This is a genomic window from Agaribacterium haliotis, from assembly GCF_002312815.1.
In the GTDB taxonomy this organism is placed as follows: Bacteria; Pseudomonadota; Gammaproteobacteria; order Pseudomonadales; family Cellvibrionaceae; genus Agaribacterium; species Agaribacterium haliotis.
In genome coordinates this window covers 1-115343 of the sequence record NZ_NKQJ01000002.1, presented here as the reverse complement: position 1 = coordinate 115343, position 115343 = coordinate 1, and the positions used below count along the sequence as shown (strand labels likewise).

Genomic DNA, 115343 nt, shown 5'->3' with positions numbered 1-115343 from the left:
TGATGATGACGACTCTGTTGGTTTTGAGGTGAATGATGCTCGCATCGGTATTCGCCCTCTGGACCTCGCTCCTAGTCTTAATACGGGTGATGTACATACGGTGGTGTACACTTATCAACTTAGAAATGATGCGGGCTCTTTATCTCGTAGCTTGACGGTCAATATCACTGGTGAAGATTTTCCGCCGGAGTTTGATGACTTGTCAGTCGTCATTGCTGAGCTTGGAAGTGCTCAAGATGTTGATTTGCTTCAGGGGGCTGTTGACCCTGACGGCGAAGAGATGACTGTTTCTGGTGTGGTGACTGATATTCCTGCCGATCGTTATACGCTNTCTGGCAATATTTTAACGGTAGATGCCACTGCTTGGGCTGATGAGCTTTCACCAGGTGAAACAGCGACCTATGCTATTGATTACGTGGTTTCCGACCCGGATCACGATGTCCCTCGTACCGGTAGTATTATCGTTTTAAACGGTACGACTGACCCCGCTGCCCCAGAAATTCAAGACAACTACACCGCAGTTATTAATACTTCGGACGCAATGTCTTCTGTTGATTTAGGCAGCCCCGCATATGTTATCGATATGAATGGCGACCCAATCGAAGTTGAATTGGATAGCATTGCTCCTGTTGATAGTGCCCCTGCGGTTATGTTTACTAAATCTGCAGATAATGTGCTAACTGTTGATCCAATTGACTTTCATACGCATTTGGCCGCGGTCGGAGATACTGCAACGTTCCGCTATAGCTACAACGTTAATGATGGCGATGGAGGGCATGTTGTTCCCACTTGGTTTGAGCTTGAGGTGACTAAAACTGCTAACCCAGATTTAATCACAAATGGTAGCTTTGAAGGTGACACGTCTGGTTGGACTGCAGCTAATGGTTGGGCTCAAGATACTACTAGTGATGGAGGTTATGCTCCGGACGGTATTTATACCTTTATGACTGGTGATGATGGTCTTGGTGCCGATACCGTTTCTGTGGCTCAAGCCAGTATTGGTGTCGAAGCTGATACAAGTTATTTTGTTCGCTTTAGTGATTTACTTGGTCCTTGGGGTGATTATGGCGTCAACATTACTTCAACGACTACAGATGTATATCGCTTCTTCAAGGTGCACCCTCCTTTTGACCTTGATAACGTTGAACTTCCATACCCGGCCAAAACTACGCGTATTAATGTAGCTTCTTTTGATGTAGATGATACTGATACCTCTGGTCGAACCCTTTCTTTTTATATGCGCCAGTACGCGGAAATTGATGAGGTAAGTGGTGGTCGCTATTCTACTGATGGTGGTAACAACGCCGTTTATGTAAAAGGCGCGACTAACTTTGACTTTGAAGATGGTATGGGTGATTGGGGCTTAAGTATTCCAGCCTCTGGCGAGATTACAGAAGACCCGAATGAAGTGATCTCAGGCTCTCGTAGTTTGAAAGTAACTGACTGGAACGAGGTGACTCTGGACTTACCTGCAGGCACTATTGAAAATGGTAAGCAGTACCTTCTCTCTATGGATGTAAGGGTCGTTGTCAATGATGGCGGTGGCGATAATAACCCAATGGCTTTGCAGGTTAGGGATAAAAACGCTACCTGGGTTACCAATTTTGCTGACGAGGCAGACTTCCTGCTTCTGGCCAACCCGCGTATGCGCAACTTCTTCCCAGCTGATGACTTCTTGGTCGATGGTAAGACGATGGCTATAACTAAGTTTGAGCAGTTTATCGATGTTGATCGCTTTACTACTTATACTGACTGGGCAACGCGAGAAATTCAGATTGCATTCTCGCCCAACCTATGGACTGCGGACAAGGTTGTTGTAATTGACAATGTTCGTTTGGTCGAAGTTGAGGTGAACTAACCTTCGCCGAGACTCTCTCCACATTAGCCCCGGTAGCTTCGGCTCCCGGGGCTTTTTTGTGCCCGGTCAAGCAAGGCAAAATCCTGTTATTACGGCGCCTTTGGGTACATTGTTAACAATCTACACATAAGCTATATTGGGCCACTATTTTTTATAGCGACACAGAACCATGCCCAACTTAGTTATCTTTGGTGAAACCATGGTCGAGCTCAGTAAAGCAACTGATGAGCTCTACAAAAAAGGTTTTGCCGGCGACGTGCACAGCGTTGCTCTTTATCTAAAACGCGCCGCTCTCGACGAGCAAGTTAAAGCTTATTTAATGTGCGCCTGTGGTCAGGATTTAAGCGGTGATCAGTTGATCGAAACCCTGCACGAGCAAAATATTCAAAGTGACCTGGCTCTTCGTCACCCCGAGCGCACGATCGGCCTGTACATGGTTAATACCGATGCCAACGGCGAGCGCAGCTTTGATTACTGGCGCTCGACCTCGGCGGCTAAAGAAACGCTTGAGCTGCTCGAACAGCAGGGCAACAACAAACTGCTGGATCTGAAGCCCGATGTGTTCTTTTTCTCCGGTATTACCCTGGCGATTTTAAGTGATGAAAGCCGCGCTAAACTCTGGCCGCTGTTAGAGCAGCTGCGGGATCAGGGCTGCGACATCTTGTTTGATCCAAACTATCGCGCACGCCTGTGGAATGACAATTTAGACAAGGCGCGCGGTGAATTTGAAAAAGCCTTTAAGCTCAGTACCACCTTGCTGCCGAGCTTAGAAGATGTGGAGATGCTCTTTGGCATCAGCGAATTTGAGGCCGCTGCTAACAAGTTACTTGAGCTCAACCCTACTGCGACACTACTTATTAAAGACGGCCCGAATGGCATGCTCTATCGCGATGAGACAGAGCAGTTCCACCTGGCAGTGACCCCGGTTAAAACGGTTGTCGATACCACCGCTGCCGGCGATAGCTTCAACGGAAGTTTCCTCGCCGCGCGGGCCATGGGTAAAGATGTGCGCGAGTCACTTAACTTTGCCGCGGCCATCGCCGCCGAGGTTATTCAGCATCGCGGCGCGGTCATTCCGCTTGAGCCCTATAATAAAGCGCGTGACGCTGCACTCTAATTGTTAAGAGATAGTAAAAATATGGAAAAGAAATTAAGTAAAGCCAGTTTGCGTGCGATTGAGCGCGGTTATGATCAAAAAGGCCCAGAGTGGGTGATTGAGTTTGATGTCGAAGAGCTCGGTGGTGATTTTGCTTTTGAAGAGGGCGTAATTCGTCGCGACCCGACTGCAGTGATTCAAGTCGACGGCCTTTATCACTGTTGGTACACCAAAGGTGAGGGGGAAACCGTTGGTTTTGGTGGCAAGCCAGAAGACAAGGTGTTCCCTTGGGATAAGACCGAAGTCTGGCACGCGACGTCAAAAGACGGCTACGAGTGGAAAGAAGAGGGCCCTGCTATCCAGCCTGGTGAAGCCGGCCGCTTTGATGATAGAGCCTGCTTTACGCCCGAAGTACTCGCTCACGAAGGAAAGTACTACCTCGTTTACCAAACCGTGCAGGCGCCTTATCTAAACCGCACGATCGAACAAATCGCCATTGCCTGGGCTGGTAGCCCCTATGGCCCGTGGAATAAGAGCGATGCGCCTATTTTAAGTCCGTCTACCGGTGGCAAGTGGAAAGGCGATGAAGACAACCGTTTTATCGTTGAAGCCAAGGGCGATTTTGACAGTCACAAAGTGCACGACCCGTGCTTAATGTTCTATCAGGGCAAGTTCTACCTGTATTACAAAGGTGAAACCATGGGTGAAGGCATGAACTTCGGTGGCCGTGAAATCAAGCACGGTGTCGCGATTGCCGACGATATTCTCGGCCCCTATGTTAAGAGTGAGTACAACCCTATCTCCAACTCTGGTCACGAAGTTGTGGTCTGGGAATGGAAGGGGGGCATGGCTTCGCTATTAACCACCGATGGCCCGGAGAAGAATACCTGTCAATGGTCTGAAGACGGTCTAAACTTTGACATCATGAGCCACATCAAGAGCACGCCCGAGGCCATTGGCCTCTTTCGTGAGCAGGGCTATGAAAGCAATGACGACCCCATTTACGGTATTAAGTGGGGGCTTTGCCATAAATATGATGCAAGCTGGAATTGGAACTACATCTGTCGCTTTAAGTCTCGCCGCCAGATTCTCGATGCTGGAACTTTCCAAAATCAAGGCTCCTAACGGAGCCTTAAGCAAGTTTGTACGTAATTTTTTGTATTCAGGAACCCGACTAATAAGAAGGCTGAAGCCATGAAAAACTTTAAACTCAGTGCCCTGTCTGCCAGTGTGATACTTAGCGGTAGCATGCTGTTAGCGGCGTGTCAGGAGAACCCCGCGAAAGAGCAGAGTTCCTCTGCCAAGCAGCACCAAGTGCTAGAGACGCTCTACGATTTCAATGACGGTAAAATTCCCAGCGACGTCAACTACATCTACGCCACGGGTGAGCTGGTCGACGACGATGAGGGTGGCAAAGCTCTGCGCGTGAAGATGGACAGCCACGAGCACGCCTATACCAACGTCTACATCGAGCCCAAAACGCCCTGGGATTGGAGCAAGTACGACGACTTCAGCCTCGCCCTCGATGTCGGCAGTATGGGTGATGTCAGCGCTCAAATTTACATCGATATCACCGACGATAACGGCGCAAATTACACGCGTACCATCGCCGTGCCGGTCGGCCCTGCGCAAACTTACTACGGCAAGATGCGCGGTCACGACCTCGGCACACCCGAGGGTGATGTTAATGTCGAGCTGAACTTTGAAAGTGGCCTGCGCTCAAACCCGCCAACTTGGGACGGTTACGACGACAATATCTTTATCTCTCTGTGGGGCCAGAAAAACCTCGACACCAGCAAGATCAAGCGCATTGCCCTTAGTGTGCAAAGTGCTCTGCGCGATAAAGAAATTACCATCGACAATATTCGCCTGATTAAGAACCCGCCTCAGGATCCTGAATTCCTGGTCGGCATTGTCGACAAATACGGTCAGAATGCGAAAAAAGAATTCCCCGGAAAAATCCACAACGACACCGAAATGCTGATCCAGCGCGATACTGAATTAAAAGCGCTAAAAGAAGGCAAACCTAAGCATCGCGGTAAGTTTAACGGCTGGACGGCCGGCCCCAAATTAAAAGCAACCGGCTATTTCCGCACTGAGAAAGTCGACGGCAAGTGGTACTTGGTTGACCCTGAAGGTTATCTCTACTTCGGTACAGGTATCGATATTATTCGCCTGTCAAACTCAACCACTATGACCGGTTATGACTTTGATCAGGATAAAATCAAACAGCGCAGCGCCGACGACCTGACGCCGGAAGATAGTGAAGGCTTGAACCGCGCTCCGGATGCAGCCATCCCAACTCGCCGAGTGGTCAGTGAAACACGCGCGAATATGTTTAAGTGGCTGCCGTCTTACGACGAGCCCCTTGGCAAGCACTTTGGCTACCGCCGCGAGGCGCACTCAGGGCCGATGAAACACGGTGAGGTGTACAGCTTTTACAGCGCCAACCTCGAGCGTAAATACGGCGCCAATGGTGCTGATTATATGGAAGCGTGGCGCGAAGTCACCGTAGACCGCATGTTGAACTGGGGTTTTGCCGCGCTGGGTAACTGGACAGACCCGAGTTATTACGACAACGATCGCATCCCGTTTTTTGCTAACGGCTGGATTATCGGCAACTTTAAAACCGTGAGCTCGGGCAACGATTTCTGGGCGCCGATGCCAGATGTGTTTGACCCAGTATTTGAAGAGCGCGCCTACGCCACGGTTCGCCAAGTCGCTGCTGAAGTTAAAAATACGCCTTGGTGTGTCGGTGTCTTTATCGACAACGAAAAAAGCTTTGGCCGCTCAGAAACACACGCTACTCGCCTTGGTATTGTGATTCACACCCTGGGCCGCGATGGCGCAGATGTGCCAACTAAAGCTGAATTTACGCGTTTGATGAAAGAAAAGTACGGTGACATCGCCAAGCTGAACAAAGCTTGGGGCAAAGATATCGCCAGCTGGGCGGCCTTTGATAAAGGCGTTGATTCGAGCTTTGTCAACGAAGACGTCCAGGTCGAAGACTACAGCATTCTGCTGCATGCCTATGCGACCAAGTACTTCGCGACTGTTAACAAAGCGATGAAAGAGTTGATGCCAAATCACCTCTACCTGGGTTCGCGCTTCCCTGACTGGGGCATGCCTATGCCTGTTGTTAAAGCCGCCGCAGAAAACGTTGATGTGGTCAGCTACAACAGCTACAAAGAAGGCCTGCCTGAGAAAAAATGGAAGTTCCTGGCCGATCTCGACATGCCTAGCATTATTGGTGAGTTCCACTTCGGTACGCTCGAAAGCGGTCTGTACCACCCGGGCCTGATTCACAGTGCGGATAACAAAGATCGCGCCCGCGCTTATACCGAGTACATGCACAGCGTGATCGACAACCCTTATATGGTTGGCGCGCACTGGTTCCAGTACATCGACTCACCGATCACTGGCCGCGCGTACGATGGTGAGAACTACAACGTTGGTTTTGTCAGTGTTGCCGATGTGCCGTATCAGCCGATGGTTGATGCTGCGAAAAAGCTGCACAACGATATGTACGATCGCCGCTACCACAATAAAAAATAAGCAGCCGGGCTGGCCAGGCAATGGCTAGCTCCGTTGACGCAAAGCCAAGCAAGCCTTTGGGCCTCTGCTTGGCTTTTTTGTTTTTGGGGGCTTGGCTGTGAGAGGCTTAGGTGTGAGAGACCCAGGAGTTAGAGGCCTGGAAGTCAGCAGCTCAGGGCTTAGCGGCTTGAGACATTCGTTTTTTACTGTGCACTGAGTTGAGCTAGAGCAGCCGCCACGACAGCGGCGCCGCTCTTTGTTCAAGCCAAAACTTAAGGGCTAGAGCGATGGGTTTATTTGATATTGGCTTTCAGGGCCTTAATTACCGCATCGCAATCTCTAGCTTTGAGCGCATCGATAATTGCTCTGTGCTCGGCGACGCAGTCACTGGCGGAGCTGACCCGCTCGTAGTCCATGCGCATGCGCATCACAATAGGGTGCCACAGGTTACTGAGTTCGTCGCCGCCGGCCTGCTTAATTAAGTAGTGGTGAAAGTCGATATCGAGCTGGGTAACAGCGTTGAAGTCTTCCTGTTCAAAAGCTTGATCGAGCTCGGTGAGAATATCTTCAAGTGCCTGGATGTCGCTGTTATTAAACTGTTCAACCAGCTTTTTGGCCGCGTGTGTTTCTATGGTTTGGCGTATCTGCACCATCAGGCTTTGCAGGCCGGCATCGAGTTTGCTGTTGACGGTAACGCCGCAGTTGCTCTTGCTGACCAAGAGGCCCTCTTTAGTGAGCTGCAGCAATACATCGCGCACCGGGCCCCGGCTGACGCCAAAGCGGTCGGCCAGTGCTTGTTCGTTAAGCTTGGTATTCGGAGGCAGTTCGCCACTGATAATATCCGAGCGAATCTGTTCGGCGATCTGCTCGCGAACAGGGATAATTTTGTTGCTGTGCATGGGGCTTACCATTATTTGTAGTATTTTTTGCGCTTTGTTAAAGCGTGGTAATTTGGTGATTGTATATTGTCGACAATCATAAGGGTAGAATATGCTCATTAAGTTGACGCAAAAACCTACGTAAACGTCAGCACTTTGAGCTGGGTCTAGGCTTAGCTGAGTGCGTATTATCTTATGAAAGGTACGCAGTTATTGGCGCGCCGTTCTTTTTACTACAGGAAACCAAGCAAATGATGACAAAAAGCGACTATGAAGCAGTGGGTGTCATGCCCGTAATGGTAATTGAAAAGCTCGAGCACGCCGTGCCTCTAGCGCGCGCCTTGCAGGCCGGTGGAATCAAAGCCCTGGAAATCACTCTGCGCTCGGATGTCGCTTGGCAGGCTATCGAAACTATTAAAAAAGAAGTCGAAGATATCGCCGTTGGCGTTGGCACGATCTCGAATGCTGAGCAGCTTGAGCGCGCGGCCAAACTGGAGCTCGACTTCGCCATTTCTCCGGGCCTTACCGCCAACTTGCTGGCGGCTTCTAAAGATTTGGATATTGCATTTTTGCCCGGTGTCGCCACCCCTTCAGAGTTGATTATGGGTATGGAAGGTGGTCTTGAGTGCTTTAAGTTCTTCCCCGCTGAAGCTGCTGGAGGCATCCCCATGCTGAAGAGCTTTGCCGGCCCCTACCCACAAATTAGCTTTTGCCCAACGGGCGGCATCAGTATGAAGAATGTGAAAGATTATTTGGCCCTGCCTAATGTTATGTGTGTTGGCGGCTCGTGGCTGGCAGAAAAACAGCACGTTCAAGCGGAAAATTGGGCCGCAATAACAGATTGTGCCAAAGAGACGCTTGCTCATATTGGCTAGAGGCCTTAGTCTCTATGTTTCGGCCACGTACGGCCGAAACATAATGAGCATAATAAATAGCACTGCCTAGGGAAGGGTGGGCGAACAAACAATCGCACTCCCTCCTTAATCACCCGCCTGGCACCGCCTGTTTATCGCTTGCTAGGAACGTAAGGCATTGTTATTAAAGGATTTCTGCCAAGGTGAGTTCGTTTAGGTCCTCTTTTTGCAGCGCACTTTCAGTCACTGTACTGACGCTTGGCACCTGTCTGGCCTTTGCTGAGCTTGCTCTGGCCGATGCCCACCAACCTGTAAAAGTTGCCATTCAGGTTGGCGACGGCAAACACCGGGCCTATATCAAAGAGCTGTTTCAAGAGTTCGAACGCCAGCACCCCGATATTGATTACGAACTAATTGTTCTTCGCGACGTCGCCCGTTACCCGAGCATTGTTTCCAACTGGCTCACCCAGGGTTATGGCCCCGACATCATCTATTGGTATGCCGGTCAGCGTATCGAACACTTTAAGAAACTCGGTTTGTTGCAAGATATCGACACGTTTTGGCAAAGCCAAAACCTCGATAAACATTTCCCAACCGCTGTTGCCGATACCGTCAAGGTCGATGGCAAAGCCTGGGGCATTCCGATCACGTATTTTCTCTGGGCTTTGTATTACCGCGAGTCGGTGATGGAAAAGCACGGTATTGAGGTGCCGAAAAACTGGGCTCAGTTATTAAGCGCGTGCCGGGTACTCAGAGAAAAAAACATCGACTTATTTGCCTTTGGCAGTAAAACAAGCTGGGCCACCCACGCCTGGTTTGATTACATCAACCTGCGTTTGCACGGTTTGCAGTTCCACCGCGAATTATTGGCCGGGCGCGTGGCTTACGATGATGCCCGGGTGAAAGCTACGCTGGGCTATTGGCGGCAGTTACTCGACAGCCAGTGTTTTAATGAGAACCACGCGTCATACACTGTGTGGCAAGCCTTCCCCAGAGTGCTTCACGGTTTGTCGGCGATGACCTTGTCCGACGGCGTGCCACAAATTGATATTCCCAACCAGATCCGCGCCGATGTACGTCTGGCCCAGTTTCCGTTAATTGTTGAGGATATGCCGCTTTATACGGTCGCGCCGGTCAATGCTTTTGTGCTGCCGTCGTATACTAAAGCCAGCCCCGAGCTTAACTTAATGCTGCGTTTTTTGGCCGACCCGGAGTTTCAGCTTAAGTTTAATCAGCCGATTGCGCGGCCGCCGGCGGCGATATCAAAACTAAGCCAGCAGGATATCCTGGCGCAAGAGGCCGAGGCGATTGTTCTAAACTCGCCCGGCGGTATCCAGTTTTTAGACCGGGATGCCGACATTCGTTTTGCCGATAAAACGCCGCAAATCTTTGTTGAGTTTTTGCAGCATCGCGATGTGAATCGCGCAGCGCTCGAGCTTGAGCGCCTGCGCATGCGGGTATTTGGGCCTTTGCCGCGTTAAGAGCGTGCACACAATACATGCTGTGCTGCACGCTCAGCGGCAGTTGGCTTAATTACTGCGCGTTGCCTGCCGGCTTTGCTCAAAGACTTGCAGCGCCGCCGAGCTCACGTAACCGCCGTCGTCCTCAAAGCTCACACTCAGCGTGTTGTTTTGTTGCAGCAGGTCATACGGGACACTGAGCTCAAGTATGCCAAAGAAGTTGTCGCGACCTGTCATACTTGAACCGCGCTGCTGGTCGTAGCCGCGATAATCAATGCCGCTGTTATCGACAACCGTGCCGTTTAAGGCGATGTTTGGTTGCAGTGAGCGGCCGTGATCCCGGCCAACACCGAGCCTTAATACGGCTTCGCCGGTACTGCCGGTTTCAACGTCATTAATATTAAACTCAATGGCACTATTAGCGCTGATCGCCTGTTTGTAGCTGTCCGCATAGTACTTGCTTTCGTTGCTTTGCTGATCGATGGCAAGTTCACTGGCAAAGCTTACTTTTATAATCATTGTTGCTTCGGCACCGAGCGTTACGCTCTCAGGCAAGGTGGCGCTGTTACTTTCAATAATGCTTGAGGCCTGCCACTGATCGTCGCTGGTGGTTAAGTGTTTGATATTCACAGCGGTGATTGTGTTGCCGTTTAAGCCATATTGATTGAGGGCAATCTCTTTGTCGTCAAAGACGAGGTTGTTGAGAATGATATAGGCCGTGTCACCGTCGACATAAACGTCGCTGAGCACGTCGAGATCTGTCGTCTTGCTGTCTACGCGAGTGCCGTTGACCTCAGCCCAAAGTTGATAAAACAGAACCAGGTCCGAATACACCCACTGCTCACCACTGTCGCTGTCGCCGCGCTCTTTGCCTTGAACCATCAGGCGGGGGCCGTAGGGTATTTCGCCTTCGCGGCCCCACTCGGCTTTAACAACAATAAATGGGATGGTCTTTGCGACCACGTCGGGGCGCTCGAGAAAGGCCATTAGCAGGGAGTTGATCGCGCGCATTTGCAAGGTATTGCGCTCGGCGTTCCAGCCCTGGTTAAACATGCAGTGAATCGCCGCGCCGTATTCGGAAATTACCAGCGGTTTGACTTCATTCAGCTCTATTAAACTGTAGGCCTCGAGCATGTCGAGTGTCGCTTCGACGTTGCTGCCTTTGCGGTAGCGCTCGGAGTTGTTGAAGCATGGAAAGTCGTACAGATGTACGGAAAAGAAATCCATATTGGCACCGGCGATGTCGATAAAACGCTTGTCGCGCTCTTCCCAGCGCTGGAAGTTGTCGCGGTCAAAATCGGGGAAGGCCACGGTGTAGCCGCCGACGGGCAGGCCGGGGTTGCTCTTTTGAACTTCGCTGGCAACGGCATTGTGGTATTCAAAGATGGTATCTGGCTCGACTTGGTTGTCGAGGCCTTCGCGGTCGGTCACTAAGTCGTACAGAGGCTCGTTCATCACCTCGACCCAGGTTGCCTTAGGCATGCCCGTTTCGCTGGCGCTGTTGTTATCTTGTTTGAAAAAATTAGCCAGGTATTGGCCGATATAGTGGCCCGTTGCAGTACCGAGTGGCTCGGCGCTGGTGTCGTTTTCAGAAAAAGCCCAGTCGTTGTCGACAAGGCTGCTAATTAATGTTCCTTCAGGCCAGAACGGGTGTTGCTGGGTGCCAACGATAATGTCCTGTGCGCGGTGCTCGACGGCGCGACCCTGGACAAACTTCTTTGTATTGTTGTTGCTGTAGTTAGCTTTTTGTTGGGCCCCTCGGCTCATCGCCGAGCTTTCGTCGACAAAACCGGCCCTGCTGCTGTCTTGCATGATATTGCGCAGCTGCCAGCTAAACCCGCCGGTATCGCGGCCAAAATACACGTCGTTGTCTTCACTAAAGTTGATGACCAGATCCGGGTCTTTGTTTTCTGCGCCGAGACTGGCGTCATCGCCGCCTACCCAGTCGTTCTCGATATGCGAGGCGTGAATCGTGATGTATTTTTGCCTGTCGAATTCATAGTGGCCGCCAACGCTGTGGCGCATATCGAAGTTGATGTCGACACTAGTGGCCGGCTCAGCGCTTGGTGAAGGGCTGGGGCTAGGGACTGTGCTCGGGCTCGAGCTAGGTGTCGGCTTTGGTTTGTCCGAGTCGTTGCTGCTACATGCCATCAAGCTTAGAGCGACGATGCCGCCGCCGATAGCGCCGCGCAGGCAGCTCTGCATAGAAAAACTGGCCATGGTAGGTTCTCTTTTTAGTTTATAAATTATTGATGTAATCGTTTACATTCTGCCTATTTAGCGTGTTGATTTCAAAGGGGCAAAACGAATGTTTGAATGTAAGCAAATTCATTAATGCATGCAATAGCTGACGACAAACAATCGCCGGGCCTAAAGGGCCTGCGACATAATGTCGCAGTTTTAGCATTGTTTTTGGCGTTGCTTTCCCTTCGTGCGGACAATGGGCGTTTATTTGTCGCTATGTATTTGGAACCCGGAAACTATGCAAACGCCTGGCTTTGCCATCACTCTAACTGCTGCTCTTATCGCAGGCAGCACTCTCAGTCTCAGCACTCACGCTCAAATCAAGCGCCTGGAAACCGTCGAGGTGCTGGCGCCCCAGCTTGATCCCGGCCAGGCCGCTGTCAATGAGGGCAAGCTTAGCCAGCCCGATTTGGCCCAGTGGCTTGAACAGGCACCGGGTGCAGCCGTTAACCGCAACGGCCCGGTCACGGGCATTGCGCAAGTGCGCGGTCACTACGGTGATCGTGTTGCGGTATCCATCGATGGCCAACAGATGGTCAGCGCCGGGCCCAATGCCATGGACGCGCCGCTCAGCTACGCAACACCACTGCTTGCTCAAAAACTGAGCCTGTACCGCGGCATTGCCCCGGTGTCCTCGGCCATCGACAGCCTCGGCGGCAGTGTTAAAGTCAGCTCTCGCCGGGCAGAGCCTGGGGAAAATACAGGTTTGCTCAGTGTTGGCGGGCGCAGCAATAACCAAGCGTCGAATATTGGTGCACTTTACAACCTGGCGTCGACAAATTATGCGGCACAGATTTATGCCAGTGCCGAGCAGGGGGACGACTACAGCAGCGGCGCCGACCAGGAAATTAGCCCCAGCGCGTACGATAAAAAGCAAGCGGGCTTGGATTTGCGCCGCGAAAGCGGCGCCAGCGAATTGGGCCTTGCTTATAACTATGTCGACACCAATGATTCGGGTACGCCGGCGTTACCGATGGACATTGATTATATCGAGGCTTCAAGGTTGGGCTTTGACGGTAAGCAGGCGCTTACCAACTGGGAGTTAAGCTGGCAGCTTTCGGGCATGAGTGCCGAACACACGATGGACAACTATCAGCAGCGCCCGGCGATGCCAATGATGAGTCGCTCGACCTTTGCTGAGTCCGATAGCGCAGGTTTTCAGCTTCAGTTGCAAAGTGAACACTGGAACTTTGGTGTCGACGCCATTCAAGCCGAGCACAGTGCGACCGTGACCAGCCCAGAAAATAACATGTTTAAAGTCGTTAACTTTAACGACGTTGAAGATCAGCGCATCGGCGCGTTTGTGGAATACGAGCGCGCAATGACTCAGGCGAGCACCTTGCACATGGGTATCCGGGCAAAGCAAAGCAGCGCCGATGCCGGTAACGTCAGCCACCATATGTACGGGCAAAACGATGCCATCACTTTACTGGTTGATCGTTTTAACAATGCCGAGCGATCAAAAAACGATGTGAGCTACGATGCGCTGGTCTCGACCCAGCATCAGCTAAAGCAGAATCTGGCGCTTTATCTGGGCCTGGCATTAAAAACTCGGGCGCCGTCGTATCAGCAGCGCTATTTGTGGATTCCAATGCAGGCTACCGGAGGTTTGGCCGATGGCAAAGTCTATGTCGGCGACTTGAAGCTAAAACACGAAAAGGCTGCACAGTTTGACCTGGGCTTGAGTTACCAAACTGAGCGCTTCAGTATCAGCCCGCACATCTTTTACCAGAAAATAGATAACTATATTCAAGGCGTGGCGGCAAGCGATATGACGGTCAATATGGTTGCGCAAATGATGACCGGCGGCCCTGCGCTGCAGTTTGCCAATGTTGATGCAAGCCTGTACGGCGCTGATTTAAGTTATGTGTATCAGATAACGCAGCGCTGGAGCTTAGACGGCATCGCCGCCTATGTGAAAGGTGAGCGCGATGACGTTGACGATTATCTCTATCGTATAGCGCCGCCGTCGGCCACGGCCAATATTAATTATCAGCGAGCCAGCTGGCGGGCATCTGTGGGTGCGCGTGCCGTTGCCGCGCAGAACGATGTTTCATCCATTAATGACGAGCCCAAAACCGCCGGTTACGCCGTGTTTGATATGTCGCTGGATGTGCAGCTAAATGCGGCTCTTGCCCTGCGCCTGGGGCTCGACAATGTTTTCGATAAAAACTACGCCAAGCACTTGGGTGGAGTAAATAGAGTGGCTCAGTCCGATATTGCTGTCGGCCAGCGTTTGCCCGAACAGGGGCGCAACGCTTGGTTAGAGCTTGATTGGCATTTTTAAAGGCTCGCTTGCAGGGGGGGAACCCAAGATTTTGTGTCGCTGCATTAAACTCCGAGCTTTGAAGTTCGGCGTTTTAAGTTAGTACCCTGTTCTTACTTTAGGGCTTATTTAATTCGTTTTTAAAGGCCCGGGCTCCCCCCTGTGTGGTGAGCGCTTTTGCAGTTTGCGCTGCAAGGTGCGCCGGTGCATACCCAGCTGCCTGGCAGTAGCACTGATATTGCCGTCGTTAAGTTTTAAGGCCTGCTGAATATGTTCCCACTCGGCCTGATTGGCACTGAGCATGGCCTGGCTGTGCTCGTCGTCGCCGGCTTTTTTTTCGCCGAGCAAGCTTAACACCAGCGAGTCAGTGTCGATGGGTTTGCTTAGATAGTCGTCGGCGCCGCGTTTTATCGCATCGACGGCGGTGGCGATACTGGCAAAACCGGTGAGCAAGACAATACGACTGCCCGGTAAAATATTGCGCAGCGGCTGCAATAATTGCAGGCCGCTTTTTTCATGAAGTTTCATATCGAGCACAACAAAAGCGGCCTGGCTCTGCCTGGCTAGCAATAATGCGGCACTGCTATCATTTGCGTGCAAACAGTTAAAACCTTTTTTGCTCAGCCTGCGGCTTAAGGTACGGGCAAAAACCTCGTCGTCTTCAATAATTAATAGCGATTTATTCACTGGACTCACGCGAGGCTGGGTAACTGTTAATAGTGATTTCTGCAATGGCACCGCCATCTTGGTGATTGCTTAAACTTAGCTTTGCGCCGAGGCGGTTTAAGCTGGCGTGGCTCAAATAGACCGCCATGCCCAGGCCGTGGCTGCTCGTAACCGGGCTGTCGCCGAGTTCACTTAGGCGCTCGGGGCTGAAACCCTGGCCAAAATCGCGTATGCGAATTAAGCATTGGTGCTGCGCTTGGCTTAATTCTACTTGAACAAGCTCGCTGTTATTTTCTTTGCTGGCCCGCCCGGCGTTTTGAATCAGGTTTAACAGCGCCGGTAAAAAACTTGGGTCGACCTCAAGTTCGCTATGTTTATCGGCCGTGATATCTATGTGCAGTTTAAGCTCGGGGAAATTAAGCGCGCTTTGCTCAACCAGTTCGGTGGCAAGCGTATTTAACGTTATCGGGCGCTTTTGCCCCTGACTTAAAGCCAGGCTCAGCTGGCGGTAGTGCTCCAGATTGTTTTTGGCGCGCTCGAGCTGCTGCTGTAGTTCGTGCGCAAGTGGGTTGTCCGGTTGCTCTTCGACTAACTCTTCACACAACAGGCTTACGCTGGCTATTGGTGTTGCCAATTGATGGGTAACCTGAGCGGAGGCCAGGCCGAGTGCAAGCAGCTGCTCTTGTTTAAGCTGCTCTTCGCGGAAGCTGGCGATGGTTTGTTGGCGCTTGTTAATCTCGTGCATCAACCTTGCGACAACCAGGGTAATGACCGCACATGAAAATAAAAAGTTTAACCACATGCCAATATAGTGGCTGCGCATGGAATCGTGATTGCCGTGATGCATGTGTTGGACGGTGTCGTGCTGGCCTATTGCGTGCTGAGTTGTTTGTTGGGTTGTTTGTTGGGTTGTTTGTTGGGTTGTTTGTTGAGTTTCGTGCACCGGCAGGCCGAGCAGTAATAGTGTATAAGCGGCAATTGCACCGAGGCTCAGCGCACTTAACCAGCGCGCTTTTAGCAGCGCGGCAGCGAGCGCAACCGGCAGTAATAACAGCGAAACAAAGGGGTTTGTGGCGCCGCCAGATACATAGAGCAGGGCACTTAAAAAAGTCAGCTCCGCGGCCAGCTGGATACCGAGTTCGTGTTCGCTCAGAGAGCGGCGCCGGCGATACAGGGCGACACTGGCGGCGGTAAAAAGCAATTCGGCGGCGATGATCGCCAGTGCAAGTTCGAACTCGAGTGGGTAGTTCAGCAGGAACTGTTTACTAAAAAAAACCGCGCTCAGTTCCAGGCAGATCAGTAATAGGCGAAGATGTAGCAGACGGTGTATGCTGGTGCCGCTGCGAAAAAAATGAAGCATGACTGTGGTGTTGCGTGCAGGTGCGCAGGTATTGGTGGGTATTAAGCGGTGAGAACCCGCGGTAGTACGGTGAATCATACGCGAAGCGCTGCCTGTGCGGTACTGCTATGCGGGGATACATGTACGCAGCAGGGCACTGGAAGCAAGGGCTTGTGATAGCTTGGCGCTAGTCACACAGCGGCCTGAACAAAAATATGGTAAATGGAGAAACAATGCAAAATTTAAGCTTGTTATTACCTCAATTGACAACCGCTGACTGGTTGATTCACGGCGCGATATTTTTTGTAAATATCTTCCTGTTTATTTTTGCCCCGTTTATTTTAAAGGTACTGGAAAATGGTGCCGAACTCGGTGCGCGTGTGCGTGTTTTACGCTCGCTCAATGTGCTGGTTTTTGCTTTACACCTGGTTGATTTATTACTTCTGAAAATTAGTGGCCACTACCAGCACTACTTTATTCGTGTTGGCATGAGTTTAGTGGTTGTCTATACCGCTTTATTTGTCTACAGCCTGGTCTGTTATTTATCGGTCAAACGCTTTGGCAAACAAAAAGAGTTAGATGGCAAAACTATTTACCTCGATACCTATAGCTCGAGGCTAATTGATTTACTGCTATTGGCGGTCACTGTTCTTACCGCCGTTTATGTATTAATCAAAGTCTGGCAGGCCGACAGCATGCTTGAAGCGACGGGCATTTTTGGAATTTTTGTTGCGTTTTTGGCCTTTACCAGTTCGATCTGGGCGCCGGACATTATTGGCGGTTTGATTATTCTAAATACACAGATGCTTGAAGACGGCGATGTTGTGGTGGTCGACGGTTATCCCGACGAGTACATCATTGGTCGGGTCAGCTTGATTTATGTCATCTTGCTCGACGTGCGCAACAATCACCGAACTCTGGTACGCAACAGCCGTTTTACTGATAAAAAAATTGATAATCTGAGTCGGGTAGCAAGTACCGAGGGGGTGCGCAAAGCGTTGAGCTACAATATCGGCTATCCGCCAATCACCGCCGACGATGCCGATCAGCGCGCGCAGCAACACCGCTCTTTTATTAATAAAGTTGATCGCATGTTTAAGCATGCCTACGATGCGGTCTGTCAAAACCCTGATATTAAAATTAATGAAAAGCGCGAGTTTGATTGGCATCTAACCTCAGCCGGAGATTACGCCCTGGAGTTTACTCTGTGGGTTTATCTTGAGCGTGTGCCCAATACCAAGGTCACCGGTACAATTCGCCGGCATTTATTGGCCACGATGTACCGGGTAAACGAAGCGGTTTACGAAGCTTCTGTGATCGAAGGTTTAAACCTTGCAACACCAGATTTATTAAATATCGACGCTAAAGTACTCAGCGCCGAGCCCGCTTAGGCAGGCCTGTTCAGACTAGGGCCTGTTAACAGGCCCTAATTAACTTTAAACCAACGGCTTTGGCTGCGCCCGTGTTCATCAATAACAGTTAACTGATGCCAGCCGGGGTTTAGCGCTACCGCGTGTTCGTGAAAGTGTTTTGTCTTGGGCAGGCTTTGCTTGTCGATTTGCCAATAGAGTGTGGCCGAAGCTTCGAGGTGGCGCGCGCGCAAAATAACGCGGCCGAGTTGGCCGTTAAGCTCAACCGGGATTTTCAGACGGGCGCCTTCACTGGGGTATTCAATGTCAAATGCGGCTTGGTTGCCGCTCTGTGCCAAACTCTTCAGGCAGTCTTTGCGCCACGGTGGTAGAGCGGGCAAGTGGCCGCCGGCAGCGCGATAATAATAAGCGGTAACCGGTGGCAGTGAAAAATAGCTTTGGCTTTTCATGTTGTAGCTTTTTTCGCACAGGCCGTGCACACGAAAACCGCTTTGTTTGTCGATATAAATAAGCTCGTGGTAGCGACTGCTTAAACGAAATTGTTGGGCGCCTTCGGGCGCATATTGTTTGTAGGTCTCACAGTTATTTTGCGGCAGGTGGCCGTCGTTGCGACAGACACGGTAGCTTTTTAGTGCGTGCAGCGGTTCGGCGGCGAGCTCAACGACTGGCAGATAACTAAAGATATCAAACATCAGCGGCGCGGCACTGCGGCTGCCGCTTAAGGCGCGAGCTTCTTCGCCGTTGGCGTTGCCGGCCCAAACAGCGACAGTGTAGCGGCCGTTGGAGCCGATGGCCCAGGCGTCGTGCCAGCCGTAGCTGGTGCCGGTTTTCCAGGCTATATCCTGGCTTGAGCGAAACTCTTGCCAGGAACCAGCTACGCCGGGCCGGTTAACTTCCAGCAGCGCCTGCTGGGTGAGCCAGGCGCTGCCCTGGCTCAGTAAAAATTCATTTTTTTTCGGCGTATCTGAACTGCTTAAGCGCGCCTTATTAAAACTTAAACGCCTGCCCTGAGCACTCAGATTCATGCGTGAATAGGCGTTTGCGACGTCCCATAAACTGGTTTCAGCGCCGCCGAGAATTAATGCCAGGCCGTAGTCTTGGGCCGGGCGCCAGAGATGGCTAAAACCGAGTTGCTGCAGGTCTTGTTTGAATTGGCTGACCCCGTAATTTTTTAACATGCGCACGGCGGGCACATTTAAACTTTGGCTCAAGGCGTGTTTGGCAGGGACCAGCCCGCGGTAACTGCGATCGTAGTTTTTGGGGTTGTAGCCGTCGTAATAACTTGGGATATCTTCAACCAGGGTTTCCGGCAACAGCAGGCCTTGCTCTAACATCTGGGCAAATAAAAATGGCTTAAATACACTGCCGGATGAACGCGGTCGCTGAATTAAATCGAGCTTAGCTGCGTGTCGCTGCTGCGTGCCCAAGGTGGCGTTGCCAATATAAGCAATCACTTCTTGTTGCCGGTCGTCGATGACCAGCACTGCCATATTGTTAATATTGTCGGCTTGCATCTGCCGGTTGTAGCTGGCCGTCAATTTATGTAGCTGCTGCTGCAAGTTGCTGTCGATGTAACTGATAAAGCGCTGTTGCTTGGGCTGGGTCTGTTTCAGGCTTTGCAATAATAAAGCCGCAGAGCGTGGCATCGGCTGCGGTTTTTCTGGCAGAGCTTCAAGTTTGGCAAGCTTGAGTTCGAGCTGATCGATATGCCCATGCCGGTGCAATTGTTCGAGCAATTTATCGCGTTTATTTTTTAAGGCCTGGCGCCGGCGGCCTGGGTGAATGGCCGCAGGGTTATTGGGTAGAACGGCAAGCAACGCCGCTTGAGACCAACTGAGCTCGGTCAGTGGCAACGAAAAATAGCGCCAGTTTGCCGCGCCAATGCCGACGGTATTGCCGCCAAACGGGGCGAGGCTGGCGTAGTGTATAAGTAGCTCGTCTTTGCTAAGTTGATATTCGAGCTTAAAGGTCAGTAACAGCTCTTTGAATTTTTGTAGGTAGCTGCGTTTTTGGTTGCCGTAGAGCATGCGTGCAAGCTGCATGCTCAAAGTGGAGGCACCCGAGACGATACGCCGCTGTTGAATATTTAATTTAATCGCACGCAAAAGTGCGCCGGGGTCGAGCCCCCAGTGCCGATAAAAGTGTTTGTCCTCATAGAGCAGCAGCGCTTGTATATATTTTTCAGGCAGCTTGCTTTCCGGCGGCAGGCGCCACTGTTCATCCGCAGCGATAGTAGCTGCGAGCAACTGGCCTTGCTGGTTGTAAAGAACAGAACTATAAGCTTGTTTGTAGTAGCTCTCGGGCAGCGAGCTGTTTAACCAGCAATAAGTGATTGCAGGCAACAGCAGCGCCAGCGCCGAGAGTAAAACAGATTTTTTTTTCAAGGCTGCAGCAGCTGTGCTTGTATTGCGTTATCGTTGTTGACAGCTGTGGTTTGATTTTTTGCGCCAGCTTCTGCAACAACCTGTACCCATTGGCCGCTGTTGTTCGCCTTGATTTTATTGTCGTACATAGCTTCTACCTGCCACGCGGGAAGGTAAAAACGGCCGGCAAACGAAGCGTTTAGGGTAAACTCAAGCTCTATGCTGCGTTTGTCGTAGCGCTGGTAGTGATAATAGCGGCCGAGGCTGAAATAACTCAGCACACGATCATCGCGAAAGTCTTGATATTCCAGGCCGGCTGCAAGTTGCTTGCCTTCGAGCCGGTCGTTAGCAATTTGCCAGCCGCTCGGGGTGATAACGCTCAGGGCGAGGTTTTCCAAGCGCGTACTGTTATCGAGTGCAGATATTTTCACTATGGCTTTAAAGTCTTCACCCTGAGGCAGGCGTTTAATATCCAGGCTTTGCCCTTGCAGGTCGCGAAACTCTGTGCTCAAACTTATGCGCGAGGCTGAAGCCGGCTGTTTACTGATTGCCGGGCGCCCTTGATTATTGAGACTGATATGCAGCTCACTCTGGCTGTCGTTGCGGATTTCCAACTGCAGTTTATCGCTGCCAACATCGAGCGGCTGTTTATAAATTGGCGACATTAACGTCGATTTTTGCCAGTCGCCGTTGCCGATGCGATAAGAAAAATCCTGTTGTTCTGTGCTGCTTGCTGCAGAAAAATAATCGCCAAAACCAAGCAGGGCCCAAGCCACACTTTGGGTGGAATACCAGCGCTGTTGGCGCATTTGTTCAGCAATGTCGAGGGCAATATCCCAGGCGGCACTGTTATTGTTATTATTGTTGTTGCTATTATTGTGGTTTTTGTCGCTGAGGCGGCTGAGTACATATAACAAAATACCGCTGTCGCGCAGTTCAGAACCGTAGGTATAACCCGACCACGGGTATTCTTGCACACGGTTGTTGGCCGCCTGCATTAACTCGCTTGCGGCATCTTCTACCCCAACTTCGCTATAGGCGGCAGCGAGCAGCCAGCGCGCCAAACGCAAGTTAGGCGTTTCTTGGTTTTTGTTGGCGTTCGGCCTGAGCTGTTCACGCAAGCGGTTCATATGATTAAAATCCGCGGCTCCGGCAAGCGCCAGGGTATAAAGAGCGTAGGCATCACTGCTTTGCATATTCTTTTGTGTATTGCCCGCAAGCATGGTTTTTTGTGCGGCCAGCCAGCGTTCAAACATATCTGTCGGCACAACGTAACCAAGTTTTTTGGCTTCAATTAAAAAATGCCCGGCGTAACTGTTTGCCCAGCGGTTGCTGTAATGACCACCCGGCCAGTAATTAAAAGCGCCTTCATTTTGTTGAAAACGCTTTAATCTCTGTATGCCTTCACGCACATTAAGGTCAATATCCTGTTTTTGTTTGTCGCTGAGGCTGACAAGTTTGTCGAGATACAGCTGGGGGAACAGGCGCGATGTTGTCTGTTCAAGGCAGCCGTGTGGATAAGCGATTAAATAGTCGAGGCGTTCGCCGAGTTTTAGTTCGGGAAAGCGGCTGAGCTCAAACCAGGCCTGGTTGCTGTTGAGCATGCCGTTGGGCTCAACTTCAAGCAGCTGGCTTTGGCCGGCCTCAAGCAGCGCTGAATCACTGACAGTCTCCGGCAGAGCCGCAGAGCGCACAGGGATATTTATGCTCTGGCTTATTTTTTCCGTGCCACTTATGGCGCTGACAGTAACGGTGCCGGTGCCAGTTTGATTGCGACTGCGAAGCGGCACGCTAACAATTTGTTCACCTTGTTTATTAAAGCTCAGTTGCAACTGGTTTTGCTTAAGTTCAAATAGCTCGTTAGCTTCAATCTTCAGTTGAACATCTTTAATACTGTCGGTGTTGGCAAAGACGCTAATCGGCAAGTCGAGATCTTCATTGGGGCCGAGCACGCGCGGCAGCGTGGCCAGTAGGGTTAAGGGCTGAGTTACGGTGATGCTCTGTTCGGCACTGCCGTAGGCGTTTTCTGTTTTGTTTACTTGGCTTTTTGTACCGCTTTTGGCCGCCGGTGGAACTTGCTCGGCGGCAACCAACATTAAACGCACCGCGCCGATATATTCCGGCAGCTGAATGCTGTGAGTATTTGTTTGGCCTGCGGCCAATGTAAAAGGGCCGAGATGTTGCACAACCGGCGGGAAGCGGCGCTTCTTATTTGTGTTGTTGTCATCGCCTTTGTCACCGCCACCAAGGCGCAGCAGTGAATTGAACTGGGCACTTTTCTGTTCGGCAATTAAGTCATATATGTCCCAGGTTAGTACGCCGAGCGCTTCGCGCTGATAAAAAGCCAGGTGCGCATCTGGCAGCTTAAAATTGGTGATGCCGAGCAAGCCTTCGTCGACCAGGGCCAGAGTGTAGCTCATACTGCGTCCGAGCTTTTCCGACACGCTGACTTCAAAGCTCGACTGGGGGCGAACACTTTTGGGGCTTGTTAACTGCGGCTGAAGTTTGCTGTTTTTGTTGTTAACTTTAAGTGGAACAATGCCGTACATGCGCACGGGGCTGTCGTTGTTCTTGTTGTCGAGCGCTTGAATTAGGCTCAAAGGGGCATAGATATTTGGTGCCATAGACGCGTCGATGTCTATTGCTAGGCGCCTGTCTTGAACTTCATTTTCAACCCAGCGCTGCTCAATAACGCCGCTGCCGTTTTCAAGGCTTAAAAGCAGTCGCGCCTGCTTGCTGTCCGGCAGTTGCGGTAGGTTTAACCAGGCGGTGTCGCCGGGCTCATAACTGTCTTTATCGCTGCTGATAATTAATTGGCTTTCGCCACTGCTTTGGCTGTTGGCTTCGGCGCTCCAACCTAAATATACAACCTTGCCGGCGCAGTGACCGCTGTCGCTGTGGCAGCTGCGTATCAAGTAGCGCCCCCAGTCGTAGTTGTTGCCGTCGAGCACCCAGCTGGCGAGTCCATCGTTATTGGTCTGTAGTTCGGCGCGGCTTAAGGCGCGGTTGTGGCTGCCGTTAACATAAGACGATAAATTTTCACTGCCGTAGTCCCACCACCAGCGCCAGTCTATGCGATACAGCTGCAGTTCAACTTTGTTATCGGCTAAGCGCCGCCCCTGGGCATCGGTAGCGAGTATGCTCAGTTCGTGTTTCTCATCGCGGGCAATGGAATTATTCCAGCCGCTGCCACTTGGTACATTCAGCCCGACCAGTTGTTTGTATGGCAAATAATTAATACTGCGGTACTGGGTGCTAAAGTTGCCGCCAGGTTCAAACACCCTGCTGGTAAAATTAAGCTTAACTTCGCCGGGGGCATCGTAGATATTTGCTTGGAAAATAAAATTGGCATCGCCGTGTTGATCGAGTTTGCCATCAAAAACAATACGTTCCTGGCTTTTGAGCGTGCGCGAAGGGTCGTCAAATATAAAACCGTCAAAACCTGCGATTTTTGTTGTTACGCTTTGAGCAACGAGCTTGACATCACTTTTTAACTGCTTGGCTGTAGCGCCATTTAGCCATTGAGAGTGCAGCTTTATTGTGTCGCCATTGTTATTGGCGCTTAAGCGCTTTGCGGGAAAGTCGAGTTCGATTTTTAAACGGTTTGGCACGATCGCTTCAACGGGGATGATTTTGCTGAAGTACTGGTTGCCGTAGCGGATCACCGCGCGCCAGTTGCCAGTGGCGGCGTCGTCATCGGTTTTTAATTTGAAGTGATAAAAGCCGCCGACAGGTGAAGCTTGTGTCAAGCTTTGTTGTTTGCTGCCTCGCGGGTCAAAAAAATCCAGCGTCAGCGCTTGGTCAGCTTGAAAATTACCGCTTTTGTCTTCGGCAATAAAGTTTAAATATATATCGTCGCCGGGGCGCCAAACGCCGCGCTCACCGTAGAAAAAACCTTTGAGCCCGGTACTGCTGTGTGCGCCGCCGACATCAAATACGTTGCTGCTTAGGGCTTCGTTGCGCTGCAGGCGAAGAAAACTGAGTTGGCCGTTTTTTCTGGCTATAACATAGTGTGGTGCTGCCACAGGTTGCAAGGTCAACATACCGTTTTTATCGGTTTTTCCCTCGGCGAGGGCCTGATTCTGAAAGTTGTAAGCGATTATCTCAACGTCGCGCAGCGGCTCGGCGGAGCCGATGTCATTGCTGGTTAATAATAGCTGTCGGTCGCCGCCGAGTTTGGCGATCAGGCCGATATTGGAATGGCTAAAGTAGCGCAGGCTGGAAGCATCATTGCTGTGATAAGAAAAATAATAATCGGTACAGGGGTTGTCGCGATCGCGCCACGAGCCGTAACCCTGGCTTAAATAATAGCGCTGCACCCAGCTTGGCTGGTTTTGATTCTGCTCGTTTGGCCACTGGCGGCTTTCGAGCTTGTCGTTGTGCTCGGGGCGCTCGCTGCCACATTCGAGTATGCTGTTGCTGCGGTCAATTTTTATCTGCACGGCAATCAGCTCACGCGCATCGATAAACAAGTCACTTAAATCTAATACATAACTCTGCCAGCGATCGCGCGGTATTTCCGGCAAGCTGAAGGTTCGCCGCCACAGCGCCGAGCTGCTGCGATCGTCGATGTAGCTTTGGCGTAAATTGTTGTACTGCAAAAAAGCGCCGAGGTTGTTTTCCGGCAGGCGATAGGCGGTAACTTGAACCGAATCGACGTTGACCGCTTCGATGGCGATATTGAGCTGCTCTTGTTGGGCGAGGATGTGTTTGTCGCCGACAAAACGCACGGCCGGTTTTTCCGTTAAAAACTCCAGCTGCTGTTTAAAGTCTTGCTGGCTGCGATTGGCACTTGCACTGCGCACGCCGGCGAGCACTTCAACCTGCACAGAGCCGCTGAGTTTTTCTGCTGGACTGACGCGCAGTCTATTGCCATCGATGCGCACACTGCGGGCGGCTTTGCCATTAATGAGTACCAGGGCATCGGCGTTTTGCTTGCGCAACAAGGCCTCGGAAAAATCGATGTATATCCACTGCTCACTAGTTTGCTCACTGCGTATGGCGGTGACTTCAAAGCTGGCCATCGATGGCACCTTGACCTGCTGGCGGCCGGTTTTATCGACTCCTATACCTTGGCCGTTCCAGCTGAGCTCGACACTCGAAGCCTGCTCTAGGCGCTGGATATTTTTAACAATAAATACCGCATTGCTGTCACTGTTAAATACCCAGCTGACCGGCAGTATTTGTTGGCCCTGACGTGCACTTAACAGTGCTTCGGCCTGGGCTGGGCTGATGGCGTCGTTGCTGTGCAGGCTGCCGCTGATTGTGTGCTCGCCGCTATCGCGGCTGATGTGCAGACCATCAATTTGCAAGCTGAAGTCTTGGCGCAGGGCTTTTAGCGGTATTTGGTGGGCGCCGAGCTTGTCGCTGACACCGTCGAGCTTATTGGGGAAAAGCAGCAGGGTATAGTTTTGTTCACGCGCCAGCGGTTCGAGTAATTCAATTTCAATTCTATTGTTTTGGCTGAAAAAGGCGCGGTGACGAAGCTCGGGCTCAAAACTCAGCAGGCCGTCGAGCGCTTCATTTAAAGCCTGTTCACCGCTGACCGGGTGGCTGAAAACGATGCTGAGCGGGCGGCTGGCGCTGACATAAGACGCTGGCTGCTTTTTAATATGGGCCGACCAGCGATCATTGCCACTTGTAGATACTAGCTCGGCACTGGCCTTTGTCTGAGCGCTTATTTGCTCTGCTGTCTGGCTGCGCGCATTTTGTGTGGCTGTGGTGTCGCCCTCTTGAGCAGAAGCTGCATCGCTGTTTTCCGATGGCGACTTCGAGCATGCAGTAAAAAAAATAAGTAAGGCGAGGCACAGTAGGCGCGAAGCGCGCGGTAGGCAAAACATCGCAGATTCCCTTTTCCCTTTCTGTATTGTCAGGCGCCGATTATAGAAAGCGTCTGGGGCTGCGTATAGCGTTGGCACAAATTAGTGGCAACAAGCCTTTGACGGTTTTTTTAAGTTGAAACCGCCAGTACCCGGCTTAGAGCCAGCCCTGTTGCCTGGCTATGCGCGCAGCGTCGATACGGTTGGCGGCGTGCAGTTTAGATATAGCCTCACTTAGGTAGTTACGCACGGTGCCGTCGGATAAACACAGGCGCTTGGCGATGTCGCGGCTGCTCAGGCCGTCGGCGGCAAGCGCGAGTGCCCGGCGCTCTTTGTCGCTCAGCGGGTTTTTATCTCCAAGCGCTTTTAATGCGAGCTCGGCATCGATCACCTTGTGCCCCTGGCTCACGCGGTGCAGGGCTTTGGCAAGCTGTTCACTGGGGGCGTCTTTTAACAAAAACGCATCGGCGCCGGCGTCGATGGCGCGGCGGATATAACCTGCGCGACCAAAGGTCGTTACGATGACACAGTGCGGATCAAAAGTTTGTTTTTTAATCCACTCAATTAAATCGATGCCGTTAATGCCGGGCAGTTCAATATCACTTAATACAAGGTCGACGCTGTTGTGTGTCAACCAGTGTTGGGCTTGTTCGGCGCTGGCGCAGTCGTGAACCACCTCAAGTTCTTGCTCTAAATTTAACAGGGCCTTAAGTGCGCCGCGCACCATTGCTTGATCTTCAACCAGTAATATCTTCATTTGTTCGTTCTGTAAAACAGTGGTTTAGGGGCTTTTCTAGCATTTGTTAGCTTGTTTTGGGGGCGGGCAGACAAACGTGTATATGCATGCCGCTATCTGTAGTGAGCTTAAATTCGCCTTTGAGTGCCTGCACTCGCTCTCGCATGCCGCGAATCCCGTTGCCCTCGCTAAAGTGTTTAATATCACCGTTATCGCTGATCGATAAAACAAAATCGCAGTTATTTTTAGTGCTGTTTTGCTGCGTAGTTATTTGAACTTTTGTTGCCGCGCTGTGGCGCAGTACATTGGTGCAAGCTTCAGTGCAGATAAGTACCAGTGCTGATTCGTGTTCGGCTAAGGCCGGCAAGGCTTGAAGTTTGAGCTCAACCAAAAGGCCGTGGTCTCGCAATTGGCCGCAGAGTTTTTCTAGCTGCTCGTTAAAACTTAAGTGTTTCTGTTGATCTATGGCCTGGCGGAGGTCGTTTAAACTTGAGCGACACAGGCTGTGCACTTCTTTAATTTCTTTTTCTGCCGCTTGCCACTGTTGTTGTTGGCAAAGTTTTTCAGCTAGCTGTGCTTTTAGCGTAATTGATGTCAGGCTGTGACCGAGCACATCGTGCATATCCCGGGCGATGCGTTCGCGCTCGGCAATCTTTGCCAGTGTTTCAATTTGCTGATCTTTCTGCGCCTTTATTTTTTGCTCGGTGTTTATACGTTTGACGACAATGCCCAGCACATACAGCGAGACAAGCGGCAACAGAGCGCTTAATAAAAATGCGTTGACATTGCTGTGAATTAAGCTTGCCGCAAGTAAAACGCAGCTGATTAAAAAAGCCAGCATCAGGCGCCCGCGCACGGGGCTAAAGGCGTTGCCGGCGAAAAAGCCGGTGTGCCAGAGCAGCGCGTAGCTGGAAAACGCTAGCGGAGAAATGGCCACAACCAAAAGGCCATTGGCAATCAAGTAGTAGTGTGTGTAGCCGCGGTGATAGTGGGCAGCAAAATACAGGCCGAGAAAGATCACATAGGCCAAAAAGTACGGTACAAGCTGTTTGTCTGTGAGGGGCTGAAACAGATAGCCGAGCAAATAAAATGCTGAATAAAACAGCGGAATGCTGACCCACCAAATGTGGTTTTTATCTTTGTCTGTGTTGTCTGGCATCTGTGCTTCGCAGCTTTTAGTGTCAACAGGCTCAGGCGAGATCCCCTATGACGACAGTGTTGTTTGCCCTAACCATAAAACAAATACCCTGTTTGAGGAAATGACATTTGTCAGCAAGTGCCAAATAGCCAGCTCGAATTATTTAAGCAGCCAAGCTCCATGCTGTCGTGAATCAGTTCGGCTCGCTCTCCGGCAGCTGCGCCGAGCGCAACTAACAAAGGCAGAAAGTGTTCATTGCTCGGGTGCGCTCGCTGCGCCAGCGGGTGGCTGTGGTAGAGCTGGCACAGCTGTTTGTCATCGCGCGCTTTAACCCGCTGCTGCAACCACTGGCTGAATTCTTTTGCCCACGGCTGTTCGCGCCCGCTCCAGTCTAGCTGAGCTAAGTTGTGGGTGGCGCTGCCGGAGCCTAGCAACAGAATTTGCTGTTTGCGCAGGGGCTTAAGTACGCGGCCCAGCTCATAGTACTGCTGCATATCTGAGCCGGTAGCTGTACTTGCGTCTTTTGGTGTTGGCAGACTGATTGCGGCGACGGGAATGTCGGCGTCGGCATAGGCGAGTTTTAATATCGACCAGGCGCCGTGATCAAGTGCGCGCCTATTCCAGTTCACCGCAATGTTTTGCGTTTGAAAATTGTCGGCCAGTATTTCACTCAGCTGCGCGCTCTGGCGCGCCGGATACTGAACCTGGTTGAGTTCAGGCGGGAAACCCCAGAAATCGTACTGCAGGCTGTGCTCGCCTGTACAGGTCAGCTCGAGCTGCTCACTTTGCCAGTGCGCCGATATCACAAGTATTGCTCTTGGGCGGGGCAGGCGTTTGGCAAAAGCTTCGACAAAGCTTCTTGCCGGGCTCTGTTCGAGCATGCGCTGTGGTGAACCGTGGGAAATAAATGCCGAAGGCATGACTGTGTTCATAAAGGCGCCTTAATCTGTCGCCCGGCTATTACACAAGTCACCTGCTGAGTGTTGGTTTTTGGCAGGGCCGGGCTGAAGTGCTGAATAAGCGCTTATGCTGCGTCTTTACTCAAGAGTTAACAATTGGGTCTGGGTGAAATTAATTGTTAACTAATCTTTTACTTATGCTGCTTATCAAAATACGCACACAGTGCGCTTTGCAGCAATCTGACTTTTGCGCTTAAGTGTTTGCGGTGGCTGTAGAGCAGGTAGATACCACCGCTGCCGAGGCTCCATTCGGGCAACAGCTGTTGTAACTGGCCCGATTTGAGTTCATCGCTGACCATAAATGAAGGGCAGACGGCGATGCCTATGCCCTGCAGTAAAAAGCTGCTGACGGCATCGGCACTGTTGATGCGCAAGCGGCCCGAGGCTTTGACGCTGACACTGTGTTGGCCACGCTTAAACACATAGTGTTGGCCGCCGCGATAGTTGCTGTCGATAATTAGCTCGTGCTGCTGCAGGTCTTCGGGCTGATTAATTGGCGGCTGGGCCGCGCAATAGTCTGGGCTTGCACACAGCAGTTGTTGCATATCGGCAAGCCTGCGCGCGATTAAGCTTGAGTTTTGCAGTTGGCCTATGCGAATGGCGGCATCAAACCCCTCTTCAACGATATCGATGTAGCGATCACTTAACGCGATATCGAGTTCTAGTTCGCTGTGCTGGCGGGCAAAGTCGGAGAAAAACGGCAGCAGCTGACGATTAAAAAAACTTTCCGAGGGCACACTTAAGCGCAGTCGACCACGCGCCTGGCCTGCCCGGTCTTTGATGCTGGCGTCGAGCTCATCAAACTCATCAAGCAGGGCCTGACAGCGTTCGTAATAGGCGCGGCCTTCGTCGGTGGGGCTCATTTTACGAGTGGTGCGCTGCAATAGCCGCAGGCCCAGCTCACTCTCGAGCGCACTGACATTGCGGCTGACCATCACCTTAGATATGCCCAGTTGGCGCGCCGCCTGAGAAAAGCTGCCAGCTTTCATAACTTCACAGAAGCTGCGCATGCAAGAGAGTTTGTCCACCTAAGAGGCCTCGTTTTAGTGTTAACCAATAAGAAACAGTTTGTTGATAGATGTCATTATTGTGTATTAATTTGAAGCAGTAAATAATCTCTCCCGCTAAACGATAGGGCTCGGCGTGCGACCGTATTGCCTGGCTGCTTCCTACAGGGGCTTGGCCAATGCAGAGCTGAAAAACACAGAGATACAACATCGAGCTACAACACCGACATGCAACACCGATCTACAACATAGATAAACAGAGGAATTCAGATGAAAAGTGTACGTTTAATTTCCGGCTTGATATTTACTGTCGTGCTAAGCACTGCCGTGCAGGCTCTGCCAGCTAAGGGAACATACGATATTGATGCCGCCCACAGCTACGCGGGTTTTAAGGTTGATCACCTCGGTTATTCCAAGCTGGTTGGGCGTTTTAACGATATTAGCGGCGAGATTATCGTTAAAGACGCGAAGCAGGGCTCACTTGTTGTGCTAATTAAAAGTGCTTCGATTGATACCAACCATCAAAAGCGCGACGAGCACCTGCGCAGCCCGGACTTCTTTAACAGCAAGCAGTTTCCTGAATTGCGTTTTACCAGCCCCTTGCAAGTGTCCAAAGACGGCAAAAGCTTAAGTGGCGAGCTGACTTTACTTGGCGTAAAGAAAAATATCAGCTTGGCGCTGGTTGAAGGCAAGCAGGCAAAAGACCCGTGGGGCCTTGAGCGCATAGGTTATTCCGCGACAACCACAATCAAACGCAGCGACTTTGGCATGGACTATATGCTCGGTGGCATCGGCGATGAGATTGAAATAGAAATTTTTGTTGAAGCCGTAAAAAAATAAAGGCCGGAGCTGACTTTAGTTTCGGCAAGTCTGGATCTTTAGCTTCAACACCCGGTGATCTAATGTTATTAAGTCTATTCACCCAGGCAGCTTTGCTGCCTTTGTTTTTGTCTGTTTTATTGCATGTTATGCCGGGTTTGACCGGTAAAACAAAAGCTAGATGCTATTTGTTGCTGTGGCTAGTGCCTTATGCGTGGATTATAAACTTGCCAAATTTCCCACCCCGGCAAGCTTATGACTACTTTATTTTGCTTGTTCCCGCGCTTGTTATGATTTCATTTCTAGCCGTAGCGCAGCCTATTAAGCTAACGCTGAGATTTTTGGCGTTACTTAGTTGTACGGTACTGATGTTGTGGCCGGCGTTGAGTTATGACTTTACTTTACATTCTCACGGGCTTTATTTAGTACAGCTTGTGTTAGTGCTATTGCTAATGATACTTGTTGTTTCCCGGCCTGCTAGTGAGGTAGTAGAGAATCAAGCTCAGAAGCTGATGCTGGCGTGTGCTGCGTTTTTCCCCGCTGCGGTGCTTGCGCTGATTGTGGCTTTAAGTGGCAGTATGAAAATTGCTTTGCTTATCGCCGCCCTGTCTGCATTGATGTTTGTTCCGGCCCTGTCTTTGTTAATCAACAAAAATAAGCAAGTGCTTGCTAGTACGATTTATACTCGGGATGTAAACAGCATACTGTTGATATTGTTCCTACTTAGTTTTAACTACTTGCAGCTAGACAAGCTGGCCGCCCATTTGTGGTTAGTGTCGGCGGCAGGTTTTATGTTGTGGCCCGGTAGGCGATCTGTATTTATATTGTGTTTATTGCTGCTTGCCGTGGCTTTGGGCCTGGTGGTATACAACGAATTCTTTATCAAAGCTTCGAGTTATTATTAAGTGCCGTGAGTTGGCGCTTTATTTATCAAATTAAATTTTGTGTATATTTGGCACATATTTTTGCTTTGACCTTTATTGTAAATAATCTTCCGGATTAACATAAGCACGCAGTGAGTACACTGCAGAAACTTGATCTTTTGATTATTCCATAGTTAAGGAGGTTCTTTTATGTTGGGTGAAAAGCACTCTTTGTTAAACGAGTTCCCGCAATCTGCAGTGATCATCAAAAAACTTATTAAGACCGATGGCGAGTTTGCCGAAGCCGCCAAAACCTATAACAGCCTTGACGAAGAAATCCGGGAGCTGGAGCTGGAAGGCTCCCCGATTGATGACGAACTGATGCACCAGAAAAAGAGCAAGCGAGCGGCCTTGAAAGATTCGCTGTACTCTCATATACAGAAGGCTGAAGCTTAAGAAGCTTCAGCGATATTGTTGAGCTATATTGTTGAGCTATGTAGTTGCGCCACGTAGTGGGCAATCGTGCAGTGGGTTATATAGTTGAGCTATTAAAGTGCTTGGCTCTAGCTCCTAATACGGTTGACGACTTCTTTGCCCTCGCCGGGCAAAGCTCGCTTCGGCCCAGCGCTAGCGAGAGCAAGCTTATCTTTATCCTGGCTTTCGCGTTACGCTTAAAACAGCTTTATACTTTGCAGTTTTAGCTGTAGAGACAAAAGCATGAAAAAGCGCGCAAGTGCTCGCCACATCCTGGTAAAGAACAAAAATGAAGCGCTGAAAATAAAACAGCAGCTAGCCAAAGGCGCGGACTTTGGCACCTTGGCGCGAAAGTACTCCCAGTGCCCATCCAAGAAAAATGACGGCAACCTTGGCGAGTTTAGTCAGGGCGACATGGTTAAAGCCTTTGATCAGGTTGTTTTTGGCAAAGCCATACTAACCGTGCACGGACCAATTAAAACGCCCTTTGGTTATCATTTGATTGAAACGATATATCGGGATTAGCTTAGGGCCTGTTAACACTAATTAAATGCACTCTGTTGCGCCCCTCATTCTGCTATCAAGGCGTTTGGAGCGCAGTTTGGTTGTTCCAAATAAGCGACAAACAACACAGAGAGCGGGATGAGGGGCACAACCCGAAGGGCTGGGCCTGAATATCCGCCCCGATGCGTTACTTCTCGCTTATTTAGCTTGCTAAACTGCGCTCAAAGTGCCTTTCTGGGCGAATATTCAGGCTCCAGCAGAGCGTATTTAATTAGTGTTAACAGGCCCTAGTATTGAGCCGGTCGTGTATGCATGAGCTGGTCAACGCCATTGTCGTGGCGGTGGGCGATACGCGCCTGCAATTTTAGCAGTAACGCGGCCTAGTCGATCGCATCTTACGTCTTTCTTTCACACAGAGGCGATGGGCGTATTTGGAAAAATTATTTTTATATGAAAAAGGATTTGATTGATGTTTTCACGGCGCAGTTTTTTAATTGGCTCTGCAGCTGCAAGTGCAGCTGTATCGTCTTTCGCAAGCAGTAAATCTGCGCGCCGCTTTGATGCTGCTACGCGGATTCAGGCCCTGGAGCAGGGGCAGGCGCGCCTTGGTGTGTGTTTGCTCGATACGGTGACAGGCGAAGTAACTGGCAACCGTTTAGATGAGCGCTTTGCAACCTGTTCTACGTTTAAATTGGCAATGGTTGCCGCCTGTTTGCGCGAGGCTGATCACGGGCGTTTAAACCTGGATGAGATATTGCCTTATTCTGAAGGCGATCTTTTACCCTGGGCGCCGGTGACTAAAAAACACCTCGCCGAGGGTGGCCTGAGCATAAAGACGTTAGCGCAGGCGGCGCAGCAGTGGAGCGATGGTGTTGCAGCCAACCTGTTGGTGAAGCGCCTGGGTGGCCCTGCTGCTGTCACCGCTAAATATCGAGACATGGGCGATACCGTCACTCGCCTCGACCGTTATGAACCAGACCTGGGCCTGGTGCTTTCGGCCGATATGCGCGATACCACCTCACCGCTTGCTTATGCTCAGCTGGTGGCGAGGATTTTAACCGCTGATGTCTTGCGCGATACGACACGTAAGCAGCTTCTAGCTTGGACACAAAGCACGGCTACCGGAGCCAGGCGGCTGCGAGCCGGCCTTCCCGTTGAATGGCAAACAGGTAATAAAACCGGAACCGGGCGCACGCAAGGTACAACCAACAAGTGCAACGATGTTGCGATTACATTTCCGCCCGGCAAAAACCCAATAATTATTGCCGCCTATTTTGATAGTGGTGAATACACTGAAAAGATAGAGGCCAGGCACGAGGCGGTACTTGCCGAAGTGGGAAAAATTGCCGCTCAATGGGCGCTAGGTTAGTTGTGCTTGTTTCTGTCGTTGTTATTGGGTTTTGACATGTTTTTTATGCTACTGACATAGGGTGTCAGTAGCATAAAGATATGATCGGTCTTTTACCCAGTTGGAGATTAGATCGTGAAAATGAACTACTTTGTTGTCGGCAGTAATAATATGGCCGCTGCAACTAAATTTTACGATTCGCTTTTTGAAGGTTTGAATTTAGAGAAGCTGGTGCCATCAGATAGGATGACGTACTGGCTGGGGGATGGTTTTGCATTTTCCGTTGCCCTTCCTTTTGACGGCAAAGCCGCAACACATGGCAATGGCAGCATGCTTGGTTTTAATGTCGGTACCGCACAAGAGGTGAAGCGAATGCACAGTTTGGCCTTAGCCTTAGGTGGTGTTTGTGAAGGTCAGCCGGGGCAACGAGGCCCGCGCTTTTCTGCTTATGTTAGGGATCTGGATAAAAATAAATTGTGCTTTTCTGACTAAATTAGCTCAATCAGTTTTAAGCAGTGATCTCGCTTTTATTTTTCTTGCAATGTTACATTTTTATTAAGCGCATAGCATATCGTGCCCGGCTCTTTCTTTAGGCAAGTTCCGGGTGTACTGTATCTGTTTTGGGGCATGTTTTTTTTTGACTGATACGGTGTTTTGGCTATGGATAGTATTGCTGTTTATCGTTTTGTTGGTGTTGTGTTAATACTGGTCGGGGTGTTTTTAGTTTGGAACCCTGAGTTTGTGAGTAAAAAACCGGTTCCCAGTGACCCTTTTTTAGCCGTGGAGCGGCGAATTTGGTGGGGCTTGATTATCGGTTTTGGCTGCCTGCTTTTATTTCACCACCAATGGACTCCGTGGAACGCCACCGCCGCAGCAACATGCGTATCACTGATGTTTGGTTTGTTGCTTGCAAGATTGATCGGTATAGCGCTTGACGGTTCGGTTGTAAAACAGTGGCTGAATGTTGGCATTGAAGTTGTCATTATGCTGCCTCTATTGTGGTGGTATTTTCATGCGCGAACGTCGTAGTACTTGTTCGTATCACTTATGACGCTTCGTCCGCTTTGAGTGTGTTTTTATTTTCTAATACTACTTTTCGGTTTTTAATATACTAATTTTATAGTGTGAGGTTTAAATGCCATACGTGAATGTTCAAATCACTGCTGGTGCGACTAGGCAGCAAAAAAAAGAAATTGTTAAAGATATTACTGATTCTTTGCAGCGTGTTTTAGCTAAAAAACCCGAGCATACCCATATTGTGATTCAGGAAATTGAAGAAGAAAACTGGGGTTATGCAGGTTTGCTAACCGATGATTGGAAAAAGTCTCAGGCTTAGTGGCAACAGGCCCGGGTTTAAAAAATCTTAATCTCTCAACCTTAGCTTGAGTTTAGATGCCGGATAAACCATAGATGTTAAGGTTCGCGATGGGGGCAGTGCTATGAATATTGCTATTTATATTTACGACGAGGCTGAGGTTTTAGATTTTTCAGGGCCTTTTGAAGTGTTTTCAACGGCCGCTAGAATTTCGGATGAAGCCGATGTTTTTAATGTGTTTTTGGTCAGTGAACACGGTGGCACGGTTAGCGCACGCGGCGCTTACAAGGTGCAAGCGGATTATAGTTTTGAGGGGCACCCGGATATTGATGTGTTAATTGTGGTGGGCGGGGTGCACAACGCCGAGATGGGCAAAGAGCCAGTGCTAAACTGGATACAAGCGCAGGCAAAAACAGCTAAGTTAGTTGCGTCGGTCTGCACCGGTGTATTTTTACTGGCTAAAGCCGGGCTTGTTTCAACACAGAAAGTAACCACTCACTGGCAAGATATTGCAGATTTGCGTGCGGCTTTTCCTGATTTAGATGTTGTAGAGAATCAGCGCTGGGTAGATGAGGGCAGTGTTGTTAGCTCTGGGGGCATATCCGCCGGCATTGATATGAGCTTACATTTAGTAAGTAAGTTACACAGCCGGGAATTAGCGCACAAAACCGCCAGGCAGATGGAGTTTGACTGGACACAAAATCGCGAAGGTAAAACTTAAGTTTTACCTTCGCGATAATAGGAAAAATTTACTGAGCGCTTAGGTACGCAAGGTAGCGATCGCGAATATCTCTGACGTAGTTGACTGGCTCACGGCCGCGCACATAACCAAAGCGCGCTTTTTGATAATATTCCGGCTTAGACAGCAACAGCATGGCTTTTTCAACATTGCCAAACCAGCGCTGCTCGTCGTAGCCGAGTTGGCTGGCAAGGCGCCTTGCATCGCGCACGTGACTGGCGCCAGCGTTGTAACTGGCAAGGCTAAAATACAGGCGCTCTTCAAAAGCCAGGTCGCCGGGAAAACGTTCTTTGAGCCACTCCATATATGCCAGGCCCGCTTCGATACCAATTTCAGGGTCGGTAAGTTTATTAAAACCAAATTCCCGCCCGGTGCGGGGTAGCACCTGCATTAAACCCTGTGCGCCAGCATACGAGCGCGCTTTGGGGTTGAATTTACTTTCCTGATACATCTGTGATGTGACCAGGCGCCAATCCATCTGGTATTCATATGATAGGCGTTTGGTCAGCTCGTCATAGGGGGACAGCGCTTCACCGGGGCGCACGCGGGCCTTTTGATATTTCAATATGCGTTTTTCATTTTTGAAATACTTGTTGTAGGTTACGTTGTAAAACAAACCTTTGTAGTGCTTTTTTATAAATCGGCCCAGCGCCTCTGAGAGCTTGTCTTGCTCGGGCCTGAGGCCCCAGGCAATTTTATTGTCTGTGCTAAGTGCAAGCTGCTCTTTGATATGCTCGTGATAGGTTTTTTCAAGCGCGACAAGGTGGCTGTCCGCTACGGCAAAGTCGGCTTTGTGTAAATCTAGTTCCTGCAGCAGCATTTCACTGCTGGCGTCGGGGCGTTCGATAATCTGCAAATCTATGCCCTGTTCTTGCAGCTTTCTTAAACGCTGGTAAAACACCGTAGTAGGATTGACCGCAACTTTAAGCCCGGCGAGTTCGCTAACATCTTTAATTGCTTCTGCATCGGCGCGGGTGACAATCAGTTCATCGACGTAGAGGTAGGGGCGGCTAAAACGCAGGCCCTGCTCGGCCCGTTTTTCGCTAACAGTCATCGAGGCGGCAATTAAGTCGCCTTCACCACTTTGCAGCGCTTCAATAAGCTCGGGCATATTGTTTTTAACAATCACTGACAGGCGCAGCTTGTTTTCTTCGGCAAATTTTTTGACTAAGTCGTAGTCAAAACCCATTTGCTCGCCTTTCCACAAAAAATAACTGGCCGGATTGTTTAGCGTTAGCATGCGCAGCTCGCCGCGTTTTTTTATGTCTGCCCAGCCGAGCTTTTCATTGCTGGCGACACTGGCGGCGATGTGGTGTTCAACCAGGAAGTGATTGAGGTAGGTCAGCAAATCGGGGTTGTCCTGGCGCACAGCCCAGGCGATGCGCCGGTGTTTTTTTAAGGTTTCGGCAATGCTAAGTTTGGGGAAATACTCAATTAAATCGCGGGCGATATTGCTGTCGAGCACGGTTGCGCGGCTGCTGTCTTCTTCAATCCAGCTGAGCCAGTCGTAGGCGCTTTTATTTGCCGGCATCAGCTCTACATCGGCAATGCCATTTTGTTCGAGGCTTTCAACAAAAGCGCTGCCCTGGCCGACAAAAAAACGCAGCTGGTCGCTGGCCTGTTTGTGTTTAATGACAACTTCGTCAACGTGGGCAAGCGAGCGGCTGTAGCTGACAAGCTGCTGGCGCTTTTCGGTAACGCTCATATTGCTGATAATTAAGTCGCCGCGGCCTTCGAGCAGGGCGGGGATTAGTTCATTTCTATCGTCGACCCAAATCCATTCAGCTTCAAGTTCGAGGCGCTTGGCAAACGCTTCGGCGAGGTCGTAGAACTCTTTTAATACCGGGGCTCTGTCGGAGACCGCCTGTTCTTCAGCTAGGCCGCGCGGGGCGATAAAACGCAGGCGCCCGTGAACCTGAATCGGGCCAAAATCCGCGGTTGATAAATAAGGCGGCGATGGGCTTGGCGACGGCTGCTGTTGTTTGCCGCTGTTTGGGCCCGGCTGTTTGCCTTCTTGTTGCTCACAGGCGCAAAGTGCTGCCAACAAACAAAACACAAATACCAGCCAGCGCTGAGGCCGTTTAAAAAATTTATTATAAATATGGGGCATTGAAACACGATCGATAAATAAACTGACGACATTGTTTCAAGAGCGGCAAGGTAGCGCAAGAGGGCTAGAAGCGGCGGCGCCTACGCGACAACACAATATACAACACAAGCCACAACAACTGTCCGGCCACAGAGTTTAATGTTCTGTGGCCGGAGTTTGTGCTTTTGTCTAGAGAATTGCGGGGATGCCGGGCAGTTGGCCAACCAGGGCCAGAGCGCCGGTGCAAACCGCCAGGGTAAGGGCGGGAATAATTAACCTGTCGGCAAGCGTTAAGCTCTCGGAGCGCTCTTTGTCGCCAATAAAGCCGAGGTTGTCGAGCAGCATGGTCAGCGCCCAGCCAAAAACGGGGTTTACAAAGGCGCAGGAAAATATGCAAATACCAGCGCTGTGGGAGTTTTTGGTGTCCTTCACCATCTGCATGCCGGCCTCAAGCAGCGGCAGAAATACTCCGACAATCAGTGCAACACGCAATACCGGTTCCCACATGGCCAGATCCATCGGGTAACCAATTAGGGCTGCGGCCACACAGAGCAGGCCGGTTAATGCGGCGCCACCGGGAATTGGGCGTTTGGCGATTGCTGCGGGAATCATATAGGTTCCCCAGCTTGAGGCGAGATTGCCGCCACCGAGGCCCGCACCGACAATCTGGCGCACTGAACAAACGGCCATGGTGTCGTCGACATTCATCAGCACACCTTTGGCTTTTTGCGGGTAGTTGAGCTCCTGGAACACGCGGTGGCCGAGGAAGTCGGGTGACCACATTGCCACGGCCAATATTGCGTAAGGCATAACGGCAATAAAGTGGTTTAAGTGGGGCCAGCCGAGTTGCCAACCGGTATTTTCACCCCACCAATAAAATGGGTTCAGGTGAGGCAGGCCCGGCGCGGTGGTAAATTCAAACGGCGCGCCCATCTCAAGCGCAACCACGCCGGCCAAAGCGCTGCACAGTGGGATGGCCAGCCAGCGTTTTTGGATGCGCGCCAGGTAGGCATAAATAACCACGGTAACAAAAATAACCGCAAAAGCGACACCGGTGTGGCCGGCATCGCCGGCCCAGCCTTTGAGCTTGGTAATCTGGCCAATAAGGCCAACTGCGCCTAAATAAATAAGTAAACCGCCGCGCACACCTTCGCCAGTTAGTTTTACCAGCTTCGAGCCGCCTTTGGTAAAGCTGAGCATCAGGCCAAAGACACCGACCATGACACCGAGCGCGAGCGGGTGGCCACCGGCTGCGGCAATAAGTGGAATAAGCGGTATCATCGGCCCGTGGGTGCCGGCGAGGTTGGCCGTTGGGTTGAGCACGGCGGAAAATAATACGACAAAAAGCACACCGGCAATTAGCAGCTCAAAGCGCACATTCTCGGCGATAAAGGCCGAGTCCAGGCCAAATTGTGCAGCAAATGCGGCGACCATGGCGGTAACCATAACAATTTTGCCGATGGTGGCCGCAAGCGCGGGAACCCAGTCTTCGATTTCAATATGGAAGTCGCGAAAGGGTAAATGAATACGCCAGCGCTTGAAGTTCATGATGCTTAATTCGTGCTCGAGGTAGTCCGAGCGAGAATTAAAATGATTGGCGGGTTTGCGGCGCTCCCGGTAGGAGCCCCCAGACATATCCGACATTGTTCACCTCTTATAAAACTTATAGCGAGCCTGCACGCAGGCTCTATCCCAGTAAGAAACGATGCTTTGCTCGGGGCCGTAACAGCCGTTGCCGGAACCTTATTCGTGTGATAACTGGTTCTCTAGCGCAAATATCAGCGTTCGGCGCGAGCATAGAGCCAGCCTCGTCTGAGCTTGTTGAGCCAGTTGGAGTTTTGTTTTTGCAGCTTGTGCTACAGAGTGCTTTTTGAACGAGTTTTGATTCAGATCTTATTTGTGCTTTATTGCTGCGGCGCGGCGGTCTATCTTGGTGTAGGGCTGCGCATCGATATACTTGCGCGCCTTAAGCTCGCGCTGTAAATGCGGCCCGCATGACAGGCATCAAATGTGGGTGAGGGTGAATATGGACAATGGCTGAAAAATGATGACAAGGGGAATTAATTTTATGCGCAGCACATTTAGCTTACGGCCTCTGGCTTTAGCTCTGTTAATTGGGGGCATGACAGCGACGGCAACCGCCGGCGCTGCGACGGTGACGATACCCGATAATATTGATATGAAACTCGGTGGCCGTTTGCATGTTTTAGCCAGCGGCTCAGACGATGAAAGCCTCAGTGATAGAGATGAGCTGGACCTGCAAGTCCGCCGCGCGCGCATCCGTTTTTCGAGCACGGTCGACGAGTGGATCACGCTGTTTTTGCAAACTGAAATGGCCTCACAAACGGAAAAAAGCGGCGCAGATATGGTGTTGATTGACGCCAATGTCACACTCAAGCCCATGCAGCAGGCGCAAGTGGTGCTCGGCCAGCATATGAGCCCGGCACTGCGTCAGAATGTGACTTCTTCGGGCGCGCTGCTTGCTATCGACCGCCCTGGAGTGCAGTACAAAAGCTTGACCTGGGGCACGCGTGCACTCGCTGGTTTTTCACGCAAGACTCAGAGTGAAACCGATGCTGGCCTGCGCGGAGAAGTTGACGTTCGCGACACCGGTGCCACATTTTTTGGTGTGGCCAGCCCGGGCGAGCGCCTGCACTTAAAATATTATGCCGGTATTTATGAGGGGGCGCTGAGTGCCGCCGATAGCCGCTACACTGCGCGCGGGCAAATTAACTTTGGCGATGCCGAAAGTGGCTATTTTAACGCCGCAAATTACCTTGGTAAAAAAGATACCATCGCGCTGGGTTTAAGTGTCGATCAGCAAAGTGAGGTGGCCACCGATCTCGGCAGCGGTGATGAAGTGGATTACCTGCTGAGCTCAGTTGATTTTTTTGCAGCCAAAGGTGCGCTGACGTTTGAGGCGGCCTATATTAATCTCGACCTGGGCGGTGCGGGGCTGCTCGCCTTTCAGGATGGATCGGCCGTTGGCGGTAATAAAGCTACAGGTAAACAAGCGGAAGGTGACGGTTATTATCTACAGGCGGCTTGGCAGTTTGGCAAGTGGCAGCCGTGGGCTGGTTTCGAAAGTTGGGACAGCAATGCCGACGATGGCTACGGCAGTTTTAGCGGCGCGCGTTTAGGTGTCAGCTACCTGCTAAACAAAGAAAGCAGTTTTAAGCTCGGTGTTGAAAACTGGGAAAACGATGTGGTTGCCGATGGTGACGATGCGGAATTTATGACAGTGACCGCTGGCTATTTTATTACCTTTTAATCTTATTTTATTCTTTTCGCAGCAAAGAAAAGGTGAGGCGCAAAGCGCCTCACCTTTTTTATGGCTTATTACCAGGTGTATGCTGGGTCCTGGGTTGATAAATTAAATAGTACAGTGCAGGCAACAGTAGCAGTGTTAATAACAAAGCGCTTAGCATGCCACCGACCATTGGTGCGGCGAGCCTGTGCATTAGCTCCGAGCCGCTGCCGTGAGCAAACATAATCGGTAGCAGGCCAACAATGGTTGCCGCCGTTGTCATAAATACCGGGCGTATGCGTAAAAGCGCGCCGTCAAAAATCGCCTGTTTAAATTCATATTTATTAAGCTCGCCATCGCTGGTGGATTTGGCGCGGGTTAAAGACTGTTTAATGTAGACCAGCATAATAACGCCGATTTCGACTGCAACACCGGCCAGGGCCACTAAACCAACGGCGACGGCAATTGAAAAACTGTAGTTAAGTAAGTACAGCAGCCACAGACTACCGACGATGGCCATAGGCAAAGTGCCCATAATAACGGCAACATCGATCAGGCTTTTAAAGCTCATATAAAGCAATACAACAATAATCATCAGCGTTAGCGGGATAATGTAACTGAGTCTTTGTTTCGCCCGTTGCATGTATTCGTATTGCCCTGCCCAGTTCAGTGAATAAGCTATCGGTAAATCCAGTTCTTGTTCAATAAGCGCTTGGGCTTGTTTTATATAGGCGCCAATATCGTTGCCGTGGATATCGATATAAGTCCAGCCGTTAATCCGCGCGTTTTCACTTTTAATGGCTGGTGGGCCATCTTCAATACGGATAGTGGCAACATCGGCCAGCGCGATGTGTTGGCCGCGTTCGGTGACGATGGGCAGCAGTTCAAGTTGTCTGGGCGAGTCGCGATAGGCTTGGGGGTAGCGTATGTTTATCGGATAGCGCTCCAGGCCTTCAACACTTTGTGATACGTTGATACCGCCGACGGCGCTGGCAATGACCTGCTGGATATCATTGATACTCAAACCAAAGCGCGCAGCTTTTTCTCGCTGTATATCGATGTTGAGATAGCGCCCACCGGCGACCCGCTCGGAGTAGACCGAGGCGGTGTCATGCAAACTGCCGAGCAGTTGTTCAAGCTGTTGACCGAGCCGTTGGATAACCTTGATGTCGGGCCCGGCGATTTTTATTCCGAGCGGGGTTTTGATGCCGGTGGCAAGCATATCTATGCGTGTTTTAATCGGCATGACCCAGCTATTACTCAGGCCCGGAAATTTAACCAGTGCATCAAGTTCCTGCTTTAGTTGCTCAAGCGTCAGGCCTTCGCGCCACTGATCTTTGGGTTTTAATTGAATAAAAGTTTCGATCATCGTCAGTGGGGCTGGGTCGGTGGCGGTTTCGGCGCGGCCGATCTTGCCAAATACGGTCTCTACTTCGGGAACCGTGGCGATCAGCTTATCCGTCTGTTGCAGAATCTCCCTGGCTTTGCCGATTGATAGACTTGGGTAGGTAGTTGGCATATACATTAAATCGCCCTCGTCGAGCTCTGGCATAAATTCCGTGCCGAGCTGGGCTAAGGGCCACAAACTACTTGCCAGCAACAAAAGCGCTGCTAGTACTGTGACTCTAGGATACGTAAGTGCCGCTGAAAGTACCGGTCGGTAAAGGTAGATTAGCAGTCTGTTCATTGGGTTTTTATTTTCGGCGATGCTGCTGCCGCGAATAAAATAGCCGAGAAGCACCGGCACCAGGGTGATCGCTAGCGCTGCTGCTGCTGCCATGGCGTAGGTTTTGGTAAATGCTAACGGGCTGAACATGCGGCCTTCTTGCGCTTCAAGTGCAAAGATAGGTACAAAGCTTACGGTAATGATCAGCAAGCTAAAAAATAACGCCGGGCCAACTTCCGTTGCTGATTTTAAGACAAGTTGCCAGTGTTCGTATTTTTTACCGCGCTGCTGCTCCATGTGGCGGTGCATATTTTCTACCATAACGATAGCCCCGTCGATCATGGCGCCGATAGCAATAGCGATTCCACCTAATGACATTAAGTTGGCATTGATACCTTGAAGTTTCATGACAATAAACGCGGCGAGTATGCCCAGGGGCAGGCTGATAATTGCGACGAGCGAGGAGCGCAGGTGAAATAAAAATAACGCACAAACCAGCGCGACAATAACAAACTCTTCAACCAGCTTTTGCCAGAGATTTTTTATCGCGCTTTGAATTAATTTAGAGCGGTCGTAGACGGGAACAATCTCAACCCCGGGCGGCAGGCTGTGTTTAAGCTGTTCGAGCTTGTTTTTGACGCCATCTATAGTTTTTTGCGCGTTTTCTCCGTATCGCATAACGATGATGCCGCCGACGGTTTCACCTTCGCCGTTGAGTTCGGCGATGCCACGGCGCATCTGAGGCCCAAGTTCTACGCGGGCAATATCTTTTAACAGCAGAGGCGTGCCGTTAATATTTAAACCCAACGGTATTAATTCCAGATCGTTTTTATTTTTAATGTAACCCGAAGCTCGCAACATGTATTCGGCTTCAGCTAGTTCGATTACCGAGGCGCCGAGTTCTTGATTGGCTTGCTCAATCGCGCTTTGAATGTGTTGCAGAGGGATATTAAATGCGCGAATTTTTTCCGGGTCGACGATAACCTGATATTGCTTGACCATGCCGCCAACGCTAGCAACTTCCGATACGCCGTCGACAGTCTGTAGTTCATATTTTAAAAACCAATCTTGTAAAGAGCGCAGTTGGCTTAAGTCGTGATTGCCGCTTTTATCTATCAGGCTGTAAATGTACACCCAACCGACGCCGCTGGCATCGGGGCCCAGTTGTGGTTTGGCTGTTTTAGGTAAATTGGGCGTAACTTGGTTGAGATATTCCAGTACGCGGCTGCGCGCCCAGTACATGTCTGTATCGTCATCAAAAATTACGTAGACATATGAATCCCCATAAAATGAGAAAGCGCGTACAGTGACGGCTCCGGGTACGGAGAGCATGGCACTGCTTAAGGGGTAAGTGACCTGATCCTCGACAACTTGCGGTGCTTGCCCGGGGTACGAGGTTTTTATAATCACTTGTACGTCACTTAAATCTGGAATCGCGTCAACGGGCGTATGTTTTACTGCGTAGATGCCGCTGAAAAACAACATAGTGGCCGCGAGCAATACCAGCGGGCGATTTTGTATTGACCAGCGAATAATTGCGGCAATCATGGCTGGGCCCCCATGCTGCTGTGGTGCTCTTCGTTTGTGCTTGTTTTGGGGCTTGTTTTGTTGCTTATTTGGGCTCTCGGCGAAGCTTCAAATTCAACCATAACAAAGTCGTCGCCTTGAATTTCAAAGCGAAAGAAAATATTGGGCTGCTGTTTTAATTTATTGATATCGATATGTTCGGCGAGACTGAAATCCATTGTTGCAGCCGGCCTGCCCCACTTTTTTATTTCACCGCGACTTATATTGGCGCTTCTATTTTTTTCATCAATGCTGTTGATGCTGCCGTAAACTTCTGCGCTTTGGACTTTTGTATGCTGCATGCCTGCTGCGGCGTGATTACCCTGATGTTCATCGCTTAGCTGTGCTTCGGCCGTGTAGAGCATGCGTTTGAAATCTGAATTTACACTCGACTCTGAATCAATTAAGAACTGGGCTGAGGTGACAATCTTGTCGCCGGCTTCAAGGCCCTGAAGTATTTCGACACTCTCGCGACTCTCTCGCCCGGCTTTCACTTCAACGGATTTAAAATAACCGTCTCCCAGGGCCAGCACTACCCTATCTTGCAAGCCTGTGCGAATAAGCGCTTCGCTTGGAATATTTAAACTTGCGCGCGCCGCCTTGCTGTGAATTTTTACCTGGGCATACATGTTGGGCAGCAACTGTTGACCGGGGTTGTCGAATTTTAAGCGCAGGCGCAGAGTGCGGGTATCGGCGTTGAGTGTCGGATAGATATAGTCAACCTTGCCCGACCATAATTTCCCGGGCTTGTAGTCGAGCTGCATACTGACCTCGGCGCCAACAGTTATGAGTGACGCCTGCCGCTCAAATACCTCCGCCTCGACCCAAACTTGCTCGAGATTGCCGATGCTAAATAAGTTGGTGCCCGGTTGAACATAAAAACCTTCGCGTACATTTAAGTTGTCAACAATGCCGTCTTGAGGTGAGTTAAAGGTGACTGTTTGGCGAATGATTTTTGTTTTTCTGAGCCTGTTGATAAAGCTCTGGGGGATTTGCAGGGCGCGCAATTTATCTTCAGCACCTTTGATAAGCCGCAGGTTGCCACGATTTATCGCCAGTACAAATTCCTCTTGTGCGTTGACAAGTTCCGGCGAGTACAGATCGTAGAGGGCCGCACCTTTTTTTACCGGGTCGCCGCTGGCGCTGACGTAGAGTTTGTCCACCCAGCCGGATACGCGCGGGTGAATGTGAATAAGCCGGTTTTCATCGTATTTAACAAAACCGACGGTAAGGATGGCCTCATCTAAGTGGCCGAGTTTCGCTTCTGAGCTGCGCACGCCGAGTTTGTTGATAACGCTGGGGTTGATTTTTATCGCGCCCGGGCTCGGCTGGGTATTGTTATCTTCGTATACGGGAACAAGCTCCATACCCATTGGTGAAAGCCCGGGTTTGTCGCGCCGGTAATTGGCATCCATCGGCGCGACCCAATAGAGAATTTTTCTCTCTTGCTCAAGGCTCGGTTCTGTCGGCGCGGCGCTGGGGGAGGCAAACAAGAAAAATGCCGCCGAGATAGCGAGGCCGAGCAGGCCCCCTATTAAAAATATTAAAATGCTTGCGGCCTTAACGCGGCCTGTTTGGGTGTTCATCTATTTGTCCTCTCGGCGGCGACTGTTGCGACCATAAAACACGGTGATTGTGTTTTGTGGTACCAGTGCCGGCGCCAGTGCTTTGGGCTACTGTTTTGTACTTAGCTGGCTTGTGCGCATGCTAAAAACAATGTCTGCAGTGCGGCTTAAGGCAATACCAGCCTAAGCTTGTTGTTAGCTGTTCAATGGTTGGCTTAACGGTAACAGCTGGGCCATTTTTGAGGCGCAACTGTCCTGCTTTAGCTGTGTGAAGGGGGTTTATAGATAGAACTTTGCTGAGCGCGCGGGTGCTGCACAGCTAAGTCGGCGCGATAAGTGGCGCCTGGCTTAAATAGCGCAGATAAAAAGTGGCTGACGATGCCAGTGGCGCCGTGGCAGCCGAGCATAGTGCAATCGCCATCACAACATTTTATGGGGGGCTTAATGTCTATGTTTTGTTCGGGTTTGTTTTTGAGCTCGGCTGTTAGCTCTGCGCCGTGTTGCATATGGCAGGGGCTGTTTGCGGTGGTATCGACAGCGGGGGGAGCACTCATTGTTTGGGCGTGCGCAGCGGTGCCGAGCAGCTGTCCGCCAAGGTTTAGCAGAATCAGCAGTAGGCACAGGCGGAGCGAACGAAAGCTAAAACGTGAATGCATGAAATCGTAATCGGCCCATCACTTTAGGTTGTCTTAAGATACCACTTGCTTAGATCGCTTCCCAGTATCAATTTGTGCTGCTTTGCGCGGCGCTTCTCAGTACTAGGGCCTGTTAACACTAATTAAATACGCTCTGCTGGAGCCTGAGTATTCGACCTGAAAGGCACTTTGAGCGCAGTTTAGCGAGCTAAATAAGCGATAAGTAACGCATCGGGGCGGATATTCAGGCCCAGCCCTTCGGGTTGTGCCCCTCATCCCGCTCTCTGTGTTGTTTGTCGCTTATTTGGAGCAACCAAACTACGCTCCAAACGCCTTGATAGCAGAATGAGGGGCGCAACAGAGTGCATTTAATTAGTGTTAACAGGCCCTAACTGCGACTTATGGAAGGGCAAACTCAACGCTGTGTCTGTGGGCGTCGCCCGGGTTCGAGCTTGAGTAAGATGTATTGGAGCTCGGCATAACGTCGATGGATGACGCGCCGGCTTTGGGGATGTCGATGACCTGCCAGTTTTCGACCTGCCTGGGGTAATAACCCGCCTGAGTGAGAATGTGCTTGAGCTCGCCACTGGCACGCATACGCTGTATGCCTCTATTTAGGGCCGCGATTAACTCTTGGGCTTTGGGGCTGCTTGCGGCAACAACAAATACGCGCTCGGCGTCTAAGTAGGTGACGACATTCGGTATCGGGTGCAGCCACAGCGCTTCGTCGTCTTTACTTTTGTCCCAGAAAAAGCGGCTGAGCCCGGCTTTGTTGTCAAACTCAAGCAGGGTAACGTCGGCTCTGTCGATATTAATCATGCGCATCAGGTAGCGAAAATGCTTGGCGTAGTGCACATTTTTACCGCTGATATTTTTAATGTTGCGCTTGTCGACCTCCCAGTTTTCGACGCTGATAAAGCGCAGTTGCTGAAGGTCGTGCAGGTTTTTTGCGGCCATGGCCTGCTGATTATTTTCTGCCGTAAAAAAGCCAACCAGCGCTTCCCCCCGGCGTATATGTGGCACACTCTTTAAAAACGCATTGCCGATATCGGGGTCGTCACTCCAGTAGCTCGAGCCGAGTAAGTCAATGCGCTGTTGTTCGGCCAGAACATTGGCTCTGAGTACATTCGGAAGCGGGACAAACTCGACGTCAAAGTCAAAGCCGGCTTCTGCCAGGGCGCGGGCTTGAATAAGAATTTCAGCCATGCTCCGGTCGAGCAGCTTAGTGCGACCGAGGACTATTTGCTCGAGCGGGTTACCGTTGACGTAAAACGCCAGGTAATTTAAGTAATCACTCTCAATGCCTATTTTCACTTTATAAGCTTCGGCATGAGTTAGAGCGGAGCTTAGTGCACAGGCAATGTAAATCAAAATTTTCGAAGCAATCTTCATTCTTCGCGGTCTACCAAGTCGGCCGGGGCTCAGTTTGTGGCTGGTTTAATGCCTGATTTAATCCAGTCACCCAAGTGAAATATTGGCTGTGAGTACTAATTCATGCTGACACCTTATTGGCGGCTAAAGGTTCTACAGCCCAGTATCAACAACAGTATATGAAAGTATGCATTGGTGAAACTATAAAACGTAAGCAACGGCTAATTCACTTGGCTTAGGCAAGCTACTTCTAAGCCATAATTGCTAAATATCAGCGCGTCATAATCAGATGGAATTATAACTATGTATACATACGCCTTAAGTGAAACGTTTGGCATTTGCTGGCTGAGTGCGTCAAAAGTTTGAGTAAAGCTAAGGCCAGATGGCGCGATTTTGTCTTATATGTGTAAAGGAGCTAAATAGTCTTGAGATAAGTATTCCTGCGACATATTTTGCCAAGCCGCTTAGCCAGGTGCACTTACATGCGCCGGGTGGTCATTCACAGACTTTGAATCTGGTGCTCAATGAGCGAGGTGACTACAGTGTTGTTGTCGATAGGCTGGGAGTTTGGGCGCTACTAGAGCTTGTGCACGAGTAACGTGAGAGGCTTTAAAAAGTAGTTTAAAGCAGGCTCAACAATCAGCCGGGTGTAATAATCGCAAGCAAATAAATCAAGCTTAATAAACCCAGCCCAATAAACTCAGCTCAACACGCTCTGAGTTTATTGGGCCCGGCGGCGCTTAGTTTTTCTTGCGCTGCCCGGCTTGTACAGCGGTCAGGGCGATGGTGTAGACAATGTCATCAACTAGTGCGCCCCGGCTCAGGTCGTTGACCGGCTTGTTTAGCCCCTGCAGCATCGGGCCAATAGAGCCGACATGCGCGGAGCGTTGCACGGCTTTATAAGTGGTATTGCCGGTATTGAGGTCGGGGAAAATAAAGACGGTTGCCTGGCCGGCAACAAGGCTGTCCGGGGCCTTGCTTTTGGCAACACTGGCAACGGATGCCGCATCGTATTGCAGGGGGCCGTCAATAAGTAGGTCGGGGCGTTTGGCTTTGGCAATTTTTGTAGCTTCGCGCACTTTTTCGACGTCGCTGCCGCTGCCGCTGCCGCCGGTGCTGTAGCTGATCATTGCGATCTTGGGCTCTATGCCAAAGGCCGCCGCGCTGTCGCCACTTTGAATAGCAATGTCGGCCAGCTCTTCGGCGCTCGGGTCGGGGTTGACGGCACAGTCGCCGTAGACAACCACTTGATCTGGCAGGCACATAAAGAAGATCGACGAAACAATCTTTGCATCCGGGCTGGTTTTAATCAGCTGCAAGGCCGGGCGAATGGTTGCGGCGGTGGTGTTGACCGCACCGGCAACCAGGCCGTCGGCTTCGCCGATTTGCGCCATCATGGTGCCGACCATAATCGGGTCTTCGAGTATCGAGTGCGCCATGGTCGGAGTCAGGCCTTTGTGCTTGCGCAGTTCAACCAGGGCGTCGACGTAGTGCTCGGCGATTTCTTTCGGGTTTTTAAGCTCGATATCGTCCGGCAGCTCAATAGAGTGCATATCGGCGACGTGGCGGATTTGCTCGGGGTCGCCGAGCAGCACACACTTGGCGATACGCTTGCGGTGGCAGATCGCTGCGGCGCGAATAGTGCGCGGCTCGTCGCCTTCGGGCAGGACGATACGACAGCCTTCGGCGCGGGCTTTTTCGACCAGCGAGTAGCGGAAGGCCGCCGGGCTCAAGCGCACGTGGCTATTGGCTCGCACGCGCTCGGCAAGCCAGCTTGAGTCGATGCGCTCGGCCATAAAGTCCATCACCCGGTTGATGCGCGGAATATCGTCGCGCGGCACGTTGATGCTCATTTGATCGAGCTTGCGTGTGGTGGTAATGGTGTTGTAATGCGTCAGTATCACCGGCAGCCTCGCTTCAAATGCCGAGTGACACAGGGCGAGAATTTCATCGGAGGGTTTTAAATCGCCAGTGAGCAACAGGCCGGCCAGTGGCACGCCGTTGACCACGGCCATGCAAGCGGCGAGCAGCAAATCGTGGCGGTCACCTGGAATAATCACCAGGGTATTGGCTTTGAGTGAGTTTAAGCTGTTGCCGATGGTGCGCGCGAGTATGGAGACCGACTTAACCCGGCGCTCCATACGGGCTTTGGGGTTGAGGCTCTTGGCCTGTAAGTGGCTGGCGATGTCGCTGACCCGCGGCGCCATTGCCGACGGGTACCACGGGATTTCGCCGAGGCAGCGGAAATTGGGCTTGTCGAAAATCAGCAGGTTCTTGGCGATGGGTTTGATTTCATCGGTGACCGGAATATCGTCAACCGCCTGCAGCGGTGAGGCAAACTCTTCCGGCGCACCGACTTTATTCAGCATGCAGCCGAGCACTTTGCTCTCGCCTGTGCCGCCGTAGTAGTTGGCGGTCATATCGATATGGCGATTTAAATCGGCAAAGCTCTGGTGGTTCTGCGCGGCAACAAGGATGACATGGCTGTCGAGAGTGCGTGCCAGGGTTGAGTTGATACGGGCAATAAATGGCGCGTTGTCCTGCGGCACGAGGCCTTCAACCACCAGCACATCAACGTCCTTGGCGGTTTGTTGGCACAGCTGCACGACGTCTTCCATCAGCTCTTCCATCTCGTTGTGCGCCATGCGCTGCTGGGCTTCGCTTAACAAGATGGGGTCGGGGATATCGAGCTGTTGGGTTTCGTTTAAAAACAGCAGCGACGGGTCGAGCACTTCGGGGTTGTCGGCGTGCTGGGCGATGGGTTTGCAAAAGCCGACCTTAAGGCCGACTTGATCAAGTGCGCGAACCAGGCCTAAGGTGGCCGAGGTCAGACCTACGTTTGAGCCCGCCGGCGCCAAAAAAAAACTCTTGATCACTGTCTTTATCCCCCGATCAAACGCGCGGTGTCTTGGGCAATGGCCCACTCTTCGTTGGTGGCTATGACCACCGCTTTGCTGCTAGTGGCAGTGCTGATCAGGCCATTGTTGTCGCGGCCGTGTGTCGCATTGAGGGCGGGGTCGAGCTCAAAACCCAGTAACTTCAAGTGAGCTAAAGTCAGTTCGCGCACGCGCAGGGCATTTTCGCCGATGCCGCCGGTAAAGACGAGTGCGTCGAGACGGCCGAGCGGCATGGCCAGAGCACAGATGCTTTTTGCCAGGCGGTAGCAGAATAGGTGCACGGCCAGGTCGGCTTGTTCGTTGCCCTGTTCGGCGGCGTCACAGAGAGTGCGCATGTCGTTGCTGAGCTCGGAGACACCGAGCAGGCCGCTTTTTTTGTTGAGCATGGCGGTGACATCGGCGATGCCAATGTTGAGCTTTTCACTTAAAAACTGGTGCAGGCTTGGGTCTATGTCGCCGCTGCGAGTACCCATAACCAGGCCCTCGAGCGGGGTCATGCCCATCGTTGTATCAACACTGTGACCGTTGAGTACGGCGGTGGCCGAGCAGCCGTTACCGAGGTGGGCCGTGACCAGGGCGTGATTGTCCGGGTCTAAAGCGAGCTGCTTCACGGCCTGTTGCGCAACATATTTGTGGCTGGTGCCGTGGGCGCCGTAGCGGCGTACACCGTGGTCGCGGTAGAGCTCATAGGGCAGGGCGTAGAGGTAGGCCTCTTTGGGCATGCTCTGGTGAAAGGCCGTATCAAATACGGCAACCTGAGGCAGGCCGGGGAAGAGCCTTTGCATTTCTTCAATGCCCAGTGCATTGGCCGGGTTGTGCAGTGGTGCCAGTTCTATACAGCGCTTGATTTTGTCGAGCGCGAGATCGTCGACCAGCACGCTTTCGTAGAAGTATTCGCCGCCGTGTACAACGCGGTGACCGCAGGCTTTGATTTTATCGGCCATGCCGCGCTCTTTGAGCAAGTTGAGCAGGGCTTTCAGGGCATCGGCCTGGTCGGCTCCGGCGATGGTCAGCGATTGTTTTTGGCCGTCGGCTTTCCAGCTGAGTGTTGCTTCTGGGTCGTCCTGGCCGAGACGATCGGCGAGGCCGCTAAGCAAAGCTTGCTGGCTGTTGAGGCAAAAAAGGGAAAATTTCAGTGAGGAACTGCCCGAATTCAAAACGAGCACAATTGATTCTGCCAAGGCTCTCTACCTTCATCTCTAGGGTGGCGGGAGGAAAACGCTAGTGTAGAGTTTTGCGCCGCGTTGCGCTTGACTAATGTCAAGCGCACTCGCAGATAGGACGCATTTTCGTTTAGTTTGTCACATTTGTGTTGTCGTATGGCGACAAATTAGCTTTCCATGTCAAAGTCATAGTCCATTTTTGCAGCAGGCGCCTGCAAATAATAGCCCTGAATATAGTGCACACCGCTTTGCCACAACTTGCTCAGCAAGCTGGCGCTTTCGACTAGCGGTACGATGGTGATCTTGTCTTTTTGGTGCAGTTCGCTGACAAGGTTGTTGAGTGCGCTAACACCCTCTTCGTTGTCCTGCAGGTCTTGCGTGAAAGAGCCGTCTATCTTGATGTAGCTGGCCGATATTTGCTCGAGCGCTTTAAATGGGTTGAGGGCACAGCCAAAGTGATTGATTGCAACGGTGCAGCCGATGGCCTCCAGGGCTTTGGAGAAATTAATCGCGTCGTTAAGGTGATCGCTGATATCGACTTCATTGAGCTGGAAGATAATAGAGCTGGCCGGCAACTTGGCAGTTTTAAAGACCACGTTTAGCCACGGCACAAGGCTTTCGTCGAGCATGCTCTGTTTGCTTAGGTGCAGGATAAGCATGGTTTCAGAGCCGTTTTTGCGGTGCTCGGCGAGGGTTTTAGTCGCCTCCAGAATGACCCAGCGATCGAGCTTCGTCAGTGCGCCAATATTGGCGGCCTGGCTCAAAAATTCGTTGGGTGAAATCTCTTCTTCCTGGTCGTTGACCATGCGCAGCAGCACTTCGTAGTGTTCTTTTTCGGCGCCGCGCAGGCTTAGGATAGGTTGGAATAACAGGCGGAATTGCCCCTTGCTTAACGCGGCTTGTACGTCGAGGCTGACACTGCCGTCGGCCTCGACGGATGAGACCGGGCTTTCATAGAGTACGGCAACAGTGTCGCCGTTGTTGCTTGTGCGCGCCTGGTCGAGCGCTTGTAGGCTCTGCTGTATGGGGGTGTCGATATTGGCGCTGGTCTCGTTGATCACCGCGACACCGACATGGTAGTTAAAGTGCAGGGTTTTACCGTCGACATTAACAACGTGATCGCGCAGCGCAAGACCAATTTCGTTGGCGCGCTCGACTGCGCGCTGGGCGTTCATTTTGGGTGTGATCAGTAAAAAGCTGTTGTCGCCGTAGCGGCACAGAACGTCGGTTTTTTTCACCTGGCTCTGGGTGTATTTGGCGATTGCTGCAAGTGCTTTGTCAACCGAGCCGATACCGAGCTTGTCGGATACGGTTTGCTGGAACTGGTCAATGCCTATGTGCAGCACTGCGCTGTTAAACTGTTTGTCAGCAGCTTTTTGTATGCAGCTATTAAGCACCTGGCCCATGTAATTTTTGTTGTACAGGCCGGTTAAGGTGTCTTTGTTTTTGATCTCTTCAATTTGTGCTTGCAGCTCTTCGCTGTCTTCGCCTCTAGGGGGGTGATAGAGCAGTTGTATACAGCTTTCTTCATCAAAAACATCTTTGCGCACGGTGAAGTTGACGTCTTTGTTGCTGCCGTCTTCCTGGATCAGCGTCAGTTCCAGTTCTTGTACGGCGTCGTCGTCAGCTTTGAGAACAAAGTTTTTCAGGAAGTCCTTTAACAAGTCGTGGTGTTTGCTGTCGACGGTATCGATGACCGGCATGCACTCGATATCGTCTCTGTCGCTATAGGCGAGCAGCTCGGCAAAACTCTCGTTGGCGTAGAGAAACATGCCGTCTTGAACAAAGGCGATGGCGTCGCGGCTGTTGTCGAGCAGCTGCTGGTTGCGCGCGGCGATGTTGTTAAAACGGCGCTCGGCCATGCGGCGCTTTTCCCTGTCGTTGCGATTGCTTAACTCGCGATCAATCACCAGCAGAAGGTGTTGATCTTCGTCGAGCTGTACGACATCGCGCGCGCCTATTTTTAAGCCTTCTACGGCCGGCTGCGAGCCTTCTCTGTCACTCAATAGGATCATCGGGATATCTTTGTTCTGACGGCGCACGGTTTTTATCGCTTCGACCGGGGCCAAGCTCTCGGCGCTGTCAATAGCGATCATCATATCCCAGACTTTTTCCTGGAGTAGTTTTGCCAGCGCTTCGGCGCTGTCGACATGAGTTGCTCGCACGGCGCGGCCGGCGTTTTGCAGCATGCTAATGAGGCGCTCGGCTTCTGCCGCCGAGTCGTTGATCAGAAGCAGGCGTATGGTGGGCTGTTGCATGTTTGCTTTAATTCGCTTGTTGGAGCCAAATTGGGCTCGCTAGTTTAATGCATTATTACTGGTAGTCGCAGGATCAATTTCTTGAGACTAGTCTACCAGCGGGTTGAGCCCGCATTCGCGGGCTTGTCGATCTTTTTGCTTTCCGTAATGCGCAGGCTAAATTGCTGCACACTGTTTGTGGCAAACAGGCATTTCTCGAGTTTGCCACTGTAGGTTTTTTCGCCATCGATCAGTTTGACTTTGTCGCCAGCTCGAAAGGGGGCGCTGGCGGTCAGCATGCTCGCTTCAGTTTTGCTGAAACTGTCGGCCGGAAGCAGCAGGGCGCGCATATAGTCTGAGTAGCCGCCCATGTCATAGGTTTGGGCTATGCCGTAAGCATCGGCTTTGTCTGACAATATCTGTAAGCCAAATTGGCTGCTGCTGCGGCGCTGGCGTATCCAGCGAATAACGCCGAGCTGCCAGCTGGGTTTGCCGAATTCTCGCAGAACAATAACTTCTCCGGCCTGAATTTTGAGCTCGGAGCTGCCTTTCCAGACTAAGCAGTAACCACCCTGGCTGATATTTTGAATTTCCAGGCGGTAGATCGGGCGCTCAGCGCTTTTGGGCTCGCTGTTTGAAAAACTATCCGCGGGGGTAAAGCCGCCGATATTACTGTCGATTTCGTCGCTACTTTGGCCGCTGATAAAACTGTTGAAGTCTTGATTGTTGTTGCAAAAGTAGTGGCAGTCGTTAAGGCCAACGCCGACTTCGGCCGTCAGTTTTGCGCCGCGGCGCTCGTGGCGTCTTTGGCTCACGCCACTCCAACAGCTAAGCAGGTGCTGCAGCAACGCTGGGCTAAAGTCCGTGCCTATTTTTAAACCGGCACTTTGGCCGGCGCTGTCTTCGTCACTTTCTTGTTTGGCTATTTGATTGGTCAAGCTGCGCAAGTTGAGCTCAACCAACAACTGCTGTTTTTCATCGTCGCCAATTCGGTTTTCATAAATCGGGCCGAGGTCTTTATCGAGGTTCAGATAAAAAAAGCATTCCGGGTCGTCACTGAGGTCGAGGCGGAAGCTGACCATCGCCGCCCACTCGCCAAAATAATCGTACAGGGTGGGAATGTCTTTTTGCGGCAGCTGCATCGGTTTACAGCTCGATAGCAGTACTGAGCGCAGATAACAGTTTTGTATGCTGCTGAGCTTGCCTTTGCGTTGAATCGGGTCGTTGACACGTTCGTCGAGCAAATCGTACAGATCGGCGCAGCGAAACAGGCTGTGCATGTTTAACCACAGGCCTTCGGGCTCGGGGGTATAGATTTGCAAGCCGCGCATCATAATTAAACCAAAGCCGGTGATGGCTCGGTGCAAGGCGGAGCACAGCAGTTCGATTTGTTTGGCTTTGACTTTATTTGCAGTAACTAAGTCGCGGACAACAAGGCAGTAGCCATCGGCCATGTATTTTTGCAGGCTCTGGGCAATTAGCGCGCTTTTTTGCGCCGCTTCACTGAGCGGCATAGGCTGATTGACAAAGGTTTTGCTGAGGCCAAAAATCGTATTTTGCACGTAGGGGCGCAGCGCTTCGAGCATCTCAAAGCGCACCGCAGCTGTGCAGCGCAACTGGTTGACTTCAGGCAGGGCGGCGTAGAGCGTGGCGCCTGTTTTTTCGACCTGAGTCGGGCGCAGCAAACTGGCCCAGTCGGCAACCCGCTGGGCTTTGTAGCTTGCACAAAAGCTCAGTTTTTTAAGGCTCTGCTCGGGCAGAGCAATTAACTTCATCAGGTCGTGCGCTTGCACCTGTGTGTCCGTTATCGTTTTTTACTAGTGTTAGTGCCGTCCTCAGTGGGAGGGCTTGTGTTGTTATAGTGAGTATAGCTGCGCTGCTTGTGTCAGCATAAAGTTTGCCAAGCCGTAAATTTGCATAAAACCATTAGGTTTTTAGCTCGTTTTATTCCCTTTGCTGCTCGACAAAAAATTCACAGTGGTGTTTTGGCAGTCTGTCCCGGTTCATCTTTAACCAGTTTGGGTAGCAGGTAGCCGGGCAATCTGGCGCGCATTTTTTCATAAATAATTCGCGCGTCACTGAGCTCGATATCAAAGTGCGCGCCACCTCGCACCTTGTCGAGCACGTGTAGGTAGTAGGGTAACACTTTGTTTTTAAACAAGCTGTGATTAAGTTCTATTTGGCTTTTTGCGCTGTCATTTACCCCCCTTAATAACACGGCTTGGTTTAAGCAGGTTATGCCCGCCCGGCTCAATGCACTAAAAGCTGCTGCAACGTATGCATCAATTTCTTGTTTGTGATTGCAGTGCACAACAACCAGGCATTGCAGGCGGGTGCTGTTCAAGGTGGCGCAAAAATTCTGATCGATACGCGATGGCAGCACGATGGGCAGGCGACTGTGAAAACGCACGCGGTGCAGTTGGGGAATAGCCGCGAGCTGCTCTAAACGCTGCTGAATTTGTTCATTTGTTAACAAAAGTGGTTCGCCACCACTGAAGATAACTTCGTCTACTTCGTCATGATCTTTAAGGTAGTCAAGTATGGCTTGCCACTGGCTTTGACCGAGGCGGTTTTCACTGTAGGCAAAATTGCGGCGAAAGCAGTAGCGGCAGTTAATCGCACAGCTGCTGGTGGTGATCAGCAAGACGCGGTTGTGATATTTATGCACAAGACCTGGCAGCGGGTTAAAGGCTCGCTCTTGCAGAGGGTCGTCGACGTAGTTTGCCTGGGCTTCGTTTTCCTCGGCCAGGGGCAGCACTTGTTTTAGCAAGGGGTCGTTGATATCGCCTTTTTTTATGCGCGATAGATAACTGCGGGTAAGGCGAAGTGGAAAGAGTTTCTCTGCTTGTTTTGCGGCAGGCAAATAACTTCGGTCGAGCTCTAATAATTCAAACAGCTCGTTGCTGTCGCTAACAAGCTGTTTGAGTTCATCTTGCCAGCTAGTGCCTGGATGCAGTTGTATTTGCGGTATTGCATTCATTGTCGGGGCCTCGTGCGGACGCAGATTTTAGCGGTACTTGTCTCGCTTAGCATCCGTTGTGCTGGTATTGCTGCTAAAACTGCGGTACTACTTGCTATTGCCGTCTCGTCGCTGCCTTTGTGCAGCTGGTGTCGATTGGTGTCCAAGATTGCTGCTTGCGCCAATACCGCTGACTTTTACGCTTATTGTTTTAATGGCTTATTGTTTTTATGTAAGGAACAACAAATGAACAAATTTAAAATCTTACCCCTGGCCTGTTGTGTGGCTTTAGCACTCGGCTGTAGCTCCGGTGAACTCAAGCAAGAGCAGCCGGCTGAAACCGAGCAAGCTGTCGATGCTCGTTATATTTGGGATTTGAGTGATCTTTACAGCAGCGCCGAAGACTGGCAAGAAAACTACAGTGCAACAAAAGCGGCAATAGCGGAGCTTGAAAATTACAAAGGCAGTTTAGCTAACGGCAGCTCGGCGATGTTAACGGCAAACAAGGCGATTAGTTCCGCCTACAAGCGCGCCGTGCAGTTGCTGGTCTATGCGACCTTGAAAGCGGATGAAGATACGCGCATTGCAGAAAACGACGAGCGCCGCCAACTCGCGCGTATGTTAATGAGTGAGCTCAGCGCAGCGACGAGTTGGTACAGCCCCGAACTTTTGAGCCTCGGCCAGGCAAAAGTTGAGAAATACATGGATGAGCAGCCCGGGCTCGAGCCGTTCCGCCACAGTATGTTTGATACGCTGCGCCAGGCACCGCATATCCGCAGTGCGGAAGTGGAAGAGGTCTTAGCTAAAAGCGGCAAGGTCTCAGCCGCGCCGCAGAGCATTTACAGCACACTCGCCAACGCCAACCTGCCGTGGCCGGAAATTGAACTGCCCAACGGCGACAAAAAAATCTTGAGCCAAGCCGGCTATGGCGCGCTGCGCAGCAACGAGGACAGAGAGCTGCGCGCAAAAGTGTTTGATCAGTTCTGGACAACCTGGAAAGACTACGAGGCAACACTCGGCAGTGTACTCAGTGGTCACCTGCAGAGCCTGGCTTTTGAAACCGATGTTCGCGACTACGACAGCTCGGTCCAGCGCGCTCTGTTTAACGACAATATGCCCGAGCAGGTCTATCGCACCTTGGTTGATGAGGTCAATTCGGCCCTGCCTACACTCTACCGCTATTTTGAACTGCGCAAACGTATGCTCAATATCGAAGGGCCGATGCGTTACTACGATATTTATCCGCCGTTGGTCAGCCTCGATAAAGACTTCGGTATTGAAAGTTCAATCAGCCTGACCCGCGAAGCGTTGAAGCCTCTCGGCTCTGAATATCTGGCAGGCTACGATGCCGGCATTGAAGGGCGCTGGATGCATGTCTATCCGCAGCCAGGTAAGCGCAGCGGCGCCTATATGTTTGGTGCGGCTTACGACGTTCACCCTTATGTTTTGCTCAATCACAACGATGACTACGAAAGTGCCTCGACCTTTGCGCACGAGTACGGTCACGCCGTGCACAGCGTGCTTGCCAACGCTAGCCAGCCCTGGGAAACGGCCGACTACTCAACGTTTATCGCCGAGACAGCATCGATTATGAATGAGATGCTGCTGCAGGATTTGATGGTCAACAAAGCAAAAAGCCCAGAGGAAAAACTGTTTTATCTTGGCAACGGTCTCGAAAGCCTGCGCGGTACCTTTTTTAGGCAGACAATGTTTGCCGAGTTTGAGTTGAAGGTGAACGAAGAAGTTGCCGCGGGCAAGGCGATGAGCGGTGCACGTTTCAGTGAAATCTACCTCGAGCTGCTCAAACGCTACCACGGCCACGACCAGGGGGTGATGGAAATCGATGATCTCTACGCTATTGAGTGGGCCTATATTCCACACTTTTACTACGATTTTTATGTTTTCCAGTACGCAACGTCGATTGCCGCAGCGGCCGGTTTGGCAGAGAAAATTGGCGCCGGCGACATCGATACCCGCGATGCGTTTATCGACATGCTTAAAGCTGGCGGCTCTGATTACCCCTACCAGCTGATGAAAAATACCGGCATGGATATGGCAACCCCTGCACCGTATCGCGCCCTGGTGGCACGTATGAATGCGATTATGGATGAGATGGAGAAGATTCTCGATGAGCAGGGCTAGGCCCGCCTGAGTGAGCGCGGCGTTCTGTTCTCGGCGCCGTTGTTGTATGATGCCGCCTTTTTCTTAAGGCGGCTTTGGCCCGCCCATATGTATCAGATGAGGTCCCTATGGCGTACTCTACTAGCGAATTCAAGAATGGCCTTAAGGTTATGCTCGACGGCGATCCGTGCAGCATCCTTGAGAATGAAACCGTCAAGCCGGGTAAAGGCCAGGCCTTTAACCGTGTGCGCTTGAAAAACTTGGCAACAGGCAGGGTTTGGGAGCGCACCTTTAAATCGGGTGAGAGCCTTGAAGCCGCCGACGTAATGGATAGAGACATGGAGTATCTCTACAACGACGGTGAATTCTGGCACTTTATGGAACCCGATACTTTTGAGCAGTTTCAGGCCGATGAAAAGGCGGTTGGCGACAATGCCAAGTGGCTTAAAGAGCAGGACACGTGTGTTGTGACCTTGTACAACGGCTCGCCTCTGTCGATCACGCCACCGAATTTTGTTGAGCTCGAAGTAACTGAAACCGACCCGGGCCTAAAAGGCGATACCGCTCAGGGTGGTACTAAACCTGCGACCATGAGCACCGGCGCTGTTGTCAAAGTGCCTTTGTTTATTTCCATCGGCGAAGTGCTGCGCATCGATACCCGTACTGGCGAGTATCAGGGGCGCGCGGGTAAATAATTGCGCTTTGCTTGTGGGCGCAGTCTCGTACTGCGCTCAAAGGCTGGCCGCTGTTAAGGCTTGCGCCAGCCTAAAGTTATTATTCGAACGTTTGCTTTATTCTGTTTTACTTAGGCCTTCTAGGCGCCAGTTTTTGCCCGCCGCCAGCTACTTGTGTCGTTTTTCTTTTGTTGAGCCTTAGCGTCATTTCTTTTTTGTTGCTCTGAAACGATGCAGCCCGGCGCTGCTGTTATTTCGTTTTTTATCACCGTCTTGCATTTGTACTATCCTGAGCCTATTACACACGGAAAATGTGGACATTGTTATGGCGCACGAGCGTACCCTTGGCGTCTACACCCCTTATTTACAGGGCTTTTTTTATGGAGAGCTAGTCTGCCAGCTGCAGCAGTATGCGCTGCTTAAGGGCTATCGCTGCTGCATTATAAAAACCGGTGGTTTTGGCAAGTTTCGCTCGAATTTACACATTGATGAGCTCGATAGTATTGTTGTTGTGCGCAATGCTGTGCACCCGGACTTTGCCAAATCGTTGTTAGAACGCGGTAAAAAGCTCGTCTCCATTTCTTACGATTATTTCCCTTTGCCCATTCCCGTTGTCGGCAGTGATAACGTTGCCGGCGTAGAAATGGCATTTAATTTTTTGCTGCAAAAAGGTCATACACACATCGCTTTTGTTGGTGATTTAAGCCTTTACGATGTGCGCAAACGCTACGAGGCCTATTGTGACCAGCAGGAAATTAATGCCCTTGGTGATGACGAAAATTGCGTGTTTTCAGTTAGTGACAGCTTGTTTTCAGGCGGCTATGAGGCAGCGCTTGAATATGTCGCCAAAGGCTGCAAAGCCACCGGGGTTATCTGTGCCAGCTCCTTGACCAGCATCGGCTTTCGGCACCAGTTAAAAGAGGCAGGGCAAGATCTCGATCGCATAGATGTGGTGGGTTTTGAAGCTATTTCATTGGTTCCTGTGACAGAGCCGGATATCACCATGGTTGATTTAAACCTGCACCTTTTTGCTTATCAGGCACTTAGGGCGCTCGAAAGTGAGCAGGAGGCGGGGGCAGGTGAACACAAGTTTCTGGTGGAGCCGAAGTTGATCACGCCAAGTTCAGAATTTTTGGAGGCGAGCAACGCTTTCCTTGCCACCAGCACAGAGCTTCTTGAGTTGCACGATGCCAACTATATGAAGAGTGTGTTGACTAATTTATACGAGTGGCCGCGATCGATCGTTAATAGTGGCTTAGATCATTTAATGATGCTGCAACCGGTGTTTGAAAAGCAAATGCAAAAAGCCTGTTTAGGCCGATTTTTGTTAAATAAAGAGGGTAAAGAATTTATTCGGGTAAACAAGGTTTTTAGTCCGCACTCGGTGCAGAAGTTTGATAACAAAGACTTTGAAGCGCTAAGCGAAGCCGAAACCTATCCTCCGCCTGTTTGTGAGCTTGATTATCAGCGCTATGACAGTTGTATACATGTGCCCATTTTTCTTAAGGGGCAGCCCTGGAGGGTCTTGAGCATCTATGGTGATAGCCGCATTGGCGAAGGCCCAAGTAGTTTTTCTGCTTTTTGTGATTACATTGATGCTGTTATTACGCAGCTGGTCATGAGGGCTTATAAAAAACGTTCGCCGCAAGTACAAAGCGCGGCAAAAATGAAGGACGCAGGCGTTGGAAGCATTACCTGGATACCAGATAGCAACGATGCAAGGTGGAATATTGATGCGTTAAATTTACTGGGTTTCAATTCAGAGCTAGAGCAAAACATCTATCAGCACATGGATCTGATCGATAGGATACACCCCGACGACGAGGCCGCGCTCAGTGAGGCCTTGTTAGCGGTTCAGGAAAAGGAGTTTGAGATAAAAATACGTTTATTGCATAAAAATAAGAGTTACGCCGGTTATTCCATTGAGGGCAAATATGATCTTGCTGTTGATGCTGCGTTGCTTCGCCTTTCTCCGGCAACCTAGGCTTGCGGCATGAATGCGACCGGGGCTAGCGATCTCGCGTATATCTTACTTGCGCTACTGATGCTCAGTATACTGATTAATCTGCGCTTTATCTTTGAGCACAGTGTCAGGCGGGTCCGGAAAAAAATTGCTGACAAAAACGCGCCGAACCTTGTTCAAAAGTATTGCAGGGAGCAGGCTCAAAAAAGCAAAAGTGCACATCAGAACAATCAGCGATATTTATTAGATAAACAGTGCGCGCGCATTCGAGAGGCTTACTTGAGTATAGAGGCCAAGGCGCTTGATCGAGGTGAAGACAGCGAGGCTTACTGGCAGCTGTTGTCGATTAAGTTAAAAGCTTTACTTAAAATTTTTTCACAAGCCGAATCCAGATCGAAAAAAGCAGACGATACTTATCTTCTTAAACGTGTCGCAGATATTCGCGAACTGGTTTCTCGCAGCCCAGTTAGCCCAAGTGCCGAGCGAGTTTTAAGTGGTTTGGCTGCATTTGAGCAAGCTTGTCACAGTGGTAACAGCGACAAGAGAAAAATTGCCGAGCACAGCCAAAAATTAGATCGTTTATATCAGCGGCTTAACAGCGCATCGCACCGAAAGATTATGCAAGGTGCAAGCATGCATAGAGATTACTCCGTTGCCAGTCATGCGGCCTTAAAAAGGCTTAAGCAATCTTTAGAGGATGCCGAAGCAAAAGTTGAGCAGCTGCAGCATCAACAACTGGCCTTTGACTCCGCCGATCAGTTCCAGCGAAATAGCAATGAGATGAGAGATGGTGTGAACCGCTGTCAGCATCAGCTTTTCCGTATTCAAGATGGCCAGGATCGTATCAATAATATTCGTGTTGGCGAGGGTGAACACTTTGATGGGCGCGGTGTCGGCGAGGAACTGGCCGAGCTCTCTGAGCAAATTCAAGAAGAAAGTGAGCGCGAGATAAACCGCTTGCGATCAATTATAAAAGACCAACGCAACTTGATTTTGGATCTTGAAGAGAACTTAAGTCGCATGGAGCTTCGCAACGAAGATCAACGCGACGCGCCAGCATCGGAGACCGATCATGAACGCATGCTCGAGCAAGAAGATAAGCAAAAGCAGGCGGCCGTATCATTGGTGAAAAGCCAGCTCAAAGATGCCGAAAACTGTATTGACACACTAGAAAAAGAGCTAGAGAGCTTGAGAAATAAGTATAAAGAGCAGAAAAATCAGTCAATTGAGGAGTTAAAAAAAGAACCTCTGCACGAGCAGAGTCTAAAAGAAATGGAGCAAACCATTGACCACCTAAGGAAAGAAACGGATAGCCATAAGCGCAGTGAACAGTTACATCAAAGCCTGATGAACTACATGCTTGAATGCTTAGATGCCAGTTCAGTGGAAGATGTGTCTTTGTCTACCTATCAGACACTCAACGACTTGGGGTGGAAGGTAGGTTTGATTGTAAAGGGTGAGGGGCGAAACTTGGATATCGACCCGGAACAACATATTAACAACCGTGAAAAAACTCTAATTACCAATATGCAATTAGACGAGGTGGATGCTCGTCTCGAAAAGAATGTTGTTAAATTTCACCACGTAAATATTTCTGGCAAGTTAAGTAGCGCCAGCGGCGCGATAGACCCAGATTCGGTTACAGAAGTTTTGAAGATAATAAAGGCCACCGACAAGTTGCTTGGTAAAATGAAAAGTGAGCAGAAAATAAAACATTATCGCCGCCAGATTGATGAGTCGAGCAACTCGATCAAAAAACTTGCGCACGAAATTGACCAATCTATGGATAGGATGTGTGACAGAACTGAACAGAGTGTGTCGAGTGGTTTTGTACAGGTGCAAGGCCTGGCGCGAGCGAAGGGCTTGAGCGGTGCGCATATTGCGTCGTTTAAAAATCTGGAGCAGCAAGTTCTAGAAGAAATTCAGGGAGAGAAAAAACAAAAACTAAAAATGAAGAAGAAATTCCTACTGATTCTAAAAGCGCTTGACAATATAAGCTGATCACCGTTCGATAGTAAGCCCGGTGATCAGCTATTCATTAAAAACTATGGGTGATTGCTAATCGAAGCTGATCTGACTGTGCCGATGTTTGCTTTTTTAAGTTGAGAACTGTTTACGCTTGAGCCCCAAAGCTTTAAATCCGAAAACAGCATGTTTATGTTGTTGTTACCGTGAGAGCTTGCGGCAAGGCCCTGATAACTTAGCCTGTTTGAAAAGCAGCGGGACATGATCTTAGTCCACTCACGCCCATCCCGGGAACCAAAGGCAACGGCACAACGCCCTTCGTCATAGATATCTAACTTGACAAAACTTAAGTCTTTTTGACTTATCCCCGATGCGCCGGAAATAGTCACACTTCTACTTTGAGTTCCACCTGCATAAGAGTCGCGCCACTGAACTCTGAGAGGGTTGTCGTCAGCCGGTCGACACACAGCAAAGTAGGGGCTGTTGTTGCTTAGCTCACTACGTGCCATTACACAGCCTTTGGCAAATTTATCAACATGGCTACTTGCTGTATGAATACCACTGATCCAGCGGCTGTTGCTAGAGGCTCTATTTAGATAAAAGAAACTGAAGTTATCTCTACTTCCCCAAATATCTTCGGAATTTACTGAAACTCTGAGGATGTTGGCGTCTTCTTGTTGATTAGTACAGCTTTTACTAAAACACTCAAAGGGCCAGCCTTTGCCGTTGTGCGTGCGCGACCAAGAATCTTTGTGATAGTTGATCTTATTGGTGGCGATATGGTGAGCTCCGGCAAGTAGTGAGTTGTTAAAGCCATTGTCGCCATCAACTACGTAGCGGCGAACGACAAAACCCTTTTGCTGTACGTATTTAAACAGTGATGTATCGCTTGATCCGGTATTAAAAAAGATTTTACTTGAACTGTCGACCTGACTTTTTCTGTCGACGGCGGCGGAGCTAAAACCAAGCCTATATGGCCTGTTGGAAGCGTAGCTGGTATCGGTAAAGACCAAGATCCACTTGCCTTTTAGCTGATTCAGATTGGGCCATGAACAACCTTGGCTAACGCTGCGCTTTAGATTTGAAGCGCCTGGACAGGCGCGATACAGGTCTTGGGGTTTGAGTATGTCTTCTCTATCAATATATTGTGTAATTAAACGATCAAGTGCCTCCGGTGATTTGGCGCCACTAAAGCCGTCTTTAATATCAAACCACACCGTGACAACTTCGTGCTGAGGGTGAAGCCTATCAAAGGTCTGAAGTTCTTTCAGACAGCTTTTAAATGTATCGCAATTGGTTTTGGTGTCAAACACCGGGGTGTGGTAGACGTACCAGTTGTCTTGTAGAGAAGGTCTGCCAATTTTACTTCTGTATAAGTCGAATTCAATTGATCTTACGCGGTGATAAATCAGTTGATCTAAAATGCCTTCGTCGCGCCCATAACTATTGTGTGAGGATTTTTGCTGAACCTCGTTGTAGTTAAGTGCGAGGCTGTGGCATGAAACAAACAGCGTTAACAGTAAAGTTACTATCTTCATAATTACTCCCGAATGAGTATTTAATGGTGAGATGACGCAATTGTGTTAGAGAAAATGTTGTTGATGTTTTGCCTTGCTGACCAATATTCCTTTTGCTTCAGCGTCTATTGGTTATGGAAAAAGTGCACGTCCATGTGCACTGTGGGGTAACTAGAATTTACTGCGAATAGCGACAATATAGCGGCTGCCGTAGGTATCGATACGGCCGCCTCGATTTTCATCGTCAAAGTAGGTTTTCTGCTGGGCGTTGGTGATGTTTACGCCTTCGAGCGAGACTGAGAATATGTCGTTAATATCGTAACTTATGCTGGCGTCTACGGTGCCAAACGCAGCTTGGGTTTCATCGGAGACGATGCCAACGCCGTTGTCTAATAAGTATTTATCGCGCCAGTTGTAACCGATGCGCGAAGCGAAATTGCCGATCTCATAAAACGCAATTAAATTAAAGCTATTCTCGGATAGGCCGCCAATGTCTTGCTCTACGAGAATATCGTCCTCGTTTACTTCGACACTGCCGTTGGCATAGGTATAGTTAAACTGCAACCCGAGTCCATTCATCGGGTAGGCAAGCTTGGAAAATACTTGTTGATAGTTAAATTCAAAGCCGCTGATGCTGCCCTCTCCGGTGTTCAGCGGTGCGCTGAGTACGATATCTTCGCCACCAATGACGACACTTTTTGATACGGAAGAAATAAAAGTTTGAATGTCTTTATAGAAAACACCGGTGCTTAATAAAGCTGAGTCGTCAAAATACCACTCTATCGAAGCATCGTACTGCAGCGCTTTATATGGGTTAAGAAGAGGGTTGCCACCTTGCGCCGTAGGTGAGTCTGTATTGACGCTCAAGCCGGGAGTAAGCTGATTTAGGGCCGGACGGGAAATAACCTTTGCAGCTGCGCTTCGCAGTAATAAATTATCTTGCAGGCGGAAGTTTACGTTTAGGCTAGGCAGCGGGTCATAGTAGCTGTTGGTAAATGATACTTCTTTTCCAACACCGTCAATCAACTGCAGGCCTGAAGGTTTTTGAACGGTTTTGACGTAGCGCAAGCCAAGATTTCCGTAAAAAGGAAGAGTGCTATTGTCTGAATCAAAGTCACCTTGCGCGTAAACCGCAGAGATATCTTCATCTACTTTGTAGGAGCGGCGGCGGTCGTTATCGTTTATAGGTTGAGAGGCGTACTGTTCGGTAAAATATTCGTCAAAGAATTTATCTGAATTTGGCACCAGGAACTCGCGGGGGAAATTGCCATCGGTTTCAGATAAGAAGTCAGAGACAGGAAAAGCATCAAAATACGATAAATCAAAAATGCGGTTGTCGAGTGATACACGAATATCTTGTCGTTTGTAATCCCGAGAGCGTTCTCGGTAACTAAAACCTGTGCGCAGACCGGTAAACAGGCCTTCTAGCTCGTACAATGCATCAAAACGAATGCTGCTATCGCTATCTTGTACATTGATCGGCCGGTATTCAATGCGTCGCCCGGGGAAGCTCGCCGGGTCGAGCAGGTCTACAGGGGTAGATAAATCGGGGCCACTCTCATAGCCTGCGCGATAATCAAAGCTGAGTTCATCAAAGGTTCTCAAGCGGGTGCGGCGAATAGGTTCGTCGGTGTTACTTTCTGCATTGGAGTACGATAAGTTTAGATCCAGGGTCCAGCGATCAAGCAGCCACTGGTTGTCGGTGCCGATAGATAGATTTTCGTGTGCAGCCTTAGATGTTTCGCGCGATAGCTGTATACCGGTATTACTGGCCTTAGCTGCGAGCATTGAATCACCTGAAATAATTGCATCTGAGGCGTTGCCGTTAATTCCAAGATCCAGCCCTATTTCGTCAAAATCAACAGTGTAGTTTGACCAAAAGGTATCGATATTGCCTCGATAATTATCTGTGGGCTGCCACTCCAGGCTGAGTGATGCTGAGACTCGCTCTCGATCTTGTTGCTCAAGCGTAGGGCGGTTGCGCTGGGGGGCATAAATATCCTTGTAGCTATCATCGCCGTTTTGGTCCTGGAGCTGACCTTTAATCCAATTAAACGTGAAGGCTCTATCCTGGCGAATATGGCGCTGGCTGTAAGCTGCTGAAAATAAAGCGCCAAAGCTCTCACTTGTATTTGTCCAGCTTGTCAGGCCTGAAATCCGAGGGTCGGTAGTGTCTGCGAAATCGGAGTGGCTGATTTTGGCGGTCAGTGCGTTGGTTTTACCTAAGTCGCTCGGCCTAAAGGTTTTAACATTTATAATTCCGCCAATTGCGCCTTCATCATGGCGTGCTTCTGGAGCTTTAATGACTTCAATGCCTGCAATATGGTCGGAGGCCAATACATCAAAGCGGAACGAGCGTCCCTGCTGGCCGCTATTTTCGACATTCTCGTTTATCGCAATATTGCGGCCATTTAACTGCGCTACTTGAAAGTCCGGGCCTAGTCCGCGCACACTGACAAATAGGCCTTCGCCGCGATTGCGACTAATTTGTACGCCGGGAACAACCTGTAAGGCTTCGGCGACATTCTCGGTTGGGAATTTACCAATATCTGTTGAGCTAATAACCTCAACAACTGTATTTGCTTCACGTTTACTTTCAAGTGATCGGTTCAATGAGGCCGAGTAGCGACCATTTACAATCATTGTCTCAACCGCTGGCTGTTGTACAGCTTGCTGTTGGTTTTTCGCTGCCTGCGTGGATTTTTCTATAATAATTGCGCCGCTGCTATCGCTGCGATACTGTAAGCCACTGTTTTTAAGCATGGTGTCCAGTGCTTGTTCTAGGCTCATATGGCCTTCAACTTTTGGAGAAAGCTTTCCCGATACCAAATCGCCGGGAGCGATAATTATCTGTTCGCTCTGCTGGGACAGCTGGTTTAGCGCCTTGCCTAAGGCTTGGTCTTCGATGTGATAGTTTTTGTCGTTGAGCTGCGCGAGTGCGACAGAACTGGCTATGGCCAGAGGTAATAAGGCAAGCCGGGCTTGCTTTAAAGTGTGTGATGAGCGCTTACGTAACATTGTGATCTCCAAAAAGCACAGTATTGGTTTCTTTCAAAGAGGCGTTAGCGCAAAAAATATTTCAGGAATATCTTACTTTTAACGAAAATTTAATATTTCATTTTTGTCATAATTTATCTGGGGTGGGAAATGACTATTTGTCCAGATCGATGGATTAAGCTTAGGTTCTGGCTTGCTGCGATGCCTTTTATAGCGGCATCTGCCTGATCCGTTTTGAATGACAAGGTTAAATTAATGTTCTTTATTTTATTGTTTTCAATAAAGTATTTCTTGTGGCTGTAGCGGTTGATGTCATTGATGATCTGTTCGAGTTTTTCGTGTTCATAACTTAGCCTGTCATTTAACCAGGCTAGTTTGTTGTTCTTGTCAAAAGGGCGAATATTCCCTTTATTTCCATCTGTGTGTAACTTAAGCTGCTGCCCTGCCTCGAGTGTATCGGCAGTGTGTTTTTTGCTCCATAAAAATGCTTTTGGCTTCTCAATTTTAACCCGGCCTTCAGTGACCGATATTTGGGTTGCCGACGGAGATTGCTGAACCTCAAAGGCCGTGCCGACGACGATAATTTGATGTTGGTGGCTGTGTACAATGAAAGGTTTTTGGGTATTGTGCTCGACCTCAATATAGATGCTGCCTTTATCTAGGGTGAGTTCTCTACTTGATTTCGACCAGCGCATTGTCGCTTGGCTATCCCCGCTTAATCGCAATCGTGATCCATCTTTTAGATAATATTCACTGTTGCCGTGATGGTTGGAGATAAACGTTTCGCTGTGGTTGTGATGCTTAAAAATAAAAGGCGAAATTAACATGAGAATACAGGCTGCCGCAGCGAGGCCTAGCCCGTATTTAACGAATGGGGTTTGTCGTGAAGTGAAATCAGTGCTGGCGATATATCGCTCCAGTTCGTCGCCGTAGCCGATAGCCTTCCAGGTTTCTTCAGTTTTTGAAAAAGCTTGTTGGTGTTTGGGGTTCTGGTGAATCCAGGTATTGAATTCGAGTTGCTCGCGCTCGTCCAGGCCGTTCATGTTTATGCGCAATACCCAGTCTCTGGCTTGCTGTTTGATGACTTGTTGATTCATCTTTGCATCCTCACTGTGTTTCAAGCACAGCCAGTGCGGCTTTTAATTGGCGGCTGATATCTGCAGCGCTCCAGCCTGTAGCTTCGGAAATTTGGGCATAGGTTTGCCCTTTGATTCGGCTGCGCAATATCAGTTCGCGCTGTTTTTTGCTTAACTTGCGCATATTTTTTTCAACTGACTTTATTTTTTGCCTAGCCGCAACAACACGCTCGGGGCATCGCTCTTCAACCTGCTCTCGTTCATATTCGATCAGTTTATTGACGTAGTCCTGCGATCGACTTTGCCTTTGCAGGGATTTCAGCCCGAGGTTAATTGCTATTTTCAATAAAAAGGCGCGCGGTTCTTCGATATGGCTGGTGTCGGCCATGCGCATGTATTTTGTAAAGGCTTCTTGTGCTAAGTCTTCTGCGTCGGGTGGGCCTTCACCGTAAACTTTGCGCAAGCTTCGGCAAAGCCCAGTCCAGTGCTTCTGGTAGAGCCTTTCAATACCGGCTTGAGTCTGGCTGCTGCTATTTGTTGTGAGCGCTGATCGAAGCAAACTTCGAGAAAACAGTGCGGCGCTGGGCAGTGAATTTTTCATATTTTTTCTCAATCACATGCGCATCCGCTTCGCACTACAACGATTGGCGGCAAAGTTAAACGGTATTTATGACGATTTAGTGATAACTTATAGATGCTGTTTCAAAAGCTGCGCGAGCTCATACTTTATTGCGCCTGCGGCTTAAGTTTACAGGCTTAGGGTTGCAGGCTTAGATTTGTCGGCTCAGGCTGGCACATGTTTTTGTGGTTTGATTTGAGGTTTTTATGTCCGAGGTATGGCGGCTTAGTGCAGATATTTCTGTGTTGCAGCAGCGAGCAAAAATTTTACATCTTATTCGGCAGTTTTTTGCCCGGGAAAATGTACTCGAGTTAGAAGTACCGGTGTTGGCGAAGTACAGCGTCAGCGATCCGTGGCTGGATGCGCTGGATGTCAGTGTGAACGGCGAGCAGCAGTGGCTGCAAACCTCGCCCGAGTATTATTTGAAAAGAGCCCTGGCCAGTGGTAGCGGTAGTGTTTATTCACTTGGCAAAGCCTTTCGTGCCGATGAGCGCGGGCGCTTACACGAGGCTGAATTTACCATGCTCGAATGGTATCGGCTCGATTATGATGATACTGCCTTAATTGGTGAAATAACGGAATTGTTATTACTGTTAAAGCCGGATTTATCTGTTACGCGTTCGAGTTACGCTGAATTGTTTGAGAAACTTTTTTCCATCGATGTCCACAGCGCCGACGCCAAACAGCTTGAGGCCTTGGCCAAAGAGCAGCTCGATGTAAATTGGCAGGATGATAAAAGCGGTTGGCTCGATCTAATTTTTAGTCACTTGGTTGAGCCGCAGTTAGGGCAGGGTTTGCATATTGTCTATGACTACCCCGAGTGCCAGGCTGCCCTTGCTCGTTTGGGTTTTAATAAAGCGGGGCAAAAAGTCGCTAAGCGTTTTGAGTGTTTTATAGACGGTGTTGAGTTGGCAAATGGTTATTGGGAGCTGTGTGATGCGGATGAGCAGCGCCAGCGCTTTGCCTGCGATAATGCTAAACGCCGCAGTTTGGGCAAACCTGAGCGGGATATTGACCCGTATTTTATTGCCGCGTTAGAGCAGGGGCTGCCAGATTGTGCGGGCGTGGCACTTGGTGTCGATCGTTTGGTAATGGCGCTGTTGGGCCTGGATAGCATCGCCAAACAGCGCAGCTTTTAATTGCGCTGCGCTTCTTGGGTTAATTCGAGCTCAGCTATGAAGCCGAACTCACTTTTTGTGCCCGATGCTTGGGCGCGGCAAAGGCCCTAGTCGAGGTCGTCGCAGTCACAGTTGATGTACTGGTTCATTTCCAGTGCCGGAGCCTGGCTCTTGGGCACGCCAACCGCTTTTGCGGGCACGCCGACAACTGTTGTATGAGCCGGTACGTCGTCGAGTACGACAGAACCCGCGCCGACCTTAGCGCCTTCGCCTATTTCGATATTGCCGAGAACCTTAACCCCGGCTGAAATCAGTGAACCGCGGCGCACTTTGGGGTGCCTGTCGCCACCGACCTTGCCGGTACCACCGAGTGTGACATTTTGCATAATCGACACATCGTCTTCGATGACGCAGGTTTCGCCGATAACAATGCCGGTGGCGTGATCAAACATCAGGCCTTTGCCGATTGTCGCGGCCGGGTGTACGTCTACACCAAAGACCATACTGATGTGGCTCTGTAAAAACAGCGCTAGCGAGCTGCGCCCGCCGAGCCACAGGCAGTGGGCAATACGGTAGGCCTGCAGAGCTTGAAAACCTTTAAAGTACAAAAAAGGGATGCTGTAGCTATCGCAGGCCGAGTCCCTGTCGAATACGGCTTTAATGTCGGCGCGCACGGCCGTACTGATGCCGCAGTCGCGTTTCATTGCGTCTTCGATAATCTCGCGAATCTGCAACGCGCTGATAGCGGGGTTGGCCAGCTTGTTAGCCAGATGAAAGCTCAGAGCAGATTCGAGCGTGTCGTGATTGAGGATGGTGGCGTGTAAAAAGCTGGCGAGCGCGGGTTCTTGCTCGGCCTGTTCACGCACTTCATCGCGAATACGCTGCCAAACGGGGTCGCTGCCGACGCTGGTGGGTACGGCTTGTACAGACATGGTGCTATTCCTTAGGTAACTAGCGTTATTATTGGGCCTTTACTTACGCTTTTAAAGGGATGAAATAGTCTATGTCTGACTATGCAACACTGTGTCGCAACTATATTGCCGCCAAGCCCGAAGCCCAGAGCGACTTTCCTTTTGGCCCGGAAACCGAAGTCTGGCGTATACGGGGCAAAATGTTTGCGCTATTTATGTCGAACTTTAAGGGCCGCGCTGCGGTCAATTTGAAGTGTGAACCCGGCGAGGCGCAGGCACTTCGGGATGTCTTTGAAGCCGTGATTGCGGCTTATCATATGAATAAAAAACACTGGAATACGGTGCTGCTTGACGCTTCACTGCCGCTGTCGGAGTTTGAGCGCCAAGTTGATCACAGTTACGCGCTGGTGCTTCAAGGTTTGCGTAAAAAAGAACGCGAGGCCCTTATTGCTTTATACGGCGAGCAGTTGCTTAAAAAATAGCCTTGGCTATTGGACGTAAACTAGGCAAGGCTGTGAAGCGCACTCCGCTTAAACCCGGTGCTTGAATTTGCTTGTTGAGGCTCCATATCTGTTGGGAGCGTTATTATTTTCTTGGAGGTTAAGGTGAAACGCATTGGTTTGTTTTTGGCGACCAACTTTGCTGTGTTAATTGTTGCAGGTGTGGTTTTGAACCTGCTCGGGGTCAATACCATATTGGCCGAAAATGGCAGCGACCTGAATGTACAGGCACTGCTAGTTATGTGTGCGGTATTTGGTTTTAGCGGCTCGCTGATTTCGCTGTTTATGTCGAAGTGGATTGCGAAAAAAACCGCGGGTGTGCAAATAATCGATAATCCGCGCAACCCTGAAGAGCGCTGGTTACTCGAGACGGTTCGCGACCTGAGTCAGCGCGCGGGCATAGGTATGCCGGAAGTTGGTATTTTCCCTGCTCAGCAGAGCAACGCTTTTGCTACCGGCGCAAATCGCAATAACGCTCTAGTTGCGGTGAGTGCCGGCTTGATGCAGCGCTTTAACAAAAATGAGATTCGCGCAGTGCTCGGCCATGAAATTGGTCATGTCGCCAATGGCGATATGATTACGCTGACCTTGGTGCAGGGTGTTGTAAACACGTTTGTTATGTTCTTCGCGCGAATTATTGGCCATGTTGTCGATCGTGCGATCCTTAAAAATGAGCGCGGTTATGGCATTGGTTATTTTGTGACAACGATGGTGGCTCAGGTTGTGCTGGCTTTTCTCGCCAATATTATTGTGGCCTGGTTTAGTCGCAAGCGAGAGTTCCGCGCAGATATTGCCGGTGCGCAATTAGCGGATCGGGAGTCGATGATTGCCGCGCTGCGCCGCCTGCAAGAAGAGACGCGTGCCCACGTGCCCAATCAGATGCCCGATGCGATGCGAGCCTTTGGCATTAGTTCGGGTTTTACTACAGGCTTTCAGGCTCTGTTTGCGACCCACCCGCCTTTAGAGCGGCGTATTGCAGCTTTGCAAACCTCGTAAGTAAAAATAAAAAAGGCGCGTAAAGCGCCTTTTTTACGATTTATTGCTGGCTACTAACTGTGTTTTTGTTGGCCTTTAATACGGCTAACTGCAACAATCAGTGCAACAACAAGAAAAAACAAAAATGCGTGCATCAGTTCGCCGCTGTCCATCGCTTGAGCCTGCTTTTTGGCTCCGTCGGCGACGTCGGCAAAGGCGCTTTGAATAGTACTGACTGCAAGTAAGCTTGCGGCGCCAAATAGACTTAAGAGTTTTCTCCAATAGTTTGTCTGCATAATTACCTTCCTTGAAACCCTCGCTCGTGGCAGCAGTTTCATTTTTTGTTGCTTGGGATAGAGCATAAGCTTGATAAGCTATTGCCGTGCCGCTTTTTAAAAAGCTAAGAGAATCAGCGCTTTGTCGTCAGACCTTAATATGCTTTTTATTCAGACTGTCAAAAGTGGCGACGGTCATTGCATTCAAGCGCAGTTTTATGACGTTTTCTAAGGTGTTTTCAGATTAAATCGGTCGTTCGAATACTGGCCTTAGTACTTTTTGATCATAGGTTAGCGCTTGCTTCTCAGTAGCACTTGTTAGATTGCTGGCAGTAAAAAAAGTTCGGCTGTTAAATTAATCGACAGTATTGCTAAGGCCGGCCTGAGCTTTTTGGCGTGCGCGCCAAGGTCCATACTTCGACATAGTCACAGCCGGCCTGTTTAAGCTGCTTGCTCAGCTCGTTGGCCGTTGCTCCGGTTGTCAGCACATCGTCGACAAGCGCCAGGCGCAGACCGGGTTGCGGTTGTAATTTGAGTTGGTAGTTTTTGCCTTCGGTTGATAGGCGCTGTTGGCGCTTAAGTTGTTTTTGTTGTCTGTGGCTATGGCATTTAAAGAGCTTGAGCTCGGCGAGCCTGTGTTTTTTGGCCAGGTGCCCGGCGATAATTTCGCTTTGATTAAAGCCCCGTTGCAGGCGCCGGCGCCAGTGTTGGGGAACCGCAACAACGGCGTCGATCAGGCGGCTGTCGAGCTGCTGGCTCAGTTGCTCACTTAACCAAAGGCCAAGCGGCACATTGGCCCGGCTTTTAAACTGATGGATGAGTTCGCTGACGCTTTTTTCGTAGCTAAAAGCGCATCGGGCGCGGTCAAAATTGTGACTGCCGGCGAGGCACTCCCGGCAGAATTTGGCCTTTGTTTGCAGGGGTAGGCAGCAAATTGAGCAGGCGTGTTTGATGCTCGGCAGGTCTGCAGCGCAGTGAGGGCAGATGAGCGCTGAGCTTGTCTGCTTGCAGAGCAGGCATTGGTTGGGCAGCAGGTAATCAACACTGCTGCGAATAGCTTCTAGAATCCGTTGTTTGTTCACGCTGTAAACCTGAAATTCCGTTTCGGGTTGACAGAGGGCGGGTGCCCTCCTAGAGTTCGCTGCTCTGATTTTAGTCCTTATTCCGTGGAGAGAGCTATGCAAGCTGAGCTTGGCACCGTGCGCAGCAACTGGAGTCGCGAAGAAGTTGAGCGCCTATTTGACCTGCCTTTTAACGATTTATTGTTTGAGGCTCAGCGTGTGCACCGCTTGCACTTTGCGGCCAACGAAGTACAGGTTTCAACTCTGTGCTCAATTAAAACCGGTGCCTGCCCCGAAGACTGCGCCTATTGCCCGCAGAGTGCTCGCTACAATACCGGTTTAGAGAAAGAGAAACTGATGGCCGTGGCCAAGGTGATCGAAGAGGCCAAAGAGGCCAAAGCCGCTGGCGCGACTCGCTTTTGTATGGGCGCTGCCTGGCGTTCTCCGCGCGCACGCGATATGGAAATCGTTGTCGACATGGTAAAAGAGGTAAAAAGCCTCGGCATGGAAACCTGTATGACGTTAGGCATGCTCGATACGCAACAGGCTCAGAACCTCGCCGATGCCGGGCTCGACTACTACAACCACAACCTCGATACCTCGCCTGAGTTCTATTGTGACATCATCACAACACGGACTTACCAAGACCGCCTCGATACCCTCGCAAATGTGCGCAAGGCCGGTATGAATGTCTGTTCTGGCGGCATTGTTGGCATGGGGGAAGAAAAAAGCGATCGCATTGGCCTTTTGCTCCAGTTGGCGAATATGGAACAGCAGCCTGAATCCGTGCCGATTAACCAGTTGGTTCGTGTTGAAGGCACCCCGCTTGCCGAGCAGGCGGATCTCGATCCATTTGATTTTATTCGCTGTATCGCTGTTGCTCGCCTGATGATGCCCAAGTCTCATGTACGCCTGAGCGCCGGGCGCGAGCAAATGAACGAGCAGACCCAAGCACTGGCGTTTATGGCCGGAGCCAACTCAATTTTCTATGGCGAGAAACTGCTAACTACTGCCAACCCAGACGAAAATAAAGATATGGCGCTGTTTCGGCGCCTGGGTATTAGGCCCGAGAAGTTAGAAGTAAAGGCCGAGCAGCCTGTCAAAGCTGTGGCTCAGGCAAATGCCATGTTTTACGAGGCGGCCAACTAAGTTGAGCCTCGATATAGAACTCCGCGCAGCGCTGGCGCAGCGCAAGGCGCTCGGGCGCCTGCGTTCACGGTTAAACCTAGCGAGTGCCCAGGGCGTAGAGGTTGAGATCGATGGTCAGCCCTACTTAAACTTCAGCAGCAACGATTATCTGGGCTTGGCGCAAAACAGTGAGCTGCGCGAGGCGCTGGCGCAGGCGGGCGGGCGCTGGGGTCTGGGCTCCGGTGCCTCGCACCTGGTCTGTGGGCACAGCAGTGAACACCAGCAGTTGGAGCAAGAGCTGGCCGCTCACGTCGGCCGCGACCGCGCGCTTCTCTTCTCTACCGGTTATATGGCAAATATCGGCGCGGTACAAGCTCTGCTCGGCCGCGATGACGCCGTTTTTGAAGATAAGTTAAATCATGCGTCGTTGCTCGATGGTGCGCTGCTCAGCCGAGCCAAGCGCCAGCGCTACGGCTACTTGAACTACGAGCAACTTGAGCTGCGCCTTGGCAGTTCGACGGCTAAAAGAAAGTTGGTACTTACTGACTCCGTGTTCAGTATGGATGGCGATTGTGCAGATCTGCGTCGCCTCAGTGCGTTGAGTGCCGATTACGGCGCATCGCTGATGGTCGACGACGCGCACGGCCTGGGTTTGCTCGGTGACGGGCGCGGCGCGGCTTTGCACTTTGGTCTCGATCAACAACAGCTTCCGGTCTATATGGCTACGCTGGGCAAGGCGCTTGGAAGCTTCGGCGCTTTTGTCGCAGGCTCTGAAACGCTGATTGAGTATTTAGTGCAGTTTGCACGCCCGTATATTTACACCACGGCCATGCCCCCTGCGCTTGCCGCAGCCAGTCGCGTGGCGCTGAAGTTGATGCAAGAGCAGGGCTGGCGCCGCGCAAAAGTTGGCGCCAATATCGCCTATTTCCGCCGCCGTGCACGCGAGCTTGATGTGCCGCTAAGTTCGTCTCACAGTGCGATTCAGCCGATTGTGCTCGGCGACGACAAAAAACTGATGCTTGTTGCCGAGCAGCTGCGTCAGCGCGCCTACTTGCTTGGCGCTATCCGCCCGCCAACAGTACCCGAAGGTAGCGCGCGCCTGCGTATCTGCTTGAGTGCCGCGCACAGTAAAAAACAAATAGACAGCCTGCTGCAGTGTCTCGCTGAGTTGTTGGAGTCTGCGTGAAACCGATTGTTTATTTTATTCCCGGCTGGGGCGCCGACGAGCGCTGTTGGCAGTATTTATTGCCGCTGCTTGGCGATGATTACGACTGCCGTTTTCTGCCCCTGCCCGATTGCAGCTCGGTCGAGCAGGCTGTTGCGACAAGCTCTGAGCCCGAGCGGCTGTTGCTCGAGTCTTGGTTACAGCAGGTAGGTGAACAGATGCAGCCTTGCGAGCTGCTGGTCGGCTGGTCGCTCGGTGGCATGTTAGCGCTGAAGCTCGCCCAGGCTCAAACTCAGCGAGTAAAGCGAGTACTTACACTTGCTAGTAATGCTGTTTTTGTTGAGTCTGAGTCTTGGCCTGAGGCGATGAAAACTCAGACCTTTGAAAGCTTCAAGCAAGCCTTCGATAAATCACCGCTGCGCACGGCCAAGCGTTTTACTGCACTTCAGGCTCAAGGCGAAGTGCAGGCGAGAGCAGTGAGCGCTGAGCTACTGCAGTTGAGTTGCCTCGACGACAGCAAGCACAGTGCGAATCTGGCTCTGCTGTCGCTACTGGCTAAGTTGGATGTAAGGCAGGCCTTAAAGACAATCAAACAGCCTGTTTTAGCACTGTTTGCCGATGCGGATGCGCTGGTGCCTATTGCCGCGCAGGCCGCTTTTAAAAAGCACTTCCCACTTGTGCGCAGCCGCTGCCTGCGCGGTTCCGGCCACGCTCTGCCGGTGACTCAGGCGCCTCAGCTTGCCAGCGAAGTACGCAATTTTGTCGCTTCGGCCGACTGCGCCGAAAAGCGCAGCAAAAAACGTGTAGAGCAGAGCTTTGCCCGCGCTTCGGCGGGCTATGAGCAGCACGCTCATCTTCAAGCAGAGGTTGCGCAAAAGCTGTTGCGCTGGGCACCTACGTTGCGTGGACGGGCCCTGGATATTGGCTGTGGTACGGGTTTTGTCAGTGCCGAATTGAGCCGGCGCGAGCAGATTGAGACCTGTACCGGGCTCGATCTTGCGTTGCCCATGCTCAAGCGCGCGCGCGATCAAATCGCGGCGGCGCAGTGGGCTCAGGCCGATATGGAGAGCCTGTGTTTTGCCGCTGCCAGCTTTGATGTGCTGGTTTCAAGTTTGGCGCTGCAGTGGAGTCAAGATCCGCTGACAATGTTTGAAGAAGCCTGGCGTGTACTCGATAACAACGGTTTATTTTTGTTCTCTACGCTTGGCCCCGAGACACTCTGTGAGTTGCGTGGTGCTTGGCGAGATGCCGATGCGCAACACCAGCACGTCAATCAGTTTATTGATGCTTCAACCCTGATCAGATGTGCCGAGAGCGCCGGCTTTGCCCTGGAGTTATTTGCGCAAGAGTGGAAAGTGCTGCGCTATGAACAGCTCGGGCAACTGCTGCGCGAGCTCAAAGGAATTGGCGCTCACAACGTCAACGACGGTGGCAATCAAGCGCTGACAGGTAAAACAAAGCTCGCCGCTTTGATGAATGCCTATGACAGCTATCGCGATGCTCAAGGCATGCTGCCAGCGACCTACGAACTGTATTTTTTGATGTTTAAAAAACGGGGCAAATGATGCGTGCGTATTTTGTTGCAGGGACTGACACAGAGATCGGTAAGACCTGGTGTTCAGCGGCCTTGTTGCGCTCAGCGCAAGCGGCGGGCTTTAGTAGTTTGGGTTTGAAACCGGTCGCAGCCGGGGCCGAATTTATCGATGGTCAGTGGCAAAATGAAGATGCAATTGCGCTGCGCGAAGCGAGCAGTGTGCGCTTGGCCTACGGGCGCCACAATGCACTGTGCCTTAAACAGGCGATGGCCCCGCACCTGGCGGCGCAGCAAAGCGCTGTAAGCATCGATACCGACAGTTTGTTGCGCGAATTAAAACGCACGATGGCGGAGTCCGGAGCGGACTTTTGCGTGGTTGAAGGCGCCGGGGGCTGGCGTGTACCCCTAGTTGATGGTTTTGCTATGTCTGAATTGGCAAAAGCGCTTGCTTTGCCTGTTATTCTTGTTGTCGGTATGCGCTTAGGCTGCTTGAATCACGCCCAGCTAAGCGCCGAAGCGATTATCCGTGACGGTTTGCACTTGGCGGGCTGGGTGGCAAACGAGCTTGAACCGAAGATGAGCTGCCTCGACGAGAATATTCAAAGCCTGCAGCAGCTTCTGCCAGCGCCTATGCTCGCGCGCGTGGCCTGGGGGCAGCAGAGCCTTGATATAAATAAAGTTCTTGAAGAGCAATAAACTTAGCGCCAATCTGTCTTAAAATCAGGTATTAACTGGCTGAAATTTAGACAGTAAAAACGTAAACTTAGATTGTCAGTAGTTGTAGTGGAAATCGTCATGGTTTCATCGGTTTTGAATGAAGGTGCCAGAGGCCTAGCAAATAGCCAGCGCGATATTCAGCGTGCGGCCAACGATATTGCTCGTGCGAATATCCGGCCTGAAGCCAGCACTCCTCCCGAGATCCAGCGCGACAACCAATCCACAACCCTTGCTCCCATTGAGCAGAGCGAGCCGAGTGAGCGCAGACAGGATATTAACGAACCCCTGGTAGAACTGCGCCGGCAAGAGCTTGTGTTTAATGCTTCTGCTGCGGTTGTGCGCACGGCTGACGATACGCTCGGCACCCTGCTTGATACCCAAGCCTAAAACTTGCATCAACCCGGTGTCGGGTTTTTAACTTAGCTGCCTTGATGCTGCGTTAATCGCGTTTCTTTGAGTTGAAGCTCTATAAAGGTTTTAAAGGGACGTAACTCTATTGAGATGGTGACAGACAATGATCAATATCGCTGCCATCAGTAACCCCTACCCCAGTCTGGCGACGCAAGCGCAACCGGCAGAGTTGAACTCGACTGGTCGTCAGCGCCTCGACGATAATTTTGTTAGTTCCCGCCCCGTTGCGTCTGTTGATGAAAGTTCGGCTGCTGAGTTGAGAAGCGACAGCCCAAATGCATTGGAACAGAGCCTTGAGCTCGGTCAAGAGCCTACATTGCAAAAGCCAGCGGGCGATGACGAGCAAAGTAGCACTGAAAAACAGCGAGAAGCGCGAGTTTTGCAGCAGGAGCAGCGCGAAATCCGGGAGCTGGCTGCCCGCGATAGAGAGGTCAGGGCCCACGAACAGGCTCACAGTTCCGTCGGTGGGCAGTATGCCGGCGCGCCTCAGTATCAGTTCCAGAGAGGCCCGGACGGTGTGATTTATGCTGTCGGCGGAGAAGTCAGCATTGATGTCAGTCAGGCGGCCACACCGGAAGAGACCATACGCAAAATGCAAGTCGTGAGGCGGGCAGCGCTGGCACCGGCAGAGCCAAGCCCCCAGGATAGAGCGGTTGCAGCTCAGGCTCAGGCAACAGAGCTCCAGGCCAAGCAGGAGCTGGCTGTCGAACAGGCAGAGCTTCAAGCTGAGCAGCGTGCAAGTTCGGTTGCGCAAACGGATGAGGCCGCCGCTGTTTCTAATACAGGTGGAGAAACTCCGCCAGCCACGGCCGCGGCTGCGCCATCGGCCACGATTTCAACTCCCTCTGCGTTGCCGCCTTCGGCCGTGCAAAATCGCCTCCAGCAAAGCCTTTTATTCAGCTCTGAAGAGACTAGGCAGGGCTCGCGAATCGATCAGCGCGCCTAAAATCGTGCTGTAAGTGTTTACGTTTCTACTGCGCTGCATTTTGTTAACTTTTGTTTCCCTGTTTTATTGGCTTGGCTGATGGCGGTCTTGCTATTGGCTCTGTTTGGCTTAGGCTCAAAGTAAGGCTTCAGCTTAGGCTTTGTTCACTTATGTCAGAATATTGCGCGCCCGTAGACGAGTTGATGTTTTTACTTCGTTTTGTTTTTCCTCTCGATAAACACTGCGAAACACTTGTCGACACAGAGTTTATGGATCTTGAGACTTGTGCGGCCATACTCGCCGAGGCGGCGAAGACCTGTGAGCAAGTGTTAGCGCCTTTAGATGCCGCAGGTGATAGCCAGGGCTGTCGCTTTGAGCAAGGCAGAGTAAGTGCTCCAGACGGTTTTAAAGACGCCTATCAAGTCTGGGTGGGTGCCGGTTGGAATGCTTTGGGCGGCCCCGAGCAGTACGGTGGCACGGGCGCCCCGAAGCTGTTGGCAGCGGCGGTCGAGGAAATGCTGCAGGCGAGCAATATGGCCCTTGGTCTGGCACCAATGCTGACAGCCGGAGCCTGCCTGGCGCTCAATTGTCACGCGTCAGATGAGCTTAAACAGCAGTACCTACCCAAGCTATACAGTGGTCGCTGGGCCGGAGCGATGGATCTCACCGAGGCGCACGCGGGCTCGGATCTTGGCTTGATGCGGGCGAAGGCCGAAGCTAACGCCGATGGCAGTTATCAAATATACGGCAGCAAGATTTTTATTACTTGGGGTGAGCACGATTTGTGCGAAAACATTGTGCACTTGGTTCTCGCCAAGCTGCCTGGCGCGGCACCGGGCTCGCGCGGCATCAGTATGTTCCTGGTACCCAAATTTTTGCCGGGCGATGGTGATCAGCTCGGTGCACAAAATAAGCTCAGTTGCGGCAGCATTGAGAGCAAGATGGGTATACACGCCTCGCCAACCTGCGTAATGAATTTTGACGGGGCCACAGGTTGGCTTATCGGCGAGGCTCATCAGGGCCTTGCCTGCATGTTTACAATGATGAACTACGAGCGCTTGGTTGTTGCCATTCAGGCGCTCGGTGTCGCTGATAAGAGTTACCAGGTTGCGCGGGACTATGCTCTTGAGCGCCTTCAAGGGCGCGCGCCATCCGGAGCTGTGGCTCCTGAGCTGGCGGCGGATCCGCTAATTGTGCACCCAGATGTTCGGCGTATGTTGCTGGAAATGCGCGCCCTGAACGAGGCCGGCCGAGCATTTTACCTTTATGTCGCCCACTACCTGGATTTGTGGCGTTGTGCTAAAGACGCTCAGCAGCGCGCTCTTGCCGGGCAGCGCGTTGCACTGCTGACACCTATTGCCAAAGCGTTTATCAGCGATAGGAGTTTTGACGCCTGTGTTCTCGGTCAGCAGGTACTCGGTGGTCACGGCTACTGTGCTGAGTGGGGGCAAGAACAGCGTGTCAGAGATGTGCGAATTACTCAAATTTACGAGGGCAGCAACGGTATACAGGCGCTGGATTTAATGCTGCGTAAGGTGCTTGCCGACGATGGTGAGGCTCTGCTGTTGTGGCTCTCGGAGCTTGAAAACGATGCAGCGCAGTCAATATATAAAGCCGAGCTAAGCGCTGCGCTCGACGAAGTCAAAGTCTCTTTGAGCCAGGTGCTGACAAGTGAGTCAAAAGTCGCAGTTGCTGCGGCAGCGAGTGATTTTTTGGCCATGCTTGGATATTTGGCATATGCGCATATGTGGGTACTTATGCTAAAGGGGGCTGAGCTTACAGGTTGTTTGCAAAGCAAAAGCGCTGTTGCGGCTTTCTTTTTTGCCAAGTTAATGCCGCGGGTCAAGGCGCATAGTGCGAGCATCCAGGCTGGAGCTGAGACTTTGCTAAACCTTGATGCGAATGACTTTTGAGGCTGGGCATGTCAAATATATCTAAGCCTCCCGCGCTCAGCAGCGAGCTCAATACCGGCGAAGACCTTGAGGCATGGCCCCGTTTAGGCGGCGAAGAGATTAAAGAGGCTTCGCTAAGTGCTGAGGACAGCCTGCGGGTGCAAGCGTATTTATCTCTGGCTCAGCACCGGGTTGAGCGGGCGCCGTTTCGGCCCGTGTTGCTGCTACTGGCCCTGTTATTTGTGCTGGTGCTTTTGTCTTTGCTTTCGTGGTGGCTTGCTGAAGCCCACGGGGTTGTTTGAGTTTGTTACTTTTTCGCACGCTTTGAGCGCCTTTGGCCCCGCTTTATTGGTTCTCAATCAAATATTTGTTCGTGTCATAATAATTTAACAATTGCATGTTATGTGCTGTGTTAGCTTTGGTTGTAAGGGATAACTATTACAAAGACGCCCGTCTCTAGCCGTATCCCAGTGAGGGCGCCCTACAACAGCCGGAGGATCTATGAATCGTCTAACAGTAGCAATAGCACTATCTTTGGCCGGCCTGGCGTGCCAGGTTCAGGCTTCTGAACTCAACTACAGCTCTGCCGACTTTGCCTTCAAAGGTAAAGACTTACTTGACGCGTTGCCAACTGAGCCCGCTAAAGCTTCAGTACTCTATTGCCGGGCAGACTTGGCTAGCAGTGGCGCTGTGGACAAAGTTGATTGTTATGGTGAGGCTGAAACAGGCTTGCTTGAGTCGACCGAGCAAGCACTTGTTCTGCAGTCGTTTGAGCCTGCGACCGTCGAAGAGAAGGCTGTACCTGTGCGCATGAGTTTTCGTGTTGCCTACACCTTGATTGACGACAGTGCGCGAGCCATTTTAATTCCTAACTTAGGCACCATGCAGGATCTCTATGGGCGCAACTATGTGGCGCCGCAGGAAAGGTTGGATGTCGCAGATTGGTACAGTGCTTACAGTGAATACAGCTGGGAGCCGGCGGATGCTTGGCTGGGTGAGGGCGATCACGCGCGTATAGCAGCCGTTGTTGAGAGCAGCGGTCAGCCAACCTTAATTCGAACTGTAGAGGCCAATCAAGCTTACGAGCGCGATGCAAAAATTATTAAGCGCAGTTTGAAAAACAGCCAATTTTTACCCGGCAGTGTCAATGGCAAGCCTGTTGATATGAAATACGTTGTCGCCGTTCACTACAGCGAAGGGCACCGAGCTTACGCGCGTGCGCACTAGTCGCTTGGCTCGGTTGAGGTCTGGGTAGCGCCGTTTTATTCGTCCCAGACCCAGCGTACTGGGTCGCCAAAATCGTCGACAATAAGCCGCTTCTGCGGCTTTTTTGTTTTTGGGGGGCTTTCCTGTTCTTTGCCTTGCTTGCGCGCCTCGAGAGTCTTAACCACTTCGGTTAGCGGGGTGCGTTCACTGCGGGGGTCAATGCTGTGACCTTGCCGAAATAAATTACTGTTGTCTGCGTTGCCACTCACGCCGCTGGGCACCTGTTGCACTTCGCCCCCCGACTGAAGGAAGTCTTGTACTTTCTGAGCCAGTTCGCGGCTTTGCTCGGGTTTGGATTTTTGCGCATTCATAATATGCACGATAGCGTTTTTGCTGCGGCCTGTCTAAACAGCCGTTTTTAAGAAAGTCTTTAAACGCTTGTTTAATTCTTTAGTGTGGATTTTACATTGCCGCCTAGAACCTCACGTTTTGGCGTTAATGTATTCCTTGATGTTTTTGTGACGCCCGTCTCGCTCTGGGGCGGCTGAAGTGTTGTGCTGAAACAGCTATTGTTGCCTAAGTTAAAAAAATGGACTTGGCTGTACAGAAATTGCTGGTAAACTAACCAACTCTCACCTGTTAAACATACATCGGTTACTACTTTAGTGCTGATGTTTAAAATAAAAACGAATTATAAAAGATGAATACACTAGCAAAAGACTCGTTTCAACAGGAGGGGACGGGGTTATCGCGTGTGGAATACGCGTACAGGAAAATAAAAGCAAATATAACAAACAACACCTTTCCCTCTGGTTATCAAATATTGGAACCCGAGTTGGCAGAGCAGTTGGGCGTGAGTCGTACTCCGGTTCGCGAAGCTCTGATCCGTCTCGAAGCCGATAATTTGATTCAATTAATTCCGCGTCGAGGCATGCGTGTCACGCCGCTTAATTTTAAGGATATCGCGGAATTAAATGAATTAATTGGCTCTTTGGTTCTAACCGCTATTCGCTCGGTCTGCGCGCCGGCGCGAAATGCCAACTTTGATTACATGGTTCAGTATCTTGCAGATATGCACGATGCCGCTGAGCGTAATGACAATCAAGCTTGGGTTGAAGCCGAAGACAAGTATGTCATCGCGCTGATGGCTCTGACTGGCAACTTCCGCCTGAAGGCTTTGGCTGCAAACTTTCTTGAACAAATGCGTCGAGCTAAGTTTGTTGTGCAGGACTATATGCTCGAAAAGTCGAGCTACTATGTTTTGCATGCTGAATTGCTGCAGGCTTTGAAAACTAAAAACGTTGCTAATGCCTTTGATGTCGCCAAGCGCTATCAAAATGCATTAAACGCCTTGTTTTCGGAAGTGCAGAATAAATATCAGATAAAAGAATTCTGATATTTATTTCGTTTGGGGGAAACGCTGCTCGTTTGTGAGTAGCTTTTCCCTAACGGCCTGTTCTATGTCGATCCCACTTGCGTCTGCAAATAGCAGGGCGTACATCACTACGTCTGCAAGTTCTGATTGTGCCTGGGCTTTTTGTTCGGGGCTTAGCTTCTGGCTTTGCTCCGGGTTCAGCCATTGAAAAATCTCAACTAGTTCTGAGCTCTCCACGCTCAAAGCCATTGCCAAATTCTTTGGGCAGTGAAACTGCCGCCAGCCTCTTTGCTCACCAAAGTCGATAACTTGTTGTTGCAGCTCTTTTATAACGCTCATTTTGTATTTACCTTGGCCGTTTTCAGGTTATAAAAACAGTGGGGCGCCGGGGCCGAGTGGCAGCGCAAAGCTTATCCAAAGTGCCAACATTAGTGACCAGGCAATCAAAAACAGTATTGAATAAGGCAGCATCAGCGAAATTAATGTGCCTATGCCAATGTCTTTTCGGTATTGCTGAGCGACGGCAATAACAACACCAAAATAAGGCATCAGTGGGGTGATAATGTTGGTGCAGCTGTCACCGATACGGTAGGCCATTTGTGTTGCCTCCGGTGCGATACCGAGTAAGAAAAACATCGGCACAAATATTGGTGCAATCAGTGCCCATTTTGCCGAAGCGCTGCCGACAAATAAATTAATAAGGGCGGCTAAGAAAATAAATAGAACTAACAGCACCGCCTTAGGTAGTTGCAGTTGGGTGATGAGCTCTGCGCCTTGAATGGCGCTGATAACCCCCAACTGACTCCAGCCGAAATAGTTGACAAACTGGGCGGCAAAAAACATTAGCACCAAGTAACCTGTCATGGTCGCCATGTGTTTTTCCATCGCTTCAACTAAGAAGCTGCCCTGCCAGTGCTGTTTGCTAAATTTTGCAAATACTAAACCGGCTAAACCTGCATAGAGCGAAATAATCACGACTATGCCGTTCATAAATGGTGAGCGCAATAAGCTGCCGCTTTTTGCATCACGCAGTATTGCGTGCTCGGGCACTGTTAAATACAGCAGCAAAGCAAAAAAGATTAAGCTGAAAATTGTGACAGCCTTAAGCGCGGTGCTTTCGCCTGGGATTTTATCGATTTTCTTTTGCTGTTGTTCTTCCGCATCGGGCAGCCAGCGTACAACAACTTTCTCGGTCACAAAGGTGCCGACGGCGGCAATAAGAAAGGTCGAAACAAAAATAAAATAATAGTTGGCGGTAACACTGACTTCGTAATCCGCTTGCATCAGCTGGGCGGCTTCGGTACTGATGCCCGAAAGCACTGCATCGAGTGGGCCGACAATAATATTGGCGCTGAAGCCACCGCTGACACCGGCAAATGCGGCCACAATTCCTGCCAGCGGGTTGCGCCCGAGCGCTTGAAATATAATTGCTGCGAGCGGGATTAGCACAACATAACCGGTATCGAGCGCTATGCTGGAAAGCACACTGCAAAGCACAACGGCAAAGGTTACCAGGCGCTCAGGTGCCCGCAGTACGCTGCGGCGCAACACGGCGCTAATTAAGCCGCTGTGTTCGGCGATACCTATGCCCAGCACGGCGAGTAAGACACTGCCTACCGGAGCAAAATTGACAAAGTTGCTGACGGTTGCACCGAGCACGTAGCGCAGGCCATCTGCACTGATTAGATTGCGGGCGTGAATCACCTCGCCACTGCTGGGGTGAGTGGCACTGGCGTTAAGGCCGGCCATCAGCGCCGACAACAGGGCCACAGCCACGCTCAGATAAATAAATAGCAGGGTCGGGTGAGGCAGGCGGTTGCCTGTTTTTTCTATGTGATTGAGAAGTTTGTTAAGTGTCGGCATGGGGGACTCGTATGTTGAGACCCCTACCTTAAATTAACGGCGCAGGCTTGAGCAATAGCACACTTTTTGCGAGTGCTCAGTCGCTGCTGCTGGCAATAATGCCGGCTTTGAGGTGGCGGCGGCTGCGCCCCAAGCTTTTTAGCCATGAAACGGCTGCAAACATTAGGGCCGCAGAGCCGAGCAGCCACAAACCTGAAAATACAGGCGTGCTGGTCAGCTGGCCAATTTGATACAGGCCGGAGGCGCTCCAGTAGGCAAGAAAGCTCGACCAGCCGACAACCAGGCTTGCCCAGAAGGGGCCGCTTTCTCGGTTCATGGCCCCCATTACCGCCACGCAGGGCGTATACAATAGGATCAGTACCAAATAACAGAAGGCGCTGTAATTGCTGACAAACAGGTTCTGCATCGCCGCGAGCCCGGTATTACTCACTTCCTGGCTCTCGGCGTCGTCGGCGACAACAGCCAAGCCCAAAGGGTCGAGCAGAGCATCGCCAAGGCCTGCGGCATTGTCGGCGATGGAGCTAAAGGCCTCGGTAACTTGCTCACCAAAACTACTGCTGGTTTCGTCCTGTTCAACACCGGCCACATCTTGATAGAGCGCATCGAGGGTACCGACAACCGCCTCTTTGGCGAAGACACCAGTGAAGATGCCGACGGTGGCGGGCCAGTTATCCTCTTGTATGCCGATCGGGTGCAGAGCAGGAGTGAGCTTTTTACCGACATAACTAAGCAGTGAGTCTTTGCTGTCCTGATTGCCAAAGCTGCCGTCAAGGCCGATGGAGTTAATAACTGTGAGCAAGGTGACGACTTTGATAATGGTCGAGCCGGCGCGTTTGATAAAACCGCTCAAGCGGTGCCAGGTGGTAATCAGCGTGTTTTTGATTAGCGGCGCGTGATAGGCCGGCATCTCTTGAAACGACGGGCTAATTTCACCAGAGAACAGCGTTTTTCGGAAAATCCAGCCGGTGAAAACGGCCATAAAAATACCGAGCAGATACAAGCCAAAAACAATCAGTGAGCCGCTCTCGTGAAAAAATGCGGCGGCAAAAAGTGCGTAGACAGTCAGGCGGGCACCGCAGCTCATAAACGGGCTCATGGCGATGGTTAGCAGGCGATCTTGTTCGCGGCTTAAGCTGCGCGAGGCCATCACCGACGGCACGTTACAGCCAAAACCAACAATCAGTGGTACAAAGCTGTTGCCGGGCAGGCCTATGCTCGCCATCAGTCGATCGACAACAAATGCGGCCCTGGCCATATAGCCACTGTCTTCAAGTAGGCTCAGGCACAGGTACAAAAAGCCAATGACGGGGATAAAGGTACCGACCAGTTGAATGCCGCCGCCGACACCGTCGGCAATAATGGTGCGCAGCCAGTCGGGGCTGCCGAGCGCACTCATCAGGTTGCCGAGGCCGTCGACAAAGATTGCGCCAAGTAAAATATCAAAAAAATCGATGAACACAGCGCCGACATTTATCGCCACCAGGAACATCAGGTACATCATTAACAGGAAGATCGGAAAGCCGAGCCAGCGGTTGAGTACAATGCGATCGATAAACTCGGAGGCGCGGCCGGCCTTACCCGGGTCGACCTCGACGACACCGGAAGTCTGTTCGCGAATAAAATGATAACGATGCGTGATGGCCTCTTCCGTGCAAAGCAAGTCTTCTTTTGGACGCGGGCTGAGTTCTGGGTTTTCGAGAATTGCGCCGATGCGCTGTTTGAGCGCTGCCATACCCTGCTGGCGGCTGGCGGTGACGGCAAAGACCGGCACACCTAGGCGGCGCTCGAGCTCTTCGGTATTGATGTGAATGCCGTTTTTCTCGGCGACATCCATCATATTCAGTACAACAATAACTGGTGCACCCAGATCCAGAAGTTCGTGGGTTAGCAATAAGTGCCGGTTAAGGTTGGAGGCGTCGACAATATTGAGCAGTAATTGGGGCTTGCTCTCAGTAATAAAGTCCCGTGCAATTTGTTCGTCGAGACCGGCGGCATCGGCATCGAGGCTGTAGACTCCGGGTAGGTCTATGCACTCGCAGCGCTTGTCGCCGTAGTTAAACCAGCCGGACTTTTTTTCAACCGTGACTCCGGCCCAGTTGCCGACTTTTTGTCGCGAGCCTGTCAGTGCATTAAAAAGGGTGGTCTTGCCGCAGTTTGGGTTGCCGACAAGTGCAATACTGGCCGCACTCACACCTGTTCAACTTGAATTTGGGCGGCGTCGCGCTTGCGTATGCTCAGCACGGTGTTGTCGACTCGAACTTGCATCGGATCGCCCAGCGGCGCAGCGCGCAATATGCGTACTTCTGCACCGGGTATTACTCCAAGTTGGCTCAGGCGTTTAGCTGCTTCGCCGGAGCTGTCTATATTGGATATCAGGCTATTGCTACCGTGTTTCAAGTCTGCGAGTGTCATTGCAAAGGCGGCTCTAAATAAAAATCGTTCCCATTTATACTACTGCGTTCGGGCGCTTTTTGCCAGAATGCGCTGTAGTTTAGTTTGTCGCATATGCAGGAGTTTGACGCCGCGCAAGAATCACCCGCCGAGCCGGTGCTTTTGTTATTTGTTTTCTGCGTCAATAAACTGCAGCGCTTGTTAATAAAGCTCGCTCTCTCCGCCGAAGGCGGCGAGTAAATCGCTGACAAACTGGCTGAGCTCGCCGTGCATAAGGGCAAAGTCTGCGTCAAATACGGCCGCGGCGTCGTCGCCTTGTTGATCGGCGGCCTGTTCCATAAGCAGGTCGCTGAACTTCAGGCTTTTTATGCCGCATTCGTCGTCGAGTACAAAATCGATCTTTTCGTTCCAGTTTAAAGCCAGGCGGCGCACATGCATGCCGGTATCGAGGTGTTGCTGCACTTCATCGGCGCTGAGATCTTGGTTGCGCATGCGAATCACGCGCTCGTCTTTACTTGCGCGCAGCTCTACTTGATCGCCGAGTGCAAACGGCGATACCGCTTGGCCCTCGCGCAGCCACTGGCTAAGGGTTGGAGCTATCGGGTGGTGGGTGCCGACGGGCACAGCCTTGAGTGAACCCAAGCTCTCGCGCAACAAGGTCAGCAAGTCTTCGGCTTTTTTACTCGACGAGGCGTTGACGTAAATCAGGCCGTCGGCGGGTTTCAGGTAGGCGTATTCCATGCTGCTTTTACTGAGTGCTTGCGGCAGCATGCTAAATATCAGCTCGTCTTTCAGGCCCTGCTTTTCCTTGCGTCCGACGGGGCGACCCTCGTCTTCTTTTATCTGGAATATTTTGTTTTCAAGGGCTTCGTTAATAGCGGCGCCGGGCAGAATTTTTTCCTGGCGCTTAGCGCAGATCATGGTGGCGCCGCCATTGCTGTGGCTCAGCATCTTGCCGTTGCGCCCGAGCGGGCTGCTCCAGCCGTAGCGCTGCAGGTCGAGCTTGCCACAGGGCTCGAAGCTTTTTTGTTCAAGCTGCAGGTCTAGCTGGTCGAGTTCGGGCTGTTCACTGAGGCGGAATAAGCGAAGGTTTTTGAACCACATGTTATTGAACCAAGGGGATAAAAAGGGGGCGAGAGCCTAAAGCTCAGTTGCTGATTTGTCCACTGGTCAGAATCTGATTGACTTTTAAGACGACTGGTCATATTGTTGCGGCATGAGTAAACGAGAACTGAAAAAAGAAGCCATCTTGCTCGCCGGTATGGGCGTCATGAAAAGCAAGGGTTACAACGGCACCAGTGTAAAAGACATAGTCGATGCTGCGGGTGTGCCCAAGGGCTCGTTTTACAACTACTTTGCCAGTAAAGAGCAATTTGCGCTCGATGCCATCGATTCTGTAGCTGAAGATGCGCGAGCTTATGCCAAGCAAGCGCTCGGCGATGAGAATCAGTGTGCCGTGCAACGTTTACGGGCATTTTTCAGCTCCGGCATCGACTGTGCGGCCGGTAATGACTTTAAGGTTGGCTGCTTTCTCGGCAATATGTGTCAGGAAATGGCCGATAGCTCCGACGTAATTCGCGCGCGCCTGGACCAGATACTTAATGCCAAAACACGCTTGATTGCCCAGGTTATCGAGCAGGGGCAGGCCCAGGGCTCGCTCAGCGCTGATATGCCGGCCCTGGCCGCAGCGGAGTTTTTATTTAACGCCTGGGAGGGCGCCCTGATGAGGGCTAAGGCCGCTAAATCGCGCCAACCTCTCGACGCTTTTGTGCTTATGCTCGAGCGCATTCTCAGCTAAATCTTTTATTTTAAATTAAGACGACTGGTCATATTTTTAATATAAAACAAGCCGACCGGTCATATTGGGAGGAAGGGAAATGAGCGAATGTGAGCCTGTTCGTACACATTCATCGTGGTTTGAAGCGCTGCTGCTGTGGTTGATTCCGCTGTTTGCTGCAGTCTTGGCCTTAACCGGTGTCGCCGCTGTTGCTGAAGAGAGCGATCAAAGTGTTTTTGTTGAGGATGTGCGCCTCGCGTCGCCGACGCGCCATTATTTAAAAGAAGAGCGCTGGGGAGTTGCCTACGAAAATGATTTTTTTGTTCCCGGTGGTCGCGATCAAGATTACACCTATGGTTTGAGTTTCAGTTACAGCCGCGAAGACCTCAGCGACAAACTGCACAAACCTTTGCTGTTTATCGATAACCTGGTTGGTTTTCGCAAGCGCGGTTTTCAGCGCCTGGGTTACGAAGCCGGGCTCTACGGTTTTACCCCTGAAGATACAAGTATTGCCGAGGCCAACCCCAATGACAGGCCCTATGCCAGCTTGGTTTATTTTGCGACTTCGCGCGAGCGCATCGATCCGCGTCGCCAGCACGTTCTGCGCAGTCAGCTCAGCTACGGGGTCTTGGGCCTCGATGTGGTCGGGCAGGTGCAAAAAGAGTTTCACAAGTGGATAGGCAACGAGCAGCCCGAGGGCTGGGCACACCAGATCAGCGCCGGCGGCGAGCCTACGCTTCGCTACAGTTTATCGTTTCAGGATCTGTTAAGCAGCGGTGGCAGTTGGGACCTGCATCAGACTCAGGCTGTGTCTGTCGGCTATTTAACCGAGGCCAGTTGGGGCGTAAATTTCAGGCTCGGCCAGCTCAATAGCCGCTGGCATGACTTTAGCCCGGATTTGGCCAGTTATGCCGAAGCCAGTGCGCGCCACGAAAAAGGCCGCAGTGAGCGCTTTTTATGGTTGGGTATGTCAGTCAAAGCGCGCGCCTACAACGCTTTTTTACAGGGCCAGTTTAAAGACTCGGAGGTAAGCTATAGCAGCGATGAGTTAAATCACGTTTTATTGGAGGCCTGGGCCGGTTATACCCACAGTTTTGCCAGCGGTTATTATTTTAGCTACGGCGTGCGCGGCCACAGCTCGGAAGTAAAAGACGGGCAGGGCAATCGCAATGTGATTTGGGGTGGGCTAATGTTTGGTCACCGCCATATCTAGAGTGATGGATTGCTGCGCTCAGTTAAATAGGGGTGAGGGCAGCCAGGTTCCGGATCAAAGCTGGCTTTCTATCGGCAACATGCGCAAAAAGCCAGTTTGAAATCTCTGCCACCACGAGCTGTAAGGTGCTTTGCTCCAAAGCTCGCCGTTTTCTTGATTGAGCCACTGTACTTTGTCGTTCTCATCTAGTTGCAGTTTCCAGGCATTGCCGGGCCTGACGCCTTCGTTTAATACTTCGGTCACTTGTGCGGCAAATTCCCGGCTGTCGATCAGCAGGCCTATTTCGGTATTTAGATCGACCGAGCGCGGGTCAAAATTAAAAGAGCCGATAAACGAATAGCGCTGGTCCACCACAAAGGTTTTACTGTGCAAGCGGCTCGGGCTGTTGTGGCTCGGCTCGGGCCAGGTTTGGCGCTCTTCGGCATCCGAGCGATATTCGTAAAGTTCAACACCGGCCTCGAGCAGCTGTTTACGATAGGAAGAAAAGCCGGCATAGGCTGGCAACACTTCGGTGCTGGTCATTGAGTTTGTTAAAAAGCGAATCCGTATGCCTTTTTCGCTTGCATCGGCAAAGCTGCTGACAACGTCGTTGCCGGGAACAAAATAAGCAATTTCCGCGAGCATTTCATTTTCGACTTCGCCGATAACCGTAGCAAACTGCACCGCGACGTTTTTGTTGTCGCCGCGAAGTTTTTCGGCTCGGTCAAAAATGACTTGTATCGGGGCCCAGACAAAATGGTCTTCGTAGTTAATGGCTCGATTAATCATCGCCTCTTTGTTGTTGTCGAGCTCGAAAGGGGTGCTGGAAAAGTCGATGATGCTCTGTTGTTTCAGCTCTTGTCTGAGCGCTTCAATATCTTGCTCATCCATATCCCGGGTATAAATTTTGTCGACCGGGTAGGCCCAATCACTGTTCCAGTACTCGTCAAAGCTCTGGCTTATCTCGTTGACAACGGGGCCGATGGTAATGACGTCTATGTCGCGGCTGTTGTAGCTATCTTTTATGCCGAAATAGTTATCGCCAAGGTTGCGGCCGCCGGCAATGGCTACTTTGTTGTCGAGAATAAATAGCTTGTTGTGCATGCGCTGGTTTACGCGCTTTATTTCGGTAATAAAACCCAGGCTTTTGCTGCTGCGCCGGGCAATCGGATTAAAAATACGAATCTCGAGCAGTGGGTGGCTGGCCAGCGCGGCGAGATACTTATCGGCAGTTGCCAAGGTAAAGTCATCGAGCAAAATGCGTACGCGCACACCGCGGTCGGCAGCTTCTAACAAACGCTGAGTGAGGATGCGGCCGGCTTTGTCATTGGCCCATATGTAAGTTTGTACATCCAGGCTGTGCTCAGCTAACGCTGTCATGGCGTTGCGCGCGCGCAGGGCGGCCTCAGGTTCGTGCAGCAGCGAAACACCACTCAAACCGGGGTGGGCTGCAATCATTGGGTCAAAGATTTGATCAATGGCGCTGGGGGTGTGGGGATCTATGGTGTAAGAAGCCTGACGTTGGCTGTTGTCGGGCAAGCTCGCACAATTTGTTAAAACAGCGACAACACTGCTGAAAAAAAAGTATACGTAGCATGTGGCCAAATATTGGCGGGTGAGCAGCATTGCCAAGTCCCTGAAGCGCTTGTTGAGCCGCTTATTCTAGGGCGAGTTTGCTTGCTTTTAAATAATTCTTTAATTGTTGAGCAATACATGCCCATGGCACTCGCAATGTTGTTCACTTAAGTGCAAGCTTCGCTCCTACCGTCTCGTTACATCATTAAGTGAACATGTTGCCCTGGCACTCGGGCTTGTTACGAGTCTGTGGCAGTGCTGCTATCGCTATTTTTATAGCCGACTTGCACACGCTGTTGAGCATCTCTGATGCGGCTGAGTTCCTGCTGAAGCCAATCGGCACTGCGTATTTTCTTTTCACCGGGGCAGCTTATGTAGTAGGGGCGGCCGCTGATACTGCTGCCGCTGGCGCTTTTTTGAATGAATTCTTCGGTGCTGTCGATATCCGCATAAAAGTGTTGGTATTTGCGCTGAATGTGGGCCGAGGCCTCCTGGGCATTGTGCAAATTGCTGTTGCGAATAAATACACAGTCGCTGTCTTTAACAAAGCTGATCAATGCCGCAATTTCTTCCTGACTGCGCTGATCCGGGCTGGCACTAAGCGCTGGGCTCAGAACTAGGCCGGCGGATAATAATAGCGGGCTAAGTGACAGTGCTTTGTACATCTTCAGATCCTAAATTGCGCTTGTAAGAGATTGTGGTCGGAACTATCTACTTCGATAACGTCACTGCGCTCGAGTTCCAGGCCTCTATAAAAAACATGGTCAAGCGGCCATCCGGCAAAGGATTTTACTTTGTTTTTATCAAAAGGCGCCGCTTGTAAACCGAGCTCGTTTGCGGTGCTATTTAGCAGTTCGGTGCGCTGCTTGCTCCAGGTATTAAAGTCGCCGGCAAGTACGACCGGGCCCCGGTGACTGCGGACAAATACCAGGGCATCGTTGAGCTGTTTTTGGAAGCTGTCGATACCGATGCTGAAGTTAATGGCGTGCACATTGACGACCAGCAGCTGGCGCTGGTCGCTGAGCTGGTAGCGGCTCACCAGTGCCGCTTTGGGGCTGCGCAGCCACGGCTCGATATGCTGAAGCTTGCAGTGCATATTGGCTGCAATGGGGGCGCTGGTTAATACGCCGGTTGGTAGGTCGTGGCTGATGTAGCCGGGTGCAAACAGCGCCAGCGAGTTATCGCCTAGCGCTTCGAGCATGCCCTGTTGAATATGGGCCTCTTGTACGAGGATTAGACCGCCGTGCTGCTGTTGTTGTTTGAGTATGGCTTGCCAGCCGTCGAGCTTGCCTTTGAGCACATTCCAGCTACTGACGTGCAGGCGGCCGTCGTCCAGCTGCAATTGCTGTGCTTCGCTGCTTTGTTTACTGCATTGAACCGATGCACTGCTGAGTTCAGCCAGACTTAGGATAAGGCCGACTAGGGCAAGCTGGGGCAGGGACAGATAATTTGGCAAGCTTAAGCTCCTTTGGGGCCGTTTGGCGCCAGTCGAATTCAAGGGCTTGTAGGTATAGACTTTGTGTAAGTTTTAATTAGCTTGTACGTATAGACCGGTTAAAAGCGCACAGGTTCCCTTCTAAAGTGTCGGGGGCTTTGCGATAATCGCCGCCTTTTTTGCCGACACGCTGGAGTTCTGCCAATGTCACGCACAGCCTCAAACGAACCTGTCATCATGACTATGTTGATGACCCCAGATCTTGCCAACTTTTCGGGCAAGGTGCACGGGGGTGCCCTGCTTAAGTTGCTCGATCAGGTTGCCTACGCTTGCGCGAGTCGTTACAGCGGCAACTACGCGGTAACGCTAAGTGTCGACCAGGTTGTATTCCGTCAGCCTATTATGGTCGGCGAGATGGTCACCTTTCGCGCGCGCATTAACTTTGTCGGCACAACGTCGATGGAAGTTGGTATTCGAGTTGAGGCTCAGAATATTAAAACCAAAGAGGTGCGCCACACCAACAGCTGCTTTTTTACGATGGTGGCCATCAACGACGCGGGCATGACAGCAAAAGTGCCGCGGCTTTGTCTGGAAAGCGACAAGGACAGGCAGCGCTTTATCGCCGGTAAATTACGCCGCGAACTGCGCCAGCAGCACGCCGCCAAACTTGAAGAAGTCAAAGCCCAGTCGCGTGGAAAAATCGAACAACTCAGTGCGGAAGAACTGCACGCCTACCTCGATGGTGATAAAGCATGAGAATTTGCGGAGTAGAACTGACCGGTTCCGAAGCCATTATTTGCCTGCTGAGTAAAGACGGCCAGATGTTTGATTTGCCCGACTGTCGCGCGCGCAAATTTACCCTGCCCAAAGAACACAATCAGGAAGATCTACAAAAATTCCAGTTTGAATTTGGCAAGCTGATGCAAGATTATCAGGTTGATAAAGTAGCCATTAAAGAGCGCCCGACTAAAGGCAAGTTTGCCGGCAGTGCCGCCGGTTTTAAAATGGAAGCGGCGATCCAGCTTATCGCCGACTTACAGGTAATTTTATTTGATGCGGCGCAAATTAAAGAGTTGCTCAAGCAGCACCCGCTGCCAATTGAGTTTGCTGAAACCGGCTTAAAACAGTTTCAACAAGGGGCTTTTGTTTCAGCCTATGTTGCCCACTACTTTAAGGGGGCTTAAGGTGGCCTTGTTTTCTGAGTTGCAACTGAACGAACGGCTGCTTAAAGCTGTTGACAAGCTTGGCTTTAACGAGGCTACCGAGGTACAGGCACAAGTATTGCCGCTTGCAGGAGAGGGCAAAGACCTGGTTGTCTCCGCGCAGACCGGAAGCGGTAAAACAGCGGCGTTTATTTTGCCGATGCTCGAGCGTTTTCTCGCCCAAAGCAAGCCAAATTCGGGTACGCGCGGTTTGATCCTGGTGCCGACCCGCGAGCTGGCTTTACAGATACAAAAGACTTTTGCAGAGCTTGCGGCGTTTACTCAAATTAAAGCTGGGCTCATTATCGGTGGTGAACTGTTTAAACACCAGGTTGCGAGTATTCGCCGCAACCCGGAAGTATTTATTGCAACACCGGGGCGCCTGGTTGAGCATATAGAAAAAAACAGCATCGACTTTGCCGATCTTGAATGCCTAGTACTCGACGAAGCCGATCGCATGCTCGATATGGGTTTTGCAGAAGAGCTGCACACGATTAGCCAAAGTTGCAATACGGCCCGGCAAAACCTGTTATTTTCCGCAACCTTTAACCACCGCGGTTTTAGCCGCGTACGCGCTCAGTTAAAAGGCCCTGTACACCTTGAACTTAATCCCGCCGATAAGCTCAATAAGAATATTCGCCAGCAGCGCATACTCTGCGACGATGTTAAACATAAACAAGCGGTGGTCCGCGCGCTGTTAGCTGAGCGCGACAATGACAAAGCCTTTGTGTTTTGCAATACCCGCGAACAGGCACAGCGCCTTGGTGAGTTGTTGCAAAGCGCCGGTATAAAAACAGGTTTTATTCACGGCGAAATTCGCCAGAGTGACAGAAAGCAGGTGTTGAACCGTTTTCGCGATGGAAAAATCCGAGTGCTGGTTGCAACCGATGTGGCCGCGCGCGGTTTGGATATCGATGCGCTCGATTTGGTGGTGAATTTTAATGTTGCCCAAAGTGGCGATGATCACGTGCACCGCATCGGCCGTACAGGCCGCGCCGACAGCCAGGGCCTGGCGATCACCCTGGTTATGGATAACGAATGGAACCGCATGGCGGGCATCGAGCGCTACCTGAATTTCCGTTTTGAAGACAGCGCTGTCGACGGTTTAAAAGCGCGCTACAAGGGCCCTAAGAAAATCAAGAAATCCGGCTCAGCTGCGGGCAGTAAAAAGAAAAAACAAGCAAAGAAAAATAATACAGCGAAAAACCCCGCGCGTAAGGCTGCAAAAAAACCAGCGAGTGCGCAGCCCAAAAGAAAATCATTGGGGCTTGGCGACGGCTCCGCACCATTAAAACGCCGAAGCTAAAGCCTGAGAAACCCGGGCCTGGTATTCACCGCGATTTTTCTTTGTTGACCGCGCCAGACAGGACTCTGGCGCGAATAGACAAGTAACTAATTGGCAAAAGCTTAGTCTAATACGTGAGCGTTCAACACTTAGAGGAGCTGCGCCATGTATGTACTTGCGATTGTCTGCATCATAACCTTGAGCGCTGTTGGGCTAGTTTTTGTCGGCGCTATGGCGCATATTCAGGACATAGAAAAAGACAAATTGTTACTGCCGGTTGCCGATCAAGGTTATGACACTAAAGGCCGCTGGCGCCGTTTTTAAGGTTTAAACGGCGTATTAACAACTTCCTTTCTGCAGCACAGCTGCTCAGTTTTAAGGCTTTTTCAAGCTCGCTGTGAGCGCGATTGTTTTCGCTCATAGCACTTAATAACTGGGCTTTTATCATATGATATCTGCCCTGGTTGTCGAGTTCGCAGCGCTGGTCTCGCAGCTGTTCGAGCTGCTCAAATGCGAGCATCGGGTTTAAGCTTGAATGCCAAAGCACCTGAATACGGCTCAGTTGATCGTCGGCACAGTTGCTGCTTGCACACAACAAGTTGTAGAGCATCAGCATCTGGGTCCAGTCGGTATCGGCGTAAGTTGGGCTCTGGTTGTGCAGTGCTTCAATAGCTGCTTCGTAGTGGTAGGGGCCGGACAAGCCATTTTTTAATGCAAGGCTTAAGTAGTGGTCAGCGAGATTGATCGCACTTCTATCCCACTGCCCTCTGTCTTGATTTGCAAGATCAATCAGTTCGCCCCGCTTGCTAAAACGCGCCTGCTCGCGCGCGCTTTGGCCGAGAAACAATGCCAGCAGCGCGTAGAGCTCGGTGTGGTTGCTCTGTACCTGAACCAGAGCCTGGCAGAGGTTGATGCTCTGGCTAATGACGGCCTGGCGCAGCAACTGAGTATGGGCGCTGTATTCGTAACAGCGCTTGTAGATACCGTAGAGCAGAATTTTTATCTCGTTGAGTGTCTCCGGGCTCAGCTCCTCAGGCAGCTGCACAAATGCCTGCTCTGCGAGCACGCGCTGGGCCTTACCCAGCTGGTGTTTGACTTTGCTCTCGGGCAGCTGCATCTGCGTCGCGAGCTGGGCACAGCTAAAGCCAAAGACCTGGCTCAGGCTGACAAGCAGGCGTTGCTGTTTGTCTAGGCAGGCGTGGTTGCTAAATAACAGCAGCTCCAGAAGCGGGCGGTTGTCGAACTCCGAGTAGGGGAAATACTCGGCTTCGCCGCTGTCGTCGACTGTGCTTGCGCAGAACAACAGCCAGCCGAGCACGTCGTCGGGACACTTGGCACTGCCAAAGTACTGCTTTGCGCAACGCCGCGCGTAGTCGAGGTTGGAGCTGGCTTTTTCGAGTTTCATGCCCTGGCTCAACAGGTGGGCGAGGGCGTGCGGGTAGTAGTGGTGCAGGGCGCATTCAAGTTCGGACATCCTGTCCTCCCACTTGCAATGCAAGGTACATATCAATCATTTAGAGCTTCTCTGGACAGGCGGTGGCGCCTTTCTTTGCTCTAACTATAGTTCAGCATTAAAGATTAGCTGGGTGGCTTTGGCCGTCTTTGTTCAGGCGCCGGCTAGCCAGACATCTCTGACCCAGTGCCAGACATCGTCGCAGAACTCTTCGGCTTCTTCTTCGCCTTCGCGCCACAGCCAGACAACATCGTCCTGGGCCACGGCGTAGACCTGCGCGCCACAGCGGCACAGCGGGATTAGCTCGCGCGGCAGGCCGAGCTGCCAGAGCTCAGCGGCGAGCTCGGGCAGGTGAGTATGGCTGCTTGCATCGGCAATGGTCACCGGTTCAACGTGGCCATAGATAATATCGGAGCAACTCAGCAGGTAGTCGCGGAAAATGGGCGGGATGTGGATCAGCAGCTCTTCCTGAGCTTCGACCACCGCCTCAAGCTCGGGCAGTTCAAGGCCAAAAGCGCAGTCTTCGGCCCGCTCCCGGAGCGTTTCGGCAATCTCGTTCATCAGTACTCGGCGTTGTGATAGACGTTTTGTACGTCGTCGAGGTCGGTCAGCATGTCGACCATTTTTTCGAGCGCCGCAATATCGTCGCCACTTATCTCGGTGGTGGTCTGCGGCACAAACTGGATTTCATCGACGTCAAATTCGGCGCCCTCGCCAAGCATGTCAGACAGCGCGTTGCGGGCCTTGCCGTAGTCGGTGTGCGGGCAGAACACGGTAATATTACCGCCGTCGCTTTCGATGTCGGTGACATCGACGTCCGCTTCCATCAGCGTCTCGAGCACGCTGTCTTCATCGTCGCCGGCAAAGACAAAAATCGCGCTGTGGTCAAACATATGCATGACCGTGCCCTGAGAGCCGATTTTGGCCTTGGCTTTGTTAAAACAAGTGCGCACGTCGCCGATGGTGCGGTTGGCGTTATCGGTTAAGCAGTCGACAATAACCATACAGTTGCCGGGGCCAAAACCTTCGTAGCGGGCTGTGGCAAAATCTTCGCCGCCGCCGCCCTGGGCTTTGTCCAAGGCTTTTTTGATAACGTGGGCCGGAACCTGAGCTTTCTTGGCGCGATCCAAGAGTGAGCGCAGGGCGAGGTTGCCATCGGGCTCGGCACCGCCACTCTTGGCGCACACATAGATTTCGCGGCTGAATTTACTGTAAAGCTTGGAGTTTGCATCCGAGGTCTTAGCCATGGATTCTTTGCGGTTTTGGAAAGCGCGACCCATCTTATTCTCTCTTTCAGACTTGGTTGTTCTTCAAAAGCGGCCGATTTTACACCGCTAACAAACAGTCGTCGATGTGCGGCATCAAGCGTGAGATACTACCAGGTCCCAAAATGTAGGCTCCGAGATGAAAACCCACGAGTTGTTAAACAGCAATCAAACTGAATTTAATACCGCCCTGACGGCGATGAAAATCAAAGAGCTTGAGCGCCATACGGCCAAGTTGTTTGAGCGCCTCGGTCAGCCCGACTTTGATGCGGTGATGTCGGTGTTTATTAAAGCGCTGCCAAAGATTAATGCTCAGTCAGCAGATAGGTTTGAAGCGGTGCAGAGCCTGCTTAAAGGTCTGGTGCCAACGGCGAGCAACGACAGCCTCGAAGAGAAGGATGTGATTCAGCGCTTAAGTGTGATGCTGATGGTGCTGGTGAGTAAAAAGTATCAGAAAATCTTAAAAGAGCAGGGTTGAGATATTGTTTTTTTGGTAAAAAGTAGTCGTGCTTGTGGGCGGCTGGTTTGTACTTTTTCTTTTGACCCAAAAGTTACTAACATCTGTCGATCTTTCTAGTTTGAACTACATAGATAGCTCTTGCGTGCGGCGAAGCCTACAAGGATGTATATACGGCGTCCCGTGATGCCTTCACCGTACTCAAGAGCGGGAAGCTGAGTGATGAAGTTAGAACAAATCTGGAGCCAATACCGCTCGGGTTTAAAAGCCTTTCTCCACAGCCGGCTCGACAATGAGGCCGACGTTGAAGACTTGCTGCAAGATATTTTGATCAAAAGCCACAGCAAGCTCAGCCAGCTACACAATCAAGACTCATTAAAAAGCTGGCTCTTTCAGATAGCCAATAACAGTTTGATTGATTTCTACCGGCGCCGGGGCAAAAAGCTAGCGCAGGGAGAGCTGCTCTGGTACGAGTCGACGGAGCAGGGCCCGGGTGCGGCGCTGCCTCAAGATGTGTGGCAGCAGCTGAGGCCCTGTCTCGAGCCTTTTATTGCCGCGCTGCCAGAGCAGAGCGCAGAGCTGTTGCGCGCAGTTGAGCTTGAGGGGCAATCGCAGAAACAGCTTGCCGATGAGCTCGGCATAAGTTATTCAACCTTAAAAAGCCGGGTGCAAAAGGCGCGTAAACAGTTGCGTAAGCTGTATCAGAGCTGTTGCAGTTTTGATGTGGACCAGCGCGGTATGTTGCTTGAAGCAAAAGCAAAAGCAAAAGCGGGGGCCTGTAAGGGCTGCTAGTCGCTTCTCGCCGTTTTAAAATAATTTCGTCTTTTCCCCGCGCCTCGCGTCTTAAGGCTAAAGAACTTGAAATTCACTCAGTTCACCGGCCCCAAGAGAGGAAAAACGATGAAAATTATCAGTTTTAAAATCTGCCCTTTTGTTCAGCGTGTCACTGCATTGCTCGAAGCCAAAGGTCTTGCCTACGATGTGGAGTACATCAGCTTAAAAGACAAGCCCGATTGGTTTCTCGATCTATCTCCCCACGGCCAAGTGCCCTTACTGATAACGGACAGTGGCGCAGCGCTGTTTGAGTCCGATGCCATTATTGAGTACATCAATGAATTTGCCGGCCAGCTGCAGGCGGATCTAGGCCCTGAAGAGCGCGCTTTTGACCGGGCCTGGAGTTACGCCGCGGCAAAATTTTATCTTGTTCAGTGCAGCGCCATGCGAAGCGCCAATGCCGAAGTACTGGCAGAGCGGGCCGAGAAACTGCGCAAGCTTTTTATTAAAGCAGAGCAACAGCTTGCCCTGCGAGATGCCGCTGGCGATGTCAGCAAGGGCCAATATTTTAAAGGTGAGCATTTAAGTCAAATTGACATCGCTTGGCTGCCGCTATTGCACCGGGCGGAAATAATTCGCTGCCACAGCGGCTATGACTTTTTAGCTGCTTTACCCAAGGTTAAGGCCTGGCAGCAGGCCTTGATGCAAACTGGGCTGGCGGAAAAATCCGTTGCCCCAGATTTTGTTCAGCGCTTTGGTGATTTTTACCTATCGGAACAAACCTTCTTAGGCGGCCGGCGAGAGTGCGAGCCGACAGCCGATACGGCCTGTGCTTCTGGCGCCTGCTGTTAGCGCTCGCCTGCAGCAGGCTGGCCGGCGCTAGACTGCGCCGGCAGTTGGCACGCGTCTGTTTCGCCACGCTGTTCTTCGATCAACAGCGAGGCGGCGGCAAAGAGCCGCTTCGCTTGTAGATAACCCCGGCGCTTGCTAATTAAATTGCCGTCGGCATCAAAAAAAAACAGGCTCGGCGTCGCTTGTACGCCGCGCACTTTTTTTAAGAATTTTGAGTTGGCTTCAAGTGCGGGCAAGTTTTTATCAAAGTGCTGAAGTTCGTGTTTTAGCGCTGAGCGTTTGGCTTTAACACCGAGCAGGCTCAAGTTTAATAAATCGCCGCACTGCTGCTGTAATAAACTCAGGTCTTGCCCTTGTTTTGTACACCAGCGGCAGTTGGGTTGGAACGCCAGCACGATACTGGGCAAGTTGTGCTCGGCGACGGTGGTTTTTTTACCGCCGTACAAGCTGGACATTTTTATGCCCACCGCTTGTTTGGCGCTGGCCTCGGCAGTAAAACTAAAGCCGGCCAGCGCGCAACTGAGAACAACAATCAACTTTTTACAGGCGCAGCTCAAACCCTGCATAAAACTCCCTGCCGTGCAGTGGGCCAAAAATATAGCCAACATCATAGGCGCCATCGGCGTCATAAAAAAGCGGTGTGTCCTCATTTTCAGTCTGGTTGTAGCCGGTCAGGTTACTGATACCTGCGTAGAGGCTGAACTGATCGTTTAAGGCGCGGCGCAGTTTCAAATCGCTGACAAAATACGCCGGCGCGTCCGTACTTTTTACGCTGCTACTGTCGCCGCGAATGTTAAAGCCTTCGTAGCCGTAGCGCGTTAAGTCGCGGGCGCCAAACCAGACCGTTGAAAGATACACATCGGCCAGGCTCGTTTGCCAGTTGATATCAACGGTGGCGCGCTGCTCTATCGGCGCGATGGCGTACGAAGAGCGCCAGATCTCATCGTAGATAAACTGTTCGATAGAAAAATCAAATTGCAGCTGCTCGTTAAAGGCGTAACTGGCGACTAAATCGTAGGTGGCAACCGATGCGCGCTCGTCGAGCTGGGATAAAACCGGTACTCCTTCGTCATTTTCTTCGAGGCTGGCGAGATTTTCGACGGTGGAGTGAGCCAGGCTCATGGTTGCGCTAAATGGCCCGTTGTCAAAACTCAAGGCATAGTTAAATGACTGGCTGAGTTCGAGTTTATCGACGTCGATCAAGTAGCCTTTGCCGGTGTCGAGGATGCCGTGATCGGTCTCAAAAAAGCTAAGCGGCGCGCGATAACCGCGGCCAGCCGAGAAGCGCGAGGTCCAGGCGCTATTGTGCTCAAAGCGCAGATCCAAACGCGGAGCGAGCACCTGCTCATCGATTTCGGTGCCCGGTTTTTTAGGGTCGATAAAGTCGGCACTGACGTGGTCAGCGCGCAGGGCCAGAGCGATTTCCAGCCGGCTTGTCGGTGTCCAGCTGTCTTGCACAAACAGGCCGCGCACGTCGTAGTCAAACGAATCGCTAACGTAGCTGTCGACATTCTCGAGGGCGGCGCTGTGCGAACGCATTTGTTCGCTGCGGGCATCTAAACCAAAACTCAATAAATGCTGCTGATTGAGCTGCCAATCAAATTTAGCGCGCAGGTAGTTCATAGTATCGTCGGCGATGTAGTCGATGCCCTCGTAAAAGCTGTCCTGCTTGTGTTCGGCCCAGCTGTAAGCAAATTCGGCGTTTAGGCTATCTGACCACTCGCTGAGCCACTTGAGATAAGTTTCGCGGCGGTTGGTGTTAATCCACTCTGCGGTTTCCCAGGCTTTGGCAATGTAGTTTTTGCGCACATCGTTGTCTTCGAACAGTTGCTCGGAATCGATGCCGTCGTAGCCGGCGATAACTTGGCCGATGGAGTCGGCGTATTCGCCGAGCACAGGGCCGCCAAATACCTCGGCGTTGACTACAGCCACGCGCGCGCTGAGGCTATTTCGCTGGTTCAGCTCGTGATTGAGCACGGCCGTTAACGAAGTGTTTTCGTGCCACGGAGCTTCGCTAACAAAGTTACTGTCGTGGTCTTCCTGGTCTTGAGTGTCGTATTGAGCTGCGAGGCTCAAGCCGGTATCGCCGTTGCTGCTGAGTGCGGTTGCCGAGCTTTTTAAAGCCATGTAGTTGTGGGACCCCAGGGCTAAATCAAAGGTTGCACTATTGTTGTAGGCTTCTTTGCTGACGATATTTACCGTGCCGCCTATGGCCTCGGGGGCGATAAGCGAGGCGCCGGCCCCGCGGGCGACTTCGATGCGCTCTATGCCGCTGGTGGCGACGGCGTCAACTGCATAAAAACCACTGATTAAGGTATGCACGGGCAGGCCATCGACCAAAATCGTGGTGTGCTCACCTTTCATGCCGTTGAGCATGACTCGTTTCACGCCGCACATTGAACACTCGTTGCTGACGTTGACACCGGGTTCATTGTTGATGGCGGCGCTGAGACTCAGCGCATTCTTTTTGATAATCAGCTCTTCGCTGAGCACTTCTGTTTTCTGAATAACGTCTTTTAAACGGCCGGCCTGGCTGAGCTTGCTGCGCAAGCCCGTCACCATGACCTCCTCTGTGTCGATATTGTTTTGAGCAAGGCTGGGCATGCTCGAATAGCTCGTAACTAACGCTCCTAACGCGACAGCGAGACTTAAGCGCAACTTCATTGTGTTCCCCGAAAATATGCAAATAAGAATGATTTAGATTTGAAATTCTATATGGGAATTAATGTCAAAACTTTGCGTAAGGTCAAATTGCTGTCAATACCAACGTATTTGCTTCGAACTATTCAATATGGCGAGAGGAGGGAGAAGAGCAGGCAGAAACCCGGAGGGGCTCCGGGCGGCAGTGTTAAGCAGGTGAGTTGCTTGGCGAGGGGGCCTAATCGCTTTTTAGGGCGTCGAGTGTGTCGTTGTATTTTTGTTGGCTGCTTTGCATGGCTTGATCAATCTGCTCTTTGGCCGAGTTGAGCGCATCGGCGCTGCTTTGTTTGGTTTTGTTGGCTATTTCGGCCGATTTTGCCTGTGCTTGTTGTATGCTTTCGTGAGCACTTTGTTTGGCCTGCTCGTATTCATCGGCAGCGATATCACCCAAATCACTGGCGCTTTGCTTGATTGCATCGGCGCTGTTTTGCAAAGCGTCTTTGGCTTTTTCACTGTTGCTTTTTTCGGCCTCACAGGCACTTAAGGCCGCTAATAGTGCGATAGCGCTGGCTAGATAAAGGCTTTTCATTGTTTACTCCTCAGTGTCAACGGGCCCGGTATAAGGCTTGCCTATGGCGGGCAGATTTTCAGGTTTTAGGCTACAGCATACAGCTGTAGGTTTAAATTTTTGTAAACAAGGCCTAGCATATTCGCCCTTAGAGAAATTACATAACTAACGCTGGAACGAGAGATGGCCCTAACCGAAAGTACCATGATGGAGCTTGGCAGCTTCGCCCCTGATTTTTCCCTGCCCTCGACGGATGGCGAGCAGCTAAGTCTTGCCGACTTCAAAGATGCCAAGTTGCTAGTGGTTCTGTTTATTTGCAACCACTGCCCCTATGTTATTCATATTGCGCCGGCGTTAAAAAAATTAAGTGATACTTACCTTGCCAAGTCTGTGGCTTTTGTTGCCATCAGCAGCAATGATGTTGAGCACTACCCAGCCGACAGTTTTGAACTGATGGCCAAAGAAAAAGCCAAGCGTGCTTATCAGTTCCCCTACCTGTACGATCAAGAGCAAAAAGTCGCCCGGGCCTATCAAGCAGCCTGTACGCCGGATATCTATGTGTTTGATGAGACGCGCAAGCTGGCCTATCGCGGTGAGTTTGACGGCAGTCGCCCAACCCGTATTAGCTCTGGCAACTATCGCAGTGATAATCAGGCCACGGGTGAAAGCCTGGCTAAAGCGTTAGATACTTTGCTTGCCGGCGACAAAATCAATACAACTCAATATCCTTCGATCGGCTGTAATATTAAATGGAAGGCCGGCAATGAACCGGACTATGTTTAGCCCCGAGTTTATCTTGCGTATATGAAAACGTGTATCTAACTTCGGAAATTTAATGGAAGAACTGATCCGTCAAATCGATAGCCATATCGATGCGTTTAATAAAAAAATCAAAAGGGATAAAGACAAAGCTTACCGCTTTAAGTTGATTTCCCTGGTGTTAACGGCGGTAGCGACAATCGCGCTGGGGCTTGAGGGCCTGGAAGATAGCGCGGCGGTGTTAAAAAATACGGCGCTGGTGTGTACGGCGGGCATTGCGTTTTTTAACGGCATTGATATGTATTACAACCACAAGGGATTGTGGATTCAGTATACCGTGTCGCGCAACAAGCTTTATGAATTAAAAGACGATATTGCCCTCGATCTGGCCTGCGCAGAACAAGAGCTCGATGAACAAGCGATAAGGCGTTATTACGCTGCGATGAAACAAGTTATCGCCCAGTGCAATAACTGGTGGGAAAAAGAACGCCGCCGCGAGCGAGCTTGATAGCGCTAAGCCCTCGTTATGGACGGTAAAAACTACGGTAATTTATAAGGCTGTAAACCGACGTGTTGCAGCTGCTTGCCGAGCATAACTACCTCGCCGCGATAGCGTTCATCGCCGACACTCGAGAACTCAAAGCGGTAGCGCCGCTCAAAGGCAATTAAGCTGCTATGTGAGCGGCGCAGACGCAGCGACTGCAAAATCACGCTCTGGTCGAGCAGTACCAGCGAGCTTTCTGCGCAGCGCCTTGCTGCGTGCAGGCGGGCGAGGCGGCTGACTTCAAGGTGCAGCCACAGCGTATAAGCCACGCCCGCCAAAATAAAATACACAAATACATCTGCAAGTGTCATGGCGCTTTGTCGATATCTTTAATTAAGAGTGTTTGTCGTTACGGGGTTCTGTGGCATTAGATGTCGCCAATTACGGGCGTTGTTTAATGCTTTTTGCCGGGTTGCCGGCGGCGACGGTGTTGGCGGCGATGTCTTTGGTCACCACTGAGCGCATACCCACCACTGCCTTATCGCCAATTGTAACGCCATCGACAACGGCCGTGTGGGTGCCGAGCCATATATCTTTGCCCAGCGTAATGCCTTTGCTATTGATGCCCTGTTCGCTGATCGGCATCGCCATATCATAGCGGTGGTTAAATGCTATCAGTGAGCAGTAAGCTGCAATTCGGCATTCGTCGCCAATAACGATACCTTTTTTGCCGCCGTCGATTTGGCAGTGGTGATTGATGCCAACCTTGCGGCCGATATCAATTGGCCCGTGCAGCACGGCGTTGGCGCCAATAAAACTTCCATCGCGAATGTGAATCGCTCGGCCGGGCTCTGCAAAAAGTTGCGCCTCGGGGGAGATAAACACCTCGCCTTCAATATGCACGGTTTCCATATCCGTTAAATAGGCTTGCCACTGCGCTTGCCAAGCTTGAGCCCAGGCCTTGAGCTTGGGTTTGAGTGACCAATACAGCCACGGCATGTAGTTAAGCCGCTGTTTTTGTTGGGCTTCGTATTTACCCTGGGGGTGAGCCGCCGCCGGGAGTTCGGGGTTTTGGCTGGCATTATCTGGTCTTGTCATCGCGCGATTGTAGCCACTCCTGGCCGGCTTGTCAGTGCAGCCCCGGCCAATCAGGCTTTGGCTGCCAGTTCCCAGTGCAGAGTTAACGTGGCTTGCTGCTCACTGTGCTCTGGTTCTGCCTCCGACTCCAGGCAAAGTGCTGGCGCAGCATCGCCAAGCTGCTCGCGGTGCTGCCGGTGAAAACGCAGCAGCCAGCGTGTTGCCTGTTCCTGCTCGTCGCTTTGTATAAACATTAAAAAGCGACGTGTTTGATGCAGATAATCTTTTGCCTGTTGGTATTTTTCTTCACCGAGCAATAATTCGAGCATAAACTCCAGTGGCCTCAGTAAGTGGCGGTAGTTAAATTGGCTATTGCATTCACCATTTAAGCTCAGCCTCAGTTGGGCGATCTCGTGCGCGGCACAGAAGTAAAGTTCAGCGGCAGCTAAGCGGCATTCCATGTAGGCGAGCATGGCTCGATTTATTAATTCGTGCCATGAGCTAAGGGCGATATCTTCGTCGCGACTTATACGCGCGGCGTGATGGGGGCAGAGGTAGCGCATAGTTAGTTCCGTTGTTGTTGGGGTTGTGTTTGAAGTCCTGCAGATATTTATATCAGAAATACTTGCATGCGCAAATGAGAATCGTTACTATTTGTCTTGTGTCACTTACCACGAGGTGGCGCAGGGAGAGACGAGAGCCTTTTGCACGCTCTTGGGCTTAAGTTTTCTTCCCAGGTTTGTCTCTATTATTGTGCCCGCCCACCCTGGCGGGCTTTTTTTCTTTTCTTTTAGAGGCCGGGCCAGTCAGTTCCATGAGTGGCATCTCTATTTTGAACTATCAAATTTTGTTGCTCGTGATGAGCGTCACTCTGATATCTGGAGCTTATATATCTGATTATTGTCCCGGCGCCAGCGTTAAAGTTTGTTGCTGCGCCGACACAAGTACTTAATCTGGAGGGCTAAATAATGGCAGTGACTGATATGGAAGCAGCGCTATTTCAAGGCTTGTGTGAGCGGGCGCTCGCAAGTTCAGTAATGCCTGCGTATGGATTTGTAGATAAAGCTGCCGAACTATTACTGCTCAAGCTCGATCCAGGGGAAGCCGTTAAGTGGCGCAGCCTTAGACGCCTTAAAAGAGAGCCCCAGCGTATTTTGCGTTGCGCTTGGATAGATGCCGAACTTCAAACGTTTTTTGATGAACATACACGCGGTAGGGCCATCGAAATAGGCTCCGGGCTGAGTACTCGTTTCCACCGCCTTTCTTATGTCTCGGACTGGCCCAGTTTTTCATGGCTGAGCGTTGACAGTAAAGAAGTGATCGATTCGACAATGCGCTTGTTGCCTCTCACCGATAACCATCGCTGCTTAGTTCACGACTTCTGCGCGCAGCAGTGGTTGCCTCAGCTCAGCTTTGATTGCGCGACGGCGGTAGTGATAGAGAATCGGCGCTTGCTTCACGATATCGAGCTTACGATACGCAGTTGCCGCCAATTATTGGAGCAAGCGGGTCATGTGCACTTGATTGTAGAGATCAGCAGGGACTGTGAAGCTATTCTTATGGCGGAGTTTGCCAACAACATCCAAATATTAAATCGCCTGGCGTTGTGCCGAAGCCGCCGCAGTCGCTGGCATTCTTTTTTTTCTCGGCGCAGTTATCAGTCCGTTCAGCAATTTTCGCTATTGCATATTGAACTCAGCACGTCCGTTTAGAGCTCGCCGGGGGCAATGCCGAAGTGTTTTTTAAATGCCGCGCAAAAATTCGAGCTGTGTTTATAGCCAGCCATCCACGCGGCTTCACCAACTTTAACTTGTCCATCAATGAGCGCATCGCGAGCGTGTTGCAGGCGTCGTTCGCGCAAATATTGCAATGGGCCTTTACCGGTGGTTTGCTTAAAGTTGCGTTGCAGTGAGGCTTTGCTCATGCCCACCTCCTTGGCGAGTGCATCTAGCTGTGGCTGAACGATGCCACTTTGCAGTGCTAGTGCCTCAAGTATCTTCATAAGATTAAGGGTATTGTTGTTTATGTGGGGATTTTTTCCTGTCTTTATTGATGCCAAAGAAGGGTGCTGGCAGCGAGCCAGGTCATCGAGGCAGCGCGCGCCCAGTTGCATGCTGAGCCCTTCAAGCAGCAATTTTTGTGTGCCGTTATAAAACTGAAATGACTGGGCCAAACTGCGTGTTTCTGCTGTTGCAGGCCAGGTTAAAACACGGGCGTGTTGACAGAATAATTGGCGTAATGCATCGAGTTCTTGAAACTGCTCAAGCACACGGTTTTGCAGCCACGCGTGTTCATAGCTGACACTTACCTTCTTAACCTGATTGCCTTCATACAGTTTGCGTTTCCACAGGGTCGGTTTGAGCAAGTTAATCGCAAAACAAAGCGCTGTTTGTTCTTCTTCGTCGATGTCTAATTCGTGCCAGGTCTCATCCAGCGAAAAATGTAATTTGCCCTGCAGCAGTACTCCCAAGGTAATGCTTGCTTTGCGCTCCAGGCTGAGTTCCGCATCTTGTAGCTCTTCACTTTCCCCGCCGTGTAAGAGCAGGTTTTGAAAGCATTCGCTGAGCCGATATGAACCTTTCAAGGCTAATTCGCTGTTGATATTACTGCTTTGGAAGCGGGCCTTGCTGCCGGCTTTGGCGCTGAGGCGAATGATCTCGTGTGGTTCCAGTGCTGTTGATCTTGCTGTTTCAGTTACTTGTTGTCTTGAGGCAGATTTCATAACAGTTTGAGCTTTACGCATAACAATCGGTGGTAATTCGCGCAACTATATTGAATATAATTAACAAATACAAATTGTTCTCATTTGCACTTGTTGATTTGAGACAAGTTTAGTTTGATGTAATCGGAGTTGGTAAATGAAGGCCCCCTTGTTGCGTTTCAGTCGTAGTGTGCACTGGATCAGCTCCGCCTTGGCCTTGATGGCGGTTTTGTTTTTTGCACTGAGTGGCCTGACCCTGAACCACGCAACTTGGTTTACGGCCAAGCCTGTAGAGGGGGTTGATGAGCTTGAGCTGGGGCGAGCCTGGCTGAAGGACTTTGTTGAAGCCGAAGCTGAAAGTCAGCGCCTTTATATGTTGAGCTCATTGGTGGCCGAGCGCTGGACCTTACCTTTACCGAGCAATATCGATCAAGACGACTACGAGTGGGTACTTGATTATCAGCGCCCAGGTGGGCTCAGCACGATTGTTTTAGATCTTGAGGCCGGGATGCTGGTGCACGAAAAAATTGACGACGGTTTTGTTGCGTTAATCAATGACTTACACAAAGGCCGTCACAGCGGGGCGGTGTGGAGTCTATTTATCGATTTGGCTGCGCTGTTGTCCATAGTTTTTTCACTCAGCGGCTTGATTTTGCTTTGGGCCCATGCCCGCAAGCGTTCGATGACCTGGCCGTTGGTTGCCGTAGGTTTGATCTTTCCGTTTATTGTTTTTTGGATATGGGTGCCGTGAATAAAAGCTGGTTGTTTTTAAGTTGTTTGATGTCGAGCCTGGCCGCGACCAGTCGAGCTTTAACTGTTGAAGTGGAGATTCCACAAATAAATGCTGCCGAGTATCACCGCCCTTATGTTGCGGTTTGGGTTGAGGACAGTGAGCGCAATATTGTTGAGCATCTTGCACTGTGGTTAGAGCAGGAAAAATGGCATAGAGATTTGCGCTATTGGTGGCGTCGCGGGGGGAAACGTATTGAGCTGCCTATTGACGGTGTTAGTGGCGCGACAAGGAAGCCTGGTAAATATGTTCTGCAAAAAGATATAGAGGTTAAGCCAGGTCAGAGTCTGATTGTCGAGGCTGTTAGAGAGGTTGGCGGTAGAGAATTGATAAAAATCCCTTTAAATGAGTCGCTAGTAGCGCACCAGGGGCAACGTGAATTAGGTTTGATTAAAGTGAGTTGGGAGAATAGGTAGTGAAGCAACTTTACACAGCATTTTTTATTTTTTGTTTTTTAGTTCCGGTTAAGGCGTTGGCCCATAAACGTTGGTTTTTACCTTCGGACTTTGCTTTGAGTAAGGCTGAAGCTGTAGCGGTGGATTTTACAGCCTCTAATAATTTGTTTTACGTCGATAAAATGATGCCGCTTGCGGCCGTTAAAGTGGTTTCCCCCGAAGGGGAAGAAATAAAAATATTTAATACGTTGCAGGGCAAGCGTCGCTCAAGCTTTGATTTCGCGGCTGAGGTTAAAGGCACTTATAGAATTGTGGCTGATAGCCCTGCCATGTATTTTTCGTCGTATAAACTAGCCGATAAAGATGGTGTTCAGCGCGACAGAGGAACATTGGAGCAATTGAAAAAGCGTCTGCCTGAGGCTGCAACAGATGTGAAGTTTGCCCGATCTCTTTCTCGTATCGAGAGCTTTGTAAGCTTGGATGAAGCCGCAACGCCAAAAGACTGGCCTGTAAAAGAGGGTATTGAACTTGATATGCAGACTCATGTAAACGAATTGTACAGCGATGAGCCCGCGGATTTTACCTTCTTATTAAATGCGAAACCTGCAAAAAACCTGAAGATTGTTTTTATTCAAGAGGGCACTCGCTATCGCGATGAGCAAGAAGAGCAAGTCTATGAAACTGATGAGTACGGAGCGATAAAAGTTAAGTGGCCTGGTCCAGGGCGCTACTTACTCGAAGCGCAGACGTCTATGCCTGCAGATAAAAAAGGTGTCGATATGCAGTTCTACAGTTATTACCTCAGTTTTGAAGTATTAAGCCCTTAAGGCCCCGGTATATTCTATTTGCTCAGTCGCCGCTTGTATGGCGTGTTGAGACCTCAAGTTATTTAAATTCCTTTCAAGGATCTATGATGTTTAAACCAAGCTTACTAGCGTTGGCGGTTATTGCTGCGTCTTCGTCTTATGCAGAAGAAAATAAAGATGTTGAAACTCTTGAGGTCTGGGGGACCAGTGTGCGTGCCTCAAGTGTTTACATGAGTCAGGAAGATATTGAAATACGGCAGGCCGATCATATTAGTGATCTTTTGCGTGTTATTCCCGGTGTAGATGTTGGTGGTGCTCACAGTCTGAACCAGCGAATTACTATTCGCTCGATGGATGATAAGGACATTAATATTACTATCGATGGAGCCAGTCAAAATAACTATATGTACCACCATATGGGTAACTTGCAGATTCACGCAGATATCTTGCAAGCGGTAGATATTGATGTAGGTACAAACTCCGTGCTCTACGGTGGTCTTGGCGGTGCTGTGCGTTTTGAAACAAAGAGCGCTGAGCAGTTGTTAGGCTCAAATAAAGATTTTGGCGCGCGCGTGAAAGGCACGGTTTCTGACAATGGTTCGGATGATGTTTCTCTGTCAGCTTACGGTAATCTGAGCTCGACTTTTGATGTGCTTGCTTACTACAACCGCATTGAGAAAAAGGATTACCAAGTTGGTGGTGGTGAAATTAAAGATGATAACGGCCAGCTCGTACCGGGTACCGATGGCAAAGTCCGCGGTTTGGCCGGCACTGTAGACAGCGCCCTGATCAAGGCTGGCTGGAATATCGCTGACAATCAACGCCTTAAGCTCGGTTATGAATATTATAAAGATGAAGGTGAGTACAGTTACCGCCCGGATATGGGCTTGGCGACGGATATTTCTATCGCCGAAGGCACAAATACTCCGCTGATATGGCCGACGGAATACGATAGGGATACCGTTACGCTTAATTACGATGCCCAGTTTGGCAATACTGATATCTCCGCGACTTTTTACGACAATGACTCCACACTGTGGCGCGACGAGCGTGGTTATGCACAAAGCACGATTCCGCGCTTTCAGGCTTTTGCCGCGATCGTGCAGGGTGAAGCGGGCAATCACGGTTTGAACGTGATGGCAAATAGCGAGCTGGCCACGCAGAAGTTTAGCTTCGGTTTTGAGTATGTAAATTACGATACAAATTACCAGGCAAACTACATTTCGGGCGACGTAGTGCAAAGCAGTGAAGATAGCCGCAATATGTCGCTATTTGTTCAAGACCGAATCAATCTTGGGCGTGTTTTTAGTCTGACTCCAGGTGTCCGCTACGATAAGGTGAAGGTCAATTCGGTTGTGGTTGATAAGGAGTTTACCGAAACGTCGTTTGCGTTGGCAGCTGAAGCACAAGCGAGTGACAGCTTGGTATTTCGTTTAAGTTCTACCGAGTTGTTTCAGGCGCCTGAACTTGCGGAAGTTTTTATTGGCGCCGGCCTTGGTGATGAAGCTAACCCTGGTATAGAAGCAGAAACGGGTCTCAATACTGAGTTTGCAGTGGCTTATGGCAGCAGTATTCGCGGAGATGATCAATTCACCGCAGGCCTTACTCTGTTTCAAACAAGTATCGATAACTACATCTACGATTACACCCAAAAGGGTAAAGACAATATCGGCGATATGCAGATACAAGGTTATGAAGCCTATGTCGGTTATGTGTTTGCGAACTGGGACTTGCTTTTGACCTATGCTTCGTCTGATTCCGATCTAGATGCTTTTGAGCAGTACAAGGAGCTCGACGGCGCTCGACTCGATCGTTCGCAAGGTGACAGTTTGAGCTTCAAACTTGGTTACGATCTTAGCAGTGCGAAGCTGAAATTCTTCTGGGAGACGTTAGTTGTCGCCGATCTTGATGCCGTTGACGTGAACAAACAGCTTGATGGTGCCGGAGTAAATAACGGCAAGGAAGGCTATCAAGTGCACAATGTCAGCGCTAACTGGCAGCCGCTGCAAGCGTTGAGCCTAACCTTCGGTATCGACAACCTGTTTGATGAGTATTACGTCAGTCAGAGCTCTCGTACAGGCTCAAGCGATCACCCTGTTTTTGGCCCATTGCCGCTTAACGACTACGAGCCCGGCCGAAACATTAAAGCGACCGTGGCCTACCAGTTTTAACCCTTGCCTGTGTACTTACGGGCCTAGCGGCCCGTTTTTTACCTGTGGGGCAAATAGTTATCGCTAATTTAAATTTTTTGTTGTGGCATTGAACTTTTGTTTGAGGTTTCGGTCTTATTAAGTAAGACATCATGTTTCTCCCAAACATTGTTCTTCCCCAAAGTAAGCATTTAGCCCGCGACAATCTCGCGGGCTTTTTTTATGTTCAGGATGAACGGTATAGCGCGGGTTCAAGGATGAACAGGAGCGCATATGTTCAGCA

General features: G+C 50.9%; 98 protein-coding genes. 51 read left to right on the top strand and 47 right to left on the bottom strand.

All coding sequences use genetic code 11. The features are described 5' to 3' along the window. The first annotated feature begins 2027 nt into the window (after window positions 1–2027). The 3 genes from CFK45_RS03330 (at window position 2028) to CFK45_RS03320 (ending at window position 6509) form a co-directional block, all read left to right on the top strand. Window positions 2028–2975: a sugar kinase gene (locus CFK45_RS03330; protein ID WP_096085003.1), complete on the top strand. Its 948-nt coding sequence runs from the start codon at window positions 2028–2030 to the stop codon at window positions 2973–2975. A gap of 21 nt (window positions 2976–2996) precedes the next feature. Then, on the top strand, window positions 2997–4079 hold the full coding sequence (locus tag CFK45_RS03325) for a glycoside hydrolase family 117 protein (protein ID WP_096085215.1): 1083 nt from the start codon (window positions 2997–2999) through the stop codon (window positions 4077–4079). 69 nt (window positions 4080–4148) lie between these two features. Then, window positions 4149–6509, top strand: coding sequence for a beta-galactosidase (locus tag CFK45_RS03320; RefSeq protein WP_096085002.1), 2361 nt, complete (start codon window positions 4149–4151; stop codon window positions 6507–6509). Window positions 6510–6781: 272 nt separating this feature from the next. On the opposite strand, the gene CFK45_RS03315 is transcribed toward CFK45_RS03320, so the two are convergent. Continuing rightward, complete coding sequence (locus CFK45_RS03315) at window positions 6782–7387, bottom strand: GntR family transcriptional regulator (RefSeq protein ID WP_096085214.1); 606 nt, start codon at window positions 7385–7387, stop codon at window positions 6782–6784. 230 nt (window positions 7388–7617) lie between these two features. On the opposite strand from CFK45_RS03315, the gene CFK45_RS03310 reads away from it, so the two are divergent. Next, entirely contained in the window at window positions 7618–8241 is a 624-nt protein-coding gene (locus tag CFK45_RS03310; protein ID WP_096085001.1) for a bifunctional 4-hydroxy-2-oxoglutarate aldolase/2-dehydro-3-deoxy-phosphogluconate aldolase, read from the top strand. A gap of 182 nt (window positions 8242–8423) precedes the next feature. Continuing rightward, complete coding sequence (locus CFK45_RS03305; RefSeq protein WP_158224590.1) at window positions 8424–9701, top strand: ABC transporter substrate-binding protein; 1278 nt, start codon at window positions 8424–8426, stop codon at window positions 9699–9701. A 48-nt stretch (window positions 9702–9749) separates the two neighbouring features. Here the strand turns inward: CFK45_RS03305 and CFK45_RS03300 are convergent, their stop codons facing one another. Further along, on the bottom strand, window positions 9750–11900 hold the full coding sequence (locus CFK45_RS03300; protein WP_096084999.1) for an agarase: 2151 nt from the start codon (window positions 11898–11900) through the stop codon (window positions 9750–9752). Window positions 11901–12162: 262 nt separating this feature from the next. Here CFK45_RS03300 and CFK45_RS03295 point away from each other — a divergent pair, with 262 nt between their 5' ends. Continuing rightward, the gene (locus tag CFK45_RS03295) at window positions 12163–14211 is read left to right on the top strand and encodes a TonB-dependent receptor (protein ID WP_158224589.1); all 2049 of its coding nucleotides are present in this window, start codon (window positions 12163–12165) and stop codon (window positions 14209–14211) included. A gap of 108 nt (window positions 14212–14319) precedes the next feature. Here CFK45_RS03295 and CFK45_RS03290 read toward each other — a convergent pair whose 3' ends face one another. Both CFK45_RS03290 and CFK45_RS03285 read right to left on the bottom strand, forming a co-directional pair. Further along, entirely contained in the window at window positions 14320–14877 is a 558-nt protein-coding gene (locus tag CFK45_RS03290; RefSeq protein WP_239923534.1) for a response regulator transcription factor, read from the bottom strand. Further along, a complete protein-coding gene (locus CFK45_RS03285) occupies window positions 14870–16294 on the bottom strand; it encodes a sensor histidine kinase (RefSeq protein ID WP_096084996.1) in 1425 nt (474 codons plus the stop codon). The genes CFK45_RS03290 and CFK45_RS03285 overlap by 8 nt, the downstream gene beginning before the upstream one ends. 134 nt (window positions 16295–16428) lie before the next feature. On the opposite strand from CFK45_RS03285, the gene CFK45_RS03280 reads away from it, so the two are divergent. Further along, a complete protein-coding gene (locus CFK45_RS03280; RefSeq protein WP_158224588.1) occupies window positions 16429–17586 on the top strand; it encodes a mechanosensitive ion channel family protein in 1158 nt (385 codons plus the stop codon). Between the two features lie 35 nt (window positions 17587–17621). Here CFK45_RS03280 and pbpC read toward each other — a convergent pair whose 3' ends face one another. The 6 genes from pbpC to CFK45_RS03250 all read right to left on the bottom strand — a co-directional run bounded on the left by pbpC (window position 17622) and on the right by CFK45_RS03250 (window position 29608). Then, window positions 17622–19949: a penicillin-binding protein 1C gene (pbpC, locus tag CFK45_RS03275; protein ID WP_096084994.1), complete on the bottom strand. Its 2328-nt coding sequence runs from the start codon at window positions 19947–19949 to the stop codon at window positions 17622–17624. After that, a complete protein-coding gene (locus CFK45_RS03270; protein WP_096084993.1) occupies window positions 19946–25768 on the bottom strand; it encodes an alpha-2-macroglobulin family protein in 5823 nt (1940 codons plus the stop codon). The genes pbpC and CFK45_RS03270 overlap by 4 nt, the downstream gene beginning before the upstream one ends. A gap of 136 nt (window positions 25769–25904) precedes the next feature. After that, window positions 25905–26504, bottom strand: coding sequence for a response regulator transcription factor (locus tag CFK45_RS03265; RefSeq protein WP_096084992.1), 600 nt, complete (start codon window positions 26502–26504; stop codon window positions 25905–25907). 46 nt (window positions 26505–26550) lie between these two features. After that, window positions 26551–27642: a sensor histidine kinase gene (locus tag CFK45_RS03260; protein WP_096084991.1), complete on the bottom strand. Its 1092-nt coding sequence runs from the start codon at window positions 27640–27642 to the stop codon at window positions 26551–26553. A 110-nt stretch (window positions 27643–27752) separates the two neighbouring features. Then, window positions 27753–28553 carry a DODA-type extradiol aromatic ring-opening family dioxygenase gene (locus CFK45_RS03255; protein ID WP_096084990.1) on the bottom strand — a complete coding sequence of 267 codons (801 nt, stop codon included), beginning with the start codon at window positions 28551–28553 and terminating at the stop codon, window positions 27753–27755. A gap of 158 nt (window positions 28554–28711) precedes the next feature. Further along, a complete protein-coding gene (locus tag CFK45_RS03250; protein WP_096084989.1) occupies window positions 28712–29608 on the bottom strand; it encodes a LysR family transcriptional regulator in 897 nt (298 codons plus the stop codon). Window positions 29609–29857: 249 nt separating this feature from the next. Here CFK45_RS03250 and CFK45_RS03245 point away from each other — a divergent pair, with 249 nt between their 5' ends. From CFK45_RS03245 to CFK45_RS03200, 9 genes are all read left to right on the top strand, one after another. Then, window positions 29858–30427: a YceI family protein gene (locus CFK45_RS03245; protein ID WP_096084988.1), complete on the top strand. Its 570-nt coding sequence runs from the start codon at window positions 29858–29860 to the stop codon at window positions 30425–30427. A 320-nt stretch (window positions 30428–30747) separates the two neighbouring features. Further along, a complete protein-coding gene (locus CFK45_RS03240; RefSeq protein WP_143247468.1) occupies window positions 30748–31311 on the top strand; it encodes a hypothetical protein in 564 nt (187 codons plus the stop codon). 168 nt (window positions 31312–31479) lie between these two features. Then, window positions 31480–31725, top strand: a complete 246-nt coding sequence (locus CFK45_RS03235) for an HP1242/YdcH family protein (protein ID WP_096084986.1) — start codon at window positions 31480–31482, stop codon at window positions 31723–31725. Between the two features lie 261 nt (window positions 31726–31986). Further along, the gene (locus tag CFK45_RS03225) at window positions 31987–32268 is read left to right on the top strand and encodes a peptidylprolyl isomerase (RefSeq protein WP_096084984.1); all 282 of its coding nucleotides are present in this window, start codon (window positions 31987–31989) and stop codon (window positions 32266–32268) included. Window positions 32269–32716: 448 nt separating this feature from the next. Further along, a complete protein-coding gene (bla, locus tag CFK45_RS03220; RefSeq protein WP_096084983.1) occupies window positions 32717–33616 on the top strand; it encodes a class A beta-lactamase in 900 nt (299 codons plus the stop codon). Between the two features lie 114 nt (window positions 33617–33730). Then, window positions 33731–34087 carry a VOC family protein gene (locus CFK45_RS03215; RefSeq protein WP_096084982.1) on the top strand — a complete coding sequence of 119 codons (357 nt, stop codon included), beginning with the start codon at window positions 33731–33733 and terminating at the stop codon, window positions 34085–34087. A gap of 168 nt (window positions 34088–34255) precedes the next feature. Continuing rightward, window positions 34256–34624, top strand: a complete 369-nt coding sequence (locus tag CFK45_RS03210) for a DUF4345 family protein (protein ID WP_096084981.1) — start codon at window positions 34256–34258, stop codon at window positions 34622–34624. Between the two features lie 106 nt (window positions 34625–34730). Next, window positions 34731–34931, top strand: a complete 201-nt coding sequence (locus tag CFK45_RS03205; RefSeq protein ID WP_096084980.1) for a tautomerase family protein — start codon at window positions 34731–34733, stop codon at window positions 34929–34931. 103 nt (window positions 34932–35034) lie between these two features. Further along, window positions 35035–35631: a DJ-1/PfpI family protein gene (locus CFK45_RS03200; RefSeq protein ID WP_096084979.1), complete on the top strand. Its 597-nt coding sequence runs from the start codon at window positions 35035–35037 to the stop codon at window positions 35629–35631. A gap of 28 nt (window positions 35632–35659) precedes the next feature. Here CFK45_RS03200 and CFK45_RS03195 read toward each other — a convergent pair whose 3' ends face one another. Further along, complete coding sequence (locus tag CFK45_RS03195; RefSeq protein WP_096084978.1) at window positions 35660–37759, bottom strand: transporter substrate-binding domain-containing protein; 2100 nt, start codon at window positions 37757–37759, stop codon at window positions 35660–35662. 168 nt (window positions 37760–37927) lie between these two features. Then, window positions 37928–39382, bottom strand: a complete 1455-nt coding sequence (locus CFK45_RS03190) for a DUF3360 family protein (RefSeq protein WP_096084977.1) — start codon at window positions 39380–39382, stop codon at window positions 37928–37930. A 424-nt stretch (window positions 39383–39806) separates the two neighbouring features. Between CFK45_RS03190 and CFK45_RS03185 the strand changes: the two genes are divergently transcribed. Further along, window positions 39807–41009 (top strand): porin, encoded by a 1203-nt coding sequence (locus tag CFK45_RS03185; protein ID WP_158224587.1) that lies wholly within the window; start codon window positions 39807–39809, stop codon window positions 41007–41009. Window positions 41010–41067: 58 nt separating this feature from the next. Here CFK45_RS03185 and CFK45_RS03180 read toward each other — a convergent pair whose 3' ends face one another. The 4 genes from CFK45_RS03180 to CFK45_RS03165 all read right to left on the bottom strand — a co-directional run bounded on the left by CFK45_RS03180 (window position 41068) and on the right by CFK45_RS03165 (window position 47809). Continuing rightward, window positions 41068–44199: an efflux RND transporter permease subunit gene (locus CFK45_RS03180; protein WP_096084975.1), complete on the bottom strand. Its 3132-nt coding sequence runs from the start codon at window positions 44197–44199 to the stop codon at window positions 41068–41070. Then, window positions 44196–45803, bottom strand: coding sequence for an efflux RND transporter periplasmic adaptor subunit (locus tag CFK45_RS03175; protein ID WP_096084974.1), 1608 nt, complete (start codon window positions 45801–45803; stop codon window positions 44196–44198). The genes CFK45_RS03180 and CFK45_RS03175 overlap by 4 nt, the downstream gene beginning before the upstream one ends. A 239-nt stretch (window positions 45804–46042) precedes the next feature. Further along, window positions 46043–46438 carry a hypothetical protein gene (locus CFK45_RS03170; RefSeq protein ID WP_096084973.1) on the bottom strand — a complete coding sequence of 132 codons (396 nt, stop codon included), beginning with the start codon at window positions 46436–46438 and terminating at the stop codon, window positions 46043–46045. A gap of 378 nt (window positions 46439–46816) precedes the next feature. After that, window positions 46817–47809 (bottom strand): type 2 periplasmic-binding domain-containing protein, encoded by a 993-nt coding sequence (locus tag CFK45_RS03165; protein WP_096084972.1) that lies wholly within the window; start codon window positions 47807–47809, stop codon window positions 46817–46819. Between the two features lie 361 nt (window positions 47810–48170). Between CFK45_RS03165 and CFK45_RS03160 the strand changes: the two genes are divergently transcribed. Further along, complete coding sequence (locus CFK45_RS03160; RefSeq protein ID WP_096084971.1) at window positions 48171–48386, top strand: hypothetical protein; 216 nt, start codon at window positions 48171–48173, stop codon at window positions 48384–48386. Window positions 48387–48528: 142 nt separating this feature from the next. Here CFK45_RS03160 and pta read toward each other — a convergent pair whose 3' ends face one another. The 5 genes from pta to epmB form a co-directional block, all read right to left on the bottom strand. Beyond that, window positions 48529–50664, bottom strand: a complete 2136-nt coding sequence (pta, locus tag CFK45_RS03155; RefSeq protein ID WP_239923532.1) for a phosphate acetyltransferase — start codon at window positions 50662–50664, stop codon at window positions 48529–48531. A gap of 5 nt (window positions 50665–50669) precedes the next feature. Further along, on the bottom strand, window positions 50670–51866 hold the full coding sequence (locus tag CFK45_RS03150) for an acetate/propionate family kinase (protein WP_096084970.1): 1197 nt from the start codon (window positions 51864–51866) through the stop codon (window positions 50670–50672). Between the two features lie 149 nt (window positions 51867–52015). Continuing rightward, entirely contained in the window at window positions 52016–54106 is a 2091-nt protein-coding gene (locus CFK45_RS03145; protein WP_096084969.1) for an EAL domain-containing protein, read from the bottom strand. 92 nt (window positions 54107–54198) lie between these two features. Then, on the bottom strand, window positions 54199–55878 hold the full coding sequence (locus tag CFK45_RS03140) for a PilZ domain-containing protein (protein WP_143247467.1): 1680 nt from the start codon (window positions 55876–55878) through the stop codon (window positions 54199–54201). Between the two features lie 179 nt (window positions 55879–56057). Then, window positions 56058–57065, bottom strand: coding sequence for an EF-P beta-lysylation protein EpmB (gene epmB, locus CFK45_RS03135; protein ID WP_096084967.1), 1008 nt, complete (start codon window positions 57063–57065; stop codon window positions 56058–56060). 225 nt (window positions 57066–57290) lie between these two features. On the opposite strand from epmB, the gene pepF reads away from it, so the two are divergent. The 4 genes from pepF to CFK45_RS03115 all read left to right on the top strand — a co-directional run bounded on the left by pepF (window position 57291) and on the right by CFK45_RS03115 (window position 63803). Further along, complete coding sequence (gene pepF / locus CFK45_RS03130) at window positions 57291–59186, top strand: oligoendopeptidase F (protein ID WP_096085212.1); 1896 nt, start codon at window positions 57291–57293, stop codon at window positions 59184–59186. A gap of 107 nt (window positions 59187–59293) precedes the next feature. Continuing rightward, the gene (gene efp / locus CFK45_RS03125) at window positions 59294–59860 is read left to right on the top strand and encodes an elongation factor P (RefSeq protein WP_096084966.1); all 567 of its coding nucleotides are present in this window, start codon (window positions 59294–59296) and stop codon (window positions 59858–59860) included. A gap of 304 nt (window positions 59861–60164) precedes the next feature. Continuing rightward, window positions 60165–61823 (top strand): substrate-binding domain-containing protein, encoded by a 1659-nt coding sequence (locus tag CFK45_RS03120; protein WP_096084965.1) that lies wholly within the window; start codon window positions 60165–60167, stop codon window positions 61821–61823. A gap of 9 nt (window positions 61824–61832) precedes the next feature. Further along, window positions 61833–63803 carry a coiled-coil domain-containing protein gene (locus tag CFK45_RS03115; RefSeq protein ID WP_096084964.1) on the top strand — a complete coding sequence of 657 codons (1971 nt, stop codon included), beginning with the start codon at window positions 61833–61835 and terminating at the stop codon, window positions 63801–63803. A 44-nt stretch (window positions 63804–63847) separates the two neighbouring features. Here the strand turns inward: CFK45_RS03115 and CFK45_RS03110 are convergent, their stop codons facing one another. The 4 genes from CFK45_RS03110 to CFK45_RS03095 form a co-directional block, all read right to left on the bottom strand. Then, window positions 63848–65305 carry a Ca2+-dependent phosphoinositide-specific phospholipase C gene (locus CFK45_RS03110; protein ID WP_096084963.1) on the bottom strand — a complete coding sequence of 486 codons (1458 nt, stop codon included), beginning with the start codon at window positions 65303–65305 and terminating at the stop codon, window positions 63848–63850. A gap of 150 nt (window positions 65306–65455) precedes the next feature. Next, window positions 65456–68302, bottom strand: coding sequence for a TonB-dependent receptor (locus CFK45_RS03105; protein WP_143247466.1), 2847 nt, complete (start codon window positions 68300–68302; stop codon window positions 65456–65458). A gap of 113 nt (window positions 68303–68415) precedes the next feature. Further along, window positions 68416–69378 carry a FecR family protein gene (locus CFK45_RS03100; RefSeq protein ID WP_143247465.1) on the bottom strand — a complete coding sequence of 321 codons (963 nt, stop codon included), beginning with the start codon at window positions 69376–69378 and terminating at the stop codon, window positions 68416–68418. Between the two features lie 10 nt (window positions 69379–69388). Continuing rightward, window positions 69389–69958, bottom strand: a complete 570-nt coding sequence (locus tag CFK45_RS03095; protein ID WP_096084960.1) for an RNA polymerase sigma factor — start codon at window positions 69956–69958, stop codon at window positions 69389–69391. Between the two features lie 224 nt (window positions 69959–70182). Between CFK45_RS03095 and epmA the strand changes: the two genes are divergently transcribed. Beyond that, window positions 70183–71115, top strand: coding sequence for an EF-P lysine aminoacylase EpmA (epmA, locus tag CFK45_RS03090; protein ID WP_096084959.1), 933 nt, complete (start codon window positions 70183–70185; stop codon window positions 71113–71115). Between the two features lie 86 nt (window positions 71116–71201). On the opposite strand, the gene cysE is transcribed toward epmA, so the two are convergent. Further along, window positions 71202–72026, bottom strand: a complete 825-nt coding sequence (gene cysE / locus CFK45_RS03085) for a serine O-acetyltransferase (RefSeq protein WP_096084958.1) — start codon at window positions 72024–72026, stop codon at window positions 71202–71204. A 71-nt stretch (window positions 72027–72097) separates the two neighbouring features. On the opposite strand from cysE, the gene CFK45_RS03080 reads away from it, so the two are divergent. Together CFK45_RS03080 and htpX are read left to right on the top strand one after the other, a co-directional pair. Then, window positions 72098–72487, top strand: a complete 390-nt coding sequence (locus tag CFK45_RS03080) for an MmcQ/YjbR family DNA-binding protein (RefSeq protein WP_096084957.1) — start codon at window positions 72098–72100, stop codon at window positions 72485–72487. Window positions 72488–72610: 123 nt separating this feature from the next. Next, entirely contained in the window at window positions 72611–73501 is an 891-nt protein-coding gene (gene htpX / locus CFK45_RS03075) for a protease HtpX (RefSeq protein WP_096085211.1), read from the top strand. Window positions 73502–73554: 53 nt separating this feature from the next. On the opposite strand, the gene CFK45_RS03070 is transcribed toward htpX, so the two are convergent. Then, window positions 73555–73776: a hypothetical protein gene (locus tag CFK45_RS03070; protein ID WP_096084956.1), complete on the bottom strand. Its 222-nt coding sequence runs from the start codon at window positions 73774–73776 to the stop codon at window positions 73555–73557. Between the two features lie 350 nt (window positions 73777–74126). Then, window positions 74127–74837, bottom strand: coding sequence for a ComF family protein (locus CFK45_RS03065; RefSeq protein ID WP_096084955.1), 711 nt, complete (start codon window positions 74835–74837; stop codon window positions 74127–74129). A gap of 96 nt (window positions 74838–74933) precedes the next feature. Here CFK45_RS03065 and bioB point away from each other — a divergent pair, with 96 nt between their 5' ends. The 9 genes from bioB to CFK45_RS03020 all read left to right on the top strand — a co-directional run bounded on the left by bioB (window position 74934) and on the right by CFK45_RS03020 (window position 83815). Then, window positions 74934–75965, top strand: coding sequence for a biotin synthase BioB (gene bioB / locus CFK45_RS03060; protein ID WP_096084954.1), 1032 nt, complete (start codon window positions 74934–74936; stop codon window positions 75963–75965). A gap of 1 nt (window position 75966) precedes the next feature. Continuing rightward, the gene (bioF, locus tag CFK45_RS03055) at window positions 75967–77130 is read left to right on the top strand and encodes an 8-amino-7-oxononanoate synthase (RefSeq protein WP_239923530.1); all 1164 of its coding nucleotides are present in this window, start codon (window positions 75967–75969) and stop codon (window positions 77128–77130) included. Further along, window positions 77127–78674, top strand: coding sequence for a malonyl-ACP O-methyltransferase BioC (bioC, locus tag CFK45_RS03050; RefSeq protein ID WP_096084952.1), 1548 nt, complete (start codon window positions 77127–77129; stop codon window positions 78672–78674). The genes bioF and bioC overlap by 4 nt, the downstream gene beginning before the upstream one ends. Continuing rightward, window positions 78671–79339 carry a dethiobiotin synthase gene (gene bioD, locus CFK45_RS03045; RefSeq protein WP_096084951.1) on the top strand — a complete coding sequence of 223 codons (669 nt, stop codon included), beginning with the start codon at window positions 78671–78673 and terminating at the stop codon, window positions 79337–79339. Before bioC ends, bioD begins: the two co-directional genes overlap by 4 nt. 99 nt (window positions 79340–79438) lie before the next feature. Next, on the top strand, window positions 79439–79747 hold the full coding sequence (locus CFK45_RS03040) for a hypothetical protein (protein WP_096084950.1): 309 nt from the start codon (window positions 79439–79441) through the stop codon (window positions 79745–79747). A gap of 127 nt (window positions 79748–79874) precedes the next feature. Beyond that, window positions 79875–80717 carry a putative metalloprotease CJM1_0395 family protein gene (locus CFK45_RS03035; protein ID WP_096084949.1) on the top strand — a complete coding sequence of 281 codons (843 nt, stop codon included), beginning with the start codon at window positions 79875–79877 and terminating at the stop codon, window positions 80715–80717. A 149-nt stretch (window positions 80718–80866) separates the two neighbouring features. Next, window positions 80867–82609, top strand: a complete 1743-nt coding sequence (locus tag CFK45_RS03030; RefSeq protein ID WP_096084948.1) for an acyl-CoA dehydrogenase family protein — start codon at window positions 80867–80869, stop codon at window positions 82607–82609. A gap of 8 nt (window positions 82610–82617) precedes the next feature. Next, window positions 82618–82890 (top strand): DUF3094 family protein, encoded by a 273-nt coding sequence (locus tag CFK45_RS03025; protein ID WP_096084947.1) that lies wholly within the window; start codon window positions 82618–82620, stop codon window positions 82888–82890. 199 nt (window positions 82891–83089) lie between these two features. Next, window positions 83090–83815 (top strand): hypothetical protein, encoded by a 726-nt coding sequence (locus CFK45_RS03020; RefSeq protein ID WP_143247464.1) that lies wholly within the window; start codon window positions 83090–83092, stop codon window positions 83813–83815. Between the two features lie 35 nt (window positions 83816–83850). On the opposite strand, the gene CFK45_RS03015 is transcribed toward CFK45_RS03020, so the two are convergent. Beyond that, entirely contained in the window at window positions 83851–84165 is a 315-nt protein-coding gene (locus CFK45_RS03015) for a hypothetical protein (RefSeq protein ID WP_096084945.1), read from the bottom strand. Between the two features lie 329 nt (window positions 84166–84494). Here CFK45_RS03015 and CFK45_RS03010 point away from each other — a divergent pair, with 329 nt between their 5' ends. Next, on the top strand, window positions 84495–85190 hold the full coding sequence (locus CFK45_RS03010) for a GntR family transcriptional regulator (RefSeq protein ID WP_096084944.1): 696 nt from the start codon (window positions 84495–84497) through the stop codon (window positions 85188–85190). Between the two features lie 3 nt (window positions 85191–85193). Here the strand turns inward: CFK45_RS03010 and CFK45_RS03005 are convergent, their stop codons facing one another. The 5 genes from CFK45_RS03005 to rdgC all read right to left on the bottom strand — a co-directional run bounded on the left by CFK45_RS03005 (window position 85194) and on the right by rdgC (window position 90527). Then, the gene (locus CFK45_RS03005; RefSeq protein ID WP_096084943.1) at window positions 85194–85508 is read right to left on the bottom strand and encodes a nucleotide pyrophosphohydrolase; all 315 of its coding nucleotides are present in this window, start codon (window positions 85506–85508) and stop codon (window positions 85194–85196) included. 27 nt (window positions 85509–85535) lie between these two features. Next, window positions 85536–87032, bottom strand: a complete 1497-nt coding sequence (locus CFK45_RS03000) for an AbgT family transporter (protein ID WP_096084942.1) — start codon at window positions 87030–87032, stop codon at window positions 85536–85538. A 76-nt stretch (window positions 87033–87108) separates the two neighbouring features. Continuing rightward, the gene (gene feoB / locus CFK45_RS02995; RefSeq protein ID WP_096084941.1) at window positions 87109–89223 is read right to left on the bottom strand and encodes a ferrous iron transport protein B; all 2115 of its coding nucleotides are present in this window, start codon (window positions 89221–89223) and stop codon (window positions 87109–87111) included. After that, the gene (locus CFK45_RS02990) at window positions 89220–89444 is read right to left on the bottom strand and encodes a FeoA family protein (protein ID WP_096084940.1); all 225 of its coding nucleotides are present in this window, start codon (window positions 89442–89444) and stop codon (window positions 89220–89222) included. The genes feoB and CFK45_RS02990 overlap by 4 nt, the downstream gene beginning before the upstream one ends. A gap of 180 nt (window positions 89445–89624) precedes the next feature. Then, window positions 89625–90527: a recombination-associated protein RdgC gene (rdgC, locus tag CFK45_RS02985; RefSeq protein WP_096084939.1), complete on the bottom strand. Its 903-nt coding sequence runs from the start codon at window positions 90525–90527 to the stop codon at window positions 89625–89627. A gap of 112 nt (window positions 90528–90639) precedes the next feature. Here rdgC and CFK45_RS02980 point away from each other — a divergent pair, with 112 nt between their 5' ends. Both CFK45_RS02980 and CFK45_RS02975 read left to right on the top strand, forming a co-directional pair. Further along, window positions 90640–91221 carry a TetR/AcrR family transcriptional regulator gene (locus CFK45_RS02980; protein ID WP_096084938.1) on the top strand — a complete coding sequence of 194 codons (582 nt, stop codon included), beginning with the start codon at window positions 90640–90642 and terminating at the stop codon, window positions 91219–91221. A 79-nt stretch (window positions 91222–91300) separates the two neighbouring features. Next, window positions 91301–92413, top strand: coding sequence for a lipid A deacylase LpxR family protein (locus CFK45_RS02975; RefSeq protein WP_096084937.1), 1113 nt, complete (start codon window positions 91301–91303; stop codon window positions 92411–92413). Window positions 92414–92467: 54 nt separating this feature from the next. Here CFK45_RS02975 and CFK45_RS02970 read toward each other — a convergent pair whose 3' ends face one another. The 3 genes from CFK45_RS02970 to CFK45_RS02960 form a co-directional block, all read right to left on the bottom strand. Then, the gene (locus CFK45_RS02970) at window positions 92468–93931 is read right to left on the bottom strand and encodes a phospholipase D family protein (RefSeq protein ID WP_158224586.1); all 1464 of its coding nucleotides are present in this window, start codon (window positions 93929–93931) and stop codon (window positions 92468–92470) included. A gap of 275 nt (window positions 93932–94206) precedes the next feature. Then, the gene (locus tag CFK45_RS02965) at window positions 94207–94632 is read right to left on the bottom strand and encodes a DUF5329 family protein (protein ID WP_096084935.1); all 426 of its coding nucleotides are present in this window, start codon (window positions 94630–94632) and stop codon (window positions 94207–94209) included. A 2-nt stretch (window positions 94633–94634) separates the two neighbouring features. After that, the gene (locus tag CFK45_RS02960) at window positions 94635–95423 is read right to left on the bottom strand and encodes an endonuclease/exonuclease/phosphatase family protein (RefSeq protein WP_158224585.1); all 789 of its coding nucleotides are present in this window, start codon (window positions 95421–95423) and stop codon (window positions 94635–94637) included. 183 nt (window positions 95424–95606) lie between these two features. Between CFK45_RS02960 and CFK45_RS02955 the strand changes: the two genes are divergently transcribed. The 4 genes from CFK45_RS02955 (at window position 95607) to CFK45_RS18435 (ending at window position 98213) form a co-directional block, all read left to right on the top strand. After that, on the top strand, window positions 95607–96158 hold the full coding sequence (locus tag CFK45_RS02955; protein WP_096084933.1) for an acyl-CoA thioesterase: 552 nt from the start codon (window positions 95607–95609) through the stop codon (window positions 96156–96158). Then, window positions 96155–96586, top strand: coding sequence for a DUF3010 family protein (locus CFK45_RS02950; RefSeq protein ID WP_096084932.1), 432 nt, complete (start codon window positions 96155–96157; stop codon window positions 96584–96586). Before CFK45_RS02955 ends, CFK45_RS02950 begins: the two co-directional genes overlap by 4 nt. 1 nt (window position 96587) lies before the next feature. Further along, entirely contained in the window at window positions 96588–97910 is a 1323-nt protein-coding gene (locus CFK45_RS02945) for a DEAD/DEAH box helicase (RefSeq protein WP_204378409.1), read from the top strand. Between the two features lie 144 nt (window positions 97911–98054). Then, the gene (locus tag CFK45_RS18435; RefSeq protein WP_158224584.1) at window positions 98055–98213 is read left to right on the top strand and encodes a hypothetical protein; all 159 of its coding nucleotides are present in this window, start codon (window positions 98055–98057) and stop codon (window positions 98211–98213) included. Here the strand turns inward: CFK45_RS18435 and CFK45_RS02940 are convergent. From CFK45_RS02940 to CFK45_RS02930, 3 genes are all read right to left on the bottom strand, one after another. Next, the gene (locus CFK45_RS02940) at window positions 98188–99363 is read right to left on the bottom strand and encodes a DUF6596 domain-containing protein (protein ID WP_096084930.1); all 1176 of its coding nucleotides are present in this window, start codon (window positions 99361–99363) and stop codon (window positions 98188–98190) included. The genes CFK45_RS18435 and CFK45_RS02940 overlap by 26 nt on opposite strands. A 132-nt stretch (window positions 99364–99495) precedes the next feature. Next, the gene (locus CFK45_RS02935) at window positions 99496–99903 is read right to left on the bottom strand and encodes an SMI1/KNR4 family protein (RefSeq protein ID WP_096084929.1); all 408 of its coding nucleotides are present in this window, start codon (window positions 99901–99903) and stop codon (window positions 99496–99498) included. Continuing rightward, entirely contained in the window at window positions 99903–100622 is a 720-nt protein-coding gene (locus CFK45_RS02930) for a YebC/PmpR family DNA-binding transcriptional regulator (protein WP_096084928.1), read from the bottom strand. Before CFK45_RS02930 ends, CFK45_RS02935 begins: the two co-directional genes overlap by 1 nt. 124 nt (window positions 100623–100746) lie before the next feature. Between CFK45_RS02930 and CFK45_RS02925 the strand changes: the two genes are divergently transcribed. The 3 genes from CFK45_RS02925 to CFK45_RS02915 all read left to right on the top strand — a co-directional run bounded on the left by CFK45_RS02925 (window position 100747) and on the right by CFK45_RS02915 (window position 102690). Then, window positions 100747–101085 carry a hypothetical protein gene (locus tag CFK45_RS02925; protein ID WP_096084927.1) on the top strand — a complete coding sequence of 113 codons (339 nt, stop codon included), beginning with the start codon at window positions 100747–100749 and terminating at the stop codon, window positions 101083–101085. 201 nt (window positions 101086–101286) lie between these two features. Further along, window positions 101287–101856, top strand: a complete 570-nt coding sequence (sigZ, locus tag CFK45_RS02920; RefSeq protein WP_096084926.1) for an RNA polymerase sigma factor SigZ — start codon at window positions 101287–101289, stop codon at window positions 101854–101856. A gap of 108 nt (window positions 101857–101964) precedes the next feature. Beyond that, window positions 101965–102690 carry a glutathione S-transferase family protein gene (locus tag CFK45_RS02915; RefSeq protein ID WP_096084925.1) on the top strand — a complete coding sequence of 242 codons (726 nt, stop codon included), beginning with the start codon at window positions 101965–101967 and terminating at the stop codon, window positions 102688–102690. Here the strand turns inward: CFK45_RS02915 and CFK45_RS02910 are convergent. The 3 genes from CFK45_RS02910 to CFK45_RS02900 form a co-directional block, all read right to left on the bottom strand. After that, window positions 102687–103256: a thioredoxin fold domain-containing protein gene (locus tag CFK45_RS02910; RefSeq protein WP_158224583.1), complete on the bottom strand. Its 570-nt coding sequence runs from the start codon at window positions 103254–103256 to the stop codon at window positions 102687–102689. The genes CFK45_RS02915 and CFK45_RS02910 overlap by 4 nt on opposite strands. Next, window positions 103231–105354 (bottom strand): TonB-dependent receptor plug domain-containing protein, encoded by a 2124-nt coding sequence (locus CFK45_RS02905; protein WP_096084923.1) that lies wholly within the window; start codon window positions 105352–105354, stop codon window positions 103231–103233. The genes CFK45_RS02910 and CFK45_RS02905 overlap by 26 nt, the downstream gene beginning before the upstream one ends. A 214-nt stretch (window positions 105355–105568) precedes the next feature. Beyond that, complete coding sequence (locus tag CFK45_RS02900) at window positions 105569–105919, bottom strand: hypothetical protein (protein WP_096084922.1); 351 nt, start codon at window positions 105917–105919, stop codon at window positions 105569–105571. Window positions 105920–106081: 162 nt separating this feature from the next. On the opposite strand from CFK45_RS02900, the gene CFK45_RS02895 reads away from it, so the two are divergent. Both CFK45_RS02895 and CFK45_RS02890 read left to right on the top strand, forming a co-directional pair. After that, the gene (locus tag CFK45_RS02895; RefSeq protein ID WP_096084921.1) at window positions 106082–106681 is read left to right on the top strand and encodes a thioredoxin family protein; all 600 of its coding nucleotides are present in this window, start codon (window positions 106082–106084) and stop codon (window positions 106679–106681) included. A 52-nt stretch (window positions 106682–106733) separates the two neighbouring features. Next, window positions 106734–107165 carry a DUF4231 domain-containing protein gene (locus tag CFK45_RS02890; protein ID WP_096084920.1) on the top strand — a complete coding sequence of 144 codons (432 nt, stop codon included), beginning with the start codon at window positions 106734–106736 and terminating at the stop codon, window positions 107163–107165. Between the two features lie 32 nt (window positions 107166–107197). On the opposite strand, the gene CFK45_RS02885 is transcribed toward CFK45_RS02890, so the two are convergent. From CFK45_RS02885 to CFK45_RS02875, 3 genes are all read right to left on the bottom strand, one after another. After that, window positions 107198–107512, bottom strand: coding sequence for a DUF3301 domain-containing protein (locus CFK45_RS02885; protein WP_096084919.1), 315 nt, complete (start codon window positions 107510–107512; stop codon window positions 107198–107200). A gap of 70 nt (window positions 107513–107582) precedes the next feature. Beyond that, entirely contained in the window at window positions 107583–108239 is a 657-nt protein-coding gene (locus tag CFK45_RS02880; RefSeq protein WP_143247463.1) for an acyltransferase, read from the bottom strand. Window positions 108240–108289: 50 nt separating this feature from the next. After that, window positions 108290–108781 (bottom strand): hypothetical protein, encoded by a 492-nt coding sequence (locus CFK45_RS02875; protein WP_096084918.1) that lies wholly within the window; start codon window positions 108779–108781, stop codon window positions 108290–108292. Between the two features lie 405 nt (window positions 108782–109186). Between CFK45_RS02875 and CFK45_RS02870 the strand changes: the two genes are divergently transcribed. Further along, on the top strand, window positions 109187–109930 hold the full coding sequence (locus tag CFK45_RS02870; protein ID WP_096084917.1) for a hypothetical protein: 744 nt from the start codon (window positions 109187–109189) through the stop codon (window positions 109928–109930). Here CFK45_RS02870 and CFK45_RS02865 read toward each other — a convergent pair. Beyond that, the gene (locus CFK45_RS02865) at window positions 109927–110940 is read right to left on the bottom strand and encodes a helix-turn-helix transcriptional regulator (RefSeq protein WP_158224582.1); all 1014 of its coding nucleotides are present in this window, start codon (window positions 110938–110940) and stop codon (window positions 109927–109929) included. The genes CFK45_RS02870 and CFK45_RS02865 overlap by 4 nt on opposite strands. Window positions 110941–111076: 136 nt before the next feature. On the opposite strand from CFK45_RS02865, the gene CFK45_RS02860 reads away from it, so the two are divergent. From CFK45_RS02860 to CFK45_RS02845, 4 genes are all read left to right on the top strand, one after another. Then, window positions 111077–111670, top strand: coding sequence for a PepSY-associated TM helix domain-containing protein (locus tag CFK45_RS02860; protein WP_096084915.1), 594 nt, complete (start codon window positions 111077–111079; stop codon window positions 111668–111670). Continuing rightward, the gene (locus CFK45_RS02855; protein ID WP_096085209.1) at window positions 111667–112125 is read left to right on the top strand and encodes a DUF2271 domain-containing protein; all 459 of its coding nucleotides are present in this window, start codon (window positions 111667–111669) and stop codon (window positions 112123–112125) included. The genes CFK45_RS02860 and CFK45_RS02855 overlap by 4 nt, the downstream gene beginning before the upstream one ends. Then, a complete protein-coding gene (locus tag CFK45_RS02850; protein WP_096084914.1) occupies window positions 112125–112931 on the top strand; it encodes a DUF4198 domain-containing protein in 807 nt (268 codons plus the stop codon). The genes CFK45_RS02855 and CFK45_RS02850 overlap by 1 nt, the downstream gene beginning before the upstream one ends. A gap of 86 nt (window positions 112932–113017) precedes the next feature. Then, entirely contained in the window at window positions 113018–115081 is a 2064-nt protein-coding gene (locus tag CFK45_RS02845; protein WP_204378408.1) for a TonB-dependent receptor domain-containing protein, read from the top strand. Window positions 115082–115343: the final 262 nt, after the last annotated feature.

Coding starts and splice junctions, on each gene's coding strand:
- CFK45_RS03330 (WP_096085003.1), top strand. CDS start 2,028: ATGCCCAACTTAGTTATCTTTGGTGAAACCATGGTCGAGCTCAGTAAA.
- CFK45_RS03325 (WP_096085215.1), top strand. CDS start 2,997: ATGGAAAAGAAATTAAGTAAAGCCAGTTTGCGTGCGATTGAGCGCGGT.
- CFK45_RS03320 (WP_096085002.1), top strand. CDS start 4,149: ATGAAAAACTTTAAACTCAGTGCCCTGTCTGCCAGTGTGATACTTAGC.
- CFK45_RS03315 (WP_096085214.1), bottom strand. CDS start 7,387: ATGCACAGCAACAAAATTATCCCTGTTCGCGAGCAGATCGCCGAACAG.
- CFK45_RS03310 (WP_096085001.1), top strand. CDS start 7,618: ATGATGACAAAAAGCGACTATGAAGCAGTGGGTGTCATGCCCGTAATG.
- CFK45_RS03300 (WP_096084999.1), bottom strand. CDS start 11,900: ATGGCCAGTTTTTCTATGCAGAGCTGCCTGCGCGGCGCTATCGGCGGC.
- CFK45_RS03295 (WP_158224589.1), top strand. CDS start 12,163: ATGCAAACGCCTGGCTTTGCCATCACTCTAACTGCTGCTCTTATCGCA.
- CFK45_RS03285 (WP_096084996.1), bottom strand. CDS start 16,294: ATGATTCACCGTACTACCGCGGGTTCTCACCGCTTAATACCCACCAAT.
- CFK45_RS03280 (WP_158224588.1), top strand. CDS start 16,429: ATGCAAAATTTAAGCTTGTTATTACCTCAATTGACAACCGCTGACTGG.
- CFK45_RS03270 (WP_096084993.1), bottom strand. CDS start 25,768: ATGTTTTGCCTACCGCGCGCTTCGCGCCTACTGTGCCTCGCCTTACTT.
- CFK45_RS03265 (WP_096084992.1), bottom strand. CDS start 26,504: ATGAAGATATTACTGGTTGAAGATCAAGCAATGGTGCGCGGCGCACTT.
- CFK45_RS03260 (WP_096084991.1), bottom strand. CDS start 27,642: ATGCCAGACAACACAGACAAAGATAAAAACCACATTTGGTGGGTCAGC.
- CFK45_RS03255 (WP_096084990.1), bottom strand. CDS start 28,553: ATGAACACAGTCATGCCTTCGGCATTTATTTCCCACGGTTCACCACAG.
- CFK45_RS03245 (WP_096084988.1), top strand. CDS start 29,858: ATGAAAAGTGTACGTTTAATTTCCGGCTTGATATTTACTGTCGTGCTA.
- CFK45_RS03235 (WP_096084986.1), top strand. CDS start 31,480: ATGTTGGGTGAAAAGCACTCTTTGTTAAACGAGTTCCCGCAATCTGCA.
- CFK45_RS03225 (WP_096084984.1), top strand. CDS start 31,987: ATGAAAAAGCGCGCAAGTGCTCGCCACATCCTGGTAAAGAACAAAAAT.
- bla (WP_096084983.1), top strand. CDS start 32,717: ATGTTTTCACGGCGCAGTTTTTTAATTGGCTCTGCAGCTGCAAGTGCA.
- CFK45_RS03210 (WP_096084981.1), top strand. CDS start 34,256: ATGGATAGTATTGCTGTTTATCGTTTTGTTGGTGTTGTGTTAATACTG.
- CFK45_RS03205 (WP_096084980.1), top strand. CDS start 34,731: ATGCCATACGTGAATGTTCAAATCACTGCTGGTGCGACTAGGCAGCAA.
- CFK45_RS03200 (WP_096084979.1), top strand. CDS start 35,035: ATGAATATTGCTATTTATATTTACGACGAGGCTGAGGTTTTAGATTTT.
- CFK45_RS03195 (WP_096084978.1), bottom strand. CDS start 37,759: ATGCCCCATATTTATAATAAATTTTTTAAACGGCCTCAGCGCTGGCTG.
- CFK45_RS03190 (WP_096084977.1), bottom strand. CDS start 39,382: ATGTCGGATATGTCTGGGGGCTCCTACCGGGAGCGCCGCAAACCCGCC.
- CFK45_RS03185 (WP_158224587.1), top strand. CDS start 39,807: ATGCGCAGCACATTTAGCTTACGGCCTCTGGCTTTAGCTCTGTTAATT.
- CFK45_RS03180 (WP_096084975.1), bottom strand. CDS start 44,199: ATGATTGCCGCAATTATTCGCTGGTCAATACAAAATCGCCCGCTGGTA.
- CFK45_RS03175 (WP_096084974.1), bottom strand. CDS start 45,803: ATGAACACCCAAACAGGCCGCGTTAAGGCCGCAAGCATTTTAATATTT.
- CFK45_RS03170 (WP_096084973.1), bottom strand. CDS start 46,438: ATGCATTCACGTTTTAGCTTTCGTTCGCTCCGCCTGTGCCTACTGCTG.
- CFK45_RS03165 (WP_096084972.1), bottom strand. CDS start 47,809: ATGAAGATTGCTTCGAAAATTTTGATTTACATTGCCTGTGCACTAAGC.
- CFK45_RS03160 (WP_096084971.1), top strand. CDS start 48,171: ATGGCGCGATTTTGTCTTATATGTGTAAAGGAGCTAAATAGTCTTGAG.
- CFK45_RS03145 (WP_096084969.1), bottom strand. CDS start 54,106: ATGCAACAGCCCACCATACGCCTGCTTCTGATCAACGACTCGGCGGCA.
- epmB (WP_096084967.1), bottom strand. CDS start 57,065: ATGAATGCAATACCGCAAATACAACTGCATCCAGGCACTAGCTGGCAA.
- pepF (WP_096085212.1), top strand. CDS start 57,291: ATGAACAAATTTAAAATCTTACCCCTGGCCTGTTGTGTGGCTTTAGCA.
- efp (WP_096084966.1), top strand. CDS start 59,294: ATGGCGTACTCTACTAGCGAATTCAAGAATGGCCTTAAGGTTATGCTC.
- CFK45_RS03120 (WP_096084965.1), top strand. CDS start 60,165: ATGGCGCACGAGCGTACCCTTGGCGTCTACACCCCTTATTTACAGGGC.
- CFK45_RS03115 (WP_096084964.1), top strand. CDS start 61,833: ATGAATGCGACCGGGGCTAGCGATCTCGCGTATATCTTACTTGCGCTA.
- CFK45_RS03110 (WP_096084963.1), bottom strand. CDS start 65,305: ATGAAGATAGTAACTTTACTGTTAACGCTGTTTGTTTCATGCCACAGC.
- CFK45_RS03105 (WP_143247466.1), bottom strand. CDS start 68,302: ATGTTACGTAAGCGCTCATCACACACTTTAAAGCAAGCCCGGCTTGCC.
- CFK45_RS03100 (WP_143247465.1), bottom strand. CDS start 69,378: ATGAATCAACAAGTCATCAAACAGCAAGCCAGAGACTGGGTATTGCGC.
- CFK45_RS03095 (WP_096084960.1), bottom strand. CDS start 69,958: ATGAAAAATTCACTGCCCAGCGCCGCACTGTTTTCTCGAAGTTTGCTT.
- epmA (WP_096084959.1), top strand. CDS start 70,183: ATGTCCGAGGTATGGCGGCTTAGTGCAGATATTTCTGTGTTGCAGCAG.
- cysE (WP_096084958.1), bottom strand. CDS start 72,026: ATGTCTGTACAAGCCGTACCCACCAGCGTCGGCAGCGACCCCGTTTGG.
- CFK45_RS03080 (WP_096084957.1), top strand. CDS start 72,098: ATGTCTGACTATGCAACACTGTGTCGCAACTATATTGCCGCCAAGCCC.
- CFK45_RS03070 (WP_096084956.1), bottom strand. CDS start 73,776: ATGCAGACAAACTATTGGAGAAAACTCTTAAGTCTATTTGGCGCCGCA.
- bioB (WP_096084954.1), top strand. CDS start 74,934: ATGCAAGCTGAGCTTGGCACCGTGCGCAGCAACTGGAGTCGCGAAGAA.
- bioD (WP_096084951.1), top strand. CDS start 78,671: ATGATGCGTGCGTATTTTGTTGCAGGGACTGACACAGAGATCGGTAAG.
- CFK45_RS03040 (WP_096084950.1), top strand. CDS start 79,439: ATGGTTTCATCGGTTTTGAATGAAGGTGCCAGAGGCCTAGCAAATAGC.
- CFK45_RS03035 (WP_096084949.1), top strand. CDS start 79,875: ATGATCAATATCGCTGCCATCAGTAACCCCTACCCCAGTCTGGCGACG.
- CFK45_RS03030 (WP_096084948.1), top strand. CDS start 80,867: ATGTCAGAATATTGCGCGCCCGTAGACGAGTTGATGTTTTTACTTCGT.
- CFK45_RS03025 (WP_096084947.1), top strand. CDS start 82,618: ATGTCAAATATATCTAAGCCTCCCGCGCTCAGCAGCGAGCTCAATACC.
- CFK45_RS03020 (WP_143247464.1), top strand. CDS start 83,090: ATGAATCGTCTAACAGTAGCAATAGCACTATCTTTGGCCGGCCTGGCG.
- CFK45_RS03015 (WP_096084945.1), bottom strand. CDS start 84,165: ATGAATGCGCAAAAATCCAAACCCGAGCAAAGCCGCGAACTGGCTCAG.
- CFK45_RS03010 (WP_096084944.1), top strand. CDS start 84,495: ATGAATACACTAGCAAAAGACTCGTTTCAACAGGAGGGGACGGGGTTA.
- CFK45_RS03005 (WP_096084943.1), bottom strand. CDS start 85,508: ATGAGCGTTATAAAAGAGCTGCAACAACAAGTTATCGACTTTGGTGAG.
- CFK45_RS03000 (WP_096084942.1), bottom strand. CDS start 87,032: ATGCCGACACTTAACAAACTTCTCAATCACATAGAAAAAACAGGCAAC.
- CFK45_RS02990 (WP_096084940.1), bottom strand. CDS start 89,444: ATGACACTCGCAGACTTGAAACACGGTAGCAATAGCCTGATATCCAAT.
- rdgC (WP_096084939.1), bottom strand. CDS start 90,527: ATGTGGTTCAAAAACCTTCGCTTATTCCGCCTCAGTGAACAGCCCGAA.
- CFK45_RS02980 (WP_096084938.1), top strand. CDS start 90,640: ATGAGTAAACGAGAACTGAAAAAAGAAGCCATCTTGCTCGCCGGTATG.
- CFK45_RS02975 (WP_096084937.1), top strand. CDS start 91,301: ATGAGCGAATGTGAGCCTGTTCGTACACATTCATCGTGGTTTGAAGCG.
- CFK45_RS02965 (WP_096084935.1), bottom strand. CDS start 94,632: ATGTACAAAGCACTGTCACTTAGCCCGCTATTATTATCCGCCGGCCTA.
- CFK45_RS02955 (WP_096084933.1), top strand. CDS start 95,607: ATGTCACGCACAGCCTCAAACGAACCTGTCATCATGACTATGTTGATG.
- CFK45_RS02950 (WP_096084932.1), top strand. CDS start 96,155: ATGAGAATTTGCGGAGTAGAACTGACCGGTTCCGAAGCCATTATTTGC.
- CFK45_RS18435 (WP_158224584.1), top strand. CDS start 98,055: ATGTATGTACTTGCGATTGTCTGCATCATAACCTTGAGCGCTGTTGGG.
- CFK45_RS02940 (WP_096084930.1), bottom strand. CDS start 99,363: ATGTCCGAACTTGAATGCGCCCTGCACCACTACTACCCGCACGCCCTC.
- CFK45_RS02935 (WP_096084929.1), bottom strand. CDS start 99,903: ATGAACGAGATTGCCGAAACGCTCCGGGAGCGGGCCGAAGACTGCGCT.
- CFK45_RS02930 (WP_096084928.1), bottom strand. CDS start 100,622: ATGGGTCGCGCTTTCCAAAACCGCAAAGAATCCATGGCTAAGACCTCG.
- CFK45_RS02925 (WP_096084927.1), top strand. CDS start 100,747: ATGAAAACCCACGAGTTGTTAAACAGCAATCAAACTGAATTTAATACC.
- sigZ (WP_096084926.1), top strand. CDS start 101,287: ATGAAGTTAGAACAAATCTGGAGCCAATACCGCTCGGGTTTAAAAGCC.
- CFK45_RS02915 (WP_096084925.1), top strand. CDS start 101,965: ATGAAAATTATCAGTTTTAAAATCTGCCCTTTTGTTCAGCGTGTCACT.
- CFK45_RS02910 (WP_158224583.1), bottom strand. CDS start 103,256: ATGCAGGGTTTGAGCTGCGCCTGTAAAAAGTTGATTGTTGTTCTCAGT.
- CFK45_RS02905 (WP_096084923.1), bottom strand. CDS start 105,354: ATGAAGTTGCGCTTAAGTCTCGCTGTCGCGTTAGGAGCGTTAGTTACG.
- CFK45_RS02900 (WP_096084922.1), bottom strand. CDS start 105,919: ATGAAAAGCCTTTATCTAGCCAGCGCTATCGCACTATTAGCGGCCTTA.
- CFK45_RS02895 (WP_096084921.1), top strand. CDS start 106,082: ATGGCCCTAACCGAAAGTACCATGATGGAGCTTGGCAGCTTCGCCCCT.
- CFK45_RS02890 (WP_096084920.1), top strand. CDS start 106,734: ATGGAAGAACTGATCCGTCAAATCGATAGCCATATCGATGCGTTTAAT.
- CFK45_RS02885 (WP_096084919.1), bottom strand. CDS start 107,512: ATGACACTTGCAGATGTATTTGTGTATTTTATTTTGGCGGGCGTGGCT.
- CFK45_RS02880 (WP_143247463.1), bottom strand. CDS start 108,239: ATGACAAGACCAGATAATGCCAGCCAAAACCCCGAACTCCCGGCGGCG.
- CFK45_RS02875 (WP_096084918.1), bottom strand. CDS start 108,781: ATGCGCTACCTCTGCCCCCATCACGCCGCGCGTATAAGTCGCGACGAA.
- CFK45_RS02870 (WP_096084917.1), top strand. CDS start 109,187: ATGGCAGTGACTGATATGGAAGCAGCGCTATTTCAAGGCTTGTGTGAG.
- CFK45_RS02865 (WP_158224582.1), bottom strand. CDS start 110,940: ATGAAATCTGCCTCAAGACAACAAGTAACTGAAACAGCAAGATCAACA.
- CFK45_RS02860 (WP_096084915.1), top strand. CDS start 111,077: ATGAAGGCCCCCTTGTTGCGTTTCAGTCGTAGTGTGCACTGGATCAGC.
- CFK45_RS02845 (WP_204378408.1), top strand. CDS start 113,018: ATGTTTAAACCAAGCTTACTAGCGTTGGCGGTTATTGCTGCGTCTTCG.